Source organism: Stutzerimonas stutzeri (assembly GCF_018138085.1).
GTDB lineage: Bacteria > Pseudomonadota > Gammaproteobacteria > Pseudomonadales > Pseudomonadaceae > Stutzerimonas > Stutzerimonas stutzeri_AI.
The window spans coordinates 169,777-280,416 of sequence record NZ_CP073105.1; the positions used below are offsets into that span (position 1 = coordinate 169,777).

At 63.3% G+C, this 110,640-nt stretch carries 111 protein-coding genes, 1 tRNA gene and 1 pseudogene (2 of these 113 cut by a window edge); 57 read left to right on the plus strand and 56 right to left on the minus strand.

Going from position 1 to position 110,640, the window contains the following annotated elements; translation table 11 throughout:
* Positions 1-669: the beginning of an iron-containing redox enzyme family protein gene (locus KCX70_RS00810; RefSeq protein ID WP_212618987.1), read on the minus strand. It extends 762 nt beyond the left edge of the window; 669 of the gene's 1,431 nt are visible here — the first part of the coding sequence; its start codon is at positions 667-669; the stop codon falls past the left edge of the window.
* A gap of 184 nt (positions 670-853) precedes the next feature.
* On the opposite strand from KCX70_RS00810, the gene KCX70_RS00815 reads away from it, so the two are divergent.
* Together KCX70_RS00815 and KCX70_RS00820 are read left to right on the plus strand one after the other, a co-directional pair.
* Positions 854-1,075 carry a hypothetical protein gene (locus KCX70_RS00815; RefSeq protein ID WP_021209069.1) on the plus strand — a complete coding sequence of 74 codons (222 nt, stop codon included), beginning with the start codon at positions 854-856 and terminating at the stop codon, positions 1,073-1,075.
* A 192-nt stretch (positions 1,076-1,267) separates the two neighbouring features.
* The gene (locus tag KCX70_RS00820; protein WP_212618988.1) at positions 1,268-1,600 is read left to right on the plus strand and encodes a PilZ domain-containing protein; all 333 of its coding nucleotides are present in this window, start codon (positions 1,268-1,270) and stop codon (positions 1,598-1,600) included.
* A gap of 2 nt (positions 1,601-1,602) precedes the next feature.
* Here the strand turns inward: KCX70_RS00820 and KCX70_RS00825 are convergent, their stop codons facing one another.
* Complete coding sequence (locus KCX70_RS00825) at positions 1,603-2,913, minus strand: MFS transporter (protein WP_212618989.1); 1,311 nt, start codon at positions 2,911-2,913, stop codon at positions 1,603-1,605.
* Between the two features lie 223 nt (positions 2,914-3,136).
* Between KCX70_RS00825 and KCX70_RS00830 the strand changes: the two genes are divergently transcribed.
* A complete protein-coding gene (locus KCX70_RS00830; RefSeq protein ID WP_212618990.1) occupies positions 3,137-3,832 on the plus strand; it encodes a dienelactone hydrolase family protein in 696 nt (231 codons plus the stop codon).
* Between the two features lie 808 nt (positions 3,833-4,640).
* On the opposite strand, the gene KCX70_RS00835 is transcribed toward KCX70_RS00830, so the two are convergent.
* From KCX70_RS00835 to KCX70_RS00865, 7 genes are all read right to left on the minus strand, one after another.
* Positions 4,641-6,737 carry a flagellar biosynthesis protein FlhA gene (locus KCX70_RS00835; protein ID WP_212618991.1) on the minus strand — a complete coding sequence of 699 codons (2,097 nt, stop codon included), beginning with the start codon at positions 6,735-6,737 and terminating at the stop codon, positions 4,641-4,643.
* Positions 6,734-7,870 (minus strand): flagellar biosynthesis protein FlhB, encoded by a 1,137-nt coding sequence (gene flhB, locus KCX70_RS00840; RefSeq protein WP_212618992.1) that lies wholly within the window; start codon positions 7,868-7,870, stop codon positions 6,734-6,736. The genes KCX70_RS00835 and flhB overlap by 4 nt, the downstream gene beginning before the upstream one ends.
* Complete coding sequence (gene fliR / locus KCX70_RS00845) at positions 7,863-8,642, minus strand: flagellar biosynthetic protein FliR (RefSeq protein ID WP_212618993.1); 780 nt, start codon at positions 8,640-8,642, stop codon at positions 7,863-7,865. Before fliR ends, flhB begins: the two co-directional genes overlap by 8 nt.
* Before the next feature lie 20 nt (positions 8,643-8,662).
* Positions 8,663-8,935: a flagellar biosynthetic protein FliQ gene (locus tag KCX70_RS00850; RefSeq protein ID WP_019342009.1), complete on the minus strand. Its 273-nt coding sequence runs from the start codon at positions 8,933-8,935 to the stop codon at positions 8,663-8,665.
* A 1,052-nt stretch (positions 8,936-9,987) separates the two neighbouring features.
* Complete coding sequence (gene fliP / locus KCX70_RS00855) at positions 9,988-10,743, minus strand: flagellar type III secretion system pore protein FliP (RefSeq protein ID WP_212618994.1); 756 nt, start codon at positions 10,741-10,743, stop codon at positions 9,988-9,990.
* The gene (fliN, locus tag KCX70_RS00860) at positions 10,740-11,111 is read right to left on the minus strand and encodes a flagellar motor switch protein FliN (protein ID WP_021209058.1); all 372 of its coding nucleotides are present in this window, start codon (positions 11,109-11,111) and stop codon (positions 10,740-10,742) included. The genes fliP and fliN overlap by 4 nt, the downstream gene beginning before the upstream one ends.
* Positions 11,108-11,947 carry a FliM/FliN family flagellar motor C-terminal domain-containing protein gene (locus tag KCX70_RS00865; protein WP_102851811.1) on the minus strand — a complete coding sequence of 280 codons (840 nt, stop codon included), beginning with the start codon at positions 11,945-11,947 and terminating at the stop codon, positions 11,108-11,110. Before KCX70_RS00865 ends, fliN begins: the two co-directional genes overlap by 4 nt.
* Positions 11,948-12,383: 436 nt before the next feature.
* Here KCX70_RS00865 and KCX70_RS00870 point away from each other — a divergent pair, with 436 nt between their 5' ends.
* From KCX70_RS00870 to KCX70_RS00950, 17 genes are all read left to right on the plus strand, one after another.
* Positions 12,384-13,769, plus strand: a complete 1,386-nt coding sequence (locus tag KCX70_RS00870; RefSeq protein WP_212620262.1) for a sigma-54-dependent transcriptional regulator — start codon at positions 12,384-12,386, stop codon at positions 13,767-13,769.
* A 28-nt stretch (positions 13,770-13,797) separates the two neighbouring features.
* Positions 13,798-14,118: a flagellar hook-basal body complex protein FliE gene (gene fliE, locus KCX70_RS00875; RefSeq protein WP_021209055.1), complete on the plus strand. Its 321-nt coding sequence runs from the start codon at positions 13,798-13,800 to the stop codon at positions 14,116-14,118.
* Positions 14,119-14,138: 20 nt separating this feature from the next.
* The gene (gene fliF, locus KCX70_RS00880; protein ID WP_212618995.1) at positions 14,139-15,821 is read left to right on the plus strand and encodes a flagellar basal-body MS-ring/collar protein FliF; all 1,683 of its coding nucleotides are present in this window, start codon (positions 14,139-14,141) and stop codon (positions 15,819-15,821) included.
* On the plus strand, positions 15,793-16,860 hold the full coding sequence (locus tag KCX70_RS00885; RefSeq protein WP_102851808.1) for a FliG C-terminal domain-containing protein: 1,068 nt from the start codon (positions 15,793-15,795) through the stop codon (positions 16,858-16,860). Before fliF ends, KCX70_RS00885 begins: the two co-directional genes overlap by 29 nt.
* A gap of 6 nt (positions 16,861-16,866) precedes the next feature.
* Entirely contained in the window at positions 16,867-17,559 is a 693-nt protein-coding gene (gene fliH, locus KCX70_RS00890; protein ID WP_212618996.1) for a flagellar assembly protein FliH, read from the plus strand.
* A gap of 1 nt (position 17,560) precedes the next feature.
* The gene (fliI, locus tag KCX70_RS00895) at positions 17,561-18,892 is read left to right on the plus strand and encodes a flagellar protein export ATPase FliI (RefSeq protein WP_212618997.1); all 1,332 of its coding nucleotides are present in this window, start codon (positions 17,561-17,563) and stop codon (positions 18,890-18,892) included.
* On the plus strand, positions 18,889-19,314 hold the full coding sequence (locus tag KCX70_RS00900) for a flagellar FliJ family protein (protein ID WP_021209050.1): 426 nt from the start codon (positions 18,889-18,891) through the stop codon (positions 19,312-19,314). Before fliI ends, KCX70_RS00900 begins: the two co-directional genes overlap by 4 nt.
* 715 nt (positions 19,315-20,029) lie before the next feature.
* Positions 20,030-20,305, plus strand: a complete 276-nt coding sequence (gene flgM, locus KCX70_RS00905) for a flagellar biosynthesis anti-sigma factor FlgM (RefSeq protein WP_212618998.1) — start codon at positions 20,030-20,032, stop codon at positions 20,303-20,305.
* Positions 20,302-20,742 (plus strand): flagellar protein FlgN, encoded by a 441-nt coding sequence (flgN, locus tag KCX70_RS00910; protein WP_102846309.1) that lies wholly within the window; start codon positions 20,302-20,304, stop codon positions 20,740-20,742. The genes flgM and flgN overlap by 4 nt, the downstream gene beginning before the upstream one ends.
* A 575-nt stretch (positions 20,743-21,317) precedes the next feature.
* Positions 21,318-22,625, plus strand: a complete 1,308-nt coding sequence (gene fliD, locus KCX70_RS00915; RefSeq protein WP_212618999.1) for a flagellar filament capping protein FliD — start codon at positions 21,318-21,320, stop codon at positions 22,623-22,625.
* Positions 22,622-23,020, plus strand: coding sequence for a flagellar export chaperone FliS (gene fliS / locus KCX70_RS00920; protein WP_212619000.1), 399 nt, complete (start codon positions 22,622-22,624; stop codon positions 23,018-23,020). Before fliD ends, fliS begins: the two co-directional genes overlap by 4 nt.
* Complete coding sequence (locus tag KCX70_RS00925) at positions 23,004-23,327, plus strand: hypothetical protein (RefSeq protein WP_212619001.1); 324 nt, start codon at positions 23,004-23,006, stop codon at positions 23,325-23,327. The genes fliS and KCX70_RS00925 overlap by 17 nt, the downstream gene beginning before the upstream one ends.
* On the plus strand, positions 23,324-24,505 hold the full coding sequence (locus KCX70_RS00930) for a flagellar hook-length control protein FliK (RefSeq protein WP_212619002.1): 1,182 nt from the start codon (positions 23,324-23,326) through the stop codon (positions 24,503-24,505). Before KCX70_RS00925 ends, KCX70_RS00930 begins: the two co-directional genes overlap by 4 nt.
* Positions 24,506-24,541: 36 nt before the next feature.
* A complete protein-coding gene (locus tag KCX70_RS00935) occupies positions 24,542-25,003 on the plus strand; it encodes a flagellar basal body-associated FliL family protein (RefSeq protein WP_212619003.1) in 462 nt (153 codons plus the stop codon).
* Between the two features lie 10 nt (positions 25,004-25,013).
* On the plus strand, positions 25,014-25,748 hold the full coding sequence (locus KCX70_RS00940; RefSeq protein WP_102851798.1) for a FliA/WhiG family RNA polymerase sigma factor: 735 nt from the start codon (positions 25,014-25,016) through the stop codon (positions 25,746-25,748).
* 2 nt (positions 25,749-25,750) lie between these two features.
* A complete protein-coding gene (gene motA / locus KCX70_RS00945; protein ID WP_212619004.1) occupies positions 25,751-26,623 on the plus strand; it encodes a flagellar motor stator protein MotA in 873 nt (290 codons plus the stop codon).
* Positions 26,620-27,540, plus strand: a complete 921-nt coding sequence (locus tag KCX70_RS00950) for an OmpA family protein (RefSeq protein ID WP_212619005.1) — start codon at positions 26,620-26,622, stop codon at positions 27,538-27,540. The genes motA and KCX70_RS00950 overlap by 4 nt, the downstream gene beginning before the upstream one ends.
* Before the next feature lie 318 nt (positions 27,541-27,858).
* On the opposite strand, the gene KCX70_RS00955 is transcribed toward KCX70_RS00950, so the two are convergent.
* From KCX70_RS00955 to flgA, 4 genes are all read right to left on the minus strand, one after another.
* Complete coding sequence (locus tag KCX70_RS00955; protein WP_021209038.1) at positions 27,859-28,341, minus strand: hypothetical protein; 483 nt, start codon at positions 28,339-28,341, stop codon at positions 27,859-27,861.
* Positions 28,338-29,216, minus strand: a complete 879-nt coding sequence (locus KCX70_RS00960) for a transcriptional regulator (RefSeq protein WP_212619006.1) — start codon at positions 29,214-29,216, stop codon at positions 28,338-28,340. Before KCX70_RS00960 ends, KCX70_RS00955 begins: the two co-directional genes overlap by 4 nt.
* Before the next feature lie 342 nt (positions 29,217-29,558).
* Positions 29,559-30,440: a lateral flagellin LafA gene (gene lafA, locus KCX70_RS00965; RefSeq protein ID WP_031311147.1), complete on the minus strand. Its 882-nt coding sequence runs from the start codon at positions 30,438-30,440 to the stop codon at positions 29,559-29,561.
* 483 nt (positions 30,441-30,923) lie between these two features.
* Positions 30,924-31,622, minus strand: a complete 699-nt coding sequence (flgA, locus tag KCX70_RS00970) for a flagellar basal body P-ring formation chaperone FlgA (RefSeq protein WP_249121688.1) — start codon at positions 31,620-31,622, stop codon at positions 30,924-30,926.
* 204 nt (positions 31,623-31,826) lie between these two features.
* On the opposite strand from flgA, the gene flgB reads away from it, so the two are divergent.
* From flgB to KCX70_RS01030, 12 genes are all read left to right on the plus strand, one after another.
* Positions 31,827-32,192: a flagellar basal body rod protein FlgB gene (gene flgB / locus KCX70_RS00975; RefSeq protein ID WP_102846315.1), complete on the plus strand. Its 366-nt coding sequence runs from the start codon at positions 31,827-31,829 to the stop codon at positions 32,190-32,192.
* Between the two features lie 3 nt (positions 32,193-32,195).
* On the plus strand, positions 32,196-32,624 hold the full coding sequence (flgC, locus tag KCX70_RS00980) for a flagellar basal body rod protein FlgC (RefSeq protein ID WP_021209033.1): 429 nt from the start codon (positions 32,196-32,198) through the stop codon (positions 32,622-32,624).
* Positions 32,624-33,307: a flagellar hook capping FlgD N-terminal domain-containing protein gene (locus KCX70_RS00985; protein WP_212619007.1), complete on the plus strand. Its 684-nt coding sequence runs from the start codon at positions 32,624-32,626 to the stop codon at positions 33,305-33,307. Before flgC ends, KCX70_RS00985 begins: the two co-directional genes overlap by 1 nt.
* 47 nt (positions 33,308-33,354) lie before the next feature.
* Positions 33,355-34,542 (plus strand): flagellar hook protein FlgE, encoded by a 1,188-nt coding sequence (flgE, locus tag KCX70_RS00990; protein WP_212619008.1) that lies wholly within the window; start codon positions 33,355-33,357, stop codon positions 34,540-34,542.
* A gap of 9 nt (positions 34,543-34,551) precedes the next feature.
* Positions 34,552-35,280, plus strand: a complete 729-nt coding sequence (gene flgF, locus KCX70_RS00995) for a flagellar basal-body rod protein FlgF (protein ID WP_212619009.1) — start codon at positions 34,552-34,554, stop codon at positions 35,278-35,280.
* Between the two features lie 14 nt (positions 35,281-35,294).
* The gene (gene flgG, locus KCX70_RS01000) at positions 35,295-36,080 is read left to right on the plus strand and encodes a flagellar basal-body rod protein FlgG (RefSeq protein WP_212619010.1); all 786 of its coding nucleotides are present in this window, start codon (positions 35,295-35,297) and stop codon (positions 36,078-36,080) included.
* Positions 36,081-36,085: 5 nt separating this feature from the next.
* Entirely contained in the window at positions 36,086-36,751 is a 666-nt protein-coding gene (gene flgH, locus KCX70_RS01005; protein WP_031311145.1) for a flagellar basal body L-ring protein FlgH, read from the plus strand.
* Between the two features lie 16 nt (positions 36,752-36,767).
* Positions 36,768-37,877: a flagellar basal body P-ring protein FlgI gene (locus tag KCX70_RS01010; protein ID WP_212619011.1), complete on the plus strand. Its 1,110-nt coding sequence runs from the start codon at positions 36,768-36,770 to the stop codon at positions 37,875-37,877.
* 71 nt (positions 37,878-37,948) lie between these two features.
* Positions 37,949-38,977 (plus strand): transglycosylase SLT domain-containing protein, encoded by a 1,029-nt coding sequence (locus KCX70_RS01015; RefSeq protein ID WP_212619012.1) that lies wholly within the window; start codon positions 37,949-37,951, stop codon positions 38,975-38,977.
* On the plus strand, positions 38,974-40,341 hold the full coding sequence (gene flgK, locus KCX70_RS01020; protein ID WP_212619013.1) for a flagellar hook-associated protein FlgK: 1,368 nt from the start codon (positions 38,974-38,976) through the stop codon (positions 40,339-40,341). The genes KCX70_RS01015 and flgK overlap by 4 nt, the downstream gene beginning before the upstream one ends.
* Positions 40,342-40,378: 37 nt before the next feature.
* The gene (flgL, locus tag KCX70_RS01025) at positions 40,379-41,293 is read left to right on the plus strand and encodes a flagellar hook-associated protein FlgL (protein ID WP_212619014.1); all 915 of its coding nucleotides are present in this window, start codon (positions 40,379-40,381) and stop codon (positions 41,291-41,293) included.
* A gap of 13 nt (positions 41,294-41,306) precedes the next feature.
* Positions 41,307-42,338, plus strand: a complete 1,032-nt coding sequence (locus KCX70_RS01030) for a hypothetical protein (protein WP_212619015.1) — start codon at positions 41,307-41,309, stop codon at positions 42,336-42,338.
* 15 nt (positions 42,339-42,353) lie between these two features.
* On the opposite strand, the gene KCX70_RS01035 is transcribed toward KCX70_RS01030, so the two are convergent.
* Positions 42,354-43,544, minus strand: coding sequence for a lactonase family protein (locus KCX70_RS01035; protein WP_212619016.1), 1,191 nt, complete (start codon positions 43,542-43,544; stop codon positions 42,354-42,356).
* 151 nt (positions 43,545-43,695) lie between these two features.
* Between KCX70_RS01035 and KCX70_RS01040 the strand changes: the two genes are divergently transcribed.
* The 4 genes from KCX70_RS01040 (at position 43,696) to KCX70_RS01055 (ending at position 46,303) form a co-directional block, all read left to right on the plus strand.
* Positions 43,696-44,052, plus strand: a complete 357-nt coding sequence (locus tag KCX70_RS01040) for a YciI family protein (protein WP_212619017.1) — start codon at positions 43,696-43,698, stop codon at positions 44,050-44,052.
* 58 nt (positions 44,053-44,110) lie between these two features.
* The gene (locus KCX70_RS01045) at positions 44,111-44,557 is read left to right on the plus strand and encodes a YybH family protein (RefSeq protein ID WP_212619018.1); all 447 of its coding nucleotides are present in this window, start codon (positions 44,111-44,113) and stop codon (positions 44,555-44,557) included.
* 104 nt (positions 44,558-44,661) lie between these two features.
* Complete coding sequence (locus KCX70_RS01050; RefSeq protein WP_212619019.1) at positions 44,662-45,018, plus strand: YciI family protein; 357 nt, start codon at positions 44,662-44,664, stop codon at positions 45,016-45,018.
* A 61-nt stretch (positions 45,019-45,079) separates the two neighbouring features.
* Positions 45,080-46,303, plus strand: a complete 1,224-nt coding sequence (locus KCX70_RS01055; RefSeq protein WP_212620264.1) for an RNA polymerase sigma factor — start codon at positions 45,080-45,082, stop codon at positions 46,301-46,303.
* Between the two features lie 77 nt (positions 46,304-46,380).
* Here KCX70_RS01055 and KCX70_RS01060 read toward each other — a convergent pair whose 3' ends face one another.
* The 7 genes from KCX70_RS01060 to KCX70_RS01090 all read right to left on the minus strand — a co-directional run bounded on the left by KCX70_RS01060 (position 46,381) and on the right by KCX70_RS01090 (position 55,071).
* The gene (locus KCX70_RS01060) at positions 46,381-47,358 is read right to left on the minus strand and encodes a 2-hydroxyacid dehydrogenase (protein WP_212619020.1); all 978 of its coding nucleotides are present in this window, start codon (positions 47,356-47,358) and stop codon (positions 46,381-46,383) included.
* Positions 47,359-47,371: 13 nt separating this feature from the next.
* Complete coding sequence (locus KCX70_RS01065) at positions 47,372-48,670, minus strand: MFS transporter (RefSeq protein ID WP_212619021.1); 1,299 nt, start codon at positions 48,668-48,670, stop codon at positions 47,372-47,374.
* A 93-nt stretch (positions 48,671-48,763) separates the two neighbouring features.
* Entirely contained in the window at positions 48,764-49,744 is a 981-nt protein-coding gene (locus KCX70_RS01070; protein WP_212619022.1) for a sugar kinase, read from the minus strand.
* Complete coding sequence (locus tag KCX70_RS01075) at positions 49,737-50,519, minus strand: sugar phosphate isomerase/epimerase family protein (protein ID WP_102846322.1); 783 nt, start codon at positions 50,517-50,519, stop codon at positions 49,737-49,739. The genes KCX70_RS01070 and KCX70_RS01075 overlap by 8 nt, the downstream gene beginning before the upstream one ends.
* 84 nt (positions 50,520-50,603) lie before the next feature.
* Positions 50,604-51,629 carry a LacI family DNA-binding transcriptional regulator gene (locus KCX70_RS01080; protein ID WP_272876415.1) on the minus strand — a complete coding sequence of 342 codons (1,026 nt, stop codon included), beginning with the start codon at positions 51,627-51,629 and terminating at the stop codon, positions 50,604-50,606.
* A 292-nt stretch (positions 51,630-51,921) separates the two neighbouring features.
* Positions 51,922-53,280: a sigma-54-dependent transcriptional regulator gene (locus KCX70_RS01085; RefSeq protein ID WP_021209012.1), complete on the minus strand. Its 1,359-nt coding sequence runs from the start codon at positions 53,278-53,280 to the stop codon at positions 51,922-51,924.
* 27 nt (positions 53,281-53,307) lie between these two features.
* Positions 53,308-55,071: a sensor histidine kinase gene (locus tag KCX70_RS01090; RefSeq protein WP_212619023.1), complete on the minus strand. Its 1,764-nt coding sequence runs from the start codon at positions 55,069-55,071 to the stop codon at positions 53,308-53,310.
* A gap of 207 nt (positions 55,072-55,278) precedes the next feature.
* On the opposite strand from KCX70_RS01090, the gene KCX70_RS01095 reads away from it, so the two are divergent.
* From KCX70_RS01095 to KCX70_RS01105, 3 genes are all read left to right on the plus strand, one after another.
* The gene (locus KCX70_RS01095; RefSeq protein ID WP_212619024.1) at positions 55,279-56,499 is read left to right on the plus strand and encodes an HD-GYP domain-containing protein; all 1,221 of its coding nucleotides are present in this window, start codon (positions 55,279-55,281) and stop codon (positions 56,497-56,499) included.
* A gap of 307 nt (positions 56,500-56,806) precedes the next feature.
* Positions 56,807-58,294 (plus strand): SulP family inorganic anion transporter, encoded by a 1,488-nt coding sequence (locus KCX70_RS01100; RefSeq protein WP_212619025.1) that lies wholly within the window; start codon positions 56,807-56,809, stop codon positions 58,292-58,294.
* Positions 58,295-58,307: 13 nt separating this feature from the next.
* A complete protein-coding gene (locus KCX70_RS01105) occupies positions 58,308-59,159 on the plus strand; it encodes a universal stress protein (RefSeq protein WP_212619026.1) in 852 nt (283 codons plus the stop codon).
* Between the two features lie 402 nt (positions 59,160-59,561).
* Here the strand turns inward: KCX70_RS01105 and cfaB are convergent, their stop codons facing one another.
* From cfaB to KCX70_RS01170, 13 genes are all read right to left on the minus strand, one after another.
* Positions 59,562-60,743: a C17 cyclopropane fatty acid synthase CfaB gene (gene cfaB / locus KCX70_RS01110; RefSeq protein WP_021209007.1), complete on the minus strand. Its 1,182-nt coding sequence runs from the start codon at positions 60,741-60,743 to the stop codon at positions 59,562-59,564.
* A gap of 202 nt (positions 60,744-60,945) precedes the next feature.
* A tRNA-Sec gene (locus tag KCX70_RS01115) sits at positions 60,946-61,041 on the minus strand.
* Positions 61,042-61,064: 23 nt separating this feature from the next.
* Positions 61,065-62,090: a phage integrase gene (locus KCX70_RS01120; RefSeq protein ID WP_102846494.1), complete on the minus strand. Its 1,026-nt coding sequence runs from the start codon at positions 62,088-62,090 to the stop codon at positions 61,065-61,067.
* A complete protein-coding gene (locus KCX70_RS01125) occupies positions 62,090-63,370 on the minus strand; it encodes a hypothetical protein (RefSeq protein WP_212620266.1) in 1,281 nt (426 codons plus the stop codon). Before KCX70_RS01125 ends, KCX70_RS01120 begins: the two co-directional genes overlap by 1 nt.
* A 138-nt stretch (positions 63,371-63,508) precedes the next feature.
* The gene (locus tag KCX70_RS01130; protein WP_212619027.1) at positions 63,509-64,612 is read right to left on the minus strand and encodes a zonular occludens toxin domain-containing protein; all 1,104 of its coding nucleotides are present in this window, start codon (positions 64,610-64,612) and stop codon (positions 63,509-63,511) included.
* A gap of 3 nt (positions 64,613-64,615) precedes the next feature.
* Positions 64,616-64,909: a DUF2523 family protein gene (locus KCX70_RS01135; RefSeq protein ID WP_165788530.1), complete on the minus strand. Its 294-nt coding sequence runs from the start codon at positions 64,907-64,909 to the stop codon at positions 64,616-64,618.
* 11 nt (positions 64,910-64,920) lie between these two features.
* A complete protein-coding gene (locus tag KCX70_RS01140; RefSeq protein ID WP_212619028.1) occupies positions 64,921-66,279 on the minus strand; it encodes a virulence factor TspB C-terminal domain-related protein in 1,359 nt (452 codons plus the stop codon).
* 78 nt (positions 66,280-66,357) lie between these two features.
* Positions 66,358-66,600, minus strand: coding sequence for a major capsid protein (locus KCX70_RS01145; RefSeq protein ID WP_102846336.1), 243 nt, complete (start codon positions 66,598-66,600; stop codon positions 66,358-66,360).
* A 14-nt stretch (positions 66,601-66,614) separates the two neighbouring features.
* Entirely contained in the window at positions 66,615-66,818 is a 204-nt protein-coding gene (locus KCX70_RS01150) for a hypothetical protein (RefSeq protein ID WP_212619029.1), read from the minus strand.
* A gap of 6 nt (positions 66,819-66,824) precedes the next feature.
* Positions 66,825-67,004: a hypothetical protein gene (locus tag KCX70_RS01155; RefSeq protein ID WP_102846338.1), complete on the minus strand. Its 180-nt coding sequence runs from the start codon at positions 67,002-67,004 to the stop codon at positions 66,825-66,827.
* 16 nt (positions 67,005-67,020) lie between these two features.
* Entirely contained in the window at positions 67,021-67,383 is a 363-nt protein-coding gene (locus KCX70_RS01160; RefSeq protein ID WP_212619030.1) for a hypothetical protein, read from the minus strand.
* 525 nt (positions 67,384-67,908) lie between these two features.
* Positions 67,909-68,244, minus strand: a complete 336-nt coding sequence (gene pflM / locus KCX70_RS01165) for a lysogeny maintenance protein PflM (RefSeq protein ID WP_212619031.1) — start codon at positions 68,242-68,244, stop codon at positions 67,909-67,911.
* A gap of 39 nt (positions 68,245-68,283) precedes the next feature.
* On the minus strand, positions 68,284-68,502 hold the full coding sequence (locus KCX70_RS01170; protein ID WP_168422508.1) for a DNA-binding protein: 219 nt from the start codon (positions 68,500-68,502) through the stop codon (positions 68,284-68,286).
* Positions 68,503-68,617: 115 nt separating this feature from the next.
* Here KCX70_RS01170 and KCX70_RS01175 point away from each other — a divergent pair, with 115 nt between their 5' ends.
* Positions 68,618-68,902, plus strand: a complete 285-nt coding sequence (locus KCX70_RS01175) for a DNA-binding protein (protein WP_249121689.1) — start codon at positions 68,618-68,620, stop codon at positions 68,900-68,902.
* Positions 68,903-68,960: 58 nt separating this feature from the next.
* Entirely contained in the window at positions 68,961-69,524 is a 564-nt protein-coding gene (locus KCX70_RS01180) for a hypothetical protein (RefSeq protein ID WP_212620414.1), read from the plus strand.
* A gap of 75 nt (positions 69,525-69,599) precedes the next feature.
* Here KCX70_RS01180 and KCX70_RS01185 read toward each other — a convergent pair whose 3' ends face one another.
* The 8 genes from KCX70_RS01185 to uvrD form a co-directional block, all read right to left on the minus strand.
* Positions 69,600-70,013, minus strand: a complete 414-nt coding sequence (locus KCX70_RS01185; RefSeq protein ID WP_212619032.1) for a protein-export chaperone SecB — start codon at positions 70,011-70,013, stop codon at positions 69,600-69,602.
* Positions 70,013-70,288: a hypothetical protein gene (locus KCX70_RS01190; RefSeq protein WP_212619033.1), complete on the minus strand. Its 276-nt coding sequence runs from the start codon at positions 70,286-70,288 to the stop codon at positions 70,013-70,015. Before KCX70_RS01190 ends, KCX70_RS01185 begins: the two co-directional genes overlap by 1 nt.
* A gap of 13 nt (positions 70,289-70,301) precedes the next feature.
* Positions 70,302-70,877 carry a hypothetical protein gene (locus KCX70_RS01195; RefSeq protein ID WP_212619034.1) on the minus strand — a complete coding sequence of 192 codons (576 nt, stop codon included), beginning with the start codon at positions 70,875-70,877 and terminating at the stop codon, positions 70,302-70,304.
* A gap of 379 nt (positions 70,878-71,256) precedes the next feature.
* Positions 71,257-73,173, minus strand: a complete 1,917-nt coding sequence (selB, locus tag KCX70_RS01200) for a selenocysteine-specific translation elongation factor (RefSeq protein WP_212619035.1) — start codon at positions 73,171-73,173, stop codon at positions 71,257-71,259.
* A complete protein-coding gene (gene selA / locus KCX70_RS01205; protein ID WP_212619036.1) occupies positions 73,170-74,579 on the minus strand; it encodes an L-seryl-tRNA(Sec) selenium transferase in 1,410 nt (469 codons plus the stop codon). The genes selB and selA overlap by 4 nt, the downstream gene beginning before the upstream one ends.
* A 333-nt stretch (positions 74,580-74,912) precedes the next feature.
* Positions 74,913-75,764: a Tim44 domain-containing protein gene (locus KCX70_RS01210; protein WP_212619037.1), complete on the minus strand. Its 852-nt coding sequence runs from the start codon at positions 75,762-75,764 to the stop codon at positions 74,913-74,915.
* 135 nt (positions 75,765-75,899) lie between these two features.
* Positions 75,900-77,012, minus strand: a complete 1,113-nt coding sequence (locus KCX70_RS01215; RefSeq protein ID WP_102851757.1) for a TRAP transporter substrate-binding protein — start codon at positions 77,010-77,012, stop codon at positions 75,900-75,902.
* A 55-nt stretch (positions 77,013-77,067) separates the two neighbouring features.
* Complete coding sequence (gene uvrD, locus KCX70_RS01220) at positions 77,068-79,260, minus strand: DNA helicase II (RefSeq protein WP_212619038.1); 2,193 nt, start codon at positions 79,258-79,260, stop codon at positions 77,068-77,070.
* 273 nt (positions 79,261-79,533) lie between these two features.
* Here uvrD and KCX70_RS01225 point away from each other — a divergent pair, with 273 nt between their 5' ends.
* The gene (locus KCX70_RS01225; protein ID WP_212619039.1) at positions 79,534-82,371 is read left to right on the plus strand and encodes a putative bifunctional diguanylate cyclase/phosphodiesterase; all 2,838 of its coding nucleotides are present in this window, start codon (positions 79,534-79,536) and stop codon (positions 82,369-82,371) included.
* 473 nt (positions 82,372-82,844) lie between these two features.
* Here the strand turns inward: KCX70_RS01225 and yegQ are convergent, their stop codons facing one another.
* A complete protein-coding gene (yegQ, locus tag KCX70_RS01230) occupies positions 82,845-84,212 on the minus strand; it encodes a tRNA 5-hydroxyuridine modification protein YegQ (RefSeq protein WP_212619040.1) in 1,368 nt (455 codons plus the stop codon).
* Between the two features lie 184 nt (positions 84,213-84,396).
* Here yegQ and KCX70_RS01235 point away from each other — a divergent pair, with 184 nt between their 5' ends.
* Positions 84,397-84,864 (plus strand): DUF2243 domain-containing protein, encoded by a 468-nt coding sequence (locus KCX70_RS01235; RefSeq protein WP_212619041.1) that lies wholly within the window; start codon positions 84,397-84,399, stop codon positions 84,862-84,864.
* Positions 84,865-84,867: 3 nt separating this feature from the next.
* Entirely contained in the window at positions 84,868-85,674 is an 807-nt protein-coding gene (locus KCX70_RS01240) for a cytochrome c oxidase assembly protein (RefSeq protein WP_212619042.1), read from the plus strand.
* Positions 85,675-85,720: 46 nt separating this feature from the next.
* Here KCX70_RS01240 and KCX70_RS01245 read toward each other — a convergent pair whose 3' ends face one another.
* The 6 genes and pseudogenes from KCX70_RS01245 to zwf all read right to left on the minus strand — a co-directional run bounded on the left by KCX70_RS01245 (position 85,721) and on the right by zwf (position 92,593).
* Positions 85,721-87,151, minus strand: coding sequence for an aspartate kinase (locus tag KCX70_RS01245; RefSeq protein WP_021207335.1), 1,431 nt, complete (start codon positions 87,149-87,151; stop codon positions 85,721-85,723).
* Between the two features lie 101 nt (positions 87,152-87,252).
* Positions 87,253-88,161: an ectoine hydroxylase gene (gene thpD / locus KCX70_RS01250; protein ID WP_031310859.1), complete on the minus strand. Its 909-nt coding sequence runs from the start codon at positions 88,159-88,161 to the stop codon at positions 87,253-87,255.
* Positions 88,162-88,278: 117 nt separating this feature from the next.
* The gene (locus tag KCX70_RS01255) at positions 88,279-88,674 is read right to left on the minus strand and encodes an ectoine synthase (RefSeq protein ID WP_021207333.1); all 396 of its coding nucleotides are present in this window, start codon (positions 88,672-88,674) and stop codon (positions 88,279-88,281) included.
* Positions 88,675-88,685: 11 nt separating this feature from the next.
* Entirely contained in the window at positions 88,686-89,963 is a 1,278-nt protein-coding gene (gene ectB / locus KCX70_RS01260) for a diaminobutyrate--2-oxoglutarate transaminase (protein WP_212620268.1), read from the minus strand.
* 99 nt (positions 89,964-90,062) lie between these two features.
* Positions 90,063-90,542, minus strand: a pseudogene (gene ectA / locus KCX70_RS01265) (diaminobutyrate acetyltransferase); the annotation flags it as partial.
* A 608-nt stretch (positions 90,543-91,150) separates the two neighbouring features.
* The gene (gene zwf / locus KCX70_RS01270; RefSeq protein ID WP_212619043.1) at positions 91,151-92,593 is read right to left on the minus strand and encodes a glucose-6-phosphate dehydrogenase; all 1,443 of its coding nucleotides are present in this window, start codon (positions 92,591-92,593) and stop codon (positions 91,151-91,153) included.
* 161 nt (positions 92,594-92,754) lie between these two features.
* Between zwf and hexR the strand changes: the two genes are divergently transcribed.
* Complete coding sequence (gene hexR, locus KCX70_RS01275) at positions 92,755-93,621, plus strand: transcriptional regulator HexR (protein WP_102851748.1); 867 nt, start codon at positions 92,755-92,757, stop codon at positions 93,619-93,621.
* A gap of 107 nt (positions 93,622-93,728) precedes the next feature.
* Positions 93,729-93,923 carry a PA3496 family putative envelope integrity protein gene (locus KCX70_RS01280; protein ID WP_102851747.1) on the plus strand — a complete coding sequence of 65 codons (195 nt, stop codon included), beginning with the start codon at positions 93,729-93,731 and terminating at the stop codon, positions 93,921-93,923.
* Positions 93,924-94,023: 100 nt separating this feature from the next.
* Here KCX70_RS01280 and KCX70_RS01285 read toward each other — a convergent pair whose 3' ends face one another.
* Positions 94,024-94,971, minus strand: a complete 948-nt coding sequence (locus KCX70_RS01285) for a LysR family transcriptional regulator (protein WP_102851746.1) — start codon at positions 94,969-94,971, stop codon at positions 94,024-94,026.
* Positions 94,972-95,163: 192 nt separating this feature from the next.
* Here KCX70_RS01285 and KCX70_RS01290 point away from each other — a divergent pair, with 192 nt between their 5' ends.
* Positions 95,164-96,579: an acetyl-CoA carboxylase biotin carboxylase subunit gene (locus tag KCX70_RS01290; RefSeq protein WP_212619044.1), complete on the plus strand. Its 1,416-nt coding sequence runs from the start codon at positions 95,164-95,166 to the stop codon at positions 96,577-96,579.
* Positions 96,580-96,667: 88 nt separating this feature from the next.
* Entirely contained in the window at positions 96,668-98,482 is a 1,815-nt protein-coding gene (gene oadA / locus KCX70_RS01295) for a sodium-extruding oxaloacetate decarboxylase subunit alpha (RefSeq protein WP_102851744.1), read from the plus strand.
* A gap of 74 nt (positions 98,483-98,556) precedes the next feature.
* On the opposite strand, the gene KCX70_RS01300 is transcribed toward oadA, so the two are convergent.
* Positions 98,557-98,952, minus strand: a complete 396-nt coding sequence (locus KCX70_RS01300) for a hypothetical protein (RefSeq protein WP_102846349.1) — start codon at positions 98,950-98,952, stop codon at positions 98,557-98,559.
* 408 nt (positions 98,953-99,360) lie between these two features.
* Between KCX70_RS01300 and glsB the strand changes: the two genes are divergently transcribed.
* Together glsB and KCX70_RS01310 are read left to right on the plus strand one after the other, a co-directional pair.
* A complete protein-coding gene (gene glsB / locus KCX70_RS01305) occupies positions 99,361-100,269 on the plus strand; it encodes a glutaminase B (RefSeq protein ID WP_021207324.1) in 909 nt (302 codons plus the stop codon).
* Positions 100,270-100,397: 128 nt separating this feature from the next.
* Positions 100,398-101,093 (plus strand): carbonic anhydrase, encoded by a 696-nt coding sequence (locus tag KCX70_RS01310; RefSeq protein ID WP_102851743.1) that lies wholly within the window; start codon positions 100,398-100,400, stop codon positions 101,091-101,093.
* 22 nt (positions 101,094-101,115) lie between these two features.
* Here the strand turns inward: KCX70_RS01310 and KCX70_RS01315 are convergent, their stop codons facing one another.
* The 3 genes from KCX70_RS01315 to KCX70_RS01325 form a co-directional block, all read right to left on the minus strand.
* Positions 101,116-101,901, minus strand: coding sequence for a substrate-binding periplasmic protein (locus KCX70_RS01315; RefSeq protein WP_212619045.1), 786 nt, complete (start codon positions 101,899-101,901; stop codon positions 101,116-101,118).
* A 195-nt stretch (positions 101,902-102,096) separates the two neighbouring features.
* The gene (locus tag KCX70_RS01320) at positions 102,097-102,549 is read right to left on the minus strand and encodes a thioesterase domain-containing protein (RefSeq protein WP_021207321.1); all 453 of its coding nucleotides are present in this window, start codon (positions 102,547-102,549) and stop codon (positions 102,097-102,099) included.
* 131 nt (positions 102,550-102,680) lie between these two features.
* On the minus strand, positions 102,681-103,085 hold the full coding sequence (locus tag KCX70_RS01325) for a YkgJ family cysteine cluster protein (protein ID WP_031310857.1): 405 nt from the start codon (positions 103,083-103,085) through the stop codon (positions 102,681-102,683).
* Between the two features lie 205 nt (positions 103,086-103,290).
* On the opposite strand from KCX70_RS01325, the gene KCX70_RS01330 reads away from it, so the two are divergent.
* From KCX70_RS01330 to KCX70_RS01350, 5 genes are all read left to right on the plus strand, one after another.
* A complete protein-coding gene (locus tag KCX70_RS01330) occupies positions 103,291-105,750 on the plus strand; it encodes a glycogen/starch/alpha-glucan phosphorylase (RefSeq protein ID WP_102851741.1) in 2,460 nt (819 codons plus the stop codon).
* 156 nt (positions 105,751-105,906) lie between these two features.
* Positions 105,907-106,917: a class 1 fructose-bisphosphatase gene (locus tag KCX70_RS01335; protein ID WP_212619046.1), complete on the plus strand. Its 1,011-nt coding sequence runs from the start codon at positions 105,907-105,909 to the stop codon at positions 106,915-106,917.
* 3 nt (positions 106,918-106,920) lie between these two features.
* On the plus strand, positions 106,921-107,523 hold the full coding sequence (locus tag KCX70_RS01340) for a DUF924 family protein (RefSeq protein ID WP_212619047.1): 603 nt from the start codon (positions 106,921-106,923) through the stop codon (positions 107,521-107,523).
* Between the two features lie 97 nt (positions 107,524-107,620).
* On the plus strand, positions 107,621-107,875 hold the full coding sequence (gene bamE, locus KCX70_RS01345; RefSeq protein WP_212619048.1) for an outer membrane protein assembly factor BamE domain-containing protein: 255 nt from the start codon (positions 107,621-107,623) through the stop codon (positions 107,873-107,875).
* Between the two features lie 10 nt (positions 107,876-107,885).
* A complete protein-coding gene (locus tag KCX70_RS01350; RefSeq protein ID WP_212619049.1) occupies positions 107,886-108,428 on the plus strand; it encodes a lipocalin family protein in 543 nt (180 codons plus the stop codon).
* A 40-nt stretch (positions 108,429-108,468) separates the two neighbouring features.
* Here the strand turns inward: KCX70_RS01350 and KCX70_RS01355 are convergent, their stop codons facing one another.
* Entirely contained in the window at positions 108,469-108,900 is a 432-nt protein-coding gene (locus KCX70_RS01355; protein WP_212619050.1) for a hypothetical protein, read from the minus strand.
* An 80-nt stretch (positions 108,901-108,980) separates the two neighbouring features.
* On the opposite strand from KCX70_RS01355, the gene pip reads away from it, so the two are divergent.
* Together pip and dtd are read left to right on the plus strand one after the other, a co-directional pair.
* A complete protein-coding gene (gene pip / locus KCX70_RS01360; protein ID WP_021207313.1) occupies positions 108,981-109,952 on the plus strand; it encodes a prolyl aminopeptidase in 972 nt (323 codons plus the stop codon).
* On the plus strand, positions 109,952-110,389 hold the full coding sequence (dtd, locus tag KCX70_RS01365) for a D-aminoacyl-tRNA deacylase (RefSeq protein ID WP_212619051.1): 438 nt from the start codon (positions 109,952-109,954) through the stop codon (positions 110,387-110,389). Before pip ends, dtd begins: the two co-directional genes overlap by 1 nt.
* 11 nt (positions 110,390-110,400) lie before the next feature.
* On the opposite strand, the gene KCX70_RS01370 is transcribed toward dtd, so the two are convergent.
* A protein-coding gene (locus KCX70_RS01370) for a UPF0158 family protein (protein WP_102846358.1) crosses the window boundary here: on the minus strand, positions 110,401-110,640 show its 3' portion. It continues 180 nt past the right edge of the window; only the last 240 of its 420 coding nucleotides appear in the window; its start codon lies beyond the right edge, outside the window; it ends in the stop codon at positions 110,401-110,403.

Sequence of the window (110,640 nt, forward strand, 5' to 3'; positions counted from 1 at the left end):
GCCCAGTTCGGTGAGTTCGTAAGCACTGATCAGCAGGTGCAGCGGCAGCTGCTCGTAGCCCAGGTTGAAGCCGATGACTTCCGGCAGGAACTGCTCGGCGTGCTCGGCCAAGGCCAGCTGGATCGCGCCCTGGACGAAGTTGTCGTCGTCCAGGCTCTGCCAGTCGTCGCACCCCTGGCTGGCGAGCAGCTTGCGGTACAGCACCACATGGTTCTTCTCCGGCTGCCCTTCGCCGAGCTCCTCCAGGTAAGTCTGGATCAGCGCGGTGAAACGCGCGTCGTCCCAGTGATGCAGCAGGCCATAGAGCCAGGCGCCGTCGACCAGCTTGGTCGGCGCCACGCCGCGCAGGAAATGCAGCGCGTGGGCCTTGCTGATGAAATAGCGACGCGGGGCGCCGGCACGGCGGGCATCGAGATAGCCCTGGTACTCGCCACCGACCCTGGCGACATGGGAGTCCAGCCATTCGTCGAGGCCGGACGGCTGCTGCGGAAGATCGCAGGGCAGGCGGGCGGCGATCTCCAGCTGAGTGGTCAGGTATTCGGCCGCCTGGCTACGGACCTCCTCGCGCTCGGGCGTGTCCAGCAGGGCGAAGTAAAGCGACCTGGCGGACGCGGCCGTCTCGATGCTAACGGGAACGGCGGTTACGGGCAGGCTTCGGGTCAATTGCATACATTCACACGGCGGCAGTGAGGGTCGTCCCCTGATGGTTTTTGGGCCATGGCGAGCAGAATTTAGTTCAGCGCTTCTGCCGAATGGCCGACCATCGATGCGTGGCGATCGGTATGCAACTTCTGCCAATGTCGGCCTTCCTACCTTGACGGGCCCTATCCACATCCAGACGCAGGAGACCTTCATGAACCCAACCGAACGCGGCAAGGAAAACCTCGAGACCATCGAAGACCGCAAAGGCGAGCGTGGCGAGCAGGCGAGCGGCGCGGGAACCGAGCGCGTACGCAACGGTGAGGTCGCCGGCGGCGATCGCGATGACGTGCCGGGGGGCGCCTACAACGTGCCCAAGGACATGGCCGAAGAGGTCAGCGACGACCCTGCTCGCCAGCCGCGCGAGGAACGCTAGCGGCCCGACCCGCTGGCAGACCAGGGCAACGGCGGTCACGACCACGTCGGTTTGCCCTTGCGTTAAAAAATACCGTGGCCGGCTTAATGTTCGGCCATTTGCGGTCGCCTGCTGCCTCTGAGCAACCAATGGTCGGCGCCGGACCCGTTCCGCTCCGATACCTAGCGGTCGAACGAGACAGCCGAGCCCTCCATGCGCCAACACTCCCGCCTCAGCTTTCGTCACCTCAGCCGAATCCTGGTGACCAATCACCTTAGCGGTGAGCCCATGGGCTATCTCGCCGACCTGTCGATGGGCGGCCTGCGCCTGGTGGCCAAGCAGCCGCTTGGCGTGAGCGGTTGCTACGAGATGATTGTGCACGTGCCCGACGAGGGCGAGCGGTTGCGCGAGGTCCATGTCGTGGTGATCTGCCAGTGGGTGCGCAAGGATTCGCGCCGCGACGCCTTCGAGATGGGCTTCTCGCTCGATCGGCCGAGCCCGGCCTTCATCGAACTGGTTGGCCGGTTACTGCCCAGGCGCCGTTGAGCCTAGCGATTGACCACCTTGGCCGGTAGCGCGACCACCAGCAGCGAGCCCAGCACGAGGCAGGCGGCGAAGAACAGCAGGGCGCCGCCGCTGCGGCCCGTGATGTCCAGCGCGAACCCGATCAGGGTGTTGCTCACCAGGCCGGCGATGTTCGCCAAGGAGCAGGCCAGGGCGAAACCGGTCGCCGCCGCGGTGCCGGTGAGGAAGGTTGCCGGCAGGCTGAAGAACACCGGAACCGCGCCGATGATCGCCGTCTGGGCGATGGAGAACAGCAGCACCGTTGCCACCACGTTGTCGGTGAACGCAGTACTGGCCGCCATGGCGGCGGCGCCAATCCAGAATGGCAGGATGATGTGCCAGCGGCGCTCGCGGAACCGGTCGGAGCTGGCCCCGAGCGCGAGCATGCCGACCACCGCGGCGATGCTTGGCAGCGCCGTCAGCAGGCCGATATCGGACGCATCGGCGACGCCGGCCTGGCGAATGAAGGTCGGCATCCAGAAACCCATGGCGTAAGCGCTGAGCAGGATCGCAAAATCGATGCCGCCGAGCATCCACACCTTCAGGTTGAAAAAGCCCTGGCGAAAGCTGTCTCCGCTGGCCGGGCTCTGCGCCTCGTCCACCGTCAGGTCGCGCAGAAGATGGCCCTGTTCGCGCAGGTCCAGCCATTCGGCGTCCTGTGGCCCTTCGGGAAGCAGCCGTAACGCCAGCAGCCCGAGCAACACGCTGGGCACGCCCTCGAGCAGGAACAGCCACTGCCAGCCGCGCAGGCCCTGGAGTCCGTCGAAGGCTTCGAGGATCCAGCCCGACAGCGGCGCACCGATGACGCTGGACAGCGGCAGCCCGATCATGAACAGCGCGATCATCCGTCCGCGCCGGTGGGTCGGGAACCACAGCGTCAGGTAATACAGTACACCCGGCAGGAAACCGGCCTCGGCGATGCCCAGCAGCAGGCGCAGCACGTAGAACTGGGCAGGCGTGGTGACCAGTAAGGTGCACGCCGAAAGCACGCCCCAACTGACCATGATCCGCGCAATCCAGACCCGCGCCCCGACGCGTTTTAGGATCAGGTTGCTCGGCACCTCGAAGAGGATGTAGCCGACGAAGAACAGACCAGCACCGAGACCGAACGCCGCATCGCTGAGCTGCAACTGGTCGGCCATCTGCAGCTTGGCGAAGCCGACGTTGATGCGGTCCAGATAGGCGGCCAGGTAGCAACAGCAGAGAAACGGAATCAGACGCCAGGCGACCTTGCGGTTCAGGCGCCGCCCTTCGGTGTCCTGGCTCGGCTGGATGGCGGCGGGGCCATGGGGCATCGGCGAGTCCTCGCGGGTTACGGATGGACGTGGATAGGGGTTCGACCCGGTGGGTGCCGGGATTCGTTCCCGTGAATGTCTGCACCTCGACGGTGTGCGGGCTGGCCGCAGGGCTCGATCGATGGCGAACTCTGACGGATGGGTCGTGTCGCAAGCCATTGCGGCGACCCTTTGCCGGGTTCGGCATCTCGTGCTGCAAGCAATCATGCCAGAGGAGACGAACATGACTTCACAGTGGATCGACATTCCCGCGCAAGACGGCAAAACCTTCAAGGGCTACCTGGCGCTGCCGCCGGCCGGCCATGGCCCCGGTATCGTGCTGATCCAGGAAATCTTCGGAGTGAACGCGCACATCCAGTCGGTCGCCGATCAGTACGCGTCCGATGGCTACGTGGTACTGGCCCCGGACCTGTTCTGGCGCAGCGAGCCGGGCATCCAGCTCGGCTATGACGGTGACGACTGGGAGCGGGCGTTTGCCCTGATGAAGGCACTGGACTTCGACCTTGCCATTGACGACCTGCGCCGCAGCGCCGAGCTGCTACGTGAGCGGGACGACTGCAATGGACGCGTAGCCTCGGTGGGCTACTGCATGGGCGGCGTGCTGTCCTACCTGCTGGCAGCGAACTCAGGCGTCGACGCGGCGATATGTTACTACCCCGGCAGCATCGAGAAGCGCCTGGACCAGGCCGAGCGGATCACCTGCCCGACGCTGTTCCACTTCGCCGAGGAGGACGACCACATCGACAGCGACGCGGTCGCCGCCGTGCGGGAAAAAATGGCCCAGGTCGGCCAGGCGCAGATCGAGACCTACCCGGGCGTCGACCATGGCTTCAACTGCTGGGCACGGCCGGCCTACAACCAGAACGCCGCCGCGCTGGCACACGGGCGGAGCCTAGTGTTCCTGGCAGAGCATCTATAACCAACCCTGTAGGAGCCAGCTCTGCTTGCGACTCGCAGCCACGCCGGACCACAGCCATGCGCTGGCCCTCGGATCGCGACCAGAGGCCGCTCCTACAAAAGCGGCCGCTGAGCCAGCAGACACACCACGCACGCTTCATGTAGGAGCAAGCTCTGCTTGCGATCCGCAGCCACGCCGGACCACAGCCATGCGCTGGCCCTTGGATCGCGACCAGAGGCCGCTCTTACAAAAGCGGCCCCTGAGCCAACAGACACACCACGCGCTGCCTGTGTAGGAGCAAGCTCTGCTTGCGACCCAAAGCCATGCAGGACCACAGCCACGCAGGTGCCCTTGGGTCGCGACCAGAGGCCGCTCCTACAAAAAGCGGCACCTGAGCCAACAGACACGCCACGCCCGCTTCATGTAGGAGCAAGCTCTGCTTGCGATCCAAAGCCACGCCGGACCACAGCCATGCGCTCGCCCCTGGGTCGCGACCAGAGGCCGCTCCTACAAAAAGCGGCACCTGAGCCAACAGACACACCACGCACGCTTCATGTAGGAGCAAGCTCTGCTTGCGACCCAAAGCCATGCAGGACCACAGCCACGCAGGTGCCCTTGGGTCGCGACCAGAGGCCGCTCCTACAAAAAGCGGCACCTGAGCCAACAGACACACCACGCCCGCTTCATGTAGGAGCAAGCTCTGCTTGCGATCCAAAGCCACGCCGGACCACAGCCATGCAGGTGCCCTTGGATCGCGACCAGAGGCCGCTCTACATGAAGCCGAGCGGCGGAACGCGCAGCCCTCGTTCAATCGAGAGGCCCCGACTGATTAACCCAGCGTCCCGAGGATATTTACCCCGACGCGATCCGGAATTTCGTTCTGCGACAGCACGTGCAACCCCGGGCTGAACACCCGTGCGTAGCGCGACAGCAGCGGGCGCAGCTGTGGCATCACGGTGAGGATCGGCGGGTGGCCGTCCTTGCGCAGCTTTTCCTTTACCACCGGCATGCTGTTCTGCAGCTGGTTGAGCAGGCTCGGCTCCACCGGAATGTTGTCCAGGCTCACCTGACCAGCCTGCTGGGCGATCGCCAGGGCATTGAGCAGCGTGTTTTCCAGCGCATTTTCCAGCACGAACACCGCCAGTTCACGACGGTCTCCTGCAATCATCGAGACGATGCTGCGGCGCAGGGCATAGCGCACGTCGGCGGCCAGCAGCACCGGGTCCTTGGTGGTTTCGCTGCATTCGAGCAGGGTGCTGGCGATGGTTTCGATGTCGCGCAGCGGCACCTCTTCCAGCAACAGCTGCCGGTAGACGCGCATCTGCTGGGTGTAGGTCAGCGCGCCCTTGAGGCTTTCGGCGAGCCTCGGAGCCTGCAGCGTCAGGCGCTGCATCAGGTGCTCGACGTCGTCGTGCTTGAACAGGTCCGGCAAATGCTCGCGCACCACCTTGTTCAGGTGCGTGGCGACCACGCTGGCACAGTCGATGACCTGATAACCGAGGTTCAGCGCGCGGGATTTGTCCGACGGCTGAATCCAGACCACCTGCATGCGGTAGGCCGGATCGGTGCCGAGGATGCCGTCGATCTCGCCGTAGAGTTCCGGCGACGGAATGGCCATCAGGCGGTCGGCGTGCAGCTCGGCGCCGTCGATCTTCTCGCCATTGATGTAGATGTCGTATTGCGAAGCCTTGAGCCGCAAGCTGTCGCGAATCTGCACTTCCGGCAGCAGGAAGCCCAGGTGCTCGGACAGCGTCTGCCGCACCCCGCGCACCCGCGCCGGCAGTGGCGCGCCGGAGGCTTCGTTGACCAGCCCGACCAGCTTGTAGCCCAGCGAAATCGACAGTCGCTCGACCAGCGGGATGTCTTCCCAGGCCAGCGTCTGCGCCTTTTCCTTGTCCATCGCCTGGCCGATGGCCTGGATGTCCTTGAGATCGGCGCCAGCGGCCGGCGGCTCGTGCAGCGACACCCGCCAGCCGATGAAACCGATCAGCGCAGCAAAACCGATGAACGCCAGATGCGGCATGCCCGGCACCAGGCCGAGCACGAAGAGGATGCCGGCCACGGTATACAGCGAGGCTGGGTTGGCCAGCAGCTGGCGCTGGACCTGGCTGGTGATGTCGCTGGACTCGTTGATCCGGGTGACGATGATTGCCGCAGCGGTGGACAGCAGCAGCGCCGGGATCTGCGCCACCAGGCCGTCACCGATGGTTAGCAGGGCGTACTGCTTGAAGGCTTCGCCGGCCGCCAGGCCATGGACGAACACGCCGATGGCGAAACCACCGAACAGGTTGATCAAGAGGATCAGGATGCCGGCGACCGCATCGCCGCGAACGAACTTCGAGGCACCATCCATCGCGCCGTAGAAGTCGGCTTCCTTGGCCACTTCCTGACGGCGCGCCTTGGCTTCTTCGTTGGTCACCAGGCCGGCGTTGAGGTCGGCGTCGATGGCCATCTGCTTGCCCGGCAGGGCGTCCAGGGTGAAGCGCGCGGTGACTTCCGAGATCCGCTCGCCACCCTTGGTGATGACGATGAAGTTGATGATCATCAGGATGATGAACACCACCAGACCGACGATGAAGTTGCCGCCGATGACCACCTCACCAAAGGCTTCGATCACCTTGCCCGCCGCGCCCGTGCCGGTATGACCTTCGAGCAGCACCACGCGCGTAGACGCGACGTTGAGCGTCAGGCGCATCAGCGTGGTGATCAGGATCACTGTCGGGAACAGCGAGAAATCCAGCGGACTTTTCGATGACACGCTGACCAGCAGCACCAGGATCGACATCGCGATGTTGAAGGTGAACAGCACGTCCAGCAGCTGCGGCGGCAGCGGCAGGATGATCATCGCCAGGATCGACAGGATGATCAGCGGGATCCCAATCCGACCGCTGCTGAAGGTCGGGGTCAGTTTCTGAATCAGGCTCATGATCGCGCTCGGTTGAACAGTTCTTCGGGAATATGAATGTCGCTGGCCAGCCTGGGCTTGGCCCGGCGGCCCTGTTTCCAGGCTTTGAGCTGGAGGATGTAAGTAAGTACGTGGGCCACCGCGGTGTAGAGCGGCGCCGGAATCTGCTGGTTGACCTGGGTGCTGAAGTAGATCGCCCGCGCCAGCGGCGGCAGCTCGACCACTTCCAGGTTGTTGGCCTGAGCCAGCTTGCGGATGTACAGCGCGGTTTCATCGACGCCGCGGGCGATGACGAAGGGTGTTTCGGCCTTCTTGGGGTCGTACTTGAGCGCCACGGCGTAATGCGTCGGGTTGACGATCACCACATCGGCGTCCTTGATCACCCGGCTGATCTGCCGCTGGGCCAGCTGGCGCTGCAACTGCTTGATCCGCGCCTTCACCTCGGGCCGGCCTTCCTGGTTCTTGTGTTCTTCCTTGCGCTCCTGCTTGGTCATGCGCATTTTCTTCAGGAAGAAGAAGCGCTGCAGCGGGATATCGATCAGCGAGAACAGCAGGAACACCGTCAGCAGCGCGATCGCCAGATCGAAGGTCAGCGAAAAGGCACTGCCGATGGCGTTGCTGATGTCAGTGCGCTGCAAAGCGATCAACTTGGGCGCGGCGTAATAGAGCTGGCCAACGGCGACGCCGAGCAAGGCGGTGATCTTTAGCAGCGACTTGAACAACTCGGTCCAGTTCTGCGCCCCAATCATCCGCCCCAGGCCAGTAATCGGGTTGAGTTTGCTGAACTTGGGGGCGAAGTTCTTCGACGCGAACACCCAGCCGCCCGGCACCAGGGCGAAAGCAATGACCAGGATCGGCGTCACCAGCAACGGCAGCAGCACGCTGATGAACACCAGCAGGTTGTGGGTGAGGATCAGCTGCAGATCATCGAGCGTCATCTCGCTGTGATGAAAGTTGATGTACGAGTAGCTGAACGCCTGCTGCAGGCCATCGAAAAAGAAACCAAGGCTGAACTTCAACACCAGCAGCGTCGCCAGCAACGAGACGGTGGTGGCGACGTCCTTGGAACGGGTGACCTGGCCATCGTCGCGACTCTTCTTGAGTTTCTGCTCGGAGGCCTCTTCTGTCTTGTCTTGGGTGCTGTTCTCAGACATTGCGGCCGCTCCGCAAGATCTCACCGATGTTGCCGAGCAACTCGCGGGTCAGGTGCAGGTAGGCTTCCGACAGGTTCGGCAGCGTCAGGTAGATCAGCGTCAGCCCGGCGATGATCGCCATTGGAAAGCCCAGCGAGAACAGGTTCATCGCCGGCGAAATGCGGTTGAGCAGGCCAAAGCAGAACTGCACCAGCGTCATGCAGAAGACGATGGGCAGGGCGATCAGCAGGGCCGCGGAAATCACCCAACTCAGCGACAACGCGATGGTTTGCAGGCCGTCGAAGTGAATGCCGCTGCCGATCGGCCAGAAGATGAAGCTCTGGTAGATGATGGTGACGATCACCAGGTGGCCGTCGGTGGCGAAGAACAGCAGCGCCAGCAGGATGAAGTACAGCTGGTAGACGATCGAGGCCGAGGACACGCCGTTCATGGGGTCGTTGAAGACCGCCATGGACAGGCCGAGCTGGGTGGAGACGATGTCACCGATCAGGGTGAACACGGTGAACACCAGCATCAGCGCCACGCCCAGCAGCAGGCCCATGGCGATCTGTTCAAACGCCGTGAGGATGCCCTTCATCGACAGCGGGTCGATGGGCACGGTCGCCGGTAGCGCGGCGGTGAGCACCACGGTCAGCGCGATCGCCAGCAGCACGCGCACCCGCACGCTCAGCGACTTGTGGCTGAACATCGGCGCCAGGCTGAACACGGCCATGATCCGGCAGAACGGCCACCAGTAGCCCAGCAACGATTGCAGGTATTGGCCGACCTGCATGATGGGTTCATTGCCCACGGCTAACCGACCAGCCGCCCGGCTTGGGTGAAGGTTTCGATGAACAGATCGCTGAAGGTGCGCAGGATCCAGTGTCCGGCGAACACCAGCATGCCGAGGGTGATCAGCAGGCGGGGGAGGAAGCTCAGCATCTGTTCGTTGATCTGGGTAGCGGCCTGGAAAATGCTGATCAGCAAGCCGCCGAGCAGGCTCGGCACCACCAGCACGCAGACCACCAGCACGATGACGTGGATGGCGTTGGAGACGATGTTGACGGCGGTGTCGGGGGTCAGCATTGGGGCACCTGGGAGGTGAGGGCTTGTGCGCTGCTTGGCCGAGTGGCGAGCGGCAGCTTTGGTTGTGCTGTTTGTGGGAGCGGTCTTGACCGCGAAGCTTTTGGGCTCTGGGTCCGCGCGGTTACAGCCGTTGGCAGGGTTGGCTGAGGCATTGGTTTCGCCCTGCTGGGCGAGTCACTTTTTCTTGTGTGGCCAAGAAAAAGTAACCAAAAAGAAGGCCACCCCTGCATCCGGGTTTTGCTTCGCAAAACTTCCCTCCCTCCGGCGCTGCTCCGGGGGATCGGACTAGGCGCCCCCTCACGAAGGGACATCCATGTCCCATCACTCCTCGCTCGGCATCCATGCCTCGCGTCCCCCTGCGCAGCGCCTACGTTCGGCCTCCTGAAGGGGGATCTAGTCCGAGTTGCCTTAAAGATCGTAAACAGCGAAACAAGCGCGCTTCGCTTGTTTGCTGGCGAGCGAGCTGCCAGAAGCCTCCCAGCACCTCTCTCAGATCGTAGGGTGGGTAACGCGAAGCTTACCCACCGATTTTTGTCGGCGAAGTTCGATACCGATTGCAGAGTCGATTGCGATGGAAAATGCTTCGCAGTTTTCCACCCTACGAATCGCCCACAGCCACTGGTCAATTCACCTTGGTTCGAAGCGGCTTTGTGCTTTTCCATTGCACGACCTACCAGACGCCGCCGAACGCCCCTTTCAGAAGGCCGAATGGAATCGCTGCGTAGAGGGGCGAGCGGCATGGATGCCGCGAGAGCCGTGAAGGGCCATGGATGGCCCTTGCGCGGCGACCCTCGGAGCAGCGATGGAATGAGGGAAGTCGAGCGCAGCGAGACCCGGATGTAGGGGCAAGACTTTTTGGTTCCTTTTGGGGCAACTGCCAAAAGGGACTCGCCCAGCAGGGCGAAACCATTGCGTCGGCCAACTCCGCCAACGGGCCCTAGGCAAGGAAGCCCAAGCCCAACAGCTTCGCGGCCAAGGCCGATCCCACAGGAGTGCACTGCCTCCCCGCTCTCCAAACCCCACCGCACGGCAACCGCATCCATCCCCATCACCTAAAACGGCTGAATACTGGTGGTCAGGGTCCCCATCAACAACGCCCACCCATCCACCAACACAAACACCATCAGCTTGAACGGCAGCGAAATCATCATCGGCGAGAGCATCATCATGCCCATCGCCATCAGCACGCTGGCGACCACCAGGTCGATCACCAGAAACGGCACGAAGATCATGAAGCCCAGCTGAAACGCCGTCTTCAGCTCGCTCAGCAAGAACGCCGGCAGCAGCAGCGAGAAGTCCAACTCATCGAGGTTCTCGGGCACTTCCTCACCAGCCAGCGAGACCATGGTTTCCAGCGACGTCTTGTTGGTCTGCGCCAGCATGAAACCCGAGAGGCTGGTTTTCGAAATGTCCAGCGCCTGCTCCAGGCTGATCTCGTCGTTCTGGAACGGCTCGAATGCATGGCTGTGGATTTCCTGCCACACCGGGCGCATCACCAGCAGGGTGACGATCAACGCGATGCCGATCAGCACCTGGTTCGGCGGGCTCTGCTGCAGGCCGATGGCCTGACGGAGGATGGCCAGCACGATGATGAAGCGGGTAAAGCAGGTCATCATCATCAGCATCGCCGGCAGGAAGCCGAGCAGCGTCATGATGATCAGGATCTGCAGCTTGACGCTGAATTCCTGGCCGTTCTCGGTATCGTTCAGATTGAACAGCGTGATCTCGCCGCCGGCCGCCTGGGCCACCAACGGGAACAGACTGATCAGCAACAGGCACAGCAGTAACAGCCCGTGGCGCAGTTTCATTGCGTCAGAGCATCCAGGCCGACGCCGGACAGTTCGACGATGCGCAGGCCGTAGCTGCCATTCATCACCACCACTTCCGCCTTGGCGAACAGGGTGCCGTTGACCTTCACGTCCAGCGGCTCGCCGGCCACCTTGTCGAGGACGATGACGCTGCTGGTGTCGCACTCCATCAGTTCTTTCAGCGAGATTTCGGCGGAAGCCACTTCCAGCGTGACGTTGACCGGAATCTTGCCGAAGAAGCTCAGGTCCTGGCGCGGTGCCTGAGGCTTGGGTGCGGCCGCGGGTGCCGCGTCTTCGGCGCCATCGAGGCTCAGGTCGCCCTCGTTGATGAGGTTCTCGAATTCGTTGTCGGACAGTTGACCGGTCATTGGGATTTCACGCTTTCAAGTGAAGTGAGGAACAAGGCGCCGTCTTCTTCGAAGACAGTCCCCCGAAAGAGCTTCTGCTGGTTGATGCGCACCTCGTAGCGATCCAGCGGGCGCACCATGAGAATGTCGTTGAGCTGCAGGGCAAGCACTTGCGACAGCGGCATCTGCACCGAGGCGACCACGCAGTCGAGGCGTACCGGCAGATGCTGAATATGGTCGAGCGGGTTGCCGCTCAGGCGTTCCGGTAACGGGCCGGCCAGGCGCATGGTGAGTTCATCGACCAGTTCGGCATCCAGATAAATGAATATCGACGAGCGGCTATGGGTGAGATGGCTGATGTATTCGAACTCGGCCACATATTCCCAAGTGGTCTCTTCGTAATCATTTTCGTAGCGCTCAAGTTCACCGAATGTGCCACCGGATAGCAAAGAGCGAGCGAAGATATAGCTCAGGTCCAGGCCCAGGCGATTACGCATCCGTTGTTCGGAAGTGCTCAGCGGCGGCGTGTCCTGATTGGGCACGATAGTGCCGCCGTAGTAACACTCGAGTGCTTCGGTCAATAGGGCGCGATCGATTGCGAATCCAACTTTACCCATGGGCGAACGGTAGATGCAGTCCGGCCCCTGTTTTTCCGCTTCCTGCACTTCGACCTTGCTCAATTCAAGGCTAATCCGGTAGTTGCGCAGGAAGTAATCCCCCATCAAGCGCGGGTTCTTGTTGGTGGTTTCCTTGATGAACTGGGGAATCTTGTGGTGATGCCGGCCAAGCTTCTGCGGTTTCAATACAGTCAGGCTTTGGGCGGGCACGCCATGGTGGACTTTTGAATTGCCAGACATGTTGTGAACGGTATTTCCTGGTTCTTGCGCGGCTGGCGAAGCCGGTCGCGCGGGTATTAAGCAGAAGGATGTTTGGCCAGGGAGGGGGTGCCATACCCAGGATGGCAGGCACGGCTCTAGCGTGCCGCCAGTCTAGGCTTGGGCGCGAGAAAGGATTAAATCAATAGGTATCAATTGATCTTTTTTGAGATCAGCTGTGAGCAATTGATTTAATTTTAGCGGAACTGATTGGGCGGTTCCGGGCGGGCTTGTTAGCGTGCGCGCAATTGTTTCGGAGCGGTCGGTCGAAGTTACCTGTCTCGTTCGGCTAGTTGGACAGGCAGGGCGACGAAAGTTCCACAAGGCTTAAATATTTTTTTCAGCGAATCCGGCGTTGTGCTCGAGCAACAGGCGTAACGACGCCAAGGTGGTCACATTGAACAGTGTCAGTCATGCAATGAACTACTCGTGCGAAGAGCGGTTCGCTCCAGCGCCGGCGCGCAAGAAAATTCTTATCCTGGGTAATCCTGCCGAAGCGGGTTGCGAGTTCCTGGAAGCAGGTCTGCGCAAGGCAGGTTGTGCGGTCTTTTCATATGCCGATGTGAATGATCTGGATAACGCCGCCCTGAAGGGCACATCGCTGATTTTTTATGTCATCAGCGGCATGCAACAGTCAGCCTTATATACGCAGGTCGATTCGCTGATTCGTCGCGGTCGCTCCATCAGTGTTATTCCGGTCGTGCAATACGCCGACCAGGAAAAAGCCGCCGCCTTACTCGAGCTGGGTTGTGTCGATTACCTCTTGTCGCCATTCAGCGAAACTCAGTTAAGTGCGCTGTTGCGTCGCCAGGAATTCGCCGATGCCGCGCAGGAGAGTTTCGTCTCCTGTTCCCAGGCTGGCCGCCGCCTGCTGGCGATGGCGCAGCGGGTATCGCTGACCCGGGCGCCGATCCTGATCACCGGTGAAACCGGCACCGGCAAGGAGTTGATGGCGCGTTATATCCATCGCTTCTCGGCCAGCGCCGAGGCGCCTTTTATCGCGGTGAACTGCGCGGCGATTCCCGAGCAGATGCTCGAATCGATCCTGTTCGGTCACGAGAAGGGCGCCTTTACCGGTGCGGTGGCGGCGCAGCCGGGCAAGTTCGAGCTGGCCAACGGCGGCACCCTGCTGCTCGATGAAATCGGCGAGTTGCCGCTGGGACTGCAGGCCAAGCTGCTGCGCGTGCTGCAGGAGCAGCGCGTCGAGCGCCTCGGCGGGCGCAAGGAAATCGAGCTCAACGTGCGGATCATCGCCGCCACCAACCGCGACCTGCAGGTAGAAGTCGCCGAAGGGCGCTTCCGCGCCGACCTGATGTTCCGCCTCGATGTGCTGCCGCTGCACATCAGCCCGCTGCGTGAGCGCAAGGAAGACGTCCTGCCGCTGGCTCGCCGTTTCGTGGCCAAGTACGCGCCGCAGGAAGCCGACGAAGAATTGTTCACCAGCGAGGCCTGCCGCGCCCTGCTGCAGCACGATTGGCCGGGCAACGCCCGTGAGCTGGAAAATACCGTGCAGCGCGCGCTGGTGTTGCGCAATGGCCTGTTCATCCAGCCGCAGGACCTTGGGCTGGCCGCCCCTTCGCAAGCCGAAGTGCGCAGCGAGCGGCTGCCGCTGCCCACGGTCGAGACCGGCAAGGCTGCCCTGCGTGCCAGCGGCAAGTGGGCCGAGTACCAGCACGTGATCGACACTATTCGCAAGTTCGACGGGCACAAGACCAAGGCCGCTGCCAGCCTCGGCATGACCTCGCGCGCCTTGCGCTACCGCCTCAATGCCATGCGCGAGCAGGGCATCGAGCTGAATTTCTGATTTTTACCAGCCAAGGGGAGAGCCAGCGATGAGTTCCATCACGCAGGTGCAGCAGGAGCTGCTGGGCCGGATGCAGCAGCTCCAGGACGTCGCCTCCAGCGCGGCGATCAAGCCAGCTGAGCAGGCGGCGCCCGACGCGGGCGGGTTGTTCATGGCAGCGATGCGCTCGGTCGATGCACAGCAGCACCAGGCCAGCACGGCCATGGCGGCGGTGGACAGCGGCAAGAGCGACGATCTGGTGGGCGCCATGCTCGACAGCCAGAAGGCCAGCGTGTCGTTTTCCGCGTTGCTGCAGGTGCGCAACAAACTGACCACGGCGTTCGACGACGTCATGAGAATGCCGCTTTGACGCGGCGTGAGAGCTGAGCCGTGCTTGAGAAACTGAAGAGCAAGCTGCCTGCCGGCGGGCTGCAACTGGACCCACGGGTAACCCTGGCCGGGATGGCGGTAATCGCCGCCGCACTGGCTGTCGCCGTGGCCTTTTACCTGTGGCGCGACAACGGCTCGTTCCGCCCGCTGCACGGTGCCGGCGAAGCCTTTCCGGCCGCCGAGGTGATGCAGGTGCTCGATGCCGAGGCCGTGCAATATCGCATCCATCCGCAGAGTGGACAGATTCTGGTGCGCGAAGACCAACTGTCCCGCGCCCGTATGCTGCTTGCCGCCAAGGGCGTGAAGGTGTCGATGCCGGCGGGTTATGAGCTGTTCGACAAGGAAGAGCCGCTGGGCACCAGCCAGTTCGTTCAGGACGTGCGGCTCAAGCGCAGCCTGGAAGGCGAGCTGGCGCGCACCGTGATGTCCCTCAAGGGCATTCAGCATGCCCGCGTGCACCTGGCGCAGGAGGAGAATAGCTCCTTCGTGGTCAGCAAGCGCGCACCGACCAAGGCCTCGGTGATGTTGCAGCTCGAGCCTGGCTACAAGCTGGGCGCCGACCAGGTCGGTGCGATCGTCAACCTGGTGGCCGGCAGCGTGCCCAATCTCAAGCCAGAAGATGTCGGCGTAGTCGATCAATACGGCGCGCTGCTGTCGCGCGGCTTGAATGTCGGCGGTGGCCCGGCGCAGAACTGGGGGGCCGTCGAGGATTACCAGCAGAAGGCCGTAGCCAACATTGAAGAAGTGCTGGCGCCAGTGCTGGGCAGCGGCAACTACCGCATCAGCGTCGCGGCCGATATCGATTTCAGCCAGAAGGAAGAGACGCTGCAGTCCTATGGCGAAACCCCGCGTCTGCGTCGCGAAGTGCTGAGCAACGAAAGTGCGCTGGATCAGCTGGCGCTCGGCGTGCCCGGCTCGCTGGCCAACCGGCCCGTCGCCCCGCCGAAGGAAGGCGAGGAACCCAAGCCGGCCAAGGGCGAAACCAAGGGCGCGACCTCCCTGCGTGAGGAGTCCACCCGTCAGCTGGATTACGACCAGAGCGTGATACACGTGAAGCACGCCGGTTTCACCCTGCGCCAGCAGAGCGTCGCGGTGGTGCTCAATGCCGCCGCCGCGCCGGAAGGTGGCTGGAGCGACGAGGCGCGGGCCGAACTCGAGGCCATGGTGCGCAGCGCGGTCGGCTTCAAGCAGGCGCGTGGCGACTTGTTGACCTTGAGCGTGCTGCCCTTCGCCAGTGTGGACACCACCGTTGACGAAGTGCCCTGGTGGGAAAACAGCCAGGTGCATGACCTGGCCAAGTTGGGCGTCGCCGGCCTGATCGCGCTGCTGCTGTTGCTGATCGTGGTACGTCCTGCCGTGCGCAGCCTGACCCAGCGCAACGCGCCAGCCGAGGCCGATCCGGTGGCACTGGAAGGCACCCTGGCGGGCGCGTCGGGGCCGCTGCCGATCGAGGCCGAAAGCCGCGCTGCATTGGCCAGCCCGCGTCCGGCAGCGGCCGATGGGGCGAGCATCTTCGGCGAACTCAACCCGCTCTCGGAAATCCGCCTGCCGGCGCCCGGATCGGGGCTGGAATTGCAGATCGAGCATCTCCAGATGCTCGCCAAGAACGACCCGGAACGCGTTTCGGAAGTCATCAAGCATTGGATAGGCCGCAATGAAAGAGACCTCAACCCAGCCAGCTGAGCCGGCGACCGGCTCGAGCAAGGAAATCAAGGCGCGCCCGGTGCACCTGCGCTCGGTGAGCTCGCTGGACCAGGCGGCCATCCTCATGCTGAGCATGGGCGATGACATTTCGGCTGGCATCCTGCGCAACTTCACCCGCGAAGAGATCATCAGCATCAGCCAGGCGATGGCGCGTCTGTCCAACGTCAAGCAGCCGATGGTGTCCGACGTGATCAGCCGCTTCTTCGACGACTACAAGGAGCAGAGCAGCATCAAGGGCGCCTCGCGCACCTACCTCGCCGGAATGCTCGGCAAGGCGCTGGGCGGCGACATCACCCGCTCGCTGCTCGACTCCATCTACGGTGAGGAAATCCGCGCCAAGATGGCGAAGATGGAATGGCTCGATCCCAAGCAGTTCGCCGCGCTGATCGCCAAGGAACACGCGCAGATGCAGGCGGTGTTCCTCGCCTTCCTGCCGCCGGGCATGGCCACCGATGTGCTCGAATGCATGCCTGCCGAGCGTCAGGACGAGCTGCTCTACCGCATCGCCAACCTCAACGAGGTCAACAGCGATGTAATCGCCGAGCTCGAGCAACTCATCGATCGCAGCCTGCAGGTGCTCTCTACGCAAGGCTCGCAGGTGCGCGGCGTGAAGCAGGCGGCCGACATCATGAACCGCTTCAAGGGCAATCGTGACCAGATGTTCGAGCTGTTGCGTGCCCACAATGAAGAGCTGGTCGAGAAGATCGAGGATGAAATGTATGACTTCTTCATCCTCTCGCGGCAGAACCCGGATGTGTTGCAGACCCTGCTGGAAGTGATTCCGCTGGACGAGTGGGTGGTTGCGCTCAAGGGCGCCGAACCAGCACTGGTCAAGGCGATCCAGGCGGCGCTGCCCAAGCGCCAGGCGCAGCAGATGGAATCGATCAACCGTCGCCAGGGCCCGGTGCCGCTGTCGCGGGTGGAGCAGGTGCGCAAGGACATCATGGCGGTGGTCCGCGAGATGTCTGCCGATGGCGACCTGCAGATTCAACTGTTCCGCGAACAGACCGTCGAGTAAGCGCCGATGAGCATCAAGATCATCAAGGGCGAAGGTCGCGCCTGGCGTCCGTTCCGCTTCCCGCCTCGCGTGCGCAGCGCAGCCGCTGACAGCATGGCTGGCGATCCGGCAGCTCTGCAGCGCGCGGTCGCCGATGGCTTTCAGGAAGGCATCGACAAGGGTTACGAGCAAGGCCTGGAGCAGGGGCGCGAGGCCGGGCATCGCGAAGGGCTCGAGCGCGGTGTCGAGGACGGCAAGGCGATCGGGCGCGAAGAGGGCCGTGTCGCGGGTCGTCGCGCCTTCGACGAGGCGGCCCGACCGATGGATGAGCTGGTCGAGCGCTTCGAGCGCTTCCGGCAGGAATTCGAGCAGGCGCGCCGCGAACAGTTGTTGGAGCTGGTGCAGAAGGTGTCCAAGCAGGTCATCCGCTGCGAACTGACCCTGCACCCGACGCAGTTGCTGACCCTGGCCGAGGAAGCGCTGGCGGCTATGCCGGGTGACCAGGAGGACGTGCGCATTCTGCTCAACCCCGAGGAATGCACCCGGATCAAGGAGCTGGCGCCCGAGCGTGCGGCGGCCTGGCGCCTGGTGCCGGACGAGAAGCTGGCACTCGGCGAGTGCCGCGTGGTGACGGCGCAGGCCGAAGCCGATATCGGCTGCCAGCAGCGCCTGGATTCATGCATGGACACCCTGGCAGAACACATCAAGGCGGAAGCCTGAGATGTCCCTGCGCGAGAGCTTCCGGCTCGATGAGGCGTTGCGTTCGCTGGACACGGTGCAGTTGGCGAAGGTCAGCGGCCGGCTGGTGCGCGTCTCCGGCATGCTGCTGGAAAGCCTCGGCTGTCAGCGCATGACCGGCCAGCGCTGCTTCGTCGAACAGGGCGACGGCAGCATGCTCGAAGCGCAGGTGGTCGGCTTCAACCGCGAAATCACCTACCTGATGCCCTTCAAGAAGCCGGTGGGTCTGACGGCCGGCTCGCGCGTATTTCCCGCACCGGACGACGCCAAGCTGCATATCGACGAGTCCTGGCTGGGGCGTGTGGTCAACGGCCTCGGCGAGCCGCTGGATGAAATGGGCAAGCTCAGCGGGCGCGATCCGCTGCCCACCGAGCTGCCGTCGGTCAATCCGCTCAAGCGCAAGCCGGTCAGCGAACCGCTGGACGTCGGCGTGCGGGCGATCAACTCCATGCTCACCCTCGGCAAGGGCCAGCGCGTCGGCCTGTTCGCCGGTTCCGGTGTGGGTAAGAGCGTGCTGCTGGGGATGATTACCCGGCAGACCAAGGCGGACGTCGTGGTGGTTGGCCTGATCGGCGAACGCGGCCGCGAGGTGCAGGAATTCCTGCTGCATTCGCTGGGCGAAGAGGGGCTGAAGAAGGCCGTGGTGGTGGTGGCGCCGGCCAACGAATCGCCACTGATGCGCCTCAAGGCCACCGAGCTGTGCCACAGCATTGCTGCTTATTTTCGGGATCAGGGCAACGATGTGTTGTTGCTGGTCGATTCGCTGACCCGCTACGCCATGGCCCAGCGCGAGATTGCCCTGGCGCTCGGCGAGCCGCCGGCAACCAAGGGCTATCCGCCGTCGGTGTTCGGCATGCTGCCGGAGCTGGTGGAAAGCGCCGGCAATGGCGCCAACGACAACGGCAGCCTCAGCGCGCTGTACACGGTACTGGCCGAAGGCGATGACCAGCAGGACCCGATCGTCGACTGCGCCCGGGCGATTCTTGATGGTCACATTGTGCTGTCGCGTCGACTGGCTGACGCCGGACATTACCCGGCCATCGACATCTGCGCCTCGGTCAGCCGCTGCATGAGCCAGGTCGGTCAGCCGCCGCACCTGAGCGCGGCGCGCCAGCTCAAGGAGTTCTACAGCACCTACGAGAAGATCAAGGAGCTGATCCCGCTGGGCGGCTACAGCCCCGGCGCGGACATCAAGACCGACCGCGCCGTGCAGCTGGCACCCACCATCGAACGCTTCCTGCGTCAGGAAGTGGGCGAGGCGGCGGAGCTGGAAACCAGTCTCACCCTCCTGCAGAGCATCATCAGGAAGCCATGAAACAGCAGATCGAAACGCTCACGCGCCTGGCCAGCCTGCGCGGCAACCGGGTCAAGCAGATGCTCGGGCAGGTTCAGTACCAGCAGAACCTCTGCCAGCGCTACCGCAACAACATCACCGGCCTCAGCCGCCTATGCGGTTTCAGCGTGCCGATGAGCACACCGCTGCAGCGCGACAACCAACAGCGTTACAAGGCCACGCTGTACAAGATGGTCGAATTGCAGCGCCGCGAACTGGCGGTGGCCGAACAGGCGCTGGTGCGGATCCAGCAGGAACTGCTGCAGGCCATGCGCAGCGAGAAGGTGGTCGAGCACGTGATCGAGGCCAAGATGCAGCAGTGGCAGCAACTGCTGATGGCGCAGGAGCAGAAGATTCAGGATGGCCTGGCGGCGCAGAGCTGGTGGCGTAATCAGATTGCTTGATGGGGTTGGGCTCCGAGTTCGCTTGGCTCCGCCCCCTCACCCCAGCCCTCTCCCCAGAGGGGCGAGGGGGCGTGTGATGGATGGGTGGGAGGCTGGTGGCAGTGGTCGGGCGAAGGTTGAGCAAAGGGGATCCGGGTACGCCGGCAGCGGCTCGCAGGGCCGACCCCCTCTTCGTGAGGGCGCAGGACCAGAAGGTTCAAGGATGGCCTGGCAGCGCAGTTGTGGCGTAACTAGATTTGCTTTATGCGGTGTGCTTGGGCGCCGAGTTTGCTTGGCTCCGCCCCCTCACCCCAGCCCTCTCCCCAGAGGGGCGAGGGGGCGTGTATGGCGTGATGGACGGGTGGGAGCCCGGCTCCCGGGGCCCGAAGAAGGCCCGCAAAGGCATCTCATGTCTTGGAGCGGCCATGCGAATACCGCAACCCCTACGGCCAGACCTGCTCGTCTCTTGCTGGGAGAGGATTGAAATGAATGGAGTGCTTGAAGCGGCGAGGCTCGAAACAGAACGTCATGGTCGCCACGCAAGGGCTTCAAACCCGCACGGCCAACTCCCTCTCCCCGCTTGCGGGGAGAGGGCTGGGGTGAGGGGGTGTGCTTGAGTAAGGCATCGGAGGATCGGCTGAAAACGCCCCGCCGGTCCGCTCCGGCAAAAAAATATTTAAGGTTTCCGCCTGAGCGGTCGCTTGTTTGGCGGTAACCACCGAGTTGGAACGACATCATGGAAATCAGCCGGCACTTCAAGCCCGCCATCGCGACGCCCGCCGAGCCGGGAGCGACCCGTCCGGTCGCCGCTCGTCCCACCGCACAGCCCGCCGCCCGCCAGGCCGGCAGCCTTCCGCTGGAGCAGATGCACGACGCCCTGCGCGCGATGCCCGAGGTCGATCTGGATCGGGTAGCGGCCATCAAGCAGGCGCTGCAGCGCGGCGAGATCTCCACCGACGTGGGTGATCTGGCCAGCAGCATGCTCAGCTTTCACCGTGGAAACGATGCGTGAGCCAGCGTGAAAAGCTGCTGGCGGTCGTCGATGACGACCTGCAACAGGACTGCGGCGATTACCTCGCCTTGCGCGAGCTGATGCAGGAGCTGTACGGGCGTCTGCTCGAGCGGGACGTGCCGGAAATCGATCGCATCAACCTGCAGATCACCGTCCGCGTCGAAGCCATTGCCGTGCGCGCCCAGCGCCGCAGCAAGGTGTTGGCGGCGTTCCGGCTGGAAACCTCCGGCGTGGGCATGCGTCGCCTGCTGGCCAGCTGCACGGGTGAGCGCGGCGAATCCCTTCAGCAGCATTGGCGGCAGGTCGGCGATCTGGCCGTGCAGTGCCAGCAATTCAACGAGCACAACGGCAAGCTGCTTGCCATGCATCACGACATCCTGCAGCAGCTGCTCGCCGGTGGGCAGGACGCCCGGCTCTACTCACCGCAGGCGTACTGAGCCACATAACCCGGCGCGCGAATTCTCTGGCTTGAGGAGTGCCAGCGAGCCGGGGCTTACAGCCTCTCTAATCTCCGCCCTGCCAAGGCTGGCCGCTTCGCAGAAGCCATGCCGACTACGAATGGCTGATGCCGATCCTGCACCTCGTCGCCCCGCGCCGGTCTTGCGTGCGCGACCTAGAAACAGCCAGCAGGCTTCGGCCCGAAAGTCGAAGCACAGCGCTTGCCGTTGGTAGGGGCTGACTTGCCGGCTGATCGGCGTCCGCTGTCTCAACCGCTCAGGGTGCTTGGCTCCGAGCCCGGCCCGCCCGCAAAGCGGCACCGTGGCAATTTCGCACCTCTGCAAGCGGATGAATTAATCCACTTCCGCTACCGCTTTAACTACCTCGCCTCTGACGTCGCCTTTACAGACAGATGTTCCGCCAGCGTTCGAAGCGGAAACGGTACTTCCCCGTTTCCTCGTTGTGTCGTTTAGCGGAAGCCTTTTTTCTGCATGGCCGGCGCTGAAACGCCCGTAAACAGGGCATTCGAGACCTGGCATCCAACTTGCTCTATCTGATTCAAGAGGGGATGGTGATGGCTATAAATTCCGATTACGTAAAGCAGATGTCGACGCAGTTGGCGACCTACGAGGTTCAGTCTTCGTTGGATCGGCTTAACCGCAACGAAGCTCGCTACAAGGCCCAGCGCGACGCGTTGAGCTCGCTGCGTACCTCGCTGAGCACCTTCAAGTCAGCCATGACCAAGCTCAACAGCAGCACGTCGAGCATGCTGACCAACAGCGCGACCTTCAGCCAGGAGGGCTACGCCACCGCTACCGTGGGCACCACGGCAAAGGCTGGCACCTATGACTTCTTCGTCGAGCGGCTGGCCGGTAAGCAGCAGGTCGCGGTACAGGGCCTGGTCGACGGCAGCCTGAGCGGCACCCTGACGCTGAACGCCCAGGCTTTCGACCTGAGCCAGTACGCCACGCTGGGCGATGCCGCCACGGCCATCAACGACGCCGGTCTCGGTGTGCAAGCGACCCTGGTACGCAGCAACGGCGCGGTCAGCCTGGTCGTCAGCAGCGAGCAAACCGGCGCTGCCAACGCATTCAGCCACAGCATGACGGGCAACGCAGCCGCCACCACGACAGAGCTGTCCACTGCCCAGGACGCCATGGTCCGTCTGGGTGGCAGCTATGGCGCGGGCGGCATCGAGCTGACCAGCGCCAGCAACACCTTCACGGACGTCATCGACGGCGTCAGCCTGACCGTAAGCAAGACCCATGCGGCGGGCGACACCCCGCTGACCGTCACGGTCGGCCAGGACAAGGCCGACACCCAGGCCAAGGCGCAGACCTTCATCGACGCCTTCAACGCCCTGATGACCAGTTTCGATTCGCTCACCGCCAGTGGCAGCGACAGCGCCAAGCGCGGCGCCCTGGCCGGCGATTCCGGCGTGCGCGCCATCGAGAGCCGTCTGAATGGCCTGCTGCGTGCCGACTTCGGCGGCAAGAGCCTGATCGATTTCGGCATCAGTGCCGACCGTAACGGCAAGCTGACGATCGATGCCAAGCGCTTCGAAGCCGCGGTCGCCAACGATCCAGCGGGCTTCGAGGAGCTGTTTACCGGCACTGACAAGCTGCTCGACAGCATGGACAAGACCGTCGGCAGTTACACCAGCAGCACCAACGGCCTGCTGAAGAACCGCATGGACACGCTGGACATGAACCTGCGCCGCATCGACGAGCAGTTCGACACCCTCCAGCAGCAGTACGACACCCACTACAGCCGCTACCTGCGGCAGTTCACCACCATGATGCAGACCATGCAGAGCATGGAGCAGACCAGCGGAATGTTCTCGATGCCAACCACATCGCAAGCTAACGGATTGTTCTCATGAACGGCTATCACCCGAACGACAGTTACGACAGCTACCGCTCGGTAGACCTCGAAGCGCGTGCCGCCTCCGCGTCGCCCTATGAGCTGGTGCTGGTGCTGATGGACGGCCTGCTGGACGAGCTGGCGCGGGCCCGCGGCCACATCGAGCACAAGCGCTACCAGCAGAAAGGTCTTTCGCTGGAAAAGTGCATGAACATCCTCAACGGCCTTAACGGCGCGCTCGATGAAGAGGGCGGCGGCGAAGTGGTGCAAGGCTTGTCGCGTCTCTACGAGTACTGCATCTATCGGCTCTCGGACGTCAGCGTTTCGCTGTCGCTCGAAGGGCTGGACGAGGTGATCAACCTGCTCGGCATTCTCCGTGAGGGCTGGGAGGGCGTCAGTGCCGCCCGTAAGTGACAGCGAACGCCTGATGGCGCTGCATGGCGACTTGCAGGCGGCGTTGCAGAGTGGCGACTGGACGGCGGTCGCCGCAGTCGATGCGGCGATCCGCCAGTGCCTGGTGACGCTGGCCGGGCGGCTTGAGCTGGACGAGTCGACGCACGCGGCCAGGGACCGTCTCAAGCAGCTCCACGGCGAAGGTCTGCAAGCCTGCGCAGAAGAATGTGAGCGCTTGCGCCTGTTGCTGTTGAACCACCTCGAATACGCCGAAGGGCGTGCCGCCTATCAGCGCATTGACATGTTCCAAGCCGGAGACAGGGGATGATCCAGTCGATATCAGCCACGCGTGCCGCCGCGGCCAATGGCGAATCTGCATCGCCGGCGGCTGCGCGCGCGGGTCAGGGCGGGCAGGCCACTGCCGGCCGGGCGATGGCAGGCGATGCCTTGCGTGCCTTCGGCGAGCGCCTGCGGCAGGCTGCAACCGCAGATGATGATCTGCCCTCGGTGCCTGCCGCCTCGTTGCCGGGCGCGTTGCCTGTTGTGGCGGCCGAGCAGGGCCGGGTCGCGCAGGCTGGCGGAACTTCCAGCCAGGGCAGCGAGAAACCCCAGGAGCTGACCCCGGAGCAATGGCTGCTGAGCATGATCGACCAGCAACTGGCCGAGATCCAGGCGCGCGATGCGGCACAGGCGGACGCCATGCCTGCCCAGCTACCGCCGGCGTTGCCGGACGCCGGCAACTCCGCAAGCGAGGAGCCGTTCGCCGGTATGGCGGAGCAGGTACAGCTATCCCAGGCGCCATCCGTGACCGCTGCGACCGATCCGCTGAATACCGCTATTGCGGCAGCGCCTCGGCGCGGCGCCGTCGAGGCGAGTCCGTTGACGGCAGCCCTGTCCAAACCCGCCGGCGAGATGGGTCTCGTGCAACCGGCTGGTGTCATGGCCACGCCGCTCGAGGCGACGTCGGCCGCCGCACTGGAACCGCTGCTGGACACCACCGAGCCGCAGGATTCCGGCGACCCGTTGGCCGCTGCGGTCGAGCGCGGACAAGCCACACCGCTGCACTCGGCTGACCGCACGCTGAAACTCCAGGCACCGGAAGCCAAATGGGGCGAGCAGATGCTCCACGCCTTGCGTGAGAACGTCGATCTGCAGATTCAGCAGAAGCTTCAGAACGCCACCATCCGCCTCGATCCGCCGGAGCTGGGCAGCATGGAAATCCTGCTCAGCCACGAGTCGGGCCGGCTCAACGTGCACCTGTCCGCCGCGAACGCCGATGTGGCGCGCCTGCTGCAGCAGACCAGTGATCGGCTGCGCCAGGAGCTGGTGGGCCAGCATTTCGTCCAGGTCAACGTGCAGGTCGGCGCCGACGGCGGCGGTCAGCAGGGTCAGCCACGCCAACGCCCGCTGCTGGCTGGGGACGAGGCGCCGCTGGCGGCCCGGCCGCAGGAGCAGGAGCCGGAGCGGGAAAGCGGCCGTGCCCGTGATGTCCTGGTAACGGTCTGAGCCGATCCAACCTAATCAGTCATTTGTGAGTGTGTTATGTCGACGCCCCGTATTGTCCTGCTGATGCTGTTGCTCAACGTCCTGACCGTTGCCGGTGGCGTCGGCGTCAGTTACTGGCTGCTCAAGCCCGGCCTGGAAGGCGCCACCGCGGAAGAAGTCGCCGAGGCCGAGCCGATCGAGCCGTCGGAGTACCTGTTCTTCCCGGTGCAGAAAATCATCGTCAGCGTGCGCGGCGACGGGCGCGAGCACTACTTCGTGCTCGACCTGGCGCTGCAGGCGGACGCATCGGACGAACCACCGAAGTTCGAGCAGGCCGAGCCCATCGTGCGTAACTCGGTGGTGGGCTACCTGTCGTCCCTGCCCTTCGAAGAGTTGCGCGGATTGAAGATCGGCGAATTGCAGAAACGTCTGGAAACGGCCCTGTTCGCCGATTTTGCCGCCAAGAACGCAGCGGTGCCGTTCAAGCACGTGCTGGTCAACAAGCTGATCGTGCAGTAAAGGCCACGCCATGAGTGCCACGTGCCCCATCGACTACTACGGCGCCACGCCGGCCGGCCCCTCGCTGTTCGCACCGGCGGTCGAGCAGCGCTGGCTGATGCAGTACCTGCCGCTGGTCAAGCGCATCGTTCGCCAGCTGTCATTGCAGGCCAACCAGGTGCTCGACCGCGAGGACATGGAGCAGATCGGCATGATGGGGCTGCTCGAAGGCCTGCGTCGTTATGGCGAGCCGGATGAAGGCTTCGGCAAGTTCGCTTCCCTGCGTATCCGCGGCGCCATTCTCGATGAGCTGCGCCGCCAGGACTGGCGCCCGCGCCAGGTCCGCCAGCAGGCGCACAAGGTGCGTGATGCGATCCGCGACCTGTCGCGTCAGCTGGGCCATGAACCCAGCGATGAAGAGATCAAGGCGCATACCGGCCTCGACGACAAGGAATACCAGGCGTTTCTCTGTGCCGATTCCTCCGAGGCCATCGAAAGCCTCGACGAGCTGTTGCAGAGCGGTCACGAACATTTCCCGGACACTACCGAGCTGTTCGAGGAGCGCCTGATCAAGGAGCGGGTGCTGGCGCAGGCGCTGGCACGGCTGGACGAGCGCGAGCGGCTGGTGCTGACGCTGTATTACCAGCACGAACTGAGCCTGAAGGAAATCGCCCTGGTGCTGGAAGTCAGCGATGCCAGGGTCTGTCAGCTGAGCAAACAGGCGATCGGCAAGGCCTGCCGATTCCTAACCGAGAGAAGTCAGTAGTCATGCAGAAAGTATTAGGCGCCTTCATCATCATCGGCTGCGTGCTGGGCGGCTATGCCATGGCGCATGGCAACATGGGCATGCTCTGGCAGCCGGCCGAAGTGGTCATCATCCTGGGCGCCGCGCTCGGCAGCCTGGTGGTGGGCAATCCCAAGGAAGTGCTGGTGGAGATGCTGCACCAGATCAAGGGCGTGTTCGCCTATCAGCGTCGCGGCGAGGAATTCCAGCGTCAGTTGCTGATGCTGCTCTATGAGCTGCTGGAAATGGTCGACGTGGGCGGTCTCAAGGTGCTCGATTCGCATATCGAGGAACCGGAGCAAAGCGACCTGTTCGTGCGCTACCCGCTGATCCTGCAGGAAAAGAACCTGATGGCCTTCATCGCCGACAACTTCCGCCTGATGGCCATGGGCAAGATCACCGCGCACGAGCTTGAGGGCTTCCTCGAGCAGGAACTGGAAGCCATGGAGCACGCGCTGCTGCAGCCGGCGCGCTCGCTGCACAAGATCGGTGAGGCGATGCCCGGCTTCGGCATCCTCGCGGCTATCATGGGCATCATCATCACCATGGGCAGCATCGGTGGCAGCGTGGCCGAAATCGGCGCCCATGTGGCCGCGGCACTGGTCGGCACCTTCCTCGGCATCTTCTTCTGCTACTGCCTGATGGACCCGCTGTCCAATGCCATGAGCCAGCGGATCAAGACCGAACTCTCCGCGCTGGAATGCGTGCGCACCACCCTGGTCGCCCACGTCGCCGGCAAGCCCACGCTGCTGGCGGTGGACGCCGGGCGCAAGCTGATCGAGCAGGACGTCAAGCCGGCCTTCCGCCAGCTCGAGAACTGGGTGACCCAGTACGAGGAAGAAAGGGACGCCGCATGAGGAGCCGGGGCAGGGGCAAGGGTGGCGGCGAAGGCGAGCACGAGATCATCATCAAGCGTCGTGGCAAGAAGGGTCACGACGACGAGCATGGTGGCGCCTGGAAGGTGGCCTTCGCCGATTTCACCCTGGCGATGATGGCGTTGTTCATGGTGCTCTGGATCATCCAGCCGCAGATGGAGCAGTCCAACCCGTCCTACGGCGAGATGGAGAGCAATCCGCTGGTCGATGGCGGCGCCGGCATTTTCGATGGCACCAGCACCTCGCCGCTGGAACTGGACGGCATCCCGGTGCGTCCGCCGCAGGCCGATGACACCGAGCGCAAGGACGCCAAAATCGATCGGGACGGCAGCCATAACTATGGCTCGACCGAAGAGTTGAAGAAGCTCGCCGAGCTGATGCGCGAGGTCGCCAGCGAAGTCGACGCCCTGGCCAATCTGGAAGTCGATGTGGTTCCGCAGGGGCTGCGCATCCTTATCAAGGACGACCAGCAGCGCTTCATGTTCCAGCGCGGCAGTGCCACCCTGAATCCGCATTTCCAGAAGCTGCTCGGCGTGCTGGCGGGTGTGCTGGCGAAGGTCGACAACAAACTGATCATCAGCGGCCACACCGATGCCACGCCGTATCGGCAGAAAAACGGCTACGACAACTGGAATCTGTCCGGTGATCGCGCCTTGCGCGCCCGCAACGCCTTGGTCGACGCCGGCTTGGCAGAGCGCTCCGTATTGCAGGTGACCGCGCAGGCGGCCGTCATGCCTTTGCTCCCCGAGGACCCACAGAGCGGTGCCAACCGCCGGGTGGAAATTCTGCTGCTGACCGCCTCGGCCGAAGCCCTGTACAAGGAGCTGTTCGGCGACAGCTACGGCCAGGTGCGCTTCTCCGAAAGTGGGGCGCGCTATAGCGGAGCTGCCGCCAACTGATCGGTGTCGTTCGGGCGCCGCATCACAGGTCCGCGCGGGAGTCGTAGGGTGGGTGCAACCCATCACAATTGGCGGTGGGATGCACCCGCGAAAACCAATCCGCGTCCTGCGCCAGCTGCTCTCCTTCTCCAGCTGCCCGGGATGTACTTACCCGGTCCCGTACCGACCGGCGATGCTCGTCAGACGGAGCAGCGTCTCATTGCCGGATTGGCGATGGTTGCACCATCCTACGGGGGTGCGGAGCGTCGTTCTGTTGATACAAGGAACGGGCTGGCTGCGATGCCCCATCGTGCCGATACACCCGGAGAGGGTGTCGCTTCAGCCGCGGTTGGGATGATCGTCCGCGCAATAGACCTGACGGGTCTCGACGCCGTACAGGCAGGCGCCAACCTGTTCAAGGGAGATTCGGGCGCCCTTGTGCGCCCCGTAGAACAGGTTGAACATCAGCTCGTCGTCCAGTGCGTCCTGCGGGCCCAGCCCATGAACCTGCCCCTCCTCGACGACGAGCGTCGCGCGGCCGAGCAGATCCGTCTCCAGGCGCCCCGATGCCTCGACGATGGCCGGGGCGTTGCGCGTCAGCGAATAGAACCGGCCCTTGTTGAAGACCAGGCTCTGGCTGACCTGCTGGGTCGTGCCGTCGCGCAGCAGAACATAGCCGCTGGAGCTGTAATGGCCGTCGAAGCTGGACGGTGCATTACCGTTGGTGCCCATCGCTACGAATGCCCACAGCAACAGCGCGGCCGGGGCCATCACGCGCAGCAGGCGTTTGCCCGCCGCGCCGGTTTCATTCTGACTGCTCATCTAAGGCATCCTTCCAATGGGCCGCTGGGCGTCGTCTGGATCTGGCTCTTGTGAATCTTCAGCCAGTTGACTCGACCGTCGTGTTGCAGACAACGGACTTCATAAAAACCTGGGGACATGTTGACGATGAGCCGGCCGGTGCCGACGCTCATGCCGCTCATCGTATCGACCAGTTGGCGGGTTTCCTTGACCAGCGAATCGAGCAGACGCTGGCTCCTCTCCACATAGAGCACCTCGAGCCCGCCTACGGTGAGCTTCTGAGTGAAGGAAGGCGTCACCGCACTGGCCCAGCGGAAGCCCAACGTTGCCAGCCCCAACAGCAACATCATGCCGGTGCCGGCGAGCGCTGCGATCTGCCACGAGCGCGCGCGCGATGCAAACCCGGTCGCCGCAGGCATGGCCGCTGCGTCGGGTATCGGCAGAGGGCTGGGCGCAGGGACCGGTTGTTCCGCCGCTTGTCGTTCTACCGCAGACGCCTGCGGTTCGGATGCGGTACTCGGTTCTGCGATCAGATAGTGCGGATTGAACAGGTAGCCCCGCCGCGGCAGGGTCTGGATGATCTGGCTGCGGCTGTCGGACAGCGCCTGGCGCAGCGTGTAGATCTGCTGGTTGAGGCTGCCCTGACCGACCACACGACCTTCCCAGGCGTATGCCATCAGTTCTTCGCGGGAAACGACCTCGCCGGGCGCCTGCAACAGCCGCTCGAGCACGCGGCTGCCGGAAAAGCCCAGATCCAGCAACTCTTCCTGCTGTTCATGCTTGAGCGTGAGCTGGTACAGCGCCCGATCGAAATGAGCCAAACAATCAGCTCGGCCGGTCTTTAACAGGGGACAGATGAGGGCATCGGTGGCCGTGGGGGTCAGAGATGAGGTCATAAGCGCCTGGCGAGAAAAGGAAAAAACTTCGATGTGATGAGGTTGGCAAAAGTTGGCGGCGGCATCTTGACGCCGTTTTTTTGATACTACAAGCCGTTTGCTACAAGAATTCGCCGAACGGCCATGCTTTCAGACGTTCGCCAGCGGCAGGGGTAGGCATCGGCAGGCTGTGATTACGGCCCAGGCGGGATTAATCGGGGGGGTAGTGTACGGAGGTGCGCTCTGGCGAGGGCTTGCCGTTGGTCAGGTGCGCCGGGAGTTGGCCGGACCAGAAATGAAAAAGCCCCGAACGGCTCGGGGCTTTCGAGGCCGGTCATTGCGACCGGCGCTGGCGCGTATCGCTTAGCCCAGCAGGCCCATGACCATGCCTGGCATCTGGCCGGCTTGCTTGAGCATGGAGATGCCCGACTGCATGAGCATGGAATTCTTGCTCATGTTGGCGCTTTCTACCGCGAAGTCGGCATCCATGATCCGGCCCTTGGCCATCTCGGTGTTGTCCTTCATGTTTGCCAGGTTGTTGTTCACGTGGTTCAGACGGTTGATGTTCGAGCCCAGCGTGGCACGCATGCTGCCGATTTTGTCGAGCGCGGTGCTGGCGAGAGTGATCGCGCCGTTTGCGGTGGCCTGGGTTTCCAATTTGGTATCGGCGGCAGGCGTAGCGTTGAACTGTGCGCTCAGGGCGCCGAGTGCGTCGGTCACTGCTTTGAGCTGGGTAGTTGCGTCCAGTGTCATGGTTTCAGCAGCGCTGGAGCCAATCTGGAATTTGATGCCACCAGCGGTACCGAATTTGCCCGACGCGCCATCAACGCCAAACAGGGCTTCGCCAGCATATTTGGTGTTGCTGACGATATTGGTGAGCTCTTTGCCCAGTTCGTTGAATTCCGCCGAAAGGGACTTGCGGTCGTCAGCGCTGTTAGTGTCGTTCGCTGCCTGGGTCGACAGATCCTTCATGCGCTGAACGATGTCGGTCAGTTCGCTGAAAGCACCCTCAGCGGTTTGCAGCATGGAAGTGGCGTCGCCGGTGTTGCGCATCGCTACACCCATGCCGCGGCTCTGGGCGTTCAGGCGAGTAGCGATCTGCAGGCCGGCGGCGTCGTCGGCGGCAGAGTTGATGCGCAGGCCGGTGCCCAGACGCTGCTGGTTGGTGGCCAGGGCACTGTTGGACTTGTTCAGCGCGGTGTTGGTGGTCAGGGCGGAATAGTTGGTGTGAATGGACAGAGCCATGATGATCATCCTTCGTGCGTTGGGCTGTTAGGAGCTGGCTTGACTGCCTGCTGAAAAAGTAAGGCGACAGCCCTCGGCGGGGGATTAAATCCTGACGTCAAAAAATTTTAGCTGGGTTGTTCTCGCGGGTACGTAAGAGCGGGACTGCTTATGTAGGAGCGGCCTATGGTCGCGACCGAAGCCTCCGCGCGGTTGCGGGTCGCAAGCAGAGCTTGCTCCTACAGGGGACGGTCTTCGTCTTGGCGTGGATCAGAACGTGCTGGCTCTTATGTAGGAGCGGCCTCTGGTCGCGACCGGGGCCTCCGCGTGGTTGCGGGTCGCAAGCAGAGCTTGCTCCTACAAGGATGGTTTTCGTCTTGGCGTGGGTTGGAGCGTGCTGGTTCTTCTGTAGGAGCGGCCTCTGGTCGCGAACGAGGCCTTCGTGCGGTTGCGGGTCGCAAGCAGAGCTTGCTCCTACAAGGATGGTTTTCGTCTTGGCGTGGATTAGAAGGTGCTGGTCACCACGCCGGCTTCCAGTACCTTCGCCTCGATCACCTTGCCGCTGCGTACGTTGCGTACGCGGATGACGTCGCCTGGCTGGCCGTCGGCCAGGGCTTCGCCGGAGGTTGAGGCTTCGATGCCCTCGTTGTTGGCGACAATCTTCACCGGCTGGCCGCGTTTGACCGCCATGGCCTGTTCAAGCAGCGCCGGGGTGATTGTCTGGCCAGCGCGGATGCGGCGTTTGGCGGCCAGGCCGACCACTTCTTCGATGCGGTTGTAATAGCCACGTCGGGCCTTGGCGACGTTGATGCGCTGCAGCTTGAGGTCGTTGGCGGTCAGGGTCTGGCCGCGATCGATGATGCCTTCGGCGTGCACGGCAGGCAGGAAGACGTGGGCCTGGCCCGTGGCGTTGGTCGACCAGCCGGGGGTGGCGGCGCAGCGGATCTCCAAAGTTTGCCGGTCCATGGCCGACGGCGCCTCGCCTGTTGCGCGGACTTGTAGCACTTCGGAGCAGCGCGGCAGGCTGGCTGCGCTGGCCGGCACGTTGATCTCGTAGCGCAGTTGCATGCCTTGCCAGCCCTGGCGCGCGGCCTGCTGTTCGAGCATCAGCCGCAGGTGATTCTCCACCGCTTGCTGAACCTGCGTCGTGGCATCCGCGTGCGCCTGCGGCACTGCACCCAGCAGCAGAAGGACGAAGGCCAACCATGCGGAAGTCGCTTTTCCGCTTCCGCTTACTCGCCGTTCGCCAAGCGGAAAAATACGCTTGATGCGTTCTGGCTTTGCTAGATTTTTCTCTTTGTAAATCAATCGCTTACTCGCATCTCTAGGTTCGGCACGCTTTCTGCAAAACGTCTTGAAAGCAGCGGGCTGGGATCAGCCTGCACAGGCTGCAAAGGGTATCGGTAAATGAGTATACGGATTGATGAAGCGCTGGGCGTTCACGAGCGCGCCCTCGGTTTGCGCATGCAGCGCAGCGAGATTCTCGCGGCGAACCTGGCCAACGAAGACACCCCGGGCTTCCAGGCGCGGGACATCGATTTCAGCAAGGAAATGCAGCGGCTCGACAGCAGCATCTCGCCGCGTGCCAGCCTGGCCAGTACCGACCCGCGCCTGTTGTACCGCGTCCCGGATCAGGCCTCGCAGGACGGCAACACCGTCGAGCTGTCCACCGAGCAGGCGCAGTTCTCGCGCAACTCCATGGATTTCCAGACCAGCCTGACCTTCATCACGATGAAATTTCGTGGCCTGAAGCAAGCCATCGAGGGCCGTTAAGCCATGTCGTTCGATTCCATCTACCGCATCGCCGGCTCGGCGATGAACGCCCAGACCGTGCGCCTGAACACCGTGGCGAGCAACCTGGCCAACACCGACTCGGCCGCCAACAACGCCGCCGATGTGTACCAGGCGCGCAAGCCGATGTTCGCCGCCGTCTACGAGAACAACTCGCTGACCCGCGGCGTCGGCCTCGGCGGTGCCCATGTCCAGGTGCTCGATGTGGTCACCTCCGGTGCCGAGCCCAAGCGCCGCTACGAGCCGGGCAATCCCCTGGCCGACGGTGACGGCTACGTCTACTACCCGGACATCAACGAAATCGAAGAAATGACCGACATGATGTCGGCCACGCGCAGCTTCGAGACAGGTGTCGAGGTGCTCAACCGCGTCAAAAGCATGCAGCAGAGCCTGTTGCGGCTGGGAGAATCCTGATGGCGGTGACCAATAACCTGCAGGGCAGCGGCCTGTCCGGCAGCCATGCCAGCGACCTGCCGAAGCAGGCGGTGAACGTCAGCGATGCCACGCAGATGGAGAACAACTTCATCAGCCTGATGGTCGCGCAGATCAAGTATCAGGATCCGACCAAGCCGGTCGACAGCACCGAGTTTCTCAACCAGTTCTCGGCCATGTCCCAGGTCAAGAGCATGGAGAACCTCGCCACCGTGGCGAAAAGCAACCTGGTGCTGACCGACAACCTGCAAACCCTGACCGCCGCTGGTCTGGTCGGTCAGCAGGTCAGTGTCGCGGTCGAGTCGCTGGAACTGAGCGGTCAGACCGTCAGCGGCGGGTTCGACCTGGGCCACGCTTCGCCTCGCACGGCATTGCTGCTGACCGATTCCAACGGCACCCAGACGCGCATCGAGCTGGGCGCGCAATCCGCTGGCAAGGTGCCGTTCACGATCGACCCGGCCAAGCACGGCCTGCGCGACGGCAAATACAGCGTCAGCATCGAATCCGAAAACGGCGAGTTCTCGCAGGTGGAGGTGGCCGGTCAGGTCGCCAACGTGCGCGTCAGCGCCGAAGGTCCGGTGCTTCAGGTCAAGGGCGTCGGTTCGGTGCCCTTCTACAACATCCTCGAATTCGCCCAGGCCGACGCCGGGCTGCTCGGCGGCTGAGCCCCGCTGCTCGCCAGTCCTTCCCACTATCGCATCGAGATCAGCCCATGAGCTTCAACATCGCCCTCACCGGCCTGTCCGCCGTCAATGAACAACTCAACACTATCGGCAACAACATCGCCAACGCCGGCACCGTGGGCTTCAAGTCCTCGCGCGCCAACTTCGGCAGCCTCTATGCCGAGAGCCAGGCGATGGGCGTCGAAGTCACCGGCACCAGCCAGAGCATCAGCCAGGGCGGCGCCCTGACCACCACCAACCGCAGCCTGGACCTGGCCATTTCCGGCGGCGGCTTTTTCGTCACCCGCGCCAGCAATGGCGACGTGAGCTACACCCGCGCCGGTGTGTTCGGCACCGACAAGGACAGCTACCTGACCAACAGCCTCGGCCAGCGTCTGCAGGGCTACCCGGCCGATGCCACTGGCAATCTGCAGACCGGCACCGTCAGCGACCTGCAGCTCAAGTCCGGAGGGTTGCCGGCCAAGGCCACCGACGCACTGAGCTTCGTCGCTAATCTGGACGCCAACCAGGACGTGCCGGCGGTGGCGTTCGATCCGCTGGTGGCCGACAGCTACAACTCCACCTACACCACCAAGCTGTACGACTCCCAGGGCAAGGAGCACACCCTGACCCAGTACTTCGCCAAGACCGCAGATAACAGCTGGAACGCCCACTACTACGTCGATGGCGCGTCCATCGCGGGCCCGCAGCCGTTGGCCTTCGATGGTGCCGGCACGCTTGCCTCGCCCATCGGCAAGGTCGCGCTGAGCGCCGCCCTTGGCGGCGGCGTCGATCCGCTGGCGATCCAGCTCGACTACAGCGGCACCAGCCAGTACGGCTCCGAATTCAGCGTGACCAGCAACCGCGCCACCGGCTATTCGGCCGGCGAGCAGACCGGCATGAGCGTCGAGAAGGACGGCAAGGTCTACGCCACCTATTCCAACGGTGAGCGCCTGCTCCAGGGCCAGGTGGTGCTGGCCAGCTTCGTCAACGCCGAAGGCCTGAAGAACATCAGCGGCACCGCCTGGACCGAAACCGCCGCCTCCGGCGCGGCCATGCTCGGTGCGCCGGGTGTCGGCCAGTACGGCACCCTGGCCAGCGGCGCGCTGGAAAGCTCCAACGTCGACCTCACCCAGCAACTGGTGGGCCTGATGGAAGGCCAGCGTAACTACCAGGCCAACACCCAGGTCATTTCCACCAACAAGGAACTGACCCAGGTTCTGTTTAGCGCACTCTGAGGCTGATCCATGGATCGTTTGGGATACACGGCAATGACCGCCGCCAGCCGCACGATGATGTCGCTGCAGGTGCGCTCCAACAACCTTGCCAACGTCAACACGCCGGGCTTTCGCGCCGACCTCGAGCGCGCCCAGGCCGTGGCGGTGGAAGGTTACGGTTACGACAGCCGGCACATGGCGGTGGTGGAAAACAACGGCGTCAGCCTGGCAGCCGGCCCGATGGTCGCTACCGGTCGCGAGCTGGATTTCGCGGTCAAGGGCAGCGGGCTGATCGTCCTTCAGGACGGCGAAGGCGAGGCCTACACCCGCCAGGGCAGCATGCAGATCGACGCCGAGGGGCGCCTGACCCTCAACGGTCGCGCCGTGATGGGCGAGGGCGGACCGATCGAGCTGCCCGAGCATGAGCGAGTTGAAATCGGTAATGACGGCACCGTGTCGATCATGGCCCCCGGCGACTGGATGATGGCCGAGGTCGACCGTATCCGTCTGGTCGACGTACCGGCTGCGGACCTGATGAAGAACGAGGCCGGCCTCTTGGTCACGCGCAACGGCCAGCCCGCTGCGCCCAGCGAGAACGTGCGTCTGGCGAGCGGCTTTCTCGAGTCGAGCAATGTCTCGGCAATCGACGAGCTGGCCTCGACCATGAGCCTCAACCGCCTGTTCGAGACCCAGGTAAAGATGATGAAAGCCGCCGAGGACCTCTCCGACGCCGGCAACCGAATGATCCGCGGCAGCTGATCGGGAGATAACGCATGAATTCCGCACTTTGGGTCAGCAAGACCGGCCTGGCTGCACAAGACACCGCCATGGCGACCGTCGCCAACAACCTGGCCAACGTCAACACCAACGGCTTCAAGAGCGACCGCGCGGTTTTCGAGGACCTGTTCTACAGCATCGAGAAGCAGCCGGGCGCCCAGGCCGACGAGATCAACACCGTGCCGTCCGGCATCCAGCTGGGCAGCGGCGTGCGCGTCGTCGGCACCCAGAAGGTCTTCACCGAAGGCAGCATCCAGACCACCGGGCAGCCGATGGACCTGGCCATCGTCGGCCGCGGCTTCTTTCAGGTCGAAGCGCCCAACGGCGACATCCTCTATACCGAGAACGGCCAGTTCCAGCTCAACGCCGAAGGCGTGATGGTCAATGCCCAAGGCCTGCCATTGACCCCGGCCATCGAAGTGCCGCAGGGCAGTACCGGCTTTACCGTGGGCGCCGATGGCATCGTCACCGCCGTTCTGCCTGGCGACACCCTGCCGTCCGAGCTGGGCCAGATCACGCTGGTCAACTTCACCAATCCGGGTGGCCTGGAAGCGCTGGGCGGCAACCTCTATCGCGAAAGCGTCGCCAGCGGCGAAGCCGTGGAAGGCGTGCCGGGCGAAGAAGGCCTCGGCCAGCTCAAGCAGGGCGTGCTGGAAGGCTCCAACGTGCAGGTGGTCGAGGCCATGGTGGCGATGATCGCCATCCAGCGCGCCTACGAGGCCAACGCCAAGGTCCTCGACGCCGCCAGCGGCATGCAGCAGTTCCTCAACCAGACCGTCTGAGACCGATGATGCGTACCCCCATCCTGCTCCTCGCCCTGACCCTGCTCGGCGGCTGCGCCAGCTTCAACGAAATGCTGCCGGACGAGCCGTCGACCGAGTACGAGCCACTGGAGCTGGACTACAGCCTGCCACCGACCACCGGTGGCGGCCTGTTCCGCTCCGGCTACAGCGGCTCGCTGATCAGCGACAAGCGTGCGGTGCGCGTCGGCGACATCCTCACGGTGGTGCTCGATGAATCGACCCAGTCGAGCAAGAGCGCCGGCACCAGCTTCGGCAAGGAATCGAGCGTCGGTATCGGCATTCCCACGGTGCTCGGCAAGACCTACCCGGACGTCGAGAGCTCGGCCTCCGGCGAGCGCGAGTTCAAGGGCTCGGCCAAGAGTTCACAGCAGAACACCCTGCGCGGCTCCATTGCCGTCAGCGTGCATCGCGTGCTGCCCAACGGCACCCTGCAGATCAAGGGCGAGAAGGCCCTGCGCCTGAACCAGGGCGACGAATACATCCGCCTGACCGGGCTGGTGCGCATCGACGACATCAACCGCTACAACCAGGTGTCCTCGCAGAGCGTGGCCAACGCGAAGATTTCCTACGCCGGGCGCGGCGTGCTCAACGACAGCAATTCGGCCGGCTGGTTGACGCGGTTCTTCGCGTCGCCGCTGTTCCCTCTTTAAGCGAGCTGCCCTCTTCATGACTAGCTTCGTGCGACCTTTCAAGCTGTTCCTCGCCGCCGTCGCGCTGTGGCAATTGCCGGCCCAGGCCGTGCCGCTGATGGACCTGGTGGATGTCGAAGGCATCCGCGGCAACCAGCTGATCGGCTACGGCCTGGTCGTGGGTCTCGATGGCACCGGTGACAAGAACCAGGTCAAGTTCACCAGCCAATCGGTGGCGAACATGATCAAGCAGTTCGGTGTGAACCTGCCGCCGAACGTCGACCCGAAGCTGAAGAACGTCGCCGCGGTGACCATTACCGCCACCGTGCCGCCGTCCTACAGTGCCGGCCAGACGGTGGACGTCACGGTGTCCTCGCTGGGCGACGCCAAGAGCCTGCGTGGCGGCCAGCTGCTGATGACCCCGCTGCAGGGCGTCGACGGTGAAATCTATGCCCTGGCCCAGGGCGCGGTGATCGTCGGCGGTGCCAATGCCGAAGGTGCCAGCGGCTCGAAGATCGCCATCAATACTTCCAACAGCGGCCTGATCCCCAACGGCGCCACGGTTGAACGAATGATTCCCAGCGACTTCACCGAGCGCCCGGACGTGATGCTCAACGTACGCCAGCCAAGCTTCCAGACCGTCAGCCGGGTGGTCGATGCGGTGGACGCCTATTTCGGCAAGGGCACCGCCACCGCGCTGAACGCCACCAAGGTGTCGATCCGCGCGCCGGTCACCAGCACCCAGCGCATGAGCTTCATGGCCATGCTCGAGCGCCTGGAAGTGGAAGAGGGTCGTACCCGGCCGAAAGTGGTGTTCAACAGCCGCACCGGCACCGTGGTGGTGGGCGAGGGCGTACGGGTCAAGGCCGCCGCAGTGGCCCATGGCAGCCTGACCGTGACCATCAGCGAGCGCCCCCAGGTCAGCCAGCCCAACCCCTTGTCCGGCGGCCAGACCGTGGTTACGCCGCAATCGGACGTCTCCATCGAGCAGGACCGCAAGGCCATGTTCAAGTGGCCGGAGGGCGCCAGCCTGGAAAGCATCATCAGCACCATCAACAGTCTCGGCGCTACGCCCGACGACGTGATGAGCATTCTCCAGTCGCTGGAACGCGCCGGCGCACTGAACGCTGAACTGATCGTGATGTAAGACCGCGGTATCCGGTCCGCCCGCCAGGCAGGCCGGCCACGCAGCCGAGTGAAGACAGGTTTAAAGCCGACATGAGCATCGTATCCCTCCCGCAACACCTCGCTTCCCTGCGCAATCGCGCCGACGGCCCGGCCGCGGCGCGGCGCCAGCAGCTGGAAGTCGTCGCCGAGCAATTCGAGGCGAGGTTCCTGCAGCAGATCCTCAAGCAGATGCGCAAGGCCGGCGACGTGCTCGGTGCCGGCAACCCGATGCGCAGCCGCGAGCTGGACACCATGCGTGACTTCTATGACGAAGTGCTGGCTGACACCCTGGCTGGCAAACGCCAGACGGGGATCGCCGACATGCTGGTACAACAGCTCGGCGGTGAGGCCGGCGGCGCGCCGGCGCCGACCGCATTGGCCAGCCACGCCGGTAGCGGTTTGCAGAGCGGTGGTTTGCACGCGCTGCGCGGCACCTGGCAGCGCGGCGTCGATGCACTGGACAGTGCCTGGGAAAGCGGCAAGGCCGGCTTCAAGTCGCTGGTCGACAGCGTCATCAAGCATGAGTCCAGCGGCAATATCGCCGCCGTCTCGCCCAAGGGTGCGCGCGGCCTGATGCAGCTGATGCCCGGCACCGCCCGGGACATGGCCGCCGAACTCGGTTTGCCGTTCAGCGAGGCACGCCTGACCAGCGATGCCGAATACAACAAGCGCCTCGGCAGCGCCTACCTGAACAAGATGCTCGACCGCTACGACGGTCACCAGGCGCTGGCGCTGGCCGCCTACAACGCCGGGCCCGGGCGGGTGGACGAATGGCTGAAGAGCCATGGCGATCCCCGCAAGGGTGAGATCGGCACCGGCGCCTGGGTGCAGAAGATCCCTTATGCGGAAACCCGCGACTACACCCGCAAGATCCTCGACGATCTGCGCGCTGCTGTGCCTCGGCAGGCCGAACCGCGGGCTCAGCTGCAGGCCGTTCCGCCTGTTGCGCCATCGCCGCTTAATTCCGCCGCCGATGCGGTCGCTCTTTCTAGCCAACAGCATCGAGTTGTTGGCGGTGGCCACCTGTCCGTGGCGTTCGCACAACCGATCCGCATCGAGTCGAAGGAAGTCGTGTCGTGAGTATTTTGGGTCAAATTGGCTACAGCGGCGTTCGCGCCTCGCAGATCGCCCTGTCGGCGACCGGGCAGAACATCGCCAACGTCAACACGCCCGGCTTCAGCCGGCTGCGGCCAGACCTGCAATCGCTCGGCGGGCAGACGGCGGTCAGCATCGGCGGCGGGGTGCAGGTCGGCAGTATTCGGCGCCTGTCCAACGACTTCCAGAATCAGCAGCTCTGGCGCGCCGGCACCGACCAGAACTACTTCAATACCAGCCAGCAGTACCTGACCGCGCTCGAAGGCCTGATCGACAGTGAAGGCTCGAGCGTCAGTGTCGGCCTGGACAACTTCTTCGCCGCGCTCAGCGAAGCCAGTTCCACGCCGGAATCCATTGCCCTGCGCCAGCAGATCATCGGCGAGTCGAAGCAATTGGCACAGCGCTTCAACGGGCTGAACAGCAACATCGGCACTCAGCTCAACGCCCTGCAGGGCCAACGCGTGGCGATGACCAGCGAGATCAACGGGCTGTCCGGCAATATCGCCGAGTTGAATGCGCAGATTCGCGAGATGGAGTCCTCGGGCCGCGATACCGCGACCCTGCGCGACTACCGCGAGAATCTGGTCAAGGATCTCAGCCAGTACGCCGGTATTCGCGTGCAGGAAGCGTCGGACGGCACCCTGAACGTCTTGCTGGCCAACGGTCAGCCGCTGGTAGCCGGAGCAACGGCGGGTCAGCTGAAGATCAATGCCAATCTCGCCGGCGAGCAGGAGATGACGCTGGTCTTCGCCAAGACCACCTTCCCGCTCAACCAGCAGGGCATCGGTGGTTCACTTGGCGGCCTCTACGACATGGAATACGGCGCGCTGCGCCCGGCTCAGCAGGATTTGCATGACATGGCCTCGGCCGTGGCGAGCATGATCAACGACGCCCTCGCCGGCGGTTTCGACCTCAACGGCAATCCCGGCCAGCCGCTGTTCAGCTATAACGCGGGCAGCACCAGCGGCATGCTGGCGGTCAATGCGCTGGGCGCCTCGGAGTTGGCCTTCTCCGACACCGCAGGCGAGGTGGGCAACAACAAGACCCTGCTCGCCATGCTCGAACTCAAATCGGCGGGCGTCACGGTCGCTGGCGAATCGGTGCCGCTCAACGATGCCTACGCCGGCCTGGTTGGCCGCGTCGCCAGTGCCAGCCGGCAGAACCAGGCCGATCTGCGTGCCGCGACCACCGTAGCCGAGCAGGCCCAGGCCCAGCGCGACAGCGTCAGCGCGGTCAACCTGGACGAGGAGGCCGTCAACCTCATGGCCTACGAGCAGGCCTACCAGGCCAACATGAAGGTCATCAGCACTTCCAACGATCTGTTCAACGCCGTCCTGGCGATGTTCTGAGCCGGCACCAGCCGTTTCGACCGACGAGAAAGACACCATGCGCATCTCCAACGCCCAGATCACCGCCATGATGCACGGCTCGATGAACACCAGCTCCGAGAAGCTCGGCAAGCTGATGCAGCAGATGGCCACCGGCGAGCGCATGCTGCTGCCCTCGGACGACCCGATCTCTGCCGTGCGCGTGCTGCGTATCGAGCGCGAGGAAGCGACGCTGACCCAATACCGCACCAACATCGCCAACGTCGCCGGCAACCTGTCCAAGCAGGAAGCCAACCTCAAGGCGGCGTCGGACTCCATGCTCAACGTGCGCGACCTGCTGCTGTGGGCCGCCAACGGCAGCAACACCAGCGACGACCTGGCGGCCATCGCCAACGAGCTGGGCAATCTGGAGAAGACCATTCTCAGTTTCGCCAATGTGCGTGACGAAGAAGGCCGCTACCTGTTCTCCGGCACCCTCAGCGATCGGCCGGCGATCACCTTCGATGCCGCTACCCAGAGCTACCAGCTGACCGGCAACGATCAATACCGCCAGGCGGCAGTCGCCAATGGCGTACTGGTCGAGGAAAATGTCACCGCCGCGCAGGTGTTCGGTGGCGGCGTCGGCATGCTCAACGACCTCAACGCCTTGGTGAAAATGCTCGCCGACCCGGCGCTGGACGCCAGCGATCCCGCGGTACGGGCGAGCGTCACCGCCACGCTCAACAGTCTCGACAAGACCCACGGCGACCTGCTCGGCGCGGTCTCGGAGCTGGGCGGCCGGCAGAACACCCTGACGCTGCTGTTGAGCAGCAACGAGGACGTCTCGCTGGTGAACAAGAAGATCGAAGGCGAACTGTCGCAGCTCGACTACGCCACCGCCAGCATCGATCTGAACAACTACCAGCTGTCGCTGCAGGCGACGCAGAAGACCTATTTGAAGATCAACGGGCTGTCGCTGTTCGGCATGCTCTGACGAGGTAGCCCGAATGAAGATTGGCAAGCAGCTCCCGGCTGTTTCCGCAATCAACCCGCAGGAGCGCCGTGAAGCGTTGCTGCGCGATGCGCCTGCGCCGCTGCGGGCCGGTGTGCCGTCGGACGCGCCGCACACCGAGGCGACGCCCAGCAAAAGCACCAGCTTCAGCCTGCAGCTCAATCAGCAGCTGTCCTCGATGCAGTCGGCCGACAGCTACCTGGGCGACCTGCAGACGCGCCTGTCGCAACTCAAGCTGAGTCTCAGCCGGCAGATCAGTTCGCCGCAGCCGAGCGGCGAGGAAAGCATTCGCCACACCGTGCAGCAGGTTGGCGAGTTACTGAAAGAGCGCAGCCAGCGCTCCGGCCATTCTCTGGACGCCACTCTCAAGCTGCGATTGACCGAGCCGGTGCGCAGCCGCTTCAGCCTGAAAGGGCTGGAGTCGCTTGAGGCGATTCGTCAATCCGGGCGCGAGACGCTGCTGTTCAGCGGCGGTCGCCAGCTGGCCGAGCCGGTCGCCGTGGTGCTCGATGACGAGATGAGCGACGAGCAGATTCTGCGCCGTTTCAACGGCAGCCTGGGCCAGGCAGGGATACGCGCCGAACTCGATCAGAACGGCGCGCTGAAGTTTTCCGCCCGCGAAGGCGACTGGCAGAAACTCAAGGACCAGCTGGCGGTACAGGGCGAAGGCAAGTTGTTCGACAAGGGGCGCTACGTTCGCCTGCAGAGCGAGGACGACCAGCTGCTGAGCTTTCCCGAAGAGCTGCAGCTCGATTCCTTCCGCGAGCTGCGCCGCCTGCTCGACTCGGTGGTGGCCGGGCTCGACAAGGTCACCACCCTGCGCGAACAGCTGAGCAACCGGCAGCAGGAGATCCGCGAGTTCCTTGCCCGTCAGGCCCACGCCGACGAGAAGCAGTGGGCGATGGACTTCTCCCGCTCGGTGTTCAACCTGATGCAGCGCAGCCCCTCCAGCTACGCGGCGGTCACCCAGACCGTGGTGGCCCAGGCCACCATCAGCCGTTTCGCGGTGGTCAGCCTGCTGTCCTGAGCCGCGCTGCGCCGCTCAGCGTACGCTGCGGTCGATGAACTTCAGGTCCGATGGCCGGCTCATGGGCAGGGTTTGCAGGGTATCGCCCAGCAGCCCGCTGTCGGGGTCGCGCTGCACCACCACCAACGCATCGCTCTTCTGATTGGCGATGAGCATGAACCGCCCGCTCGGGTCGATGGCGAACTCGCGCGGTTCGCGGCCTTCGCTGTCGCGCGCCTGGATTTCGCGCACATTGGCGTTCTCCTCGATGGCATAGACCATGATGCGGTTGGTCTCGGCGCGGTCGCTGGCATAGAGGAAGCGGCCGTCCGGCGAGAGATGGATCGCGCCCGGCGAATGCTTGGCGGTGTCCCCCTCGGCGGCCATGTCCACCAGCTGGCGCTGCACCAGGCCGCCATCGACATGATCGAAACGCGCCACCTGAGCGCTCAGTTCCAGGGTCGCGTATGCCTGCAAACCGTCCGGGCTGAATACCAGATGACGCGGGCCGCTGCCGTCCGGCAGGCTGATGAAGGCCGGGTCGGCGGGTGACAGCGGGCGCTCGGCATTGGTCGAGTCGTAGCGATAAACGAAGATCTTGTCCGCGCCCAGATCACTGACGAACAGGGTCTTGCCGTCGGGCGACATCACCGCCGAATGCACGTGGGCCGACTGTTGGCGTTGCGGATGCACTTCGCTGGCCTTGTGCGCGGCGATCTGGGTAACGGGCATGAGTGTCCCGTCGTTGGCCGTGGGCATCACGGCCAAGCTGCCGCCGGGGTTGGCGCTGGAGCCGTAGTTGGAGACGAACAGGTAACGGCCGTCGCGGCTCTGGCTCAGGTGCGTGGGTTCGTCGCCGAGGGTCAGCTGCTGGGCCAGCGGCGACAGCTTGCCGCTGTTCGGCGCGATCATGAAGGCGCTCACTCGGCCCACCGGATCGGGATGTCCCGGCCCGTTCTCGTTGGCCGCATAGAGCCGGTTGCGGTTCAGGTCCAGCAGCAGCCAGGACGGATTGTGGGTACGTACCACTTGCAGCGGCTGGGGTGCGATCTGGCCGTTCTCGGCGTCGAACTGCATCCGGTAGATGCCTTCGCTGTTCCCTTCGCTGGTGTAGCTGCCGACGAGTAACTGATACATGGGTGCCGCCGCTCCCGTGAGGCTGAAGGTCAGAAATGCCGCGGCAACGCCGAGACGGATGAATGAAGTAATCGGCGTGGAACCGCGCATGGGGTCGCTCCTTGGTCGCTGATTGGAATGCCCTGATGCGCTTTGGAGCACCGGATACGGAAATAATTTTCCAACCGGCGCATCGAGCTGTCGATTTAACCCTTGCCGGCACGACTATGGGGTAACGAACCACGCTGGCAAGGGGACCGCAATGCGTTATCTATGCCTGGTTTATCTCGATGAGACCGCCTTGGCGGGCCTGTCGCTGGCCGCCCGCGCGGCACTGGAGGCCGAATCGCACGATTACCGCGAAGGGCTGCAGCGAAGCGGCCGGCTGATCATCGGCGAGGCGCTGCAGCCGACCCTCAGTGCCACCACCTTGCGCATGCAGGGCGACCAACTCCTGCTGCGCGACGGGCCGGCCGTCGGAGCGTGCGAGCAACCCTCGGCCTTCTATCTGTTCGAGGCGGCCGATCTCAACGACGCCATCCTGCTGGCCTCACGCATTCCGCCGGTGCGCCTGGGTTACGCCGAAGTGCGGGCGCTGCCACCGCGCGCGCCGCCGTGACGGCCGTTGCTGCACTCGCGCTTGGTCCATTTTTTTCAGACGCCACGAGGAAACGAACATGAACACTGCAAGCGATATTCAGAACGGCGAAACCCGTATCCGCGAACTGATGGTCGAGTTCGAACAGGCCGTTGCGGTCAAGGATCTCGATCGGATCATGGCCCAGTACGCGGCCGACGTCGTGGCCTTCGATGCGGTCGGCGAATTGCAGTTCAAGGGTGCCGATACCTATCGCGCCCACTGGCAGCGCTGCTTCGACTTCTGCCAGGGCGAGGGCTTTTTCAAGATCGGCGACGTCGATGTCGTTGCCAGCGGCGACCTGGCCTTCAGTTATTCGCTCAACCACTGCGGCGGCACCAATGACAAAGGCGAGATGCAGACCGCCTGGATGCGCGGCACGCGCTGCTGGCGCCTGCAGGGCGGCGGCTGGAAGGTCGTGCACGAGCACTTCTCGATGCCGTTCGACATGGCCACCGGCCAGGCTTGTTTCGACCTCAAACCCTGAGTCGCGCACCGCCGCACCCCGTGCAGCTGCCGCGTCGCGAAGCCCTCGTGCTTTCGCCGCCAGCTGCTAAGGTTGTCGGTCTGCATGATGTGAAGGAGAACAGCATGAAATACCTGTGCCTCGTCTACTACGACGAACAACGCGTGGACGCCATGACCGACGAGCAGTGGCTCGCGCTGGTCGACCAGTGCATGGCCAACAGCGCACGCCTGCAAGAAAGCGGACATTTCGTCGCCGGCGAGCCGCTGCAATCGGTACGCACCGCCAAGACCGTACGGGTACGCGAAGGCGCGGGCTCGGTGGTCGACGGCCCCTTCGCCGAAACCCGCGAGCAGCTGGCCGGCTTCTACCTGCTGGAGGCGGCCGACTTCGACGAGGCGGTGAAACTGGCGGCGAAGATTCCGCCGGCGGCGCTGGGCAGCATCGAGGTGCGCCCGCTGCGCCAGTTGCCTGATCGTTGAGTCACCGGGACGCGTTTGCGTGACGGCCATATCGGGCGGGGAAGCGGCGAGCCAGCGGACCATCGAAGCCATCTACCGCAACGAATCGCGGCGCGTACTGGCGACCCTGATCCGTCTGCTGGGCGACTTCGACCTGGCCGAGGAGGCATTGCACGACGCCTTCTTCGCCGCGCTACAGCAGTGGCCGCACGACGGCATACCGGCCAACCCGCGCGCCTGGCTGGTGTCGGCTGGACGCTTCAAGGCCATCGATGGGCTGCGTCGGCGGGCACGCTTCAATGCCTCGCTGAACCTGTTGGCCGATCAGCTGGATGCCGCCGAGGAACCGGACTGGGATCACGACAGGCTGGAGGACGATCGCCTGCGACTGGTCTTCACCTGCTGCCACCCGGCATTGCCCGGCGATGCGCAGGTGGCGCTGACCCTGCGCGAGGTCTGCGACCTGAAGACCGAGGAAATCGCCCGTGCCTTCCTCGCCTCGCCCAGCACCATCGCCCAGCGCATCGTGCGTGCCAAGCAGAAGATCCGTGACGCCGCGATTCCCTACCGCGTGCCGTCGCGTGAGGAATTGCCGGCGCGCCTGGATAATGTGCTGCGGGTGATCTATCTGGTGTTCAACGAGGGCTATTCGGCCTCCAGCGGCGCCGAGCTGACCCGCGCCGGCCTGAGCAGCGAGGCGATCCGCTTGGGCCGGCTGCTGCTCGACTTGCTGCCGGATCCGGAGCTGATGGGCTTGCTCGCGCTGATGCTGCTGCACGACTCGCGCCGCGCCGCACGCACCGATGAGGCGGGCGAGCTGGTGCGTCTCGACGATCAGGACCGCAGCCTGTGGGACCGGACGCAGATCGAGGAAGGTTCGGCGCTGGTCCAGCGTGCGCTGGCCTCGCGGCGATTCGGGCCCTACACCTTGCAGGCCGCGATCGTCGCCGTGCACGCCGAGGCGCCCAGCGCCGCGCAGACCGACTGGGCGCAGATCGTCGGACTCTACGACGTACTGTTGCGCGTCAGCCCTTCGCCTGTGATCGAACTGAACCGCGCGGTGGCGGTGGCCATGCGCGAGGGACCCGAAGCTGGCCTGAGATTGATCGACGATCTGCTGGCCCGCGGACAGCTCCACGACTATCACCTGCTGCACTCGGCCCGCGCCGATTTCTGCCGCCGCCTCGGTCGCCTGGACGACGCGCGGGACGCCTATCGGGACGCCCTGCAATTGGCTCAGCTGGAGCCGGAGCGGCGCTTTCTGAAGCAGCGCCTGGATGAGTTGGGCGAGACGGACGCGTCATAGCGCTGTTTCGACTAGCAGCATTCGCCGCTAGGGTGGGCCGGGCGGCGTACCGCTTCAGCCCACCGTTGTGGAGGCGATCAGCCGCGCCAGGCCCCCGGGTTCACCAGGTTCGCCGGCCGATCGCCCGCCAGCGCCGCCAGCAGGTTGTCCACCGCGCAGCGCGCCATCGCTTCCCGCGTCTCGTGGGTGGCCGAACCCATGTGCGGGGTCGCCACCACGTTATCCAGCTGCAACAGTGGCGAATCCGCGCTCAACGGCTCCTGCTCGAAGACATCCAGCCCGGCGCCGCGGATCTGGCCGCTGCGCAGGGCCTCGATCAGTGCCGCCTCGTCGACCACCTTGCCGCGGGAAATGTTGATGAAGATGCTCTCGGGGCGCATCTGCGCGAAGGCTGACGCGCCGATGAGGCCATGGGTTTCGGCGGTCAGCGGCAGGGTCAGGCAGATGAAGTCCGCCTCCCGCAACAACGCCTCGAGGCTGCGGTAACCGGCGCCAAAACGCTGCTCGGCCGCCGGTTTCGGCGAGTGGCTGTGGTAGATCACCGGCATGCCAAAGCCGAAGTGCCCGCGCTGGGCGAGGGCTTCGCCGATGCGGCCCATGCCGATGATGCCCAGCGTCTTGCCGTGCACGTCGCTGCCGAAGTGACGGGGGCCGATGTTTTGCTGCCACTGGCCGGCGCGGACCATGTTCGCCAGCTCCACAACCCGTCGCGCGGTCGCCAGGATCAGCGCGAAACCGGTGTCGGCGGTGGTTTCGGTCAGGACGTCCGGGGTGTTGCTGAGCAGGATGCGGCGTTCGGTCAGGTAGTCGATGTCGTAGTTATCGACACCTACCGAGACGCTGGCGACGGCTTGCAGCTGCGGCGCCAGATCCAGCAATGACGCATCCAGCCTGAGGCTCGCACCCAACAGGCCGTGGGCGCTGGGCAGGGCGTCGCGCAACTGCGCCAGGCCCTGGGTATCGAGGCGCTCGATGAGGGTGACTTCGGCCTGCGCCTGCAGGCGCGCCATCAGCGGCGCGGACAGCGCCTTGTACAACACGACGTGCTTTTTCATGGGAAACCTCGAATCAGGGGCGAGCGGTGGCCGAAAGGGGCGTCGCGGGTGCCGGCGCGGTCCGGTCGCTGGCGCCGGGCTTGAGGGTCAGGGTCAGTATCACCGACAGCAGCAACGCACCGCTCATCAGCAGGAAGGACATGCCGGGCGAGCCGGTGGAGCCGTTGAGGTAGCCCACCAGGTAGGAGCCGCCGAACGAGCCCAGCGCGCCCATGCTGTTGATCAGAGCCATGGCGCCACCGGCCACGTTCGCCGGAAGGATCTCGGGGACGATGGCGAAAAATGGCCCGTAGGGTGCGTACATGCAGGCCCCGGCGATCACCAGCAGGCTGTAGGACCACCAGAAGTGCTCGGCGCCGAGCAGATAGGAGGCATAGAACGCGATGGAGGCGATCAGCAGCGGCGGCCAGACGAAGCGCTTGCGCTTCTGGATCTTGTCCGAGGCCCAGGACACCAGCAGCATGGCGATCACCGCCGCCAGGTAAGGCAGCGCCGACAGCCAGCCGGCCTCGACCATGTCCATCTGCTGACCGGCCTTGAGGATGGACGGCAGCCACAGCACGAAGCCGTAGACACCGATGCTCCAGCAGAAGAATTGCAACGCCAGGATGATCACCTTGGGCGAGCGGAAGGCCTCGGCGTAGTTCTTCACCGCCTTGATGCCGACCTGTTCGGCCGCCAGGGCGCTTTCCAGGTCCTGCTTCTCCTGGTCGTTGAGCCACTTGGCCTGGGCCGGGCGGTCATCGGCCAGGCGCCACCAGATGAAGGCCCAGAGCACCGCCGGCAGGCCTTCGATGATGAACATCCAGCGCCAGTCGAATTGCTGCACCAGGTAACCCGATACCACCGACATCCACAGCATGGTCACCGGATTGCCGAGAATCAGGAAGGTGTTGGCGCGCGAGCGTTCGGCGCGGGTGAACCAGTGGCACAGGTAGACCAGCATGGCCGGCATCACCGCGGCCTCGACCACGCCGAGCATAAAGCGGATCACGATCAGCCAGTAGGCGCTGGAGACCATGCCGGTCAGCGTCGCCAGCGAGCCCCAGAGGATCAGGCTGACGAAGATCAGTTTCTTCACGCTGCGCTTCTGCGCGTAGATCGCGCCCGGCACCTGGAAGAAGAAGTAGCCGAGGAAGAACAGCGCGCCGAGCAGCGACGACATTCCGGGGGTGATCATCAGGTCTTCGGCCATGCCCGAGGCGGCGGCGAAGCCGTAGTTGGCCCGATCCAGGTAGGCCAGGCTGTAGGTGATGAAGACGATGGGCATGATGTACCACCAGCGGCGGGTGGCGAGGTTGAGCGTTTGCATGTCATGACTCCTGAGCTTGTTGTTTTTGTCTGCAGCAGGTGTGGTTAGAAAGCGTTTGGGGTGTGTTTCTGCCTTATCGGGCGTGGCTCCTGCCTAACCCGTCGCCAGGGAGGCATTGCTCCGCTCCCAGTCGAGGTCTTCAAGTTCCGCCGATAATTCCAGGCGGGTCGGCAATCCCTCCATGTCGCCGCGGCTCTGTACCGCGCGGCTGCCGATCCAGTTGGCGCGCTGCACCGCCTCGTCGAGGCTGCGCTTTTCCAGCAGCGCGCTGATCAGGCCGACGGCGAAGCCATCGCCGGCGCCCACGGTGTCCACCACCTGAACGTCCGGCACGGCGGCGACGAAGCCTTGCGCGTCGGGCGTGCGGTAGTAGGCGCCGTCTGCGCCGAGCTTGATCACCACAGCCTCGGCGCCCTGATCCAGATAGAAGGCGGCGATGTCGGCCGGATCCTCGAAGCCGGTCAGCACGCGGCCTTCGCAGAGTCCCGGCAGGATCCAGTGGGCGAGGGCGGCGAGGCGGTTGATCTCGCGGATCATGGTCGACTCGCTGCCCCACAGGCTGGGCCGCAGGTTGGGGTCGAAGGACAGGCTGCGGCCGGCCTCGCGCATCCGCGTCATCAGCTCGAAGGCCATCTCGCGGGCCGTGATCGACAGCGCCGGGACGATGCCGGTGGCGTGCAGGTGGCGAGCCTCGAGCAGCGCCGGCGCGATGGAATCGATCGACAGATGGCTGGCCGCCGAGCCACGGCGGAAATACTCGACCTGCGGGTCGCTGCCGTCGTCGCTGCGGGATTTGAACTGAAAGCCGGTGGGGTGCGCCGGATCGACCGCCACGTGGCGGCAATCCAGGCCCTCGTTCTCCAGCGTCTGCAACACGAAGCGGCCCAGGGAGTCGGCACCCACCCGACTCAGCCAGGCGACCTTGAAGCCCAGCCGCGACAAGCCGATGGCGACGTTGCTGTCGGCCCCGGCGATGCGTTTGTGAAAGCGCTCGACATCCGCCAGGTCACCGCTCTGCTCGGCCACCAGCATCGCCATGGTTTCACCGAAGGACAGCACATCGTAGTCAGACATGGGCCACCTCCCGGTGCGGCTGGCCGAGACGGGACAGGAGTGCGACATGCTCGGCGGTCAGTTGCAGGAGGTCATCGCCTTGCAGCGGGTACTCGGCGGCGCGCATCACGCCGGCCGGCATCTGCTCGAGTAGCAGCTCCCACAGCGGCAGGTCGGCCATGCTCGGTGGCGTGGCGACGAGTTTGCCGTCGGCGCGACGGGTCACCGCCTTGCAGTGCACATAGGCGACATGCCGGCCGAGCTGGCGCGCGGCGACCGCTGCCGACTGGTCCTGCCATTGCCAGTTGCCGATGTCGAAGGTCATGCCGATGGGCAGGCCGTGTTTCTCGACGGCCGAGAAAAAGCGCTGCAAGGGCTCGATCCGCCCGCCCTGTTCGGTCTGGTCGTTCTCCACCAGTAGCTGCACCGTGCTCGTGGCGAGCGCAGCGGCCAGGGCCGACAGGTCGTGGCCCTCGCTGAAATGGCCGAGGGAAACCTTCAGCCAGCTCGACCCAAAGGCCTCGGCGCGCCGCAGGGCGGTCAGCAGCGCGGGGTTGGGCGTGGGCTGGGCGGCGAGCCACAGCTCCAGTGGCGACGAATAGATGCTGCGCAGCCCCTTGGTGTTCGCGCCTGCGGCCAGTTCGGCGGCGTGTTCGCTGGTCAGCAGTTCTTCGCGCCACTCGATCCGCGAGGCGCCGGCGGCAGCCAGCAGATCGATGAAGCTGCCCTGACCGCGTGCGCGCACCAGGTCGGCACCGTAGCTGGAGAGGCTGATGGAGACGGGTGGTTCATGCATTGTTGTGCTCCTCTGAAACCGGTTTCAGTTTCGCTTAAAAAATTTTGCCTCGGTCAGAGCCTCATCGTGCGAGGCCCCCTGCTGTCAGCGTTGCGGACCGCGTGTCGATCCGCGCTCGATCAGTCGCGCCGGGAAATCGAGGGTGCGCGCCGGCCCGTTGTCGCCGCGCAGACGCTTGAGCAGGCAGTCGAACGCGCCGGCGCCGATCTCTGTCGTCGGTTGCGCCAGGGCGCTGATGCCGCTGCCCACCAGGGGGTACCAGTCGAGGTCATCCAACGCGAGCAGGCCGACATCGTCGAACAGCTGGCAGCCCAGTTCGCGCAGCACCTGAGTGGCCGCCAGCGCGGCGACGCCGTTGGCGCAGAACAAGGCCTTGGGGCCATGGTCCGGCCCGGCCAGAAAGGCTTCGATGCGCGCCGCCAGGCGGTCGCAGGTCTCCACCACAGCGCCGCGTAGCGCCGGACGCTGCTCGATGCCGGCGTTGAAACGCTCGACCCGCTCGATGCGCGAGCTGGTGCCGTCGAACGGCTCGGTGACCAGCAGCAGGTCGCGGTAACCGCGCTGCTCGAGGTGATCGAGGGCCATGTCGACGGCGGCCGGGTTGTCCAGGCCGACCAGATCGCTGTCGAGCCGATCGACCTTGCGGTCCACCAGTACCAGCGGCATTTCGCGGCGCAGCTCCAGCAGCTCGTCGCGGTGATGGCCGAGGGTGTTCACGATCAGGCCTTCGATGTTGTAGGCGCGCAGCAGCGCCAGATGCTGGCGTTCCTGCTCGTCGTCGCGATCGGTGTTGCATACCACCAAGCTGTAGCCATGGCGCCGGCAGGCGGTTTCCACGCCATGCATCACGGCGATCGAATAGGGGTTGCGGATGTCGGCCACCAGCATGCCGATCAGGCGTGTGCGGCCGCGCTTGAGGCCGCGGGCCATCTGGTTCGGGCGGTAGCCCAGCTCGGCGATCGCCTGCTCGATGCGCCGGGCGATGGCATCGGAGAGCAGGGCGCGATCTTCGCCGATGAAGCGCGAGACGCTGGCCTTGGAGACCCCGGCGCGTTCGGCGACATCGAGCATGGTCACGCGGCTGCGCTGGGCGGCGGAGAAAGAATTCACGAGCGTTAAACCTGCTTGTTGGATTTATTGTCTGGCTCTGAAACCGGTTTCAGGAGACTCCAGAAACCGCTCGATGGTCAAGGGCCTCATGCGAGAGGGGCGACCAACGGTCGCAGGCGATACGGCGGGAGGACGCTCCGAGCGGCACGAGAGCTAGTCGCCAGTTGCCGACAAGCACGGGTACCAGACGGCAGTGGCTGCGATAGCGGCTCAACGCTGGACGAGTCAAATGCGGAGTCATGCCGGAAGTTGGCGATGTGCTGCGCCCGCGGCGAGCAAAGCTTCGAATCAGCTAGTCGCCGTTGCCCGCCGGCAGATAGTCGCTGCGGCTCAGGCCGTGGCGCTGCATCTTTTCGTTGAGGGTGCGGCGCGGCAGTTGCAGCTGGTTCATCACCTCGGCGATGTTGCCCCTGTGCTGTTGCAGGGCGCTGTGCAGGCATTGCGCTTCGAAGGCTTCCATCTGCTCGGCGAGCGACGTGGCGGCGCCCGCGGCGGGGATGCCCGTGTTCGCGGAAGGCGGCGGTGTCAGGCCCAGCGCATGGCGTTCGGCGGCGTTGATCAGTTCGCGGACGTTGCCCGGCCAATCGTGGCTGAGCAGCTGCGCCAGCTCCGTCGGGCTGGCCGGCACCGGGTCGCGGCCATGGCGCTGGGCCGCCTGGCTGGCGAAGTGGTCGAACAGCAGCGGGATGTCTTCACGACGATCGCGCAACGGCGGGATGTGCAGCTCGGCGACGTTCAGGCGGTACAGCAAGTCCTCGCGAAAGCGTCCGGCGCGCACTTCATCGAGGAGATCCGGCTTGGCCGCGCTGATCACCCGCAGGTCGACCTCGATGCTGCGGTTGGAACCGAGCCGCTCCAGGGTTTTTTCCTGTAGCACCCGCAGCAGCTTGACCTGCTGGGCCAGCGGCATGCTTTCGATCTCGTCGAGGAACAGGGTGCCGCCGTCGGCATGCTCGATGCGGCCGATGCGCTTGCCCTGGGCGCCGGTGAAGGCGCCGCTCTCGTGGCCGAACAGCTCGCTCTCGAAGATGGTCTCCGGAATGGCCGCGCAATTGAGCGCCACGAACGGATTGCGCGCTCGCGGGCTGAAGTCGTGCAGGCAGCGCGCTACCTGCTCCTTGCCGCTGCCGGTGTCGCCGCGGATCAGTACATTGACGTTGGTGCCGGCCAGCTCCAGCACCTGCCGCCTGAGGTGTTCCATGCCCCGCGATACGCCCAGCAGCATCGACTCGATGCGGCCCTTGCGGGTGAATTGCTCGCGCAGCTGGCGGTTCTCGCAGACCAGCCGGCGCTTGTCCTGGGCGCGGCGCACGCTGTCGAGCAGGCGCTCGGGGGTGAAGGGCTTCTCGATGAAATCGTAGGCGCCCTGGCGCAGCGCCTGCACGGCCATCGGCACATCGCCATGGCCGGTGACCATGATCACCGGCAGCTCCGGATCCAGCGCCACCAGCCGTTCGAGCAGGCCGAGGCCGTCCAGGTCGGGCATGCGCACGTCGCTGATCAGCACACCGGGAAAGTCCCGGTCGATCGTCGCCAACGCCTGCTGGGCGCTGGCGCAGGTGCGCACGCTGAAGCCCGACAGCTCCAGCCATTGCTGCACGGCCTGACGGATCGCCGCTTCGTCGTCGATGAAGATGACCTGACCGCTCATGTCCCGCTCCTCCTGTGAGTCGCCAGTCTACTCGGCGACGGCCTCTTCGGCTGCCGGCAGATGCAGCACGAACACCGCGCCGAGGGCATCGTTGTGCACCTCCAGATTGCCGCCCAGGTCGCGCACGATGCCGTAGGACACCGCCAGCCCCAGGCCCAACCCCTGGCCGACCGGCTTGGTGGTGAAGAAGGGTTCGAAGACCTGATCCAGATGCTCGCTGGCAATGCCGCCGCCGCTGTCGGCGACGCTCAGCGTCCAGCCCTGGCGATCACGGCGAGCCTCAATGCGCAGCTGACGGACCGCGCAACCCTGCATGGCATCGAGCGCGTTGGTCAGCAGATTGATCAACACCTGCTCCAGACGGATGCCGTCGCCGCTGACCCAGGCCTCGGCCGGAACCTGGCGCAGCACCTCGATGCCATCGTTGCGGATCCGCGGGCCGAGCAGTTGCAGCGCCTGTTCCAGCACCTCGGTCAGGCGCAGGCGTTGATGCAGGCCGGCAGGGCTCTTGCGCGCGAATGTCTTCAGGTGACTGGTCAGCGCGGCCATGCGTTCGAGCAGCCCCTCGACCTGGCCGATGCCTTCGCGCACCGCCTCGGTGCGGCCGTTGTCCAGCAGCAGGCGCTGGCTGGCCAGTTGCATGCGCAGGGCGGTCAGCGGCTGGTTGATCTCGTGGGCGAGGGCGGCGGACATCTGCCCCAGCGCCGCCATCCGCGCGGCGTGTACCAGCTCGTCCTGGGCGGTGCGCAGCTCGCGGGTGCGCGCCTCCACCAGGCGCTCCAGCTCGCTGCGGCTGTGCTGTTCGACGCGCCGGGTCTTGCGCCGCTGGGCCAGGTAGAGCAGCAGAAACGCCAAGGTCATCCAGACACCGGCCGCGGCCAGGCGATAGCTGCGCACATTGGCGGCGATCAGTTGCGGCTCCTGCAGCAGATGCAAGGTCCAGTTCTCTTCCGGCAGCTGCAGGCGCTGCCAGAGGTAATTGCGGCGACCGTCCGGGCCGTCCACCTGGCGCCGCTCGCTGTCTTCGGCGATGCGCTGCAGGCTCTGGTTCGGCAAGGGTTGCAGGTTCTGCTCGGCGTAGCGGCGCGCGGCGACCAGTTGGTCGCGCACCTCGTCGCTGAGCGGCCGCAGATAGCGGAAGCGCCACGCGGGGCGGTTGGTGAGAATGACGATATCCAGCGAATCGGCAATCAACAGGATGCCGGACTGCCCGACCCACTCGCGTTGCATCTCCTCCAGTTCGAGCTTGACCACCAGCACACCGATTACCTCGCCAGCGCTGTTCTTCACCGAGCTTGAGAGGAAATAGCCGGGAATGCCGGTGGTTACGCCGACGGCGAAGTAGCGCCCGGAGTCGTTTTTCAGCGCATCGAGGAAATACGGGCGGAAGGCATAGTTGTTGCCGACGAAGCTGGTCCAGTCGCGCCAGTTACTGGCCGCGAGGGTTTCGCCGTGGCGGTCGAGCAGATAGAGCACCGAGGAGCCAGCCGCTTCGTTCTGTTGCTCCAGGCGCTGGTTCAACAGCTCGCGCAGCTTCTGGTCGTCGGGTTTGTTCAGCAGCTCCTGGATATCGCTGTCCAGCGCCAACAGCGCCGGCACCGAGCGAAAGCGCTCGACCTGGGTATGGATCGCCTGGGCATACAGCGCGAGCTGGCCACGCGCCTCCTGGCTGCGTTCGGCCCAGGCGCGGCGCTCGGCGATGTGGCCGGCCGAGTACATGCAGAGCAGCAGCCCGGCAAGGATCAGCGAGATGATGAGGGCGACGCGGTAGCGGCTGGTCGGTACAGGCATGTTCGACTCACGTGGTGATGCGTCATGTTAATGCAGGGCTTGCTTGATCAGGCGTAACCTGTACAACCTTCGGCTACTGTACAGCTATTTGCGATGATGGCATTGTGATGCCTCTGCGGATTTTCAGAGTGGTTAGCGGTTGGCTGGGAAGCGTTGAGAGGCAGGGCAGCCCGTCTGGTCCTTGTGTCAGGTCGTCTCGAGGTGCCCATGCTGAAGAAAATCCCAATCGGTGACGTGCGCTCTGGAATGTTCATTCATGGATTCGAAGGCAGCTGGCTTTCGCATCCGTTCTGGCGCAACAAATTCATCATCGCCGAGCCGGACGACCTGCTGCGCCTGCGTCAGAGCGGCCTGAGCGGTGTCTGGATCGACACCGACAAGGGCGGCGACGTAGGCGATCCAGCCGTTGCACCGGCCCCGCTCCCGGCTGCGCTGCCCGATGAGCCACAGGTGGCCCCGGATTCCAACGCCCCAAAGACGGCCGCTTTTGCGCGTTGCAGCGCGCGCGACGAGCTGCAACGCGCCGCCCGCATCATCAGCCGTTCGAAGAAGGCGGTCACCGAGCTGTTCGGCGAGGCGCGCTTGGGCAAGGCGATCGACGTCAACGGCTGCCTGCCACTGGTCGCCGAGATCAGCGACTCGCTGGCGCGCAACAGCTCGGCGCTGATCGGGCTGGCCCGGCTCAAGCACAAGGACGAATACACCTACATGCACTCGGTGGCCGTGTGCGCACTGATGATCTCGCTGTCCCGCCAGCTCGGGCTCGACGAAGACACCGCGCGCGCCGCGGGTCTGGCCGGCCTGCTCCACGACGTGGGCAAGATGGCGATGCCCGAGGCGGTCCTGAACAAGCCAGGCCACCTCACCGATGCCGAATTCGCGGTGATGCGCAGCCATCCGGAACGCGGCCATGCGATGCTTTTCTCGGCAGGATCGATCCCGGCCTCGGCGCTGGATGTCTGCTTGCACCATCACGAGAAGTACGACGGCAGCGGTTACCCGCATCGCCTGCAGGGCGAAGACATCAGCCTCTTCGCGCGGATGGCCGCCGTCTGCGATGTCTACGACGCCATCACCTCCAACCGGCCTTACAAGCAGGCGTGGAATCCGGCCGAATCGCTGGCACGCATGGCGCAGTGGAGCGGCCACTTCGATACCCAGGTGTTCCATGCCTTCATCCGCTCGGTGGGCATCTATCCGCTGGGGTCCTTGGTGCGCCTGGAATCCGGCCGGCTCGGTGTGGTGATCGACCAGCACCCGGAAAAACTCACGGAACCGCTGGTGCGGGTGTTCTTTTCGGCGAAGGCCAAGACGCCGATCCAGCAGCTGGACCTGGATCTCTCGCGACGCGGCGTGACCGACCGCATCATCGGCCGTGAAGACCCGGCGCATTGGGGCTTCAGCAATCTGGACGACTTCTGGAAGTAGCGGCCGCCGGCGCGAATTGCCCGACCGGTAGCCGCGTCGGGTCGCCATCCCGGGGCCCGTGCGTTATCATCCCCGGCCCGTTTTTGCCGCTTCGATGCATCGAAGCCCAACCGAGCGTGCCTGCAACCATGACCTGGCAGCCCAGTCCGCCATAGCGCAACGCCCCTCTTCGCCTGTCCCCGACCGCCCAGCGTGCGCGGTCCCGATGCTGTGTGCCAGCTGGCACCTCAGCCAAAAGACACTAGCCTTGCATCAGCCTGCGTGCCGCGTCATGCCCGCCGCTCATGCCTTTGCTCTGGATATTCCGATGCTTCACTCGATCAAGCAAAACTGGTTCGGCAACATTCGTGGCGACGTGCTCTCCGGTCTCGTCGTCGCCCTGGCGCTGATTCCCGAGGCGATCGCCTTCTCGATCATTGCCGGGGTCGATCCCCGGGTCGGCCTCTACGCGTCCTTCTGCATCGCCGTGGTGATCGCCTTCGTCGGTGGCCGCCCGGGCATGATCTCGGCAGCCACCGGCGCCATGGCGCTGCTGATGGTGACGCTGGTGCGCGATCACGGGCTGCAATACCTGCTGGCGGCGACTCTGTTGTGCGGGGTGCTGCAGATCGGTGCGGGCTACCTGCGGCTCGGCTCGCTGATGCGCTTCGTCTCGCGCTCGGTGGTTACCGGCTTCGTCAACGCCTTGGCGATCCTGATCTTCATGGCGCAGCTGCCGGAGCTGACCAACGTCACCTGGCATGTCTACGCGATGACTGCCGCGGGCCTCGGCATCATCTACCTGTTCCCCTACGTGCCGAAGATCGGCAAGGTCATTCCCTCGCCGCTGGTGTGCATCCTGTCGCTGACCGCTGTGGCCATATACCTGGGGTTGGACATCCGCACCGTCGGCGACATGGGCGATCTGCCCGATACGCTGCCCGTGTTCCTCTGGCCGGAAGTGCCGCTGACCTTCGAAACGCTGCGGATCATCTTTCCCTATTCCGCCGCGCTGGCGGTGGTCGGGCTGCTGGAGTCGCTGATGACCGCCACCATCGTCGACGACCTGACCGACACCGGCAGCGACAAGAACCGCGAGTGCAAGGGGCAGGGCGTTGCCAACATCGTCTCCGGCCTGTTCGGCGGCATGGCCGGCTGCGCGATGATCGGCCAGTCGGTGATCAACGTCCGCTCCGGCGGCCGTACCCGACTGTCGACGCTGATCGCCGGCGTGGTGCTGTTGCTGATGGTGGTGTTTCTCAGCGACTGGGTCGGGCAGATCCCCATGGCCGCGCTGGTGGCGGTGATGATCATGGTGTCCATCGGCACCTTCAGCTGGGATTCGCTGCGCAACCTCAAGCACTATCCGCTGTCGACCAACATCGTCATGGTGGTCACGGTGGTGGTGGTCGTCTTCACCCACAACCTGGCCTACGGCGTGCTGGCCGGTGTGCTGCTGGCGGCGATGTTCTTCGCCAACAAGGTCGGCCACTATCTCGACATCCGCTCGGAGCTGGACGGTGATGGCAGTGGTCGAACCTATCGGGTGGTCGGGCAGGTGTTCTTCAGCTCCTCGGACAAGTTCACCGCCGCCTTCGATTTCAAGGAAGCCCTCGCTCGGGTCACCATCGACCTCAGCCAGGCGCACTTCTGGGACATCACCGCCGTCTCCGCGCTGGACAAGGTGGTGCTCAAGTTCCGCCGCGAGGGCACCGAGGTTCAGGTGCTGGGCTTGAACGAAGCCAGTGCCACCATCGTCGACCGCTTCGGCGTGCACGACAAACCCGATGCCATCGACAGCCTCATGGGCCACTGACAGGGAGAACGATATGAACCAGATAATGGCTTGCATCGACGGTTCAGCACAGGCTGCGGCCGTCTGCGATTGCGCGGCATGGGCCAGCCTGCAGCTGGACGCGCCGCTGACGCTGTTGCACGTGCTCGACCAGCAGCAATACCCGGCGGCCGGCAACCTCAGCGGCATTATCGGCCTCGGAAGCCGTGAATACCTGCTCGAAGAACTCGCCGCGCTGGACGAGAAGCGCAGCAAGCTGGCGCTCGAAGAAGGCCGGATGATGCTCGACTCCGCCAGGCAGCGGGTGATCACTGCCGGAATAGCACAGCCGGACGTGCGGCAGCGCCACGGCGATCTGGTGGAAACCTTGCGCGACCTGGAAGCGGACATCCGCCTGCTGGTGATCGGCAAACAGGGCGAGGAAAGCGGTAATGACCTGCAGCTCATCGGCAGCCAGCTGGAGAGCGTGATTCGAACCCTGCACCGGCCGATCCTGGTCACTCCGGCCAGCTTCAGTGTGCCTACCAGCGTGATGCTGGCCTTCGATGGCAGCGACACCTCACGCAAGGGCGTCGAGATGCTGGCCTCCAGCCCGTTGTTCAAGGGCATCCCGATCCACCTGGTGATGGTCGGCGATGACAATGGCGAGCACCGTGCGCTGCTCGATTCCGCCCGCGATGCGCTGGTGTCGGCGGGGTTCGACGTGCATATCGCCCTGCGCAGCGGAGAAGTCGAGCCGGCGCTGCACGCCTACCAGGCCGAGCATCGGATCGGCCTGCTGGTCATGGGCGCCTATGGGCACTCGCGGATTCGCCAGTTCCTCGTCGGCAGCACCACCACGCGGATGATCCGCTCGACCACCACGCCACTCTTGCTGTTGCGCTGAGCCGCGGGCGGCAGGCCTCAAGCTTCAGGCTTCAGGCTTAAAGCCCGAAGAGCCCAAAGCCCCTAGCCTCCTGCCCGGTCAAAACGCGAGTTTAAGCCGCTGCGCTCAAGGTCACGCTCTGCACGGCTCCAACCAGTGGGAGCCGCGACCTGCGGCGAATGCGGCCGTCCGGTTGCCAGCAAAGCAAAGGCTTCGCCCCGAGGGCGGGGCTCCTACAGAAAAGGAAAGCGCTGGGCTTCGGCCCTCAAGTTTCCCTACGTCGCACCGCACCGCTTTTGTGGGAGCGGTCTCGACCGCGAGCTTCCCAGCAAAACCCCGCGATCAGAACACTGGCCATCAGAGCCGCCGCTCCCCTTGTGGGCGCGACGCGGCTATGTCTCGGTACCGCGGCCCGCCTGCGGTCTAGCGATAGATATCCGCGCGCGACCAGGGCAGCTCGTGGGAGCCATCCGGCAACGGCTTGCTCGCCAGGATCTGATGCAGGTTGATCCAGTTGCGGCGGAAGCCGTAGGCACAACCCGCGAGATACACCCGCCAGATGCGCAGCGCCCGCTCCGGCACCATCCGCTGGGCTTCGGCCAGATTCTTCTCCAGCCGTTCGCTCCAGAACTGCAGCGTGCGCGCGTAATGCAGGCGCAGGCTTTCCACGTCGACGATCTCCAGGCCCGAGGCGCTGATGCAGGCGCCGATCTCGGTCAGGTGCGGCAGCTCGCCGTGGGGAAATACGTAGTGGTCGATGAACTCACCCGCGCCGTGAGCCACCGGCCGTCCGTCGAGGTGGCGCGAGGTGATGCCATGGTTCATCACCAGCCCGCCCGGGCGCACCACCTCCGACAGCTGCTTGCAGTACAGCGGCATATTGGCGTGGCCCACGTGCTCGAACATGCCGACACTGACCACCTTGTCGAACTGGCCATCCGTGGGTAGATCGCGGTAATCCATCAGCTCCAGCTGAACCTGATCCTCCAGCCCTTCGGCGGCGACGCGCTCGCGACCGAGCTTCAACTGCTCGCGGCTGAGCGTGATGCCGAACACCTGGGCGCCGAACTCGCGCGCGGCGAAGCGCGCCAGCCCGCCCCAGCCACAGCCGACATCGAGCAGGCGATCGCCGGGTTTGAGCCGTAACTTGCGGCACAGATGGCGCAGCTTGGCCTGCTGCGCCTGATCGAGGTCTTCCGTGCCGGTCTCGAAATAGGCACAGGAATAGACCATGTCGCGGTCGAGCCAGAGCTGATAGAACTCGTTGGACAGGTCGTAATGATAGGAAATGGCCTCGGCGTCGGTGGCCTTGTCATGCGCCTCGCGGGTCGGCAGCGCCGAATGCTCTTCGCCGAGCGCGCTGGTGATCTCATCGCCGATGCGAATGATCTCCTCCAGCGGACCGTGCAGGTCGATCTGACCTTCCACATAGGCACCGCCGAGCAGATCGAGGCTGGGATGCGCGAGCTGCGGTACCAGGCCGGGGTCCTTGATCTCCAGCGTCACGGAAGGGGCGGGGCCGATATCGATCTCCTTGCCGTCCCACAGCTTGAGACGCAACGGAAGCTCCAGCTCCTTCAAGGTCGGAAGTATTGTGGCCAACATACTCGGTCTCCTGATCGTCACGTATGGAATCCTAGACCAGCTTTTTTCCGCTTGCGCTCGATCGACGGATGGCTTTTCTTTATGGGCTCGATTGAGCCGCCTGGACGAGCGCAGGGAAGGGTTGTCGCGTATCCAGGGCTTTGCCGAATTCGCGGGTTTGGAGGTGCAGGCGAGGGAAGTGTTTGGGTCTAGGGCGGGGAAATGGCGGAAGGCAGTGGGAGTCGAACCCACCCGGGAACGGCTGCCGCCCCCAACCGGGTTTGAAGCCCGGCCGCACCACCGGGTGCGATTGCCTTCCTCATTGATTTATAACGAGTTTTTCTAGCTTGCCGGTTGTTCTGACACGTGAGTGTCGAAGAAGTGTCGAAATTCCTTAGCAGGACCGAAAGCCAGCACGTCTTGCAGATGATCAGGCGAAAGGTGAGCGTACCGCATAGTCATAGCCAATGACGAATGCCCCAGGATCTTTTGCAAGGTCAGGATGTTGCCACCGTTAGCGATGAAGTGTGACGCGAAGGTGTGGCGTAGGACATGAGACTTCTGTCCTGCTGGCAGATTGAGCCCAGCACGCGCAACAGCTTCATCAAATCGATCACGGCAATTGCTGAACGCGCCATGTTCGCGAAGATGAGTCCGGATTCGGTCCGCCAGCCTCGGATCGATGGGCACCACACGTCGCCGCTTCGACTTGGTGTTCACGAACTGGAGCGATCCATCGGCGACCCTACTCAACGTGAGTCCCTGAGCCTCACCCCATCGGCAGCCCGTAACGAGGCAAATCATCGCGATCAGCTCGACGTGTGGGTGCCTCATGTTCCGCAGTACGGCAAAGAGCTGATCGATCTGAACGGTATCGAGGTAGGACAGTTCTCGCTCTTGCACTCGAATCGCACGGAGTAGAGCAAGCGGGTTCTGGTAGTCGACTTCACCGAGACGGCGTAGCTCGTTGAACATGGCCCGCAGGTAGGACAGTTCGTTATTCAGAGTCTTCGGACTGATCCCTGATGCAATACGTCTGGCCCGATATTCCGCGAAGTCAGTAGCTGTCAGCGTGATAGCGATAGGGTTCTTCAACCGTTCAACCATCCGATCCATGATGACTCGGCGTCCCGCATAGTCTGAGAGCGACCCACCGTGCAGACGACCCCAGCAATCCACCAATTCAGATAGGCGACGACGGTCCGTCGGTTTGGGTGACCATGTTGGGCTTTCGATTAGCTTTGATCGGCAAGTCGCTTCGAACCGCTGGGCTTCGCCCTTGGTCTTGAAGGTTTTGCGGAAGCGCTTGCCCTTGATCGGCTCTACATCGACCCGCCAGCGTCCGTCAGGCAGTGCGAGGATTGCCATCAGACAGCACGCCCCCATCGCACATGGCGTTCCTGCAATAGGTTCTTGATGTGGATGTATAGATCCCGCTCCGTCATATCTTTAGACGCGTAGTGATCCCGAATAACTGGCCAGCATTCCCACTCGCGCAGCCGCTCAAACGCCTTTTTTGCGCCCACCCGCTCCCTTGCCAGTAGGCTTACGAAGTTTCCCAGGAACAGTTCCACGTTCTTGCCCGAGAAGCCTCGAGAGGTCTTGTAGTAGCGCTTGTACTGCGTCTCATCGACCAGGGAATCGACCGGCAGATCAACCCGCGCGTCTTCACGCAGCAGCGTCCAGATGGGTTCGAAATAGCCGGGGCGGGCGAGCAGCTTGAATTGGCTCATGCCGTAGCGCCACAGGCCTTCCAGATGGGCTGAGAAGGCGGCAAAGGAGTCCGTATCGATGGCTTGGCCGGTCTTCACGCTTGTCGAGCCGCTGGCGAACTGCTGGATGACCGAATGGTGATAACGCAGCTCGACGCGCCATACATCCTGAGTCGGGTCGTAGTTGTCCGGGTCTTTCGCATCGAACGAATCACGCCGACGCCAAACGCTTTCCCAGTAGTCGAGCTTGTCATGAGCGCGGGCTTGCAGCGTCTTGTTATAGATCCCGAGCTGTACGCCACCGGCGGAGCCAAACAGGAAGGATTGGCCCTTGCCATAGGTGGCGGCTTCCATCGTCCACTGAATCTCCTTGATGCCCGAGATATCGCGGTTGGCACGTGCGCGACAGTGCATGCGGGCGGTCAGGTCAGCCGGAGGCGTCCAGCCTTGCAGATCCAGGGCGAGGTGAACGGCACACTGGTTACGCTCTCGATTGGTCATCACTGCGGCCGCGTAATAATCCATGCGCTCTTGCAGGCGCTCAGGCGACAGCGCGTCGATGGCGTGCGGCGATACCTCGATTTTCAGGTGTGGTCCGATTTGCTCCAGCTTGGCGTTGAAGTTTTTGATGAGCAGGATGAAGCCAAGGTCAGCGTTCTGGAGCTTGTATTGGTAGCCCGAATCCCGACCAACGCGACCGGAGTGCCAGATCTCACCGGCAAACTCGACCATCGCGCCCGGCTTCTCGAACAGCGCCATAACCTCAGGGCGGATCAGTCCTCGATACAACTGACGGACCGTATCGACGCCGCAACGCAGCAACCGAATTTTCGACAGATCGGTCATCGCCGCTGTACCCGGATCAACGAACAACCGTCCGCGTTTGGTCGGACTGCCCGTTACATGATCCAGTCTCGCTTGGTCTTTAACGCTCATTTTCGAATCTCCAACAATGTCCACTAACGGACGGTTTCAACTGGTTTTATCTGACGTGCTACAGGGACGTCAGCGAGCGCTTTTTGCGGCGCGCTCGTGCCTCGCAGCGCCTGCAAAAAGCGACAGCGACGCCCCTGCTCACCACAGGAACCGTCCCTTGTTGTACTGAACGCGGGTGATAGTTTCCGGGGGCTCCAACGGGCCCTCGCTCTCTGTTGTGGCTCGCCCTGGTTCGCTACGGTTACCGCCTTGGGCGGTTTGCCTGCCTTGCTTCCAGGGATCAAACGCACCTTGCTTGACCAGCACTTCACAGGCCTTTTCGGGCGTTTCCAGTGGCGTGCCCTGCTGGGTAAAGCAGCGACACCCGGTCCGCTCCGAGCTGATACAGGCGGCGATCCGGGGAAAGTCGTTCGGGCGGGTCAGGTGGTCATAGATCGGGGCTGACCAGGGCATGCCCTCGATGCGGGACTTGAGCTTGTCAGGCTCCCAAGAGGCTTCGCTGTTGAGCGCTGGCTTTTGCGTGAGCCCATCGAACGGCGTTCCGGTCGCCGTGGCCTGCTTGCCATCGACCAGCACCACATCGTTCGCCGCGACCGGATCTGGCTCGGGCTTCGGCCCCATATCGAGTAGCCGCATCATGGCGAGCCCACTGCCGCCGAGCAGACACACCAGCGCGACGACCGCGACGGCGATCAGCTTCCAGGGTGGTGCCGCTTTGTGGGTATCGAGAACCGTCGAGGTATAGAGCTTGAACACTTCGGGGTTCGGTTTGACGAAGCGTGATTGGCTGCTTTTGCGGGCGGTCTTGTTGGTCGGATCGTTCTGCACCGTGTCCCACTGGTGGCGAACCATCTTCATGTTCCAGGGGCGGTGGTAGTGCACATGCGGCTTGGCCAGCTTGCGCACGAACGGGTCCAGGAACATCGGGTCTTGCGTGGTAGCGATGAAGTCTTTGCCGCTGTGGCGGTGGCGGGCGAGTTCGCGGATCCACTCGGGGACTTCCTTGCCGGAGCGCTGGCCGAGATAGTCCTGCACTTCGTCGATGAAGATCACCGACCCTTCGGGAAGGTCCCGCCAGCCCTTGATATCAGGAATCTCAGTCACGCCGTGCTTGGCCGCTTCGAAGCCCTTGATCGGCGTGCAGAACTTGTCCCGCCCTTTGTATTCCTTGGCGGTCAGGAACTCCCACAGCTCATTGGAGGTTTTGCCATCGCCGGGTTTGCCGGTCACGAGCTTAAACATGGCTTACCCCTTCTTACTGGCTTTGGCGGAGGCAGCGGCTTTTGCGGCCTGGATACCGATCAACAGGACGTATGCCGAGAAGATGATGGCGATCGCGTCGTACACCCCGAGGAAGGCGAGGAATTCACGAACGTTGGTCGGGAAGCTCGCCATCTGCCCCAGCAGCTTGGCTTCCAGGGCGTTGATGATGGGTTTCACGGCAATGGTGGAAACGGCAAACACACCCACAGCCGCGGCGATGCGCGGAAGCAGCGCGCCTATTGCTGATCCGATAGCTGAAACAAGGACTGGCCACATAGTTGGGTCCCCTAGATAGCTCGTGAAACGATGCGAGCCGCACCGAGATATGCCATCGCAATGACGGCATACCGGAGCAGCGCGAGATAAGGACAGGCTTTGGAGATAGGCAGCACAAAGCGCTTGCCCATGACGGTGAATTCTTCGTCGGGCAGACAACTGCCTTGGCGGGATCCGCTGCCTACGCCCTGGTTGAAGTCGCTCATAAGGCCAGCAACGTCCGTGCTGAACTCCTGCTGAATGACTTCCTGATCGGCAATTGCCTTGGCCTTCTGGTCGGCAAGCTTCTTCAAGTCAGCCTCAGTCGGGCCAGCCAGCATGGCGCAGCGGTTGCTCCAGGACTGATTCAGAATTGAGCACTGAAAGACATCGCCATCGCAGGTCGGCGCTACCTTGCAGTCGTTGGAGTGGTTGGCAGAGTTGCCGTCCTCATCAGTGCCACCGCCGTTGGTAGGTGGTTCTGTACCGTTACCACCAGAGCCGTCGCCATCACCGCCACCGGTTCCACCATCGCCGTCACCATCGGAACCACCATCACTTCCGCCGTCATTGCCGCCACCGCCACCCCCGCCGCCACCACCGGAACCATCATCACCACCGCCTGGATTGGTCGGGTCTGTGGGATCTGTGGGGTCGGTCGGATCAGTCGGGTTTTTAAAGCAGGTGTTGCCGGACACGGACCAGCCAGATGGGCACAGCGGCGGTGGTGGTTCGTCAGGATCCGGCGGGGGGTTCAGCGGGCTACCGGATTGCGCGAGCTGGTAGTTCTCGGCCGAGCAGCTTTGTCCGGTGCCTTTGATGACGTAGTTGCAATAGCCCTGAGTCGGATCTGCCGCGGAGATATAGCAGCCGCTTGAGCGTGTTTCGCCCTGGACGCCGGAGTAAGAGCACGAGTTATAACAAACGCCGGTCGGCGGTTGAGAGGCGACGATCTTGGACCCGTCGCCACCGGTGATAATTGGAGAATCTGCGCCGCGCGCGGGGAATAGGTCGCCTTCTTTACAATCGTTTGGAGGTGGCTCGTCAGGGGGATTACATTCTTTAGTATCCGGATCTTCCACCTGATCAGCGGGGCAACCTGCAAATAACTTAGCCGTCATTGAGCCGGTTTGGTAATACTCGCCATTACGGTTATACCTGCACTGGCCAGACGCAGGTGGAGTAACCATGACAAACGTAACGCTTGCAGATTCCGCATTCGCGACCCAGCTAAGATGGGCTAGACGATCCTCACAGGCGGACTGAGGATTATCAAAATAATTAGCCCCATATCCTGACCAGCGGTAATAATCAGCGTAAACGCTAGAGCTATATGCGACCAAAAAACACAGTCCAAAGAGCAACCGCCGTAGTAATAATAAGATATTCATTCTAACTGAGCCCCGTTATCCATTCCCCCGAACGAAAAGGGCCCGGAAGTCCGAGCCCTAACTTATCGCGGTGCAGAATTACAGCGCGCTACGAACGTACTTGAACACGCGAACGACGATGACGATGGACAGCGCCGCAGTACACACGGCGGTGATAGTCACGACAGCAGCGCCAAGGGTGCTGGTTACGTCGGTAACGTCGATATCGATCGGTGCAGCACTTGCGGCACTTGCCGCAAGGGCCATACCGGCAGCAACACCGGCTTTCACTGGAGCCGAGCGGGAGAAACGTTGCAGCGATTGGGTGAGCATCTGTTTCATGGGTGTTTCCTCATTTAGTTTTCGATGGCTTTTTTGATCTGGTAGAACACGAAGAACAGAGCCCAATAGAACAAGCCCCAGTAGATCCCCTGTCCGACCAGTTCCGAGGCTTTTACCGGGTCCGCCGCTGGCGTTACCTGCAAGGTCTCAGAACACGTCACCCGGTTGGCCTCGGTCTCCAGTTGCGCTATGCCTGGGCAATAGAAGTTCGTGGCCATAGGGGCTTACTCGGCTTGTTGCGGGTCGTTGACGACCTCGCTGGCGGCCAAGCAATCGGGGCAGGTGGCGTGCGCCGGCGCTAGGTTGAGATCGGGCAGCAGGTCTGCCTGGGGCGCAGGCAGGCCGAGAAGCTGGCCCATGCAGCAGCCGCAGTAGTCGCAGTACACCCGGTCACCATTGAGCACGGCGCAGCCCTCCCGCTTAGTTGGTTTTAGCCGGATCGGCCGGTTTGTTCGGGGTCGGCTGCACGGCCGCACGGTTCGGCTCGGTGCCGTTGCGTGGCTTCACGGCTTCCAGTTGCAGGGCTAGGTTCTTGCCCTTGTTCTGGCCACCACGGGCAATCTCGAAGTGGATGCGCACCAGTTGCAGCGGCTCGAACTGGGCACCGGCTGCGAAGATTTCATCGGCTACTTCGTCTGCTGCTGCCATGCCGATGATGGAAAGGCCGTGTTCGGTCTTGCCGTCTGGTTCGTCGCCGTAGAAAACCTTGATGTACTTCTGGCCCGCTTCACCGTCGAAGCGTTGAGTGCCGAGAAATGCAACTTCCATAGTCGAACGTGCCATCTGTGTTTCCTCTCTTTAGTTGCGCTTAATTGCGCTGCTTTGCTTTCTGCAGGCCGAGCGATCCCGAGCAGACGAACTTCTAAAATTCGCCACTGCTGGTTTGTTACTGGGCCTACTGGTTAAAACTTCGCGTTGCGGTTGCCTGTTAGTTGGTTAACACCAAGGGCTTTGCCCTTGTCATCCCACTCTTGCCGCCGAGGGCTCAGGAGCGCGGGGAGAAAAGCATTCCCCACACTCCCGAGCGGAGGCTGTTTCGGTTCGTGCCGGGTCAAGGGTGCGCTCCGCCCGTGCTTCCGTTCGCCGGATCGGTGAAGCGTGATCCGACGAGCCGGGAGCGCGGCCCTGGACCTGTTCGGCCTCTGTGCCGTTTGTTGTCGCGGGAGCGCTGTCGGGCTTGCCTCCGTCGCGGTGCTCGCTGATCTTCATTGCTAACCAGGGGAAGCCGAAGATCACCACCGCGAGCAAGGCGAGAGGCAGATAGACGCGCCAGAAGAAGTCAGCGTGTGGTTCTTGATTAGCCACGGCTCAGGCCTCCAGCTCGAAGGGTTCGTGAATTGGCACGTAGGGCGTGGGTTTGCCGGTGTCGAGCACAACGCTCCAATACTTCGGCGGTCGGTCGGGTGGCATGTGTTTCTCGCAGGTAGAGGCCGGTATCACCGCCCATTCCGAGGCGAGGACTGTCCAGACACCAGCGATCTTGCCCATCCTTGTTGTGCGAATCGGCTGCACAGAGGCGGGGCGGCATTGGGCGCAGGGTGTGGACCGGGAGCGAGCGGGTTTCGCCACTTCGCGTCGGGACCAGCAGACAGAGCAGGCGCAATCCTCGGGGTGCGGCAGGCGCAGGTAGTTCGACAGACTCATACGTCATCCCCTGGGCTGGCTTTCCGTAGGCGGCGCGGATCATGCCGACCACTCCTTTTCCATGAGCTGCTGGGTCAGTAGCGCCACGTTGACCATCACGTACTTGCCGACCTTGTGCGACGGGATGTAGCCGTTGCGAATCCAGCCCCACACCACGTCATGCTCATTGCCCATGCGAATCCAATCCGCGAACTCGCGCCAAGGCATCACCGGGGGCGGGCTGAGCAAGTCTTTAAGCGAGAGGTTGATTCCTTCCATGTCCTTGGCCTTTGTTGCACTATGTTGGTCTTTATTAGCAAAGCTAATATCTGCGTAACATTTACTCTTGCGTAAAAGTTACACCTAATCAGATCATGCGTAAATGTTACGCATCATGAATTGTTCCTATATGGATTCAGTCCGAGATAGAGCGCTTCGATTGATACGGGTTGTCGGTCCGAAGCGGTTGAGCGAGAAGGGCGGCAAAAACTACGACCGCTGGCGCAACATCAGCAGCGAGAAAATCCGTATTGGAACGGAGGAGATCGGCATCCTCGCAGACTCGTTTCCCGAGTACGCCCTTTGGCTCGTCAGCGGCCGGATTGAGCCCGAACATGGTCACCGAAGCCCGGAATTCGACGAGGCCAACCGAAACTTGCCCAGTCAGAGCGCGGGATAGCGATCACAACGGAAGTGACTAGGCGCTGGTACGCCCGAACGACAGGGAGAGGTTAGGTATGAAGGCTGATTGGAACGACGCCCCGGAATACATCACAAGGCACCCACGCAAAAGCCGAACGCTAGCGAAGCTGATCCCTGGTCTGATCGGCACCGTTATTACGCTAGCGGTTCTCCAGATGGCAGGCTCAGCGTTCCTCCAGGGCACCGCACAGCGCATTGCCGAAAAGCGCATTCAGCCTAAGCCAGCCCCTGCCGCTGAAATTAGCCAAGCAGAGCCAGAGTCCCTTAAAGACTGGGATAAAATTGTAGATGAAGTAGCAACGCAGGGTGCAAATCCTCAACTTCAATCCTCCTCGCGGCAAGCCCGCACCGTGGATTTGCAGCCCAGTAAGCAGACGATTTTTTCCGACTCCAACTATGTGCCCCGGGGAGCTGACAACGTTGTCACTTACAAGGAGCCGTCTAAGCTAGTAGAGCTTACCGAGCCCGTCGCAAAAAGAGAGATTACAATTGTTGGTCAAAAATCGAGCATGAAGGACCGCGCATGTTGGCCGCACAAAGAAGGATCTTTAGCGCGGCGAAACTGCCGGTCAAATATTGGATTGAATTTCCGAGACTGAATCCGTGAAAACAAAAAAGCCCTAATTGAGTGCCAATTAGAGCTTGAGAGAGTCGTGCAAATTTTCAGGAAAAGCTTATAAGTCCTCAGACCTATCTATGTTCTTTCTAAGTTCCACAAAGTTGACAGATGGCAGCATGACAGGTGAATAGCCACAGTTAAGCGTGAGGTTGGAGATAAAGGCTCTCAGAAACGGATACGCGATAGCCGGAGCGTTGACGTAAGGGAAGTTACCTTTTCTAAAGGTCTCGTCCATTTCGCGATCTGTATGGAATTCAGATTCGTATACAACATGAATTGTCTTTTGTTCTTCGGTTATTAAAGTTAGATCGAACGTTACATAAAAACAGTCAGTGTCAAAGCTAACGTCCACACTAAATCTAGCTTTCCCTGCTCCAGGGGTTTGCTTCTGATCATCGATATCTTCTGCTGCATCGAAATCGGTGATCAGTAGTTTTAAAACCTTAGTGTCCGTAATATTAATCTTCATTACGCAGCCAATTCCAAAATGGATTCGCCAGCGTATTCGTCATCATTTGCGCAATCAAAGTAGCCCGGCTGAATTGCATCGAAATACGCTTTAAACGTTTTATGAAATGACTCAGTGTTAACTACATAGCTATTTAGGTTGCTCTCAATATAAGTTAGGAAATCTTCTATTGAGGGGCCTGTCTGGCAATAAGAATCCAAACGCTCCATGGTTTCTTCATGCGTATAGGAGTCGAGCCTTTTTTCTAGCAAAGCAAAATATTCTTCAGTGTTCATGCTATTGCTCCAGTCACTTACCGTCCATGAAATGTTTTGGATAGACAAATCTTCTGAATGTGACGGTCTCATCTTTATAAGCTGGATAGACGCACATTTGATGCCTTTCCCCAAGCAAAAGTTCCTCGAACCCGCGAGCTTCGCTTGTCTGTTTCCGCGATCTAACAAAAGGAACAGCGCTTGTTCCTTTAGCAACATCCTTAGCTTTTATCGCCCAGTAACGAAATATCATTTCGGATCCGGGTTTTTCTCTTTCCTCAAGAAGCCACGAAACGACTGAGGAAACACAGAGTTTATTTCCAAATCGCGAAGAAAACCTTTTAATAATATTTGCAAAGAGAATCTGATCATTAACAGAACCGACCAGGTCTAAAAGGTTTTCTCTATGAATAGAAATGTTGAATTCAGAAACAACATTTTCTTCATCTTTACGCCATCTCCTGGCCCAGTGATCGCTATCGGTCCAGAAATAATAGCCTTGTCCAAGCCATTGGTTATGTGGGCGGCTTAAAAAAGGCACTTTCTCTTTTAGTTCATCTTTGGAGCCTTGTGCTCTACAAGAATGATAACCAAGTACCTCATAATTCATAGATGCATATTCCGTTGCACCGGCTAGGAAGCCGGCGGAGTATAGCATGTGCTATACCGCTATTACAATAGCGAAGTTAACTCTAACTACCTGTATAGCAGGTATTACAATACATACACTTGAATATTAAATAGCGAGGCAACTTAAAGTTAGCAAACGTAATGGATGAAGTGTCGAAAAGTGTCGAAAAAAATAGCCACCAATGACCAAAAATGACCAATGTTAGCTGTACCTTACGCAACGATAGCCTGTATTGGCGCGCGTATGCTAGTAACGGGCTTATCAAAAACAGGATTTGAAGCCCGGCCGCACCACCGGGTGCGATTGCCTTCCAGAAGTGGCAAGACCGGCATTTGGCGCCGGTCAGTGTGCGAGCAGCCTACCTGAGCTCGACCTCCGAGGCCAAGGCGCTGTCGGGGCGGATTTTGCGTTCGTTGCCGAAGCGTCGGGTCAGGCCGATGCGGTCGAAGTGTTCGAGCAGTTGGATGCTGCGTTTGCGGCCGAGCTGGATCTGGTCGCGGAAGGCGGCGGCGCGGATCACGCCGGCCTGGCGTTCCATATCCAGTATCTGGTTGGCCAGTTGGCGGATGGTTGAGTCGGGGTAGAACAGGTCCTTGACCACTTGTTGCAGCTCGCCGATGCGGGACAGTTTGCGCAGCAGGTGGCGAACCCGGTCTTCCTCGATGTCCAGCGCGCCGGCCAGGTCGCGCACCCAAGGCGGGTTGAAGCGGGCCGATTCGAGCAACGGCCAGAGCCGGGCTTTCAGGGCTTCCTCTTCTTCGCTCAGGCGCACCCGGTGTCCCGGCAGGTGCAGCCAGGGGCCGCTGGCTTCGATCTTGCCTGCCGCCAGGGCTTGCTCGAGCAGGGCGAGGTAAACAGGTCGCTCGAGCTGCGGCAGCGCATAGCGGCGCAGGCGGTCGCGGTCCGGTCCGAGTTCATCCGGTTGTGTTTCGTGGAAGCGTTGGAGCGCTGCGACCAGGCTCTGTTCGAGGTAGTCCCAGGTGCCGCGGTCGAACAGCCTTGGGCCTAGCCGCGTGTTGATCTCCACCGCCTCCTCCGGCAGACGCCAGGTCTGCCGTGGCCGGTTGAACTGACGCTCCAGCGAGGCCGGTTCCAGGCCGTTGATGGCGCTGGGTAGCAGCGCCGGCAGGATATCTTCGAGGGTTTCGCCGGACAGCGCGCGCAAGACTGCCAGCCGTGCCTGGCGGTGCCGGTTGCGCGGCGGGGCGAAGGGGTCGAGCACTCGGCCGCCACCGAGGGTGCGCTGCGCGGACTGGTCACGCAGCACCACGCGGTCGCCGTGAACCGCGTGGGCCGGTGCGTTAAGCAGCAGCTGTGCGTGTACGTGGCCGCCGGGCGCGAGGCATTCGCCTTCCAGCAGGGCGATCCGGCCGGTGACGTCCTGGGCGCCGAGATGGATATGCACCGGGGTCCAGTGCCGCAACTCGCGCGCTTCACCGGGCAACAGGGTGAATTCGATGTCGATGCGTCGGGTGGGGGCCTGCAGTTCGGGATTCAGCAGCCAGTCGCCGCGGTTGATCTGCTCGACCGCCAGGCGATAACCCGCCAGGTTCAGGGCGACCCGCTGGCCGGCGTGCGCCTCTTGTGCCGCCTGGTTCTGGGCGTGCAGCCCGCGTACCCGCACGGTTCGGCCGGCGGGGCTCAGCGCCAGTTCGTCACCTACCTGAACGCGGCCCGCGAAGGCCGTGCCGGTCACCACGACGCCGGCGCCGGTGACGCTGAAGGTCCGGTCGATGGCGAGGCGGAAATGGCCGTCTTCGCTGCGCGCGCGTACGTCGGCGGCCTGTGCGATCAGCGCGGCACGAAGCGCATCGATGCCTTCGCCGGTAATGCTGGATACCGGGAAGATCGGCGCTCCGGCCAGCGGACCGGCTTGCAGCAGTGCTTCGACCTGCTGGCGTACTTCGGCGACGCGCGGCGCTTCGACGCGGTCGATCTTGGTCAGCGCCACCAGTGCGCGACGAATGCCGAGCAGCTCGACGATAGCCAGGTGCTCGCGGGTCTGCGGCATCACCCCGTCATCGGCGGCGATCACCAGCAGTACGCAGTCGACGCCGCAGGCACCGGCCAGCATGTTGTGCACGAAGCGCTCATGGCCGGGCACGTCGATGAATCCGGTGAGGTCGGACTCGCCCAGCGAGGCGTAGAGATAGCCGAGATCGATGGTGATGCCGCGCAGGCGCTCTTCGCGGCGACGGTCGCCTTCCTGCCCGGTCAGTGCCTTGAGCAGCGCGGTCTTGCCATGGTCGATATGGCCGGCGGTGCCGATGATCATGACGCCAGCTCCTGCTGCAGATGTGGCAGTTGTTCCAGCAGTGCCGGCTCGTCGTCCAGCTGGCGCAGGTCGAGCCAGAGCGCGTCGTCGGCGACGCGGCCCAGAATCGGAATCGGCAGGCAGCGCAGCGCTTCTTCCAGCTGACGCAGGCTGCGGCCACGCAGACGCCTGGGCTGCTGTGGGCGGATGCACAGCGCGGCGCTGGGCAGGCGGGCCACCGGCTGAGCGCCGCTGCCGATCATGCCCAGGGCATCGCACACGGTGACCTGCCAGTGTTCACCAAGCGCGGAAACCAATGCTGGTGCGAGCCGTTCGGCCTGGGCGCGAATCTCTACCTGCGGGCGGCTCAGCAGGCGCAGGCTGGTCAGGCGCTCACCGAGGCGATCGGGGTCGCGGTAGAGATTGAGCACGGCTTCGAGCGCCGCCAGGGTCAGTTTGTCGACACGCAGCGCGCGCTTGAGCGGGTTCTTCTTGATCTTCTGGATCAGCTCGCGACGCCCGACGATCAGCCCTGCCTGTGGCCCGCCAAGCAGCTTGTCGCCGCTGAAGGTGACGATGTCGGCGCCATCACGCAGCGCCTCCTGCACAGTCGGCTCTTTCGGCAGGCCCCAGCGCGACAGGTCTACGAGGCTGCCGCTGCCCAGGTCTTCGAGCAGCGGCAGGCCGTGGACGCGGGCGATGGCCGCCAGTTCGGCCGTGGCGACGCTGCTGGTGAAGCCTTGCACACTGTAGTTGCTGGTATGCACGCGCATCAGCAAGCCGCTGCGTGGGTTGATGGCGTTTTTATAGTCGCGCGCATGGGTGCGATTGGTAGTGCCGACCTCGTGCAGCTTCACACCCGCGCGGGCCATGATGTCGGGGATGCGAAAGGCGCCGCCGATCTCGATCAGCTCGCCGCGCGAGATGATGCCTTCCTTGCGTGCGCCGAGGCTGCTCAGCGCCAGCAGCACGGCAGCGGCGTTGTTGTTGACCACGGTGACGGCTTCGGCACCGGTCAGTTCGCGGATCAACCCTTCGATCAGATCGTCACGGTCGCCGCGCTTGCCGCTGGCCAGGTCGAATTCCAGATTCAGCGGATAACGCGCCGCCAGGGTGATCGCTTCGATGGCTTCATCCGGTAGCAGGGCGCGGCCGAGGTTGGTATGCAACACGGTACCGGTGAGGTTGAACACGCGGCGTACGCGGCTGCGATGCTGGTTGGCCAGGCGCTCACCGGCGCGGCCGGCGAGTACCGCTTCGGACAGTTCCAGCGCCGCGAGTTGGCCCTGGCGGACCGGTTCGCGCAGCTCGTCGAGCAGGTCGCGCAGGGTGCCCAGCAGCGCTTCGCGTCCATAACGCTGGTGCAGCGGCTCGCAGGCGGGTGCGCGGAGCAGGCGGTCGACCGAAGGCAGGCGAATACTGCTCATAGCTGACGATCCGGATGGCGATTCGGTGAGGGCAGGGCGATGGGTGCGCGAGCCGTGCTGGTGGCGCTGAACCCGGTTGCGACGTTGCCTGGCACGCAGGACTCCAATCATTTTTCTGCTTCGCGATCAGCATAGACGCTCATTTCTTCGCAGGGTTCAGCTCGGCGGGTGGTAACGGGTGGCGCGGGGAGATTTGACCTAACGCCGGCCTGTAGGTGGGTAGGTCCGGTCTTCAGGCTGTTCTGGAGGCGCTGATGATCGCTCCGGTCGATCACGAATTACAGAAACGACAAACCCGGGCAAGCCCGGGTTTGTAGGGGACCGCTACGTGGGTCAGGCGTTCTGGCGGATGCCGGCGACCAGCCAGGGCTGGTTCTCGCCCTGCGCACGCTCCATGCGCCAGCTTTCGCTGAACGGCTCGCCCTGGTCGAAGCGCGAGTTCTTCGAGACGCCGACGAAGGTCAGGGTGGCGATGGTCTTGTCGGCCTGGTCGTCCACGCCGTCGAGCTGGATGTCCAGGTTGTCGATGTAGGTCGACTGGTAGGCGTCGCCAATCTCGGCGCGTTCGCGCTTGAGGAATTCGAACAGCTGCGGGGTGACGAACTCGGCGATCTTGTCCATCTCGTTGGCGTCCCAGTGCTGCTGCAAGGACATGAAATGCTCGCGCGCCGCGGCGACGAAGCTCTGCTCGTTGAACCAGGCAGGTGCATTGATCACGGCCGCGGCGACCGGGGCGGCGCTGCTGCCACCGAAGATCGAGTTCTGCGCCGGCATTTCGCGCTGTAGCGGAGCGTTCCCATGCCCGTGTCCGGCCATGGCCGGCTGTTGCTGCTGGCGACGGCGGGCGGCAAGGAAGCGGAACAGCAGGAAGGCGATACCGCCGAAGATCAGGATATCCATGAACTGGAGACCTTCGAAGCCGTCACCCATGAACATCGAGGCGAGCAGGCCACCGGCTGCGAGGCCGGCCAATGGGCCGAGCCAGCGCGAGGCACCGCTGGTGGCGGCTGGCGTCTGGCGGCCTGCCTGAGTCGGGGTGGCCTGGGTCTGCTGGGGCGCCTGGCGAGTTTGATGGCTGGGCGCCGAGCCAAAGCTCTTGCCGCCGCCGAAACGCTTGGCGTTGGCATCGAGGCTGAGGGTCAGGCCGATACACAGCGCCATGAAAATGCTGAGCACACGTTGCATTTGGTAGTCCTGGTCGGATGAAGATACGGAGCAGATGGTGCACGCCCCGGTCGGGGCGCGCCAGTTGCAGAGTGTTTCGGGCTTTTGCGTCGCTGCGCTCGCCGGGGTGAACGGCAAGCGCAGCGTGGTGCGAGGTTAACGCCAGTTGTACAGCTCTTTCTCGGAGATCTCGTGCATCGGGGTGACCTGCGCCTGGAATGCCTTCATCGAGGCCCAGATGCGCCCGTTCAGCTCGCTCTGCGCGGCCAGATCGCCGAGCACCTTGTCGGACTGTTCGCGCATGGCGGCAAGCACTTCGTCGGGGAAGCGCTTGAGCTGGGTGCCCTGTTGCTTGAGCTGCTCGAGGGCCATGGCGTTGTTGTAGACGTAATCGTCGACCATGTCGCGGCTGGCGGCCAGCGCCGCTTCGGTGAGGATGGCGCGCAGGTCGTCCGGCAGGCTGTCGAGGGCCTTCTGGTTGACCAGCAGTTCCAGCACCGCCTGCGGCTCCTGCCAGCCCGGGTAGTAGTAGTACTTGGCGGCCTTGTGCAGACCGAAGGCCAGGTCGTTGTACGGGCTGACCCAGTCGGTGGCATCGATGGCGCCGGTCTGCAGCGCGGTGAACACTTCACCGCCCGGCATGTTGACGGTGGTCGCACCGAGACGGGTCAGCACTTCGCCGCCCAGGCCGGGGGTGCGGATCTTCAGGCCCTTAAGGTCGTCCAGCGAGTTGATTTCCTTGTTGAACCAGCCGCCCATCTGCATGCCGGTATTGCCGACCACCATGGGTTTGACGCCGTAGGGCGCGTAGGCTTCGTCCCAGAACTTCTGGCCGCCGCCGCGGGTCAGCCAGGCGTTCATCTCGCTGGTCGACAGGCCGAACGGTACCGAAGTGAAGAACTGCGCGGTGGGCACCTTGCCCTTCCAGTAATACGCGGCGCCGTGGCCTAGCTCGGCGGTGCCGCGCGAGACGGCGTCGAACACTTCAAGAGCCGGAACCAGCTCGCCGGCGGCGTAGACCTTGATAGTCAGGCGGCCGTCGCTCATGGCATTGACGCGATCGGCCAGCCGCTGGGCCGCCGTGCCCAGGCCCGGATAATTCTTCGGCCAGGCGGTAACCATCTTCCAGTTGAAGGTTTGCGGCGCTTCGCTGGCAGCGGCGGCCTTCGGCTCGGGGGTGGGTTCGACCTTCTTTTCGTCTTTACAGCCGAGGAGGCTGAGCGACGCAAGCACGGCAGCGGCAACACCAAACAAGTGACGACGTTTCATGAATGGCAATTTCCTTAGGCGATTTTATTAGTATGGGTACAGGTTGACGTAAACGTCATAGCGCTTCCAGTTTGGCATAACTGAGCATCAACCACTTGCTTCCTTCACTCTCGAAATTCACCTGCACGCGGGCCTGGGCGCCGGAGCCTTCGAAATTGAGAATGGTGCCCTCGCCGAACAGCGAGTGGCGAACGCGTTGCCCTAGGTTGAAGGGTGTTTCCGGCACATTGGCGCCGTCGAACAGCGAGCCGCCGCCCATGCCGCGGGTGTTGAAGCTGCGGCTGACGGTATTGCTCAGGCGCACTTCGCTGATCAGCGCCGGCGGCAGTTCGCGCACGAAGCGCGAGACCTTGTTGTAGGTCTCGCTACCGTACAGCCGGCGGGTCTCGGCGTAGGTGATGATCAGCTGTTGCATGGCGCGGGTGATGCCGACGTAGGCCAGCCGTCGCTCTTCTTCGAGGCGACCGGGCTCTTCCAGGCTCATCTTGTGCGGGAACAGCCCTTCCTCCATGCCGACCAGGAACACCAGCGGGAACTCCAGGCCCTTGGCGCTGTGCAGCGTCATCAGTTGCACGCTGTCCTCGTGGTCACCGGCCTGCTGCTCGCCGGCCTCCAGCGAGGCGTGGTCGAGGAAGGCGGCCAGCGGGGTCTGCTCGTCCTCTTCGTCTTCGCTGTAGTTGTCGAAGGCGCGCGCGGCGGAGACCAGTTCCTCGAGGTTTTCCACCCGTGCCTGGGCTTTTTCGCCTTTCTCGTCGCGGTGATAGGCGAGCAGGCCGGACTGTTCGATGACCAGCTGCGCCATGTTGTGCAGCTGCATGCCTTCGACTTTCAGGGCGAGGGTATCGATCAGTTCGACGAAGCCATTCAGCGCGCTGGCGGCGCGGCCTGAAACCACCTTGGTGCCGACCGCCTGATGCAGTGCGGCCCACATCGAGGTGCTTTCCTGACGGGCCAGTTGCCGCAGGCACTCGACGGTCTTCTCGCCGATGCCGCGCGCCGGCACGTTGATCACCCGCTCCAGCGCGGCATCGTTGTCGCGGGTCTGGATCAGGCGCAGGTAGGCCATGGCGTTCTTGATCTCGGCGCGCTCGAAGAAGCGCTGGCCGCCGTAGATCCGGTAGGGGATTCGCTCGCGCAGCAGGGCTTCTTCGAGCACCCGCGACTGGGCGTTGGAGCGGTAGAGAATGGCGATCTCGCTGCGTGCCAGCCCTTCCTTGCGGATCGCGCTCTCGATGCTCTCGACCACGTAGCGGGCTTCGTCGTGTTCGTTGAAGGCGGCATACAGGCTGATCGGCTCGCCCTCGCAGCCCTCGGTCCAGAGCTCCTTGCCGAGGCGGCCCTGGTTGTTGGCGATCAGCGCGTTGGCGGCCTTGAGGATGCACGCGGTGGAGCGGTAGTTCTGCTCCAGGCGGATGGTTTCGGCATCCGGGAAGTCTTCGCTGAACTGGTGCAGGTTCTCCACCCGCGCGCCGCGCCAGCCGTAGATCGACTGGTCGTCATCGCCCACCACCATCAGGCTGTCGCCGCCCTTGGCCAGCAGGCGCAGCCAGGCGTACTGAACGGCGTTGGTGTCCTGGAACTCGTCCACCAGGATATGGCGGAAGCGCCGCTGGTAATGATCGAGCAGGCCCGGGTTGTCGCGCCACAGGTCCAGTGCGCGCAGCAAAAGCTCGGAGAAGTCGATCACCCCGGCGCGCGCGCAGGCCTCTTCGTAGGCCTGGTAGATGCTCAGCATGGTCGTCAGGAACAGGTCGCCGCTGGGCTGGATGTGCCTGGGCCGCAGGCCTTCGTCCTTCTGCCCGTTGATCCACCACTGGGCCTGGCGCGCCGGCCAGCGCTGCTCATCGAGGCCGAGCTCACGGATCACCCGCTTGACCAGCCGCTGCTGGTCGTCGGAATCGAGGATCTGGAAGTTCTGCGCCAGCTTGGCTTCCTGCCAGTGCGCACGCAGCAGGCGATGCGCCAGACCGTGGAAGGTGCCGACCCACATGCCCTGCGGGTTGACCTTCATCAGTTGCTCGATGCGCTGACGCATCTCGGCGGCGGCCTTGTTGGTGAAGGTCACCGACAGGATCGAGTGCAAGGAAGCCCGTTCGACCTGGTGCAGCCAGGCGATGCGATGCACCAGCACGCGGGTCTTGCCCGAGCCGGCACCGGCGAGGACCAGATGACGACCCAGCGGCGCGGCCACGGCCTGGCGCTGGGCATCGTTGAGGGAGTTCAGAAGGAGAGAGAGATCATCATGCATGGCGCCATTCTAGCCGGAAACCATGCCGAGCCGCTCGTGCAACGGACGGACGCCAATCTGTCGCACGCCAGGGGACTAGGCCTGGCTGACCAGCACGCGTAGGGTCTAGCATGAGGTTTGGCGGCCGGAAGATCGTCACGGTTTATACCTGGGGATAATCGCTGAGCGTCTTTGGTCGGGCCAGACTATGACCGTACGCTAGCGACGTGCCATTATCCGGAGGTGCTGCAGTGTCGACGATGCTGCTCCAGAACTTATTACAAGAACAATGCGATGACCGATTCAGCACAAGCCAACCCGTCTACGGCCATGCACATACACAGCCCCGCTGCGTGTAGCCCAGCCGAAGTCGATCAGACCGAGCGTACCCGCGTGCTCTACGAGGGCTCGCGGCTCGCATTACTGCTGATGGCCCTATCCAGCCTGGTGTTTCTGTTCGTGCTCTGGGATACGGGCCCCGCTCCGAAGCTGATGGCCTGGTCGGGCTGGACGCTCCTGCTGGCGTTGTTTCGGCTGCACCAGAGCCACACCTTTGCCAAGGCCAGTGCCGAGGAACAGCAGCAGGCGCACTGGTTGCGATCATTCCTGGTGGCCAACACGCTCAGCGCGCTCACCCTTTGCTATGCCTTTCTCGAACTGGCGATAAGCGGGCCCTTTCTGCAGCAGACGGTGCTGCTCGGTTTGCTTGCCTCGGTCGTCGTCGCCGGGGGTGTGGCCTGCGGTGTATCGCTGCGGGCCTTCGGCACCTTCGTGATTCCCTGCTTGCTGCCGGCGGTGGCAATGCTGCTGGGCAGTGGCGAGCCGCAACTGCAGGGGTGGGGGGTACTCGGCGCGATCGTGCTGCTCACGCTGAGCATGATCGCCTGGCAGATGAACCGGCTGGTTACTACCAGTCTGCAACAGCGCTTGCACAATCAACAGTTGATCCGGCGCCTGGAGCGCATGCGCAGCGAGGCCATCGAGCTGAACGGCGACCTGGCACGCGAAGTCGAGCAGCGCCGGCATGCCGAAACCCAACTGCGCGAGGCCTTCGACGGGCTCGAGCGGCGAGTGATCGAACGCACCAGCGAGCTGCGTGAAAGCGAGGCGCGACTGACGCTGGCGCTGGAAGCCAGTGAACTGGGCATGTGGGACTGGGACATGGCCAATGATGAGGTCCATCACTCACGGATGGACGTCATTTTCGGCGTTGGTCGCAGCGATCGGCTGCGGCTCGCCGATCAGCAGCGTCCCGAAGTACACCCCGAGGATGGTGAGCGCGTCCGGCAGGACATGATCGACCATCTGAAGGGCAAGACTGACATCTACTCGGTGCAGTACCGGGCCATGTTGCTCGACGGCACGTCCATATGGATCGAAGACCGCGGTCGGGTCATCGAACGCGACGCCAACGGCCGAGCCTTGCGCATGATCGGCACCCGCCGGGACATCAGCCAGAGCCATCGGCAGGCCGAACAGCTGCGGTTGGCCGCGACGGTGTTCGAGGCCGCGAGCGAGGGCATGGCCATCATGGACCCCGAATTCCGCTTGCTGGCGGTCAATCAGGCCTGCTGCAAACTGTCCGGCTTCACCCGCGATGAGCTGATCGGACGCAGCATCGCACTGCTGGCCAGCTCCGAAGACAGTCGCCAGCAATACGCGACGATCCGCGAAAGCCTGGTGCAGCACGGTAGCTGGCAAGGCGAGCTGATCGAGACCCGCAAGAACGGCGAGGTCTATCCGCAGTGGGCGCAAATGCGCGTGGTACGCGACGCCCACGGCAACGTCACCAATGTGGTCGCCTTCGTATCCGATCTCAGCATCAGGCGACAGGCCGAGGAGCGGCTGCGCTACCTCACTTATTTCGACGAACTCACCGGGCTGGCCAATCGGACGCTGCTCAAGGAGCGTCTGCATAGCGCCTGCGAACGCAGCCGCAGCAGCAACCGCGGGCTGGCGGTGCTCTACATCGATCTGGACCGCTTCAAGATTCTCAATGAAAGCCTGGGCCACGAGGCCGCGGACCAACTGTTGCACGAGGTGTCCCGGCGCCTGTCCCATACGCTGTCGGACGCCGACACCATCGCGCGCCTGTCCGGTGACGAGTTCGTAGCGGTACTCGACGGGTACGGCAGCCTCGCGAGCCTGGCGCACACGGCCAGCCGACTGTTGGCGCGCATCAGCAAACCGATTCAGATCGGCGATCAGGAGCTGGTGGTCCGCGCGTCCATTGGCGCCAGCCTGATGCCGGACAACTCTCGCGAAGCGGCTTCGCTGCTGTTGCAGGCGAACATGGCCATGCAGCACGCCAAGCATCTGGGCGGCAACACCCTGCAGTTCTTCACGGAGCGCTTTCAGGCGTCGAGCCTGGAAAACCTCAAGCTGGAAAACCAGCTGCGTCGCGGACTGGAGGAAGGCCAGCTGGAAGTCTTCTACCAGCCGCGCCTGAACGTGGCGGACGACCGCCTCGATGCAGCCGAGGCGCTGGTGCGCTGGCGTCATCCGCAGAAAGGGCTGATTGCGCCGGGTTTCTTCATCCCGCTAGCCGAGGAAACCGGGCTGATCATTGCCCTGGGCGAGTTCGTGTTGCGTCAGGCTTGCCGCCAGGCGCGTCAGTGGCAGCTCGATGGGCTGGCGGAAATCCGCGTGTCGGTCAATCTGTCGGTCAAGCAGCTGCGCCAAGGCAACTTCGTCAGCTTGGTGCGACAGATTCTCGAAGAAACCGGGTTGCCCGCCGATCGCCTGGAGCTGGAACTGACCGAAAGCCAGTTGCTGGATGACATCGATAACGCCATCACCATCAGCCGGCAACTGCGCGCCCTCGGTGTGAAACTGGCCATCGATGACTTCGGCACCGGTTATTCCTCACTCAGCTACCTCAAGCGTTTCCCGGTGGACTACGTGAAGATCGACCGCTCGTTCATCTGCGAGCTGGATCAGGTCGGCGAAGACTCGGCCATCGTTCGCGCGATCATCGCCATGGTCCATAGTCTGGAGCTCAAGGTCGTGGCCGAAGGCGTCGAGACCCAGGCGCAGGCGGACTTCCTCAAGGCGCACGGCTGTGACGAGATGCAGGGCTACCTGATCAGCCGCCCCGTGCCGGCCGAGGAATTCGTCGAGCTGCTGATGTGAGGGGCCGCCCGGTCGCAGCGGCGAACGGCGCGCCGCTTAATCCGGCGGGCCGGGTGTCCTGAGCGTGGTTTCGCTGGAAAGCTCGCGGTCAAGACCGCTCCCACAACAGCGGTGCTGCGCATGGTTTTAGATGCCAGCCTCATCCCCGTGGGAGCGGTCTCGACCGCGAAAGAGCGCCCGCACCAGCTCTGTGGGAGGCCTCGACCGCAATAAAGCGCCCGCACCAACCCCTGTGGGAGCGGTCTTGACCGCGAAAAAGCGCCCGCACCAGCCCCCCTGTGGGAGCGGTCTTGACCGCGAAAAAGCGCCCGCACCAACCCCTGTGGGAGCGGCCTTGACCGCAATAAAGCGCCCGCACCAACCCCTGTGGGAGCGGTCTTGACCGCGAATGGCTCGGCTGCGTCGTTAACGCGCAGACCTCTAGGGCAGGAGCCGGGCCCGTCCTGCTGAGCGTCACCCACTGAGAGTCCCTGCTAGCCGCGAGTGGTGCTGCCGTCGAGTTCGCGCATGAGCAGCGCGTAGCGCAAATCCACGTCTTCCGGTACCGGCAGGTAGACGGTGTGGCCGTCGCCGGGAGCCACCTCGATGGCCTCGCCGCGGCTGTTTTCCAGGCGATCGAGGCGCAGGTTGAGGTTGCCCTGCGGGGTCATCAGCTCCAGCTTGTCGCCGACCGCGAAACGGTTCTTCACCTTCACCTCGGCCAGGCCGATGCGCCGTTCGCCGGTCAGTTCGCCGACGAACTGCTGGCGTTCGGAGAGCGAGAAGCCGCGTTCGTAGTTCTGGTACTCGTCATGCACGTGACGGCGCAGGAAACCCTCGGTGTAGCCGCGGTGGGCGAGGGATTCGAGGGTGTCCATCAGTGACTTGTCGAATGGCCGTCCAGCCAGCGCATCGTCGATGGCCTTGCGGTAGACCTGCGCGGTGCGTGCTACGTAGTAGTGGCTCTTGGTGCGCCCCTCGATCTTCAGCGAGTGCACGCCCATCTGCACCAGGCGCTCGACGTGCTGCACGGCGCGCAGATCCTTGGAGTTCATGATGTAGGTGCCGTGCTCGTCCTCGGTCGCCTCCATGAACTCGCCGGGACGCGAGACGTCCTCGAGCAGGAACACCTTGTCGGTGGGCGCGCCAGCGCCCAGGGTCGGGTTGCCCTGCGCCTCGACCTGCTGCACGGCGATGGGCTCATAGAGGTGAACAGAGTTGCCCAGTTCGTCCTCCTTCGCTTCGTGAGTCTTGTATTCCCAGCGACAGGCGTTGGTGCAGGTGCCTTGGTTGGGGTCGCGTTTGTTGATGTAGCCCGAGAGCAGGCAGCGGCCGGAATAGGCCATGCACAGCGCGCCGTGGACGAACACCTCCAGCTCCATGCCGGGGACCTGTTCGCGGATTTCGCCGATCTCCTCCAGCGACAGCTCGCGCGAAAGAATCACACGGCTGACGCCCTGGCTCTCCCAGAACTTCACCGTGGCCCAGTTCACCGCGTTGGCCTGCACCGAGAGGTGGATGGTCTGCTGCGGGAAGTGCTGGCGCACCAGCATGATCAGCCCAGGGTCGGACATGATCAGCGCATCCGGGCCCATCGCGACTACCGGCTCCAGATCCCGAATGAAGGTCTTGAGCTTGGCGTTGTGCGGGGCGATGTTGACCACCACGTAGAACTGTTTGCCCAGCGCATGGGCCTCGTCGATGCCGAGCTTGAGGTTGGCGTGGTCGAATTCGTTGTTGCGCACGCGCAGGCTGTAGCGCGGCTGCCCGGCGTACACCGCATCGGCGCCGTAGGCGAAGGCGTAACGCATGGACTTGAGGGTGCCGGCGGGCGATAGCAGTTCTGTACGGGGCAGGGTCATGGTGCGGTGGCTCGGTATATCAACAAGAAATGTGCGGATTCTACTGGGTTGGCCGACGCTTTTCGCCCCGTCCGGTCAAGTGAGCGCGAACTCCTGAGGGTGCTCCCAGTCATTTCATAGACAGGGCTTGCGTCGTGTGCGCCGAGTTCCGATGCAAGCCGCCCGCCATATTCCGGAGGCCATCGTGAGCGCCAACCCCGTCGATGCCAGAAGCAGCCTGATCGCGACGATCTTCTGCGGGGTCGGTTTGATGGCCGCGATCGATGAGATCGTCTTTCACCAACTCCTCGCCTGGCACCATTTCTACGACCGCTCCACACTGGCCATCGCGTTGCTCTCCGATGGACTGTTGCATGCCGCCGAGCTGCTGATGCTGGCCGCCGGCGTCTATCTGTTCGTGCGCCTGAGCCGCGAACGCACCATATCCAGACGGCACGCCTGGGCCGGCCTGCTGTTTGGCGCCGGCGGGTTTCAGCTGTTCGATGGCATCGTCGACCACAAGCTGTTGCGCCTGCATCAGGTGCGCTATGTCGATGACCTCTGGCTCTACGACCTGGCCTGGAACGGCTTCGGTGTCCTCTTGCTACTGATTGGCCTGTTCATCTGGCGGCGGCTCGCAGCCAGCCGTGTGGCCTCACCGCGGAGTGGGTAGCCGATGACGCACGACGCCCATCTGCTGACCCTGGCGGGGACCTTCCTGCTAGTCTTGCTGACCCTGGGCCTGTGGTTCGCCTATGTGCTTGGCGTGCGCAGCCAGCGCCGGCGGCGCAAGGCCTGGTCTTGCCGAAGGCTGATCAGTTTCTCGCTGGGCTGCGGCTTGCTGGTGCTGGCGCTGTCGCCGCCCATGGTCGAATGGGGTCATGCCGACCTGCGTGGGCACATGATGCAACACCTGCTGCTCGCCATGTTCGCGCCCATCGCCCTGATGCTAGGCGCGCCCGGCACCCTGTTGCTGCGTTGCGTGCCGGTGGTCACCGCGCGGCGCCTCACCGATCTGGCCGCCACCGCGCCGCTGCGCTGCGTGAGCCATCCGGTCACTGCGCTACTGCTCGATATCGGTGCGCTCTACGTGCTCTACCTGACGCCGCTGTATCAGCTGAGCTTCAGCCAACCGTTGCTGCATGTCTGGTTGCATCTGCACTTCGTGCTGGCCGGATACCTGTTCAGTTGGTCGATCGCCGGACCGGATCCCGCGCCCCACCGTCCGGGCATATGGCTGCGGTTGGTGGTGCTGTTCATCGCCATCGCCGGCCACGCCGTGCTCGGCAAGTTGATGTACGCCTATGGTTTTCCGCGCGATGCGGGGCACGGCCTGGCGCAGATCGAGGCCGCAGCGCAATTGATGTATTACGGCGGCGATCTGGCCGAGCTGCTGTTGGCGCTGGTGTTTTTCGCCACCTGGTACCGACGCCGGGCGACGTCCGCTGCATTCGGCTGGCAAACGGCAAACCGCCGGACCTAGCGGGTGCCGGGTCCGGCGGTTCGGTGTTGCCGGGGCGCGCAGTGGCTTATGCGGCGGCGATCACGTCGCCGTGGTTTTCCGGCTCGATCAATGCGCGGTGCAGCGCTGCGACCGCATCGTCGTAGTCTTCCTCGTTGACCACGCACTGCATCTCCACCTGACGGATCGACTGGTGGACCGCCTGGATGCTGATGCCGGCAGCGGCCAGCGCGGCCACGGTCTTGGCCAGGATGCCCTTGACCTTGAGGTCCGAGCCGATCGCCGAGACGATGGCGACGTTGTGCACGGTAACTTCCGCAGCCGGATACTTTTCCTCGATCAGCCGCGCGGCGCGGTTGATCAGCTTGCGCGAGCCCGAGGCGTAGTAGGTGATGCTGTTGGCGTCGGAGTCCTTGTTGACCACGTAGAGGCGCAGCTGCTTGAGCAGCTTGCTGATCTCGATGTCGTAGCCGACGTCGCCGAGCATGTCCTGGTCGAACACCTCGATGCCGAAGACGTCCTTGCGCCCGGCGATGATCTCGACGCAGGGCCGCTCGCTCTTGTAATCCTGGCTGATGAGGGTGCCGGCGTGGTCCGGCTCGAAGGCATTCTTGATGCGCAGCTCGATGCCGGCACGGCGCAGCGTCTTGGCCGCGCGCGGGTGGATCGCTTCCATGCCGAGGTTCGACAGCTGATCGGCCACGTCGTAGTTGGTACGGCCGATGGTCACCACCTTGTCCGCCCCGACCAGATTCGGATCGGCGCTGGAAAGGTGGAATTCCTTGTGGATGATCGCCTCGCGGGCGCCGGTGGCAGCGGCGATCTGCGCAAAGGTGATCTCGCTGTAGCCGCGATCGAAGGTGTTCATCAGGCCTTCGCTGCAGTGCGTATAACCGGTGGCGACCACCAGTTCGCGGGACAGGTCCACCTCGGCGAAACTGTGGCGCACCATGTCCTCGAAGGGCAGCGGCGCGTCGCGGTGCCAGCCGGTCAGGTCGACCATCTTGGCGTTGACGCCGCGGTGCTTGAGCGCCAGCACCGAATTGAAGGCGCTGTGCGCTTCGCCGAGTGAGGCGAGCATCTCGCGGACCTTCATGAGGTGTTCGTCGAGCTGGAAGTGGCCGTAGGCGCACAGGCGTTGCAGGCTACTCATGCACTCGCGGGCGTCGTCCAGGCGCGAGTTGACGAACTGGTTGGCCGCGCGCAGCTCGAACTGGCTGGCGAACAGTTCGGCGTTCTTGCCGAGCATCCGCGTGCGCACGGTTTCCAGTGCGTCGAGCCAGGCGCCTTCGTTACGGGCATCGGCGAAGCGCTGATAGACGCCGGGCTCGCCGGTCTTCTTGTGTTCCAGCAGCAGGTTGGTCATGCCGCTGTAGGCCGAGACGACGAAGACGCGCTGATAGAGTGCATCGCCTTCGCGACCGCCGATAAAGATGTTGTCCAGCAATTCTTCGAAGCGGCTCATGGATGTGCCGCCGATCTTTTCTACGGTATGCATCGATTCAACTTCCCATCTTGGGGGTGAATTTCATCCCTGGGCCACCGTCTTCCGGCCGCCAACAAAGATCAGGCCCGGTAGTCGGGCCTGATAGGGGTACGTCAGAGATACGTCTGTTTCTGGATGTGCAGCGGCTCGAAGTTCTCGCGTTCGGCAACGAACGGCGGACGGGGCGAAAGCCCACAGAACGGGGCCTGCGCGGCATTATCCACATGGTTGTAGACGTAGAACAGATTGCTGCGCGCGCTGGGCGTGATGTTGCTGTTCGAGCCGTGCATCGTGTTGCAGTCGAAGAACACCACGCTGCCCGCCGGGCCGGTGGCCGTGTCGATGCCGTAGCGGTCCGCGAGGCGGGTCAGGCTGTCGTGGTCCGGTACACCGAATTCCTGCTTGCGCAGCGACTTCTCGTAGTGGTTCTCCGGCGTCGCGCCGACGCAACGGATGTAGTGCTTATGCGATCCGGGTACCAGCATCAGCGGGCCATTGTGCGGCTCGTTGTCGGTCAGCAGGATCGAGCAGCTAAGCGTGCGCATGCGTGGCAGGCCGTCTTCGATGTGCCAGGTTTCGAAATCCGAGTGCCAATAGAACTCCTTGCCGGTGAAACCGGGTTTGAAGTTCATCCGCGACTGATGCACATAAATGTCGCCACCGAGGATGAAGCTGGCGATGGCGGCGATGCGCTCGTCGCAGGCGACACGGGCGAACAGCGGATTGTCGGCGTGGATGGCGAACACCGAGCGGATCGCGCCGCTGTCGGGTTCCTTGATGGTCTTGCCGGACTCGGCGACGGCCGGGTCCTGGCGCATGCGGTCGAGCTCTTCGCGGAATACCGCGACTTCCTCGGCGCTGAACAGGTTGGGGATGACCAGGTAGCCGTCACGCTCGAAGCGTTCGATCTGGTCCGGCGCGATTGGAGCGTTGGCCAGGTCATTGCGGTAGACAACCGGATCCAGACGCTCCTGCCAGCTGGGTTCGTCGTGCTGGCGCGAAGGGTACAGGTCGGCTTGCACGGGGTTCACTTCGCAGTCTCCTTTCGATTCTTCGGCGGGTTTCACCCACCTACAGCCGAGCTGTAGGATGGGTGAAACTCATCGATAGCGGTGCTGGATCGCACCACATCGTGCCTCTCAGACGGTTTCAGCCTCGAGCGGGTACACGCCGCTGTCGTCATGCACTTCCTTACCGTTGAGCGGCGGATTGAAGACGCAGGCCATCTTCATGTCCTCGCTACCACCGCGCAGCAGGTGCTCGTCGTGCTTGTCGAGGATGTAGAGCGTGCCGGGCTCGATCTTGTAGATCTTGCCGTCGGCGATGGTCTCGACTTCGCCGTTACCGCTGATGCAGTACACCGACTCCAGATGGTTCTGGTAGTGGATGTGCGTCTCGGTGCCGGCATAGATGGTGGTGATGTGGAACGAGAAGCCCATCTTGTCGTCCTTGAGCAGCATGCGGGTGCTGTCCCAGGTCTCGGTCTTGATCTTGCGGTTGGACTGCTCGCAGTCAGCCAGGGTACGTACGATCATGTTTTCAATCCTCAGGAAGCGGCCTGGTTGGCGTCTTGTTCGGACATCACGGCGGCAAAGGCCTTGTCCAGAATGCTCATGGCCTTGTCGATCTGCTCTTCGTTGATGACCAGCGGGCAGAGGCACTTGACCACTTCGCTGTGGGCACCGCTGGTTTCGATCACCAGGCCGTTCTCGAAGGCGTGACGGCAGACGGCGGCGGCGGTGTCGCCATCCGGGCAGCTGATGCCGATCATCATCCCGCGGCCTTTGACGAACAGCGAATCGGGACCATAACGGCGCACGATCTTGTGCATGCCGTCGGCGATGCGCTTGCCCTTGGCCTGGACGCTTTTGGCGAACTGGTCATCGCTCCAGAAGTGTTCGATGGCCGCCGCGGCGGTGACGAAGGCGTGGTTGTTGCCGCGGAAGGTGCCGTTGTGCTCGCCCGGCTTCCACTGGTCCAGCTCCTTGCGCAGCAGCACCATGGCGAACGGCAGGCCGAAGCCCGAAAGGGACTTGGACAGGGTGATCATGTCCGGCTTGATACCCATTTCTTCGAAGCTGAAGAAACTGCCGGTACGGCCACAACCGGCCTGGATGTCGTCGACGATCAGCAGCATCTCGTGCTTGCGGCAGAGTTTTTCCAGCTTGCGGACCCACTCGGCCGATGCGGCGTTGAGGCCGCCTTCGCCCTGGACCACCTCGACGATCACCGCGGCGGGCTTGTCGATGCCGCTGGAGGGATCGGTCAGCAGCTTGTCCATCATGCCGATGGTGTTGACCTTCTCGCCGAAGTAGTTGGCGTACGGCATGCGGCTGACGTCGGTCAGCGGGACGCCGGCGGCGCCACGGTGATGCTTGTTACCGGTCGCTGCCAGAGCGCCGATGCTGCAGCCGTGGAAGCCGTTGGTGAAGCTGATGATGTTGTTGCGGCCGGTCACCTTGCGCGCCAGCTTCAGCGCGGCCTCGACCGCGTTGGTGCCGGTCGGGCCGGTGAACTGCATGACGTAGTCCATGTTGCGCGGCTTTAGGATCAGCCGGTCGAAGGTCGACAGGAAGCGCTCCTTCGCATCGGAATACATGTCCAGGCCGTGGGTGATGCCGTCGGCGCTGATGTAGTCGAGCAGCGCCTGCTTGAGCACCGGATGGTTGTGCCCATAGTTGAGCGTGCCGGCACCGGCGAGGAAGTCGATGTAATGCTTGCCTTCACGGGTGATCAACTCGGCGCCGCGGGCTTGCTTGAAGACCACTGGAAAGGAGCGGCAATAGCTGCGAACACCGGATTCGTGCAGTTCAAACGTTTGCATGGGGTTTCCTCTGATTCGTTGTCTGGAGTCGGTGGCGTCGAACGGACCCGCCCGATAAAGCTCTTCGTCTTCGTGCTGACCGGCGAAGTGCTTGGCCCGAGAGAACAGCGTGCGGGTGCTGTACTCGGTCTCCAGTTGAGCGAAGGCCTTCTTGAACAGCGCTTGTGAAGCACCGTTGTCAGGCGAGATGGTCGTTTCCATGTGACGGACGCCCTGTTCTCTGGCGACCCGAGTAACCAGGGCCATCAGCATGCGCAGGGCCAGACCCTGGCCGCGCATCGACGCGTCTACCGCGACCTGCCAAACGAACAGCGTGTCGGGGCGAGCGGGAGGGCAATAACCGGAAATGAAACCTACCAGCTGGCTGTTTGCGTTCTCGGCCGCGATGGAGGTGTCGGCGAAGTCGGAACACTGCAGCAGGTTGCAGTACACCGAGTTGGTATCCAGAGGCTGGCAGCGTGCTACCAGATCATGGAGGGCGGAACCGTCGCCGTCGGTTGGGCGACGGAGCGTTACGGTAGGAACACTCAAAACAAATCCTTTGGGGTTGTTGATTGAATCCTTTATTAGAATAAACACATCAAAAATCTAATCTCAACCCGCAGTCCTCCATATTCGGCCTTGATTCGCTCCTGATATCGCGGAAGTTCGCCGCTTATCGAGCAATCTGAACTTTTTCCGAAGACGCGGAATTTGCGCCGAATCCGGCTACATATCTGGGTGGATATCTTCGGCGCGTTCAGTGGAAGAATCAGCGTGACTTTCGCGCATCGCTCGCCTGCTACTGGCGGACCGCCAACAGGGGCCTGTCATTTCTGTGAGAGCCAGCAAAATCAAGGGTTTCAGCGCGTATTGGCACCGCCGCCGGTGCTGCCGTTCGGCACCGGTGCGGCCTGTCGATGAGGTGGCGAAAGTTGGGTCGTGAAACGCGCGTGATTCGGCCGCTGAACTATCGTGCTCTGGCGGAGATATCAAAGGCAGATATCGGCGATATATGCCGGGAAGATTGGCGAGGGCGTCGCATTCAATGAAATTTTTGTGGCGAGTTGATTTTTTTGAATTCAGCGAAGTTGCTCTGGTAGTTGTCGGACGCTGGCCGAGTTAGTTATGCCGAGAGGCTGCAAGCTGCTCTAACCCGCGAGCTGGAACTGTTCCGGGCGCCGTGGTCGCACGCCCGGAAAGGTGCCTCAACGCCACCATTGGCGGCCCTGATGTTCGATCAGTTGATGAGCCTGCTCCGGGCCATCGGTACCGGCCGGATAGGGCCTCGGTTTACGGTAATGGCTCTGCCAGCCGCGCAGGATCGGGTCGACCCAGTTCCAGGCGGCTTCCACCTCGTCGCGGCGCATGAATAGCGTCGAATCGCCTTCGATGACGTCCAGCAGCAGTCGCTCGTAAGCTTCCCAGCGGCGGGTCTTGCTGAAGGCATTGGCGAGATTGAGGTCCAGCTCGACGGGCTCCAGTTGCATGCCCTTGCCCGGCGCCTTGGCCATCAGCTGCAGGCTGATGCTTTCTTCGGGTTGCAGGCTGATCACCAGGCGATTCACTTCGCCCTTGGTGAAGAGCATGTGCGGCACCTGCTTGAAGGTGATGATGATCTCCGAGCGTTTGCGGGCCATGCGCTTGCCGGTGCGCAGATAGAAGGGCACGCCGGCCCAGCGCCAGTTGTCGATCTCGGCCTTCACCGCAACGAAGGTCTCGGTGTCGCTGTCGTTGTCGACATCGTTTTCGAAATAGTAGGCCTGCACGTCGTGGCCACCGATGCGGCCGGCACCGTACTGGCCGCGCACGGTCTTGTCCTGCACGTCATTACCGGTGATCGGCTTGAGAGCTTCGAGAATCTTCACCTTCTCGCCGCGGATCGATTTGGCGTCGAAGCGCACCGGCGCCTCCATCGCCACCAGGCAGAGCAGCTGCAGCAGATGGTTCTGCAACATGTCACGCATGGCGCCGGCGTGATCGTAGTAGCTGCCGCGGTTCTCCACGCCGAGGGTTTCGGCCACGGTGATCTGCACATGGTCGATATGACCGCTGCGCCAGATCGGTTCGAACAGCGCGTTGGCGAAGCGCAGCGCCATGAGGTTCTGCACGGTTTCCTTGCCCAGGTAATGGTCGATCCGGTAGATCCGCGATTCTGGGAACACCGCACCGATCGCCTCGTTGATTTCGAGCGCCGAGTCGAGCGAATGGCCGATGGGCTTTTCCAGCACGATACGCGCGTCTTCCCCGGCAAGGCCTGCGCTTTCCAGGTTGGAGGCGATGGGCTCGAACAGCCTCGGCGCGGTGGCCAGGTAGTGCACCCGGACGCGGCCCTCGGCTTGGCCCAGATGGTGCGCAAGCCCGACGAATTCGCCCCGCTGGGACGCATCCATGGCGAAGTAGTCGAGACGCTGACTGAACGCTTTCCAGACGCCAGGCTCGAAATCGGTGCGCGCGATTTCCGCGCGGCAATGGCGCTCGGCCAGGCTCAGATAGGCATCGCGGTCGATCTCCTGGCGGGAGATCGCAAGGATGCGTACGTCGTCGTGCAGCCGGTGTTCACGGTGCAGGTGATAGAGCGCTGGGATGAGTTTGTGTAGCGCCAGATCACCGGTACCGCCAAATACCAGCATGTCGCAGGAAATGGACACAGCGTCACTCCTAGGAAGGTGGACAGACTCAAAGGTGGGCGATGCGGCGAACCTTGTAGTATAACTACAAGCCCACTACAGCCAGCCGGCAAGAACGAATGCGAACGCATCCGCTGCGTTCGACCGCCCTTGCCAGGTATTGATCATAGCGAGTCCGGAACGTGAATCTGCTGCAACACATCGCTCAATCGAGAAGTTCGCTACGCAAGTCGGAGCTGAAGGTGGCCGACCATGTGCTCCTCGATCCAGCTGCGGTGATGCACAGTTCCATGGCCGATCTGGCCCATGTGGTGGGTGTCAGCGAGCCGACCATCGTGCGTTTCTGTCGTGCCATCGGTTGCCTCGGGTTTCAGGATCTGAAGCTGAAACTGGCGCAGAGCCTCGCCGCCGGGGCCAGCTTCGGTCAGTTCGCCATCAGCGAGAGCGACTCGGTCACCGATTTCGCGCTGAAGATCTTCGATACCACCCTGCACACGCTGATGGAGGTGCGCGAGAAGCTCGACTCCGACGCGCTGGAGCGTGCCGTGGCGGCGATGGCAGTGGCCGAGCGCGTCGAGTTCTACGGCTTCGGAGCCTCCGGCGCGGTGGCCACCGATGCCCAGCACAAGTTCTTTCGGCTGTTGCTCAGCGCTGCTGCCTATTCGGACCCGCACATGCAGGCGATGTCCGCGGTTACGCTCAAGCCCACCGACGTGGCGATCTGTATTTCCCAGTCGGGGCGCTCCAAGGACCTGCTGATCACCGCCAACGTCGTGCGTGAATCCGGTGCCACGCTGATCACGCTGTGCCCGAGTCAGACCCCGTTGGCGGATCTGGCCACCATCAACCTGGCGATCGACGTTCAGGAAGACACCGAAATCTATACCCCGCTTACCTCGCGTATCGCCCATCTGGTGGTGATCGACGTGCTGGCGATGGGCGTGGCCATGGCGCGTGGCCCGACCCTCGTCAACCATCTGAAGAGCGTCAAGCGCAGCCTGCGTAGCCTGCGCCTGTCGCCGAAATCGGTGAAACCGCACGAAGATTGACCCCGTTCGAAAGCGGCGTTGGTCATCGCAGCGTCATCAGGCTGTCCTCATAGCGTCACCCATCGCGCCGATGCTGAGCCTCCCAGTACCTTTCTCGGGAGACCAGCATGGCCCAGCAGCGCGAAACCTACGTCAACCTCGATGCCCGCGCCCGCCGCAAGCAGCAGGACGAACGCCGCATGCGCTTCCGCCGCGCGATCGAGAGCTACGACGAGCAGCGTCAATTGCATGCGCAACTGATGGAGTTCCCCGACCTGATGGTTGCCAGCCCGCTGCTGCCCACCTCGGCGGAGTGCCGCTAGGGAGGCCGTCGGTGCCCGACGGCGAGTTCCGTGGCGGTATCGCCGTCATGCCGACAACCCTTTCACCGCGCCGACAAGGCCCGAGCTGACCGCAATCCGGTCAAAACTGATCGGCTCCGCTGAAACGGCGCTCCAGCGCGTTGATCCGTTGGCGTTCGGTGCGCGCGAAGGCGAAGAAGGTCTGCGCTACTGGCGACAGGTATTTGCCGCGGGGGTGGACCAGGCACCAGCTGCGCATCAGCGGTAGCTCTTCGACCGGCAGTTCGATCAGCGCGCCGCTGTGCAATTCGCGCAGCACGGCGTGGCGGGGCAGCAACGCCAGTCCCAGCCCGGCCAGCACCGCTTCGCGCTGGGCTTCCAGCGAGCCCAGCTCGAGCGTCTGGGCGAAGTGTGCGCGCCGCTGGTTGCAGTATTGTTCCGCCGCACGGCGGGTACCGGAACCTTGCTCACGGATCAGCAGCGGCCAGGCGGTGAGGTCCTGCAACTCGAGTGATTCACGCTGGCTCAGCGGATGATCCGGGGGCGCGACGGCGACGATGGCGTTGTCGAGGAAGGGTAGAAATTCCAGGTCCATGTCCGCTGGCACCTGCGAGATTAGCAGCAGGTCGTCGCGGTTGGCATTAAGCCGGTGGACCGCCTGGGCATGGTTGACCACCACCAGTTGCAGGCTGACTTCCGGATGCCGATCGCGAAACAGCGCGAACAGGTGTGGGACGAAATATTTGGCGCTCGACTCGACCGCCAGCTTCAGCTGGCCCTGCAGCGAGCCCTGCAAGGTGGACAGCTGCATATCGAGGCTTTCCAGCCGGCCAAAAATATCCTCGCTGGTGCGTTTGAGCGCTTCGGCGGCATCGGTGAGGTAGAGCTTCTTACCGGTGTATTCGAACAGCGGCTGCCCGAGCAGCTCCTCCAGCTGGCGGATCTGAAGGCTGACCGCAGGTTGGGTCAAGGCCATCTCTTCAGCGGCCCGGCTGTAGGAGTGGTTGTCGCAGACCGCTCGGAAAACACGCAGCTGGCGCAATGTCATTCGCATCAAGGACTTTCGCATGGCGACTCCGATCCGGCGCGATCCGGTGATTTAGGGCGGTTTTGGCGCGACTATAAGTTATAGGTTATGCACAACCAAACAATTATTCATTTTCGTTAATCGATGCTCGCGGAGTAGGGTAAAACGCATCGCCTGAAGGCGGTATCACACGGCCCACTGGGCCATCTGCTCACTGATCCGAGGGAAGACAGCGTGATCAAGAAGCTGCTGATCGCCAACCGCGGTGAAATCGCCGTCCGCATCGTGCGGGCCTGCGCCGAGATGGGCGTTCGCTCGGTGGCGGTATTCGCCGAGCCCGACCGCCATGCGCTGCACGTCAAGCGCGCCGATGAGGCGCACTTCATCGGTGAGGACCCGTTGGCCGGCTACCTGAACCCACGCAAGCTGGTGAATCTGGCCGTGGAGACCGGCTGCGATGCGCTGCATCCGGGTTATGGTTTCCTCTCCGAAAATGCCGAACTGGCGGAAATCTGCGCCGAGCGCGGCATCAAGTTCGTCGGCCCCAGCGCCGAAGTCATCCGCCGCATGGGCGACAAGACCGAAGCGCGGCGCAGCATGATCAAGGCCGGCGTGCCGGTCACGCCCGGCACCGAAGGCAACGTGGCGGATGTCGACGAAGCCCTGGCCGAGGCCGAGCGCATCGGCTATCCGGTCATGCTCAAGGCAACTTCCGGCGGGGGCGGCCGCGGCATCCGCCGCTGCAACTCGCGCGAAGAGCTGGCCCAGGCTTATCCGCGGGTCATCTCCGAGGCGACCAAGGCCTTTGGTTCGGCCGACGTGTTCCTGGAAAAGTGCATCGTCGAGCCCAAGCACATCGAGGCGCAGATTCTCGCCGATTCCTTCGGCAACACCGTGCATCTGTTCGAGCGGGACTGCTCGATCCAGCGCCGCAACCAGAAACTCGTCGAAATCGCCCCCAGCCCGCAGCTGACCCCGGAGCAGCGCGCCTACATCGGCGACCTGGCGGTGCGCGCGGCCAAGGCGGTGGGTTATGAGAACGCCGGTACCGTGGAGTTCCTGCTCGCCGATGGCGAGGTGTACTTCATGGAGATGAACACTCGCGTGCAGGTGGAGCACACCATTACCGAGGAAATCACCGGCATCGACATCGTCCGCGAGCAGATCCGCATCGCCTCCGGCCTGCCGCTCTCGGTCAAGCAGGAAGACATCCAGTACCGCGGCTTCGCCCTGCAGTTCCGCATCAATGCCGAGGAGCCGCGCAACAACTTCCTGCCGTGCTTCGGCAAGATCACCCGCTACTACGCACCCGGCGGGCCGGGCGTGCGCACCGATACGGCGATCTACACCGGCTACACCATCCCGCCGTATTACGACTCCATGTGCCTGAAGCTGATCGTCTGGGCGCTGACCTGGGAAGAGGCGCTGGCGCGTGGTTCGCGCGCGCTGGATGACATGCGTGTCCAGGGCGTGAAGACCACGGCCAGCTACTACCAGAAGATTCTCGAAAATCCGGATTTCCGCAGCGGACAGTTCAATACCAGCTTCGTCGATAACCATCCGGAACTGCTGAACTACTCGATCAAACGCAAGCCGGGCGAACTGGCCCTGGCCATCGCCGCCGCCATCGCCGCCCACGCGGGTTTATGAGGCGGCAGGCTCCAGGCCACAGGCGGCAGGCTGACCGAGCTCGCCTGCAGCCTGCAGCTTGTAGCCTGCAGCTCTGAGGAGAAAGAACATGAATCAGAAGAAAATCACGGTAACGGACACTATCCTGCGTGACGCCCACCAGTCGCTGATCGCCACCCGCATGCGCACCGAAGACATGCTGCCGATCTGCGACAAGCTCGACCGTGTCGGCTACTGGTCGCTGGAGGTGTGGGGCGGCGCGACGTTCGACGCCTGCGTGCGCTTCCTCAAGGAAGACCCTTGGGAGCGCCTGCGCCAGCTCAAGGCGGCGCTGCCCAATACGCGCCTGCAGATGCTGCTGCGCGGGCAGAACCTGCTCGGATACCGCCATTATGCCGACGACGTGGTCGAGGCCTTCTGCGCCAAGGCGGCGGAGAACGGCATCGACGTGTTCCGCATCTTCGATGCAATGAACGACGTGCGTAACCTGGAAACCGCGATCAAGGCCGTGAAGAAAACCGGCAAGCACGCCCAGGGCACCATCGCCTACACCACCAGCCCGGTGCACACCGTCGAGCTCTTCGTCGAGCAGGGGCGGGCGATGCGCGACATGGGCGTCGATTCCATCGCGATCAAGGACATGGCCGGCCTGCTGACGCCCTTCGCCACTGGGGATCTGGTGCGCGCGCTGAAGGCCGAGATCGATCTGCCGGTGTTCATTCACTCGCACGACACCGCCGGCGTGGCCAGCATGTGCCAGCTCAAGGCCATCGAGAACGGCGCCGACCACATCGACACGGCGATTTCCTCCATGGCCTGGGGTACCAGCCATCCGGGTACCGAGTCGATGGTCGCCGCGCTGCGCGGTACCCCGTACGACACGGGCCTCGATCTTGAACTGATCCAGGAGATCGGCCTGTACTTCTACGCGGTGCGCAAGAAGTACCACCAGTTCGAAAGCGATTTCACCGGTGTCGACACCCGCGTGCAGGTCAACCAGGTGCCCGGCGGGATGATTTCCAACCTGGCCAACCAGCTCAAGGAGCAGGGCGCGCTCAACCGCATGGACGAAGTGCTGGCCGAAATCCCGCGCGTGCGCAAGGACCTGGGGTACCCACCGCTGGTGACTCCGACCTCGCAAATCGTCGGCACCCAGGCGTTCTTCAACGTGCTCGCCGGTGAGCGCTACAAGACCATCACCAATGAGGTGAAGCTCTACCTGCAAGGACGCTACGGCAAGGCGCCGGGCACCATCGATACCAAGCTGCAGCGCCAGGCGATCGGCGGGGAGGAGATCATCGAAGTTCGTCCGGCCGACCTGATCAAGCCGGAACTGGACAAGCTGCGCCAGGAGATCGGCGCGCTGGCCCACAGCGAAGAGGACGTGCTGACCTACGCGATGTTCCCCGACATCGGTCGCAAGTTCCTCGAGGAACGCGAGGCCGGCACCCTGCAACCGGAAGTGCTGCTGCCGATCCCGGATGGCAGCGCCGTCAGCGCGGCCGGTGGCGAAGGCGTGCCCACCGAGTTCGTCATCGATGTGCACGGTGAGACCTACCGGGTCGACATCACCGGTGTCGGCGTCAAAGGCGAGGGCAAGCGGCATTTCTTCCTCTCCATTGACGGTATGCCCGAAGAGGTGGTCTTCGAGCCGCTGAACAACTTCGTCGGCGGCGGCAGTGGCGGTCAGCGCAAGCAGGCCAGCGGGCCGGGCGACGTCAGCACCAGCATGCCGGGCAACGTGGTGGATGTACTGGTCAAGGAGGGCGACGTGGTCAAGGCCGGGCAGCCGGTGCTGATCAGCGAGGCGATGAAGATGGAGACCGAGATCCAGGCGCCGATCGCCGGCAAGATCAAGGCGGTGCACGTCGCCAAGGGCGACCGGGTGACCCCCGGCGATCTGCTGATCGAGATCGAGGCCTGACAAATGTCCCTTGGGGAGCCGAAAGGCTCCCTTTTTTTGTCTGCTGAACGAATGCGGGAGTTGGGTCGATGGGGCTAGCGGTCGAGACGGCGCTGATTGCGCAGGGCTTTCAGGTCGCCCTGGGTGCAAGTGAGCGGCTCTGCACCGGTCAGGTCATAACAGCGCTGACCGAACCCCATCGGCCAATAGATGATGCCGCCTGGCGGCCAGAAAATGGACGCGACACGAAAGCGCGCGCGCAACTTACCCTGCTGCAACAGTTCGCCGTTGTCGCTGCTCAGCGTGTAGGGGATACCGCCGGCTGCCGTCCAGAAGAACGGACGCGTCTTGACCAGCCCTTGCGAGTATTGCTGCGGCCGCTCGTAGACGGAGACCTTGCTGTTCTCGGGCAGCTTGAAGTAGGTCGCGGTGGAGCATCCGCTGACCGCTATTGCGAGCGCCAGCAGGCCCGCCGCACGTTCGAGTTTCATCGGTGTTCTTTCCTTGTCGTGACGCCCGGGGCACAGGCGGTGCCCCGTGAAGCGGGCGGCACTATAGCCGAGGCCGGCGCAAGTGGGGCAGTTCCGGCTAAGCCGGTGGCCGCCCGAGACGCCTGCCGCATGGACGTGCTCGATCAACCGCTGGCCGGAACAAGGTCGTGGCCGGTAGGCACGGTTCGCGCGACGCCAGGGTGGGGTTTCGGCGTGCGGTATTCCCTGGCGAGCGCGCGTGGCGCATCGGCCGGGCGCCGGTATCGCAGACGAGGGCTGGCGAAGGCTGTGATGGGGTCGGTGCGGCCGGCGTCTAGTAGCTGTGTCGTGCCCAGCGCATCCGCCTCCGTGGCACCGATGATGGATTGGAACGACCGACATCCGTGTTCTTCTCACGACGAGACCTGCATGCAGAACCTGTTGAACGAGATACTCGAAGAGGTCCGCCCACTGCTCGGCCAAGGCAAGGTGGCCAGTTACATCCCGGCGTTGGCGGACGTTCCGGCAAACCAGCTCGGCATTGCCGTTTGCAGCGCCGAGGGCGAGCTGTTTTACGCCGGCGACGCGAAGACGCCGTTTTCGATCCAGAGCATCTCCAAGGTGTTCAGTCTGGTCCAGGCGATCCAGCACGGCGGCGAGTCGCTGTGGGAGCGGCTGGGGCACGAGCCGTCCGGGCAGCCGTTCAATTCGCTGGTGCAGCTGGAGTTCGAGCGTGGCCGGCCGCGCAATCCGTTCATCAACGCCGGGGCGCTGGTGATCTGCGACATCAATCAATCACGTTTCGCCGTGCCGGCACTGTCGATGCGCGACTTCGTGCGGCACCTCTCGGGCAACCCGCAAATCGTGTCCGATACCCGTGTCGCCGACTCCGAATATCAGCATCGCGCACGAAACGCGGCGATGGCCTACCTGATGCAGGCCTTCGGCAACTTCCACAACGACGTCGAAGCCGTACTGCGTAGCTATTTCCATCACTGTGCGCTGCGCATGAACTGCATCGACCTGGCTCGCGCATTCGGTTTCCTGGCCCGCGACGGCGCCTGTCTGGACGGCGGCGAGCCGGTACTCAGCCCGCGGCAAGCGAAGCAGGTCAACGCGATCATGGCCACCAGCGGGCTTTACGACGAGGCCGGCAACTTCGCCTACCGGGTCGGGTTGCCGGGCAAGAGCGGCGTCGGTGGCGGCATCGTCGCGGTGGTGCCCGGGCGTTTCACCGTCTGCGTCTGGTCACCGGAGTTGAATCAGGCCGGCAACTCGCTGATCGGCATGGCCGCCTTGGAGAAACTATCGCAGCGCATCGGCTGGTCTATCTTCTGAAGGCCGGTCGCTATGGGATTCCTCAGGCCGGGACAGGACCCGGCCTGGTTACGGTCTGTCACACCTTCGTGGTGTCTGGCCTTGAACGTGCAATGTCGTATCCAAACCCACCATAAAGAGAGATCGCCATGAGTCTCGAAGACAAAACGACCGAAACGGCGCAGGAGGCGCTCGATAACCTGATCGCGGGAGTCATGCAGTTCCGCGAGGAAATCTATCCCCAGCAACGCGAGCTGTTCAGCAAGCTCGCCAACGAGCAGACGCCGCGGGCGATGTTCATCACCTGTGCCGACTCGCGCATCCTGCCCGAATTGATCACCCAGAGCTCGCCGGGTGATCTGTTCGTGACGCGCAACGTGGGCAATATCGTGCCGCCGTACGGGGTCATGAACGGCGGTGTGTCGACCGCCATCGAGTTTGCGGTGATGGCGCTCGGCGTGCATCACATCATCGTCTGCGGTCACTCCGACTGTGGTGCGATGAAGGCGGTGCTCAATCCGTCCAGTCTGGAAAAGATGCCAACCGTGAGGACCTGGCTGCGGCATGCCGAGGTGGCCCGCACGGTGGTCGAGGCCAACTGTGGTTGTGCAGACCACAACACCTTGGGCGTACTGACCGAGGAAAACGTGCTGGCCCAGCTCGACCACCTGCGTACGCACCCCTCGGTGGCGGCGCGGCTGGCCAGTGGCGACCTGTTCATTCACGGTTGGGTGTACAACATCGGCACTAGCGAAATTCGCGCCTACGATGCGTCGCGCGGCGAGTTTCGCCTGATCGGCGACGGCCCGCTGCCGATGGCAACGCCGAAATCGCGTTACGTCTGACAACAGTGGATGCGGGGCGCCGTCATGGCGCCTTGCGGTCGCGGATCAGGTAGCAGAGGTCGGGTGTCTTGCTGCAGCCGGCATAGCCTTCGCTGATGACCTCGTTCAGCGCCGCCTGCAAGCGCGACACCGCTTCGTCCGGGGTGTCCTTGTGCAACGCCAGGTAGAGGTCGGTCGGCTGGAAGCTCAGCACAGTCTTCAAACCCTCCGCGCCCTGTTGTTTGGCGTGGTAGCGCCAGACCGGGTCGGCTGTCGCCCACAGGTCGATGCGACCGCTGAGCAGTTTGCGCAGGTTTTCTTCTTCGCTCAGGCTGTCGATCGGCTGCAGGCCTTGGCTGCTCAGCAGCTGGCTGATCCCGCTGCTTTTCTGAGCACCGATCGCGTACGCCTTGGCCTGGCTCAGCGCGGTGAGTGATATGCCGGTGTTCGGGGCGGCCAGCAGGACGCTTTCATAGCGAGCGAGGGGCCCGACCCACTTGAATTGCGCTTGATTCTGTTGTGTGCGGGCGACGGAGAACAGCCCGTAGCCGGCGTCGTCCAGCGTCTGGCTGTAGATCCGATCCCAGGGCGAGCGCAGGGTCAGGCTGTAGGCGATTCCGGCACGCTTGAAGATTTCGCGCACGGTATCGGTGCCGATGCCTTGCACCTCGGCATCTCGCGCGAAGTGCTTGTTGTTCGGGCCCATGTTGAAGGGCGGGAAGTTATCGGTTTGCAGAATGATCTGGAAGTTCTTCGGCAGCTCGGCCTCGGCAATGCCAGTCACGAGTGCGAGGCACAGTAATAGAACGGCTTTATGGGGTGCCCCCATGATGTCTGCTCCCTTGACGCTATTTTTATTGTTGGCGATTCAAGGGTAGTCGCGCGGCGCCGCCCATGCCAGCGTCGAAGGCCGTCAGGGTGAACCCTATCGCGTTGCCGGCGTGGATCAGGACGAGGGGAGTGACGAGGAGATTGCGCCACGCAGCGGCGGCGCATATAGGGATGGACGCAGCGCGGCGCGGCGCTATTTGTGCAGCACGAACTGGCCGGTGAAGCGCACGGCGTCACGACCATCGGCAGATAGGATTCGACTATGCAAGGCGATGCGCGAACGGCCACGGCGGCGATAGATCGTCTCGAAGCGATCCCAGGCGTCTTCGCTCGGTGCCGAGCAGATGGCGATGGCGTCGTCGACCACCGGAAGCGGGTAATCGATCTGGCCCTCGTGAATGACGATGTGACCGTCTTCGATTCCCGCCTCGCGCAGCCGCAGGTGCAACCAGCCCCAGCCGGCCAGCACCGACGCGCAATACAGGCTGCCGCCGAACATGCTGCTCTTGTGGTTGATGTTCGCTTGCAGCGGAACCCTCAGGCGCAGCTCATGGTTTTCCCATTGCTCGACACGCAGGCCCATGGCCCGGGTCAGAGGGATATCGTGGTGCAGGATGGCTTCCAGATAGCGGCTATCGCGGCTCATGCCCGGTGGATTCCTAAACGTTTGCAGATACAGGCAGACGTCAAGCATGACTGCTGAGTCACGAGATTGCCAGTTTCCATCGGCGCTTTTTTGCCTGTCGCGAAACCCTTCGCCGCGGTTGGGTTGTCGCCTCAGCGGGTAGCGGCTTTTTGCTGATAGGCGCAGTAGCCGGGGCGCGGGCCTACGCGCGGATGGTTGCGGCAGGTGTCTGGTCGCTTGGCATAGACCGTGCAAAGGCGAGTCTGGCGATCCAGGTAAAGACAATCGCCGTTGGCCAGGCGAGTCAGGGTGAAGATGCCGTGCTTTTGATTGAAATGCTCGATGATCCCGGCCTTGCTCAGGCGTTTGGCGACCTGTTTGGCCGGCTCGTCGCGCTCGAAGGCGTCGATCACCTCCAGGCGGATCAGGTCTTCGAGACGCACCTCGACCGGCAAGGTGCAGCAGGTTGCCCGGCAATCGCCACACAGGCCATTGCTGTAGCGAGCCCAGGTTTCCAGGCGGTCGGGGTCGGCGGAAGCGATCAGTCGAGTTTTCACGGGGGCAGGCAATCGGTCATGACGGCGCGCGATCATAACGAGCCGGAGTGGAATTTCCAGCGAATCCGACGAGTCGAACGACGGACAAACGGTCGCGCAGAACCAGCCGAAACCTGCAAACCTGTCTACATTGCCCTTTTGCGAGGTGGCCCGGTGCTGCCATGTACCCCTCACTCTCCATTTCTCCGCTTCTCGAGGTCTGCTCATGACGCAAGAATCCATTGCTTCCAATGCCGATGAAGTCACAGCCTTCCGCAACGCCATCATCAGCAAGCTGACCTATTCGATCGGCAAGGATCCGGAGCACGCCTCCGACCACGACTGGTTCGAAGCGGTTGCTCTGGCGACCCGCGACCGCATGATCGACCAATGGATGGATCGCACGCGCCAGGGCTATCGCGAAGGGAAGAAGCGCGTGTACTACCTCTCGCTGGAATTCCTGATTGGCCGGCTGCTGGTCGATAGCCTGAGCAACCTGGGGCTGCTGGAAGTGGCGCGTGAGGCGCTGGCCGGCGTCGAGGTCGATTTCGAGCGCATCCGTGTGCTCGAGCCGGACGCGGCGCTCGGCAACGGCGGCCTCGGCCGGCTGGCGGCCTGCTTCATGGAAAGCATGGCGACGCTGGGCATCGCTGCCCATGGTTATGGCATTCGTTACGACCACGGCCTGTTCCGGCAGGCGATCGTCGATGGCTGGCAGCACGAGCAGACCGAGACCTGGCTGAATTTCGGCAACCCCTGGGAATTTGAACGCCCCGAAGTGAGCTATCTGATCGGCTTTGGTGGCAGCGTCACGGCCATGCCGCACGACGCGACCGGGCCGGATCAACCCAAGCATTTCTGGCACTGGGCCGAAGGCGTCCGTGCCATCGCCTATGACACGCCGGTGGTCGGTTGGCGCGGGGCGAGCGTCAATACGCTGAGGTTGTGGCGGGCCCGCGCCGAGGCGGACTTCCATCTGGAGCGCTTCAACGCCGGCGATCACATCGGAGCGGTCGCCGAGGAAGCGCGCGCCGAGAGCATCTCGCGGGTGCTATACCCGGCCGACAGCACCGAAGCGGGGCAGGAGTTGCGTCTGCGGCAGGAGTATTTTTTCGTCGCCGCCTCGCTGCAAGACCTGTTGCGCCGTCATCTGGATCAGCGTGGCACCCTGCTGAACCTGCCTGAGTTCGCCGCCATCCAGCTCAACGACACCCACCCGGCGATCGCCGTGGCGGAACTGATGCGGTTGCTGGTCGACGTGCACGACATTCCCTGGCGCAAGGCCTGGGAGCTCACCGTTGGTACGCTCTCCTACACCAACCACACCTTGTTGCCCGAGGCGCTGGAAACCTGGCCGGTGGGCCTGATGGAGCGCCTGTTGCCGCGTCACATGCAGATCATTTACCTGATCAATGCGCAGCATCTCGATGCGTTGCGCGAGCGCGGTATCCATGACCTCGATCTGCTGCGCTCGGTATCGCTGATCGAGGAAGGGCATGGCCGGCGGGTGCGCATGGGCAACCTGGCCTTCCTCGGTTCGCATTGCATCAACGGCGTGTCGGCATTGCATACCGGGCTGATGCGCGAAACGGTCTTTACCGACCTGCATTCGCTGTACCCGAAACGCATCAGCAACAAGACCAACGGCATTACCTTTCGCCGCTGGCTGTATCAATCCAACCCGCAGCTGACCCGCCTGCTGGTCGACCATGTGGGCGAGGAGTTGCTCGACTCGCCGGAAACCCTGCTGCGTCAGCTCGAACCCTTTGCCGACCAGCCGGACTTCCGCGCGCGTTTCGCCGCGCAGCGGCTGAGCAACAAGCAACTGCTGGCGCGCATGATCCAGGAGCGGCTTGGCATCAGCGTCGACCCGAATGCGCTGTTCGACGTGCACGTCAAACGCATCCATGAATACAAGCGGCAGCTGCTCAACCTGCTGCATACCGTGGCGTTGTATCAGGCGATACGCTCCGACCCGGGCGGCCACTGGGTGCCGCGGGTGAAGATCTTTGCCGGCAAGGCGGCGGCGAGTTACCACACGGCCAAACTGATCATCAAACTGACCAACGATATCGCGCGGACGATCAACGACGATCCCACCGTACGCGGGCTGCTCAAGGTGGTGTTCCTGCCCAACTACAACGTCAGCCTGGCCGAACGCATCATTCCGGCCGCCGACCTGTCCGAGCAGATCTCCACCGCGGGACTCGAGGCCTCCGGTACCAGCAACATGAAGTTCGCGCTCAACGGCGCGCTGACCATCGGCACCCTGGACGGTGCCAACGTCGAGATGTGCGAGCAGATCGGTGCCGAGCACATGTTCATCTTCGGCATGACCGCGCAGGAGGTCGAGGCGCGCAAACAGGCCAACGAATACAACGCCGAGGCCACCATCATCGATTCACCGCGGCTCAACGAGGTGCTGATGGCGATTCGCAACGGCGCCTTCTCGGCGGACGACCCTGCGCGCTACACGGGGCTGATCGATGGCCTGAAATGGCACGACACCTTCATGGTCTGCGCCGATTTCGAGGCCTACTGGCAGGCGCAGCTAGAGGTCGAGGCGCGTTGGCGCGATGCCGACAGCTGGTGGCGCTCGGCCGTGCTGAACACCGCTCGCACGGGCTGGTTCTCCTCGGACCGGACCATTCGCGAGTATGCCGAGGAGATATGGAAGGTGCTGTAAAGGGCATCCGGGCGCTGCGACAGGCAGGGCAGAGCGGCCGCCGTATCGGCGCGGCCGCTTCGCTGAACTCCGCGGATATCGGTCGGTCTGAGGGAGGGTTAGTTTCCCCTTGGCCTGCTAAACTGCGCGGGTTTCCCCATTCTCCGGAGCCATTCCATGTCACGCGTAACCCTGAGTCGCTACCTGATCGAGCAGACCCGCAGCAACAACACCCCTGCAGATCTGCGCTTCCTTATCGAGGTGGTGGCCCGAGCGTGCAAGGAAATCAGCCACGCCGTATCCAAGGGCGCGCTAGGCGGCGTGCTCGGCGCGACGGAAACCGAGAACATCCAGGGCGAAGTGCAGAAGAAGCTCGACGTGCTGTCCAACGAAATCCTGCTCGAGGCCAACGAGTGGGGTGGTCACCTGGCGGGCATGGCGTCGGAGGAAATGGACAACGCCTACCAGATTCCCGGCAAGTACCCGAAGGGCGCCTATCTGCTGGTCTTCGATCCGCTGGATGGCTCCAGCAACATCGACGTCAACGTGTCGGTCGGCACCATCTTCTCGGTGCTGCGCTGCCCGGGTGAGTGCTTCTCCCAGAACGACGCGCTGGGGGAAGAAGCTTTCCTGCAGCCGGGCACCAAGCAGGTCGCTGCCGGCTATGCGATCTACGGTCCGCAGACCATGCTGATCCTGACGCTGGGCAACGGCGTCATGGGATTCACGCTGGACCGCGAGCTGGGCAGCTTCGTGCTGACCCACGAGAACCTGTGCGTGCCCGAGTCGACGGCCGAATTCGCCATCAACATGTCCAACCAGCGTCACTGGGAAGCGCCCGTGCAACGCTACGTCAGCGAACTGCTGGCCGGCACCGAAGGGCCGCTGACCAAGAACTACAACATGCGCTGGATCGCCTCGATGGTGGCTGACGTCCATCGCATCCTGACCCGGGGCGGCATCTTCATGTACCCCCGCGACTCCCGCGAGCCGGGCAAGGCCGGCAAACTGCGGCTGATGTACGAAGCCAACCCGATGTCCTTCATCATCGAGCAGGCCGGCGGCGCCGCTACCAACGGCACTCAGCGGATCCTCGATATTCAGCCTGACTCGCTGCACCAGCGTGTGCCGGTCTTCCTTGGTTCCAAGGAAGAAGTCGAGCGCGTCACCGGCTATCACCAGGTCTGATCGATGCCGGCGCCCTGGCTGGAGCTGCTGAACTGGTGGTTCGGTGAGGGCGCGACTGCCCGCGACATCGCCAGCGACAAGCAAACACTCTGGTTCGGCTACAAGCCCGAGCAGGACGCCGAGGCGCGTCGTCGCTTTGGTGACCTGGTCGACCAGGCACTGGCTGGCGGTTTGAGTGAATGGACCGAATCGCCGCATGGCTGGCTGGCGCTGGTGCTGTTGCTCGATCAACTGCCGCGCATGATCCACCGGGGCACCGCGAAAGCGTTCGCCGGTGATGAGCGCGCATTGCAGCTGGTTCGTGAAGGCATGGCTCATGGCGGCGACGTACTGCTGTCACCGGTTCAACGGGTGTTCATCTATCTGGTGCTCGAGCATGCGGAGAATCTGCAGGTGCAGGAGCAGTCGGTGGCCCAGTTCCAGATGTTGTACGGGCTCGTGGCGAGCGAGGAGCAGGAGCTGTTCGCCGGCTTCCTGAGCTTCGCGGAGCGGCATCGCGACGTTATCGCGCGTTTCGGTCGCTTTCCTCATCGCAATGAAATGCTCGGGCGGCATTCTACCGAGGCCGAGCGGGCGTTCCTGGCCGAGCCGGGTTCGCGCTTCTAGCCTATTGACGCGGAACCTCCCGCCTCGTTCGTTTCCTAACCTTTACCCAGGCGGCGTGTCCGCCCGGGTCAGCCACAGCCGACTCAAGGAATCCACAATGTCGCTGCGTCCCTTTTCGTTGATCGTTGCAGTGGCGCTGCTAGCCGCCTGCAGCCCGGTCACTCAAGAGAATTTCGCCAAGCTGGAAGCCGGCATGTCTCGTGCGGAAGTCGAGAAGGTCCTCGGCAAACCGGGTGAGTGCGCCGGCGCGCTGGGCATGTCCAGTTGCACCTGGGGGCAGAAGAACCGCTTCATCAGCATTCAGTTCGCCGGTGACAAGGTGATGATGTTCTCCGGCCAAGGCCTGAAATGAGGGATTTCCGATGCGTACACTGATCGCGTTGTTCGCTGCCGTACTGGTTGCCGGTTGCGCCGGCTCGAAGCCCGAGGACGCGCCCGAGACAGTCGGGCAGGTCGACCTGCAGCGCTATCAGGGCACCTGGTACGAACAGGCGCGGCTGCCGATGTTTTTCCAGCGCAACTGCGTACGCTCCGAGGCGCACTACAAGCTGCAGCAGGACAACAGTGTGGCGGTCACCAATCGCTGCGAAACCGAAGATGGCGAGTGGGAGCAGGCGACTGGTGAAGCGGTGCCGCAGGAGCCAGGTCGCACGGATCGGCTCTGGGTGCGTTTCGACAACTGGTTCAGCAATCTCTTCCCGGGCCTGACCAAGGGCCATTACTGGATCCTGTATCTCGACGACACCTACAGCGTGGCGCTGGTGGGCAGTCCTGACCGCGACTACCTCTGGCTGCTGTCGCGCGAGAAGGAGATCGACAATGGCACGCGCGACCGGCTGCTGGAGGTGGCCCGGCAGCGCGGCTACGACACCGCTGAGTTGATCTGGCGCGGCAAATCTTCCTGACGCAAAGCGATCCCGGCTGCCGCGGCGATCGGCGGCCGTCTTATTTCCAATCCAGACGGGCCAGCTTCCACTGGCCGTCTTCTCTCCACCATTCGAGTTCCACTTCATAGTGGCCGACACGCTGCGGTAGCAGGTTTTCTGCTCCGGTGAGGGCGACCTGGGCTTCGCTGTGGCCTCGGTCCGGGTAGGTCGGGTCGATCCAGTTGCGACTGGCCAATCTCAGCACCTTCACGTTGCGGTGGTGCAGGAACATCAGCGTTGCGGTTCGCTGCGCCCAGTCGCGACCGTATTGGCCGTTGGCAGCGAAGTCCGCATGAAGGCGGTCCATCAGCGCGCCGGTGTCGCGCTCCTCGATGCTTCGTTGCAGCGATTCGGCCGCGGCATCCAGCGCGGCCTGCGGGTCGTCAGCCTTGCAACCGGCCAACGCCAGCGCGGCAAGGACGACCCATAGTGCTAATTTCCATACGGGCATGCCGAACCTCTCGAACCTCGTTATGATGCCGGAAACGTCAGGCGGGTCGCCGAACCCGCGCACCGACCACGGAGTGTGCCATGCAGACCTTGTATCCGGAGATCAAACCCTACGCCCGGCACGAGCTGGCGGTCGAATCACCGCATGTGCTCTATGTCGACGAAAGCGGATCACCGGAAGGTCTTCCTGTTGTGTTCGTGCATGGCGGCCCTGGCGGCGGTTGCGATGCGCTGAGCCGGCGCTTCTTCGATCCCAATCTGTACCGCATCATCACCTTCGACCAGCGTGGTTGCGGTCGCTCTACCCCGCATGCCAGCCTGGAAAACAACACCACTGCGCACCTCATCGAGGATATGGAGCGGATTCGCGAGTCGCTTGGCGTCGACAAGTGGGTGCTGTTCGGCGGCTCCTGGGGCTCCACGTTATCGCTGGCCTACGCTCAAGCGTTTCCCGAGCGCGTTCATGCGCTGATTCTACGCGGCATCTTTCTTTGCCGGCCCAAGGAGTTTTCCTGGTTCTACCAAGAGGGTGCCAGCCGGCTGTTCCCGGATTACTGGCAGGACTTTCTCGCGCCGATTCCGGCCGAGGAGCGTGGTGACCTGATGCAGGCCTACTACAAGCGCCTCACCGGCAGTGATCAGATCGCCCAGATGCACGCGGCCAAGGCCTGGTCCTGCTGGGAAGGGCGGACCGCCACGTTGCGGCCCAATACCCAGGTGGTCGATCGTTTCTCCGACACCCACCGGGCGCTGGCGATGGCGCGCATCGAATGTCACTACTTCGTCAACGGCGCTTTTCTCGAACCCGATCAGCTGCTGCGCGACATGCATAAGATCGCGCACCTGCCAGGCATCATCGTGCACGGGCGCTATGACGTCATCTGCCCGCTGGACAATGCCTGGGAGTTGCACGAAGCCTGGCCCAACAGTGAATTGCAGATCGTTCGCGAGGCGGGGCATTCGGCGTCGGAGTCGGGTATCTGCGATGCGCTGGTGCGGGCAGCGGCGGATATCGCCAAGCGCCTGCTCGACGTGCCGCCCGAGGAGGCCTGATGAGGGCGCTGATCCAGCGCGTGCAGCAGGCGCGGGTCGAGGTGGCGGGCGAGGTGGTCGGCAGCATCGACCAGGGTTTGCTGGTGCTGGTCGGCGTCCAGCGCGATGACGACCAGGCCCGCGCCGACAAGCTGTTGCATAAACTGTTGCGCTATCGCGTGTTCAGCGACGAGCAGGGCAGGATGAATCGGTCGCTGACCGACGTCGGCGGTGGACTCCTGCTGGTCTCCCAGTTCACCCTGGCCGCAGATACCGGTAGTGGGTTGCGCCCGAGCTTTTCCAGCGCGGCGCCACCGGCTCTCGGCGAGCAGCTGTACGACTACCTGCTCGCGCAGGCGCGCCAACAGCATCCGCGGGTCGCCTGCGGCCGTTTCGGCGCAGACATGCAGGTGCACCTGCAGAACGATGGACCGGTGACCTTTCTGCTGGAGAGTTGACCCCGGGGCGATCAGCGCTTCGAGGGTTCCAGGCCGTTTTCGTGCAGCCAGGTGATGGCATAGTCGCGCAGCTGCACGGCCTGGTAATCGAGCCAGGCCTGGCGGACCGTCGGGAAATCCTCCAGCTTGAAATCGAAGGTGCGTAGCGGCTTGCGTCCTTGCAGGGCGTGGCTCAGTACGGCATGGGCGTTGGGGTCGTGCTGGGTGAAGAGAAACGCCTCGCGCATGGCGATCGATTGCGCCAGCCCCAA

What these genes read in the sequence shown, in the direction of transcription:
- KCX70_RS00815 (WP_021209069.1), top strand. Translation starts at nt 854, where the DNA reads ATGAACCCAACCGAACGCGGCAAGGAAAACCTCGAGACCATCGAAGAC.
- KCX70_RS00820 (WP_212618988.1), top strand. Translation starts at nt 1,268, where the DNA reads ATGCGCCAACACTCCCGCCTCAGCTTTCGTCACCTCAGCCGAATCCTG.
- KCX70_RS00825 (WP_212618989.1), bottom strand. Translation starts at nt 2,913, where the DNA reads ATGCCCCATGGCCCCGCCGCCATCCAGCCGAGCCAGGACACCGAAGGG.
- KCX70_RS00830 (WP_212618990.1), top strand. Translation starts at nt 3,137, where the DNA reads ATGACTTCACAGTGGATCGACATTCCCGCGCAAGACGGCAAAACCTTC.
- KCX70_RS00835 (WP_212618991.1), bottom strand. Translation starts at nt 6,737, where the DNA reads ATGAGCCTGATTCAGAAACTGACCCCGACCTTCAGCAGCGGTCGGATT.
- flhB (WP_212618992.1), bottom strand. Translation starts at nt 7,870, where the DNA reads ATGTCTGAGAACAGCACCCAAGACAAGACAGAAGAGGCCTCCGAGCAG.
- fliR (WP_212618993.1), bottom strand. Translation starts at nt 8,642, where the DNA reads ATGCAGGTCGGCCAATACCTGCAATCGTTGCTGGGCTACTGGTGGCCG.
- KCX70_RS00850 (WP_019342009.1), bottom strand. Translation starts at nt 8,935, where the DNA reads ATGCTGACCCCCGACACCGCCGTCAACATCGTCTCCAACGCCATCCAC.
- fliP (WP_212618994.1), bottom strand. Translation starts at nt 10,743, where the DNA reads ATGAAACTGCGCCACGGGCTGTTACTGCTGTGCCTGTTGCTGATCAGT.
- fliN (WP_021209058.1), bottom strand. Translation starts at nt 11,111, where the DNA reads ATGACCGGTCAACTGTCCGACAACGAATTCGAGAACCTCATCAACGAG.
- KCX70_RS00865 (WP_102851811.1), bottom strand. Translation starts at nt 11,947, where the DNA reads ATGTCTGGCAATTCAAAAGTCCACCATGGCGTGCCCGCCCAAAGCCTG.
- KCX70_RS00870 (WP_212620262.1), top strand. Translation starts at nt 12,384, where the DNA reads ATGAACTACTCGTGCGAAGAGCGGTTCGCTCCAGCGCCGGCGCGCAAG.
- fliE (WP_021209055.1), top strand. Translation starts at nt 13,798, where the DNA reads ATGAGTTCCATCACGCAGGTGCAGCAGGAGCTGCTGGGCCGGATGCAG.
- KCX70_RS00885 (WP_102851808.1), top strand. Translation starts at nt 15,793, where the DNA reads ATGAAAGAGACCTCAACCCAGCCAGCTGAGCCGGCGACCGGCTCGAGC.
- fliH (WP_212618996.1), top strand. Translation starts at nt 16,867, where the DNA reads ATGAGCATCAAGATCATCAAGGGCGAAGGTCGCGCCTGGCGTCCGTTC.
- fliI (WP_212618997.1), top strand. Translation starts at nt 17,561, where the DNA reads ATGTCCCTGCGCGAGAGCTTCCGGCTCGATGAGGCGTTGCGTTCGCTG.
- KCX70_RS00900 (WP_021209050.1), top strand. Translation starts at nt 18,889, where the DNA reads ATGAAACAGCAGATCGAAACGCTCACGCGCCTGGCCAGCCTGCGCGGC.
- flgM (WP_212618998.1), top strand. Translation starts at nt 20,030, where the DNA reads ATGGAAATCAGCCGGCACTTCAAGCCCGCCATCGCGACGCCCGCCGAG.
- fliD (WP_212618999.1), top strand. Translation starts at nt 21,318, where the DNA reads ATGGCTATAAATTCCGATTACGTAAAGCAGATGTCGACGCAGTTGGCG.
- fliS (WP_212619000.1), top strand. Translation starts at nt 22,622, where the DNA reads ATGAACGGCTATCACCCGAACGACAGTTACGACAGCTACCGCTCGGTA.
- KCX70_RS00930 (WP_212619002.1), top strand. Translation starts at nt 23,324, where the DNA reads ATGATCCAGTCGATATCAGCCACGCGTGCCGCCGCGGCCAATGGCGAA.
- KCX70_RS00935 (WP_212619003.1), top strand. Translation starts at nt 24,542, where the DNA reads ATGTCGACGCCCCGTATTGTCCTGCTGATGCTGTTGCTCAACGTCCTG.
- KCX70_RS00940 (WP_102851798.1), top strand. Translation starts at nt 25,014, where the DNA reads ATGAGTGCCACGTGCCCCATCGACTACTACGGCGCCACGCCGGCCGGC.
- motA (WP_212619004.1), top strand. Translation starts at nt 25,751, where the DNA reads ATGCAGAAAGTATTAGGCGCCTTCATCATCATCGGCTGCGTGCTGGGC.
- KCX70_RS00950 (WP_212619005.1), top strand. Translation starts at nt 26,620, where the DNA reads ATGAGGAGCCGGGGCAGGGGCAAGGGTGGCGGCGAAGGCGAGCACGAG.
- KCX70_RS00955 (WP_021209038.1), bottom strand. Translation starts at nt 28,341, where the DNA reads ATGAGCAGTCAGAATGAAACCGGCGCGGCGGGCAAACGCCTGCTGCGC.
- KCX70_RS00960 (WP_212619006.1), bottom strand. Translation starts at nt 29,216, where the DNA reads ATGACCTCATCTCTGACCCCCACGGCCACCGATGCCCTCATCTGTCCC.
- lafA (WP_031311147.1), bottom strand. Translation starts at nt 30,440, where the DNA reads ATGGCTCTGTCCATTCACACCAACTATTCCGCCCTGACCACCAACACC.
- flgB (WP_102846315.1), top strand. Translation starts at nt 31,827, where the DNA reads ATGAGTATACGGATTGATGAAGCGCTGGGCGTTCACGAGCGCGCCCTC.
- flgC (WP_021209033.1), top strand. Translation starts at nt 32,196, where the DNA reads ATGTCGTTCGATTCCATCTACCGCATCGCCGGCTCGGCGATGAACGCC.
- KCX70_RS00985 (WP_212619007.1), top strand. Translation starts at nt 32,624, where the DNA reads ATGGCGGTGACCAATAACCTGCAGGGCAGCGGCCTGTCCGGCAGCCAT.
- flgE (WP_212619008.1), top strand. Translation starts at nt 33,355, where the DNA reads ATGAGCTTCAACATCGCCCTCACCGGCCTGTCCGCCGTCAATGAACAA.
- flgF (WP_212619009.1), top strand. Translation starts at nt 34,552, where the DNA reads ATGGATCGTTTGGGATACACGGCAATGACCGCCGCCAGCCGCACGATG.
- flgG (WP_212619010.1), top strand. Translation starts at nt 35,295, where the DNA reads ATGAATTCCGCACTTTGGGTCAGCAAGACCGGCCTGGCTGCACAAGAC.
- flgH (WP_031311145.1), top strand. Translation starts at nt 36,086, where the DNA reads ATGATGCGTACCCCCATCCTGCTCCTCGCCCTGACCCTGCTCGGCGGC.
- KCX70_RS01010 (WP_212619011.1), top strand. Translation starts at nt 36,768, where the DNA reads ATGACTAGCTTCGTGCGACCTTTCAAGCTGTTCCTCGCCGCCGTCGCG.
- KCX70_RS01015 (WP_212619012.1), top strand. Translation starts at nt 37,949, where the DNA reads ATGAGCATCGTATCCCTCCCGCAACACCTCGCTTCCCTGCGCAATCGC.
- flgL (WP_212619014.1), top strand. Translation starts at nt 40,379, where the DNA reads ATGCGCATCTCCAACGCCCAGATCACCGCCATGATGCACGGCTCGATG.
- KCX70_RS01030 (WP_212619015.1), top strand. Translation starts at nt 41,307, where the DNA reads ATGAAGATTGGCAAGCAGCTCCCGGCTGTTTCCGCAATCAACCCGCAG.
- KCX70_RS01035 (WP_212619016.1), bottom strand. Translation starts at nt 43,544, where the DNA reads ATGCGCGGTTCCACGCCGATTACTTCATTCATCCGTCTCGGCGTTGCC.
- KCX70_RS01040 (WP_212619017.1), top strand. Translation starts at nt 43,696, where the DNA reads ATGCGTTATCTATGCCTGGTTTATCTCGATGAGACCGCCTTGGCGGGC.
- KCX70_RS01045 (WP_212619018.1), top strand. Translation starts at nt 44,111, where the DNA reads ATGAACACTGCAAGCGATATTCAGAACGGCGAAACCCGTATCCGCGAA.
- KCX70_RS01050 (WP_212619019.1), top strand. Translation starts at nt 44,662, where the DNA reads ATGAAATACCTGTGCCTCGTCTACTACGACGAACAACGCGTGGACGCC.
- KCX70_RS01060 (WP_212619020.1), bottom strand. Translation starts at nt 47,358, where the DNA reads ATGAAAAAGCACGTCGTGTTGTACAAGGCGCTGTCCGCGCCGCTGATG.
- KCX70_RS01065 (WP_212619021.1), bottom strand. Translation starts at nt 48,670, where the DNA reads ATGCAAACGCTCAACCTCGCCACCCGCCGCTGGTGGTACATCATGCCC.
- KCX70_RS01070 (WP_212619022.1), bottom strand. Translation starts at nt 49,744, where the DNA reads ATGTCTGACTACGATGTGCTGTCCTTCGGTGAAACCATGGCGATGCTG.
- KCX70_RS01075 (WP_102846322.1), bottom strand. Translation starts at nt 50,519, where the DNA reads ATGCATGAACCACCCGTCTCCATCAGCCTCTCCAGCTACGGTGCCGAC.
- KCX70_RS01085 (WP_021209012.1), bottom strand. Translation starts at nt 53,280, where the DNA reads ATGAGCGGTCAGGTCATCTTCATCGACGACGAAGCGGCGATCCGTCAG.
- KCX70_RS01090 (WP_212619023.1), bottom strand. Translation starts at nt 55,071, where the DNA reads ATGCCTGTACCGACCAGCCGCTACCGCGTCGCCCTCATCATCTCGCTG.
- KCX70_RS01095 (WP_212619024.1), top strand. Translation starts at nt 55,279, where the DNA reads ATGCTGAAGAAAATCCCAATCGGTGACGTGCGCTCTGGAATGTTCATT.
- KCX70_RS01100 (WP_212619025.1), top strand. Translation starts at nt 56,807, where the DNA reads ATGCTTCACTCGATCAAGCAAAACTGGTTCGGCAACATTCGTGGCGAC.
- KCX70_RS01105 (WP_212619026.1), top strand. Translation starts at nt 58,308, where the DNA reads ATGAACCAGATAATGGCTTGCATCGACGGTTCAGCACAGGCTGCGGCC.
- cfaB (WP_021209007.1), bottom strand. Translation starts at nt 60,743, where the DNA reads ATGTTGGCCACAATACTTCCGACCTTGAAGGAGCTGGAGCTTCCGTTG.
- KCX70_RS01120 (WP_102846494.1), bottom strand. Translation starts at nt 62,090, where the DNA reads ATGGCAATCCTCGCACTGCCTGACGGACGCTGGCGGGTCGATGTAGAG.
- KCX70_RS01125 (WP_212620266.1), bottom strand. Translation starts at nt 63,370, where the DNA reads ATGAGCGTTAAAGACCAAGCGAGACTGGATCATGTAACGGGCAGTCCG.
- KCX70_RS01130 (WP_212619027.1), bottom strand. Translation starts at nt 64,612, where the DNA reads ATGTTTAAGCTCGTGACCGGCAAACCCGGCGATGGCAAAACCTCCAAT.
- KCX70_RS01135 (WP_165788530.1), bottom strand. Translation starts at nt 64,909, where the DNA reads ATGTGGCCAGTCCTTGTTTCAGCTATCGGATCAGCAATAGGCGCGCTG.
- KCX70_RS01140 (WP_212619028.1), bottom strand. Translation starts at nt 66,279, where the DNA reads ATGAATATCTTATTATTACTACGGCGGTTGCTCTTTGGACTGTGTTTT.
- KCX70_RS01145 (WP_102846336.1), bottom strand. Translation starts at nt 66,600, where the DNA reads ATGAAACAGATGCTCACCCAATCGCTGCAACGTTTCTCCCGCTCGGCT.
- KCX70_RS01150 (WP_212619029.1), bottom strand. Translation starts at nt 66,818, where the DNA reads ATGGCCACGAACTTCTATTGCCCAGGCATAGCGCAACTGGAGACCGAG.
- KCX70_RS01160 (WP_212619030.1), bottom strand. Translation starts at nt 67,383, where the DNA reads ATGGCACGTTCGACTATGGAAGTTGCATTTCTCGGCACTCAACGCTTC.
- pflM (WP_212619031.1), bottom strand. Translation starts at nt 68,244, where the DNA reads ATGAGTCTGTCGAACTACCTGCGCCTGCCGCACCCCGAGGATTGCGCC.
- KCX70_RS01170 (WP_168422508.1), bottom strand. Translation starts at nt 68,502, where the DNA reads ATGGAAGGAATCAACCTCTCGCTTAAAGACTTGCTCAGCCCGCCCCCG.
- KCX70_RS01175 (WP_249121689.1), top strand. Translation starts at nt 68,618, where the DNA reads ATGAATTGTTCCTATATGGATTCAGTCCGAGATAGAGCGCTTCGATTG.
- KCX70_RS01180 (WP_212620414.1), top strand. Translation starts at nt 68,961, where the DNA reads ATGAAGGCTGATTGGAACGACGCCCCGGAATACATCACAAGGCACCCA.
- KCX70_RS01185 (WP_212619032.1), bottom strand. Translation starts at nt 70,013, where the DNA reads ATGAAGATTAATATTACGGACACTAAGGTTTTAAAACTACTGATCACC.
- KCX70_RS01190 (WP_212619033.1), bottom strand. Translation starts at nt 70,288, where the DNA reads ATGAACACTGAAGAATATTTTGCTTTGCTAGAAAAAAGGCTCGACTCC.
- KCX70_RS01195 (WP_212619034.1), bottom strand. Translation starts at nt 70,877, where the DNA reads ATGAATTATGAGGTACTTGGTTATCATTCTTGTAGAGCACAAGGCTCC.
- selB (WP_212619035.1), bottom strand. Translation starts at nt 73,173, where the DNA reads ATGATCATCGGCACCGCCGGCCATATCGACCATGGCAAGACCGCGCTG.
- selA (WP_212619036.1), bottom strand. Translation starts at nt 74,579, where the DNA reads ATGAGCAGTATTCGCCTGCCTTCGGTCGACCGCCTGCTCCGCGCACCC.
- KCX70_RS01210 (WP_212619037.1), bottom strand. Translation starts at nt 75,764, where the DNA reads ATGCAACGTGTGCTCAGCATTTTCATGGCGCTGTGTATCGGCCTGACC.
- KCX70_RS01215 (WP_102851757.1), bottom strand. Translation starts at nt 77,012, where the DNA reads ATGAAACGTCGTCACTTGTTTGGTGTTGCCGCTGCCGTGCTTGCGTCG.
- uvrD (WP_212619038.1), bottom strand. Translation starts at nt 79,260, where the DNA reads ATGCATGATGATCTCTCTCTCCTTCTGAACTCCCTCAACGATGCCCAG.
- KCX70_RS01225 (WP_212619039.1), top strand. Translation starts at nt 79,534, where the DNA reads ATGACCGATTCAGCACAAGCCAACCCGTCTACGGCCATGCACATACAC.
- yegQ (WP_212619040.1), bottom strand. Translation starts at nt 84,212, where the DNA reads ATGACCCTGCCCCGTACAGAACTGCTATCGCCCGCCGGCACCCTCAAG.
- KCX70_RS01240 (WP_212619042.1), top strand. Translation starts at nt 84,868, where the DNA reads ATGACGCACGACGCCCATCTGCTGACCCTGGCGGGGACCTTCCTGCTA.
- KCX70_RS01245 (WP_021207335.1), bottom strand. Translation starts at nt 87,151, where the DNA reads ATGCATACCGTAGAAAAGATCGGCGGCACATCCATGAGCCGCTTCGAA.
- KCX70_RS01255 (WP_021207333.1), bottom strand. Translation starts at nt 88,674, where the DNA reads ATGATCGTACGTACCCTGGCTGACTGCGAGCAGTCCAACCGCAAGATC.
- ectB (WP_212620268.1), bottom strand. Translation starts at nt 89,963, where the DNA reads ATGCAAACGTTTGAACTGCACGAATCCGGTGTTCGCAGCTATTGCCGC.
- KCX70_RS01280 (WP_102851747.1), top strand. Translation starts at nt 93,729, where the DNA reads ATGGCCCAGCAGCGCGAAACCTACGTCAACCTCGATGCCCGCGCCCGC.
- KCX70_RS01285 (WP_102851746.1), bottom strand. Translation starts at nt 94,971, where the DNA reads ATGCGAAAGTCCTTGATGCGAATGACATTGCGCCAGCTGCGTGTTTTC.
- oadA (WP_102851744.1), top strand. Translation starts at nt 96,668, where the DNA reads ATGAATCAGAAGAAAATCACGGTAACGGACACTATCCTGCGTGACGCC.
- KCX70_RS01300 (WP_102846349.1), bottom strand. Translation starts at nt 98,952, where the DNA reads ATGAAACTCGAACGTGCGGCGGGCCTGCTGGCGCTCGCAATAGCGGTC.
- glsB (WP_021207324.1), top strand. Translation starts at nt 99,361, where the DNA reads ATGCAGAACCTGTTGAACGAGATACTCGAAGAGGTCCGCCCACTGCTC.
- KCX70_RS01310 (WP_102851743.1), top strand. Translation starts at nt 100,398, where the DNA reads ATGAGTCTCGAAGACAAAACGACCGAAACGGCGCAGGAGGCGCTCGAT.
- KCX70_RS01315 (WP_212619045.1), bottom strand. Translation starts at nt 101,901, where the DNA reads ATGGGGGCACCCCATAAAGCCGTTCTATTACTGTGCCTCGCACTCGTG.
- KCX70_RS01320 (WP_021207321.1), bottom strand. Translation starts at nt 102,549, where the DNA reads ATGAGCCGCGATAGCCGCTATCTGGAAGCCATCCTGCACCACGATATC.
- KCX70_RS01330 (WP_102851741.1), top strand. Translation starts at nt 103,291, where the DNA reads ATGACGCAAGAATCCATTGCTTCCAATGCCGATGAAGTCACAGCCTTC.
- KCX70_RS01335 (WP_212619046.1), top strand. Translation starts at nt 105,907, where the DNA reads ATGTCACGCGTAACCCTGAGTCGCTACCTGATCGAGCAGACCCGCAGC.
- KCX70_RS01340 (WP_212619047.1), top strand. Translation starts at nt 106,921, where the DNA reads ATGCCGGCGCCCTGGCTGGAGCTGCTGAACTGGTGGTTCGGTGAGGGC.
- bamE (WP_212619048.1), top strand. Translation starts at nt 107,621, where the DNA reads ATGTCGCTGCGTCCCTTTTCGTTGATCGTTGCAGTGGCGCTGCTAGCC.
- KCX70_RS01350 (WP_212619049.1), top strand. Translation starts at nt 107,886, where the DNA reads ATGCGTACACTGATCGCGTTGTTCGCTGCCGTACTGGTTGCCGGTTGC.
- KCX70_RS01355 (WP_212619050.1), bottom strand. Translation starts at nt 108,900, where the DNA reads ATGCCCGTATGGAAATTAGCACTATGGGTCGTCCTTGCCGCGCTGGCG.
- pip (WP_021207313.1), top strand. Translation starts at nt 108,981, where the DNA reads ATGCAGACCTTGTATCCGGAGATCAAACCCTACGCCCGGCACGAGCTG.
- dtd (WP_212619051.1), top strand. Translation starts at nt 109,952, where the DNA reads ATGAGGGCGCTGATCCAGCGCGTGCAGCAGGCGCGGGTCGAGGTGGCG.